Annotated in this window: 111 protein-coding genes and 1 tRNA gene (1 of these 112 only partly in view); 70 read left to right on the top strand and 42 right to left on the bottom strand. The window is 68.4% G+C overall.

Going from position 1 to position 109,771, the window contains the following annotated elements:
• Positions 1 to 262 carry the 3' portion of a L,D-transpeptidase family protein gene (locus ACN0RJ_RS14245; protein ID WP_417724685.1) on the top strand. It extends 254 nt beyond the left edge of the window, so only the last 262 of its 516 coding nucleotides appear in the window; the start codon falls outside the window, past its left edge; it ends in the stop codon at positions 260 to 262.
• On the opposite strand, the gene ACN0RJ_RS14240 is transcribed toward ACN0RJ_RS14245, so the two are convergent.
• The 3 genes from ACN0RJ_RS14240 to ACN0RJ_RS14230 form a co-directional block, all read right to left on the bottom strand.
• Entirely contained in the window at positions 250 to 639 is a 390-nt protein-coding gene (locus tag ACN0RJ_RS14240) for a hypothetical protein (protein WP_417724684.1), read from the bottom strand. The genes ACN0RJ_RS14245 and ACN0RJ_RS14240 overlap by 13 nt on opposite strands.
• 97 nt (positions 640 to 736) lie before the next feature.
• Positions 737 to 1,897, bottom strand: coding sequence for an acetylornithine deacetylase (argE, locus tag ACN0RJ_RS14235; protein ID WP_417720354.1), 1,161 nt, complete (start codon positions 1,895 to 1,897; stop codon positions 737 to 739).
• Positions 1,894 to 3,090 (bottom strand): M24 family metallopeptidase, encoded by a 1,197-nt coding sequence (locus ACN0RJ_RS14230; RefSeq protein WP_417720355.1) that lies wholly within the window; start codon positions 3,088 to 3,090, stop codon positions 1,894 to 1,896. Before ACN0RJ_RS14230 ends, argE begins: the two co-directional genes overlap by 4 nt.
• A gap of 423 nt (positions 3,091 to 3,513) precedes the next feature.
• On the opposite strand from ACN0RJ_RS14230, the gene ACN0RJ_RS14225 reads away from it, so the two are divergent.
• The 15 genes from ACN0RJ_RS14225 (at position 3,514) to ACN0RJ_RS14155 (ending at position 18,965) form a co-directional block, all read left to right on the top strand.
• Positions 3,514 to 4,623, top strand: a complete 1,110-nt coding sequence (locus ACN0RJ_RS14225; RefSeq protein WP_417720356.1) for an ABC transporter ATP-binding protein — start codon at positions 3,514 to 3,516, stop codon at positions 4,621 to 4,623.
• A gap of 118 nt (positions 4,624 to 4,741) precedes the next feature.
• On the top strand, positions 4,742 to 5,863 hold the full coding sequence (locus tag ACN0RJ_RS14220) for an extracellular solute-binding protein (RefSeq protein ID WP_417720357.1): 1,122 nt from the start codon (positions 4,742 to 4,744) through the stop codon (positions 5,861 to 5,863).
• Positions 5,864 to 5,965: 102 nt separating this feature from the next.
• Positions 5,966 to 7,648, top strand: a complete 1,683-nt coding sequence (locus ACN0RJ_RS14215) for an ABC transporter permease (RefSeq protein ID WP_417724683.1) — start codon at positions 5,966 to 5,968, stop codon at positions 7,646 to 7,648.
• Between the two features lie 4 nt (positions 7,649 to 7,652).
• Positions 7,653 to 8,843: an ABC transporter permease gene (locus tag ACN0RJ_RS14210; protein ID WP_417720359.1), complete on the top strand. Its 1,191-nt coding sequence runs from the start codon at positions 7,653 to 7,655 to the stop codon at positions 8,841 to 8,843.
• Positions 8,844 to 8,954: 111 nt separating this feature from the next.
• Positions 8,955 to 10,205, top strand: a complete 1,251-nt coding sequence (locus ACN0RJ_RS14205; RefSeq protein WP_417720360.1) for a PAS domain-containing protein — start codon at positions 8,955 to 8,957, stop codon at positions 10,203 to 10,205.
• Between the two features lie 67 nt (positions 10,206 to 10,272).
• Positions 10,273 to 10,986 (top strand): tRNA (guanine(46)-N(7))-methyltransferase TrmB, encoded by a 714-nt coding sequence (gene trmB / locus ACN0RJ_RS14200; RefSeq protein WP_417720361.1) that lies wholly within the window; start codon positions 10,273 to 10,275, stop codon positions 10,984 to 10,986.
• 96 nt (positions 10,987 to 11,082) lie between these two features.
• Positions 11,083 to 12,429, top strand: a complete 1,347-nt coding sequence (aroA, locus tag ACN0RJ_RS14195) for a 3-phosphoshikimate 1-carboxyvinyltransferase (protein WP_417720362.1) — start codon at positions 11,083 to 11,085, stop codon at positions 12,427 to 12,429.
• Positions 12,426 to 12,932: a hypothetical protein gene (locus tag ACN0RJ_RS14190; RefSeq protein ID WP_417720363.1), complete on the top strand. Its 507-nt coding sequence runs from the start codon at positions 12,426 to 12,428 to the stop codon at positions 12,930 to 12,932. Before aroA ends, ACN0RJ_RS14190 begins: the two co-directional genes overlap by 4 nt.
• A 54-nt stretch (positions 12,933 to 12,986) precedes the next feature.
• Complete coding sequence (locus ACN0RJ_RS14185) at positions 12,987 to 13,610, top strand: (d)CMP kinase (protein ID WP_417720364.1); 624 nt, start codon at positions 12,987 to 12,989, stop codon at positions 13,608 to 13,610.
• 13 nt (positions 13,611 to 13,623) lie between these two features.
• Positions 13,624 to 14,622: an aldo/keto reductase gene (locus tag ACN0RJ_RS14180; protein WP_417724682.1), complete on the top strand. Its 999-nt coding sequence runs from the start codon at positions 13,624 to 13,626 to the stop codon at positions 14,620 to 14,622.
• A gap of 255 nt (positions 14,623 to 14,877) precedes the next feature.
• On the top strand, positions 14,878 to 16,554 hold the full coding sequence (gene rpsA, locus ACN0RJ_RS14175) for a 30S ribosomal protein S1 (RefSeq protein WP_417720366.1): 1,677 nt from the start codon (positions 14,878 to 14,880) through the stop codon (positions 16,552 to 16,554).
• A 151-nt stretch (positions 16,555 to 16,705) separates the two neighbouring features.
• Complete coding sequence (locus tag ACN0RJ_RS14170; protein ID WP_417724681.1) at positions 16,706 to 17,296, top strand: VPLPA-CTERM sorting domain-containing protein; 591 nt, start codon at positions 16,706 to 16,708, stop codon at positions 17,294 to 17,296.
• Between the two features lie 257 nt (positions 17,297 to 17,553).
• Positions 17,554 to 17,835 (top strand): integration host factor subunit beta, encoded by a 282-nt coding sequence (ihfB, locus tag ACN0RJ_RS14165; protein ID WP_417720502.1) that lies wholly within the window; start codon positions 17,554 to 17,556, stop codon positions 17,833 to 17,835.
• Positions 17,836 to 17,846: 11 nt separating this feature from the next.
• The gene (locus ACN0RJ_RS14160; RefSeq protein WP_417720368.1) at positions 17,847 to 18,197 is read left to right on the top strand and encodes a LapA family protein; all 351 of its coding nucleotides are present in this window, start codon (positions 17,847 to 17,849) and stop codon (positions 18,195 to 18,197) included.
• 105 nt (positions 18,198 to 18,302) lie between these two features.
• On the top strand, positions 18,303 to 18,965 hold the full coding sequence (locus ACN0RJ_RS14155; protein ID WP_417724680.1) for a phosphoribosylanthranilate isomerase: 663 nt from the start codon (positions 18,303 to 18,305) through the stop codon (positions 18,963 to 18,965).
• A 114-nt stretch (positions 18,966 to 19,079) separates the two neighbouring features.
• Here ACN0RJ_RS14155 and ykgO read toward each other — a convergent pair whose 3' ends face one another.
• The gene (gene ykgO, locus ACN0RJ_RS14150; protein WP_008884645.1) at positions 19,080 to 19,205 is read right to left on the bottom strand and encodes a type B 50S ribosomal protein L36; all 126 of its coding nucleotides are present in this window, start codon (positions 19,203 to 19,205) and stop codon (positions 19,080 to 19,082) included.
• Between the two features lie 89 nt (positions 19,206 to 19,294).
• Positions 19,295 to 19,369, bottom strand: a tRNA-Val gene (locus tag ACN0RJ_RS14145).
• 145 nt (positions 19,370 to 19,514) lie between these two features.
• Between ACN0RJ_RS14145 and ACN0RJ_RS14140 the strand changes: the two genes are divergently transcribed.
• Complete coding sequence (locus tag ACN0RJ_RS14140) at positions 19,515 to 20,375, top strand: N-formylglutamate amidohydrolase (protein ID WP_417720370.1); 861 nt, start codon at positions 19,515 to 19,517, stop codon at positions 20,373 to 20,375.
• Between the two features lie 11 nt (positions 20,376 to 20,386).
• Here the strand turns inward: ACN0RJ_RS14140 and lpxK are convergent, their stop codons facing one another.
• From lpxK to rbfA, 7 genes are all read right to left on the bottom strand, one after another.
• Entirely contained in the window at positions 20,387 to 21,376 is a 990-nt protein-coding gene (gene lpxK, locus ACN0RJ_RS14135) for a tetraacyldisaccharide 4'-kinase (protein ID WP_417724679.1), read from the bottom strand.
• A complete protein-coding gene (locus tag ACN0RJ_RS14130) occupies positions 21,376 to 22,590 on the bottom strand; it encodes a 3-deoxy-D-manno-octulosonic acid transferase (RefSeq protein ID WP_417720372.1) in 1,215 nt (404 codons plus the stop codon). The genes lpxK and ACN0RJ_RS14130 overlap by 1 nt, the downstream gene beginning before the upstream one ends.
• A 5-nt stretch (positions 22,591 to 22,595) precedes the next feature.
• Positions 22,596 to 22,838, bottom strand: coding sequence for a DUF4170 domain-containing protein (locus ACN0RJ_RS14125; protein ID WP_417720373.1), 243 nt, complete (start codon positions 22,836 to 22,838; stop codon positions 22,596 to 22,598).
• Positions 22,839 to 22,930: 92 nt separating this feature from the next.
• The gene (locus ACN0RJ_RS14120) at positions 22,931 to 23,713 is read right to left on the bottom strand and encodes an inositol monophosphatase family protein (RefSeq protein ID WP_417724678.1); all 783 of its coding nucleotides are present in this window, start codon (positions 23,711 to 23,713) and stop codon (positions 22,931 to 22,933) included.
• Positions 23,700 to 25,046 carry a TldD/PmbA family protein gene (locus ACN0RJ_RS14115; protein WP_417724677.1) on the bottom strand — a complete coding sequence of 449 codons (1,347 nt, stop codon included), beginning with the start codon at positions 25,044 to 25,046 and terminating at the stop codon, positions 23,700 to 23,702. The genes ACN0RJ_RS14120 and ACN0RJ_RS14115 overlap by 14 nt, the downstream gene beginning before the upstream one ends.
• Positions 25,047 to 25,161: 115 nt before the next feature.
• A complete protein-coding gene (locus ACN0RJ_RS14110; RefSeq protein ID WP_417724676.1) occupies positions 25,162 to 25,911 on the bottom strand; it encodes a phosphodiester glycosidase family protein in 750 nt (249 codons plus the stop codon).
• Positions 25,912 to 25,915: 4 nt separating this feature from the next.
• Complete coding sequence (gene rbfA, locus ACN0RJ_RS14105) at positions 25,916 to 26,311, bottom strand: 30S ribosome-binding factor RbfA (protein WP_417720377.1); 396 nt, start codon at positions 26,309 to 26,311, stop codon at positions 25,916 to 25,918.
• 83 nt (positions 26,312 to 26,394) lie between these two features.
• Here rbfA and dapB point away from each other — a divergent pair, with 83 nt between their 5' ends.
• Positions 26,395 to 27,210 carry a 4-hydroxy-tetrahydrodipicolinate reductase gene (dapB, locus tag ACN0RJ_RS14100; protein WP_417720378.1) on the top strand — a complete coding sequence of 272 codons (816 nt, stop codon included), beginning with the start codon at positions 26,395 to 26,397 and terminating at the stop codon, positions 27,208 to 27,210.
• 379 nt (positions 27,211 to 27,589) lie between these two features.
• Here dapB and ACN0RJ_RS14095 read toward each other — a convergent pair whose 3' ends face one another.
• Positions 27,590 to 27,778, bottom strand: a complete 189-nt coding sequence (locus tag ACN0RJ_RS14095; RefSeq protein WP_417724675.1) for a DUF1674 domain-containing protein — start codon at positions 27,776 to 27,778, stop codon at positions 27,590 to 27,592.
• Between the two features lie 108 nt (positions 27,779 to 27,886).
• Here ACN0RJ_RS14095 and ACN0RJ_RS14090 point away from each other — a divergent pair, with 108 nt between their 5' ends.
• From ACN0RJ_RS14090 to ACN0RJ_RS14040, 11 genes are all read left to right on the top strand, one after another.
• Positions 27,887 to 29,152, top strand: a complete 1,266-nt coding sequence (locus ACN0RJ_RS14090) for an RsmB/NOP family class I SAM-dependent RNA methyltransferase (protein ID WP_417724674.1) — start codon at positions 27,887 to 27,889, stop codon at positions 29,150 to 29,152.
• Positions 29,153 to 29,260: 108 nt separating this feature from the next.
• Complete coding sequence (locus ACN0RJ_RS14085; RefSeq protein WP_417724673.1) at positions 29,261 to 29,869, top strand: hypothetical protein; 609 nt, start codon at positions 29,261 to 29,263, stop codon at positions 29,867 to 29,869.
• A gap of 116 nt (positions 29,870 to 29,985) precedes the next feature.
• Positions 29,986 to 31,734, top strand: a complete 1,749-nt coding sequence (locus ACN0RJ_RS14080; RefSeq protein WP_417724672.1) for a heparinase II/III family protein — start codon at positions 29,986 to 29,988, stop codon at positions 31,732 to 31,734.
• A gap of 21 nt (positions 31,735 to 31,755) precedes the next feature.
• A complete protein-coding gene (gene purH, locus ACN0RJ_RS14075) occupies positions 31,756 to 33,345 on the top strand; it encodes a bifunctional phosphoribosylaminoimidazolecarboxamide formyltransferase/IMP cyclohydrolase (protein ID WP_417724671.1) in 1,590 nt (529 codons plus the stop codon).
• A gap of 97 nt (positions 33,346 to 33,442) precedes the next feature.
• A complete protein-coding gene (locus ACN0RJ_RS14070) occupies positions 33,443 to 34,609 on the top strand; it encodes a serine hydrolase (RefSeq protein WP_417724670.1) in 1,167 nt (388 codons plus the stop codon).
• Positions 34,610 to 34,681: 72 nt separating this feature from the next.
• The gene (lspA, locus tag ACN0RJ_RS14065) at positions 34,682 to 35,185 is read left to right on the top strand and encodes a signal peptidase II (RefSeq protein ID WP_417724669.1); all 504 of its coding nucleotides are present in this window, start codon (positions 34,682 to 34,684) and stop codon (positions 35,183 to 35,185) included.
• Between the two features lie 53 nt (positions 35,186 to 35,238).
• Positions 35,239 to 35,769, top strand: a complete 531-nt coding sequence (locus ACN0RJ_RS14060; protein ID WP_417720386.1) for a DUF3035 domain-containing protein — start codon at positions 35,239 to 35,241, stop codon at positions 35,767 to 35,769.
• Positions 35,770 to 35,859: 90 nt separating this feature from the next.
• Positions 35,860 to 37,224, top strand: coding sequence for a M16 family metallopeptidase (locus ACN0RJ_RS14055; protein ID WP_417720387.1), 1,365 nt, complete (start codon positions 35,860 to 35,862; stop codon positions 37,222 to 37,224).
• A complete protein-coding gene (locus ACN0RJ_RS14050; protein ID WP_417724668.1) occupies positions 37,221 to 38,540 on the top strand; it encodes a M16 family metallopeptidase in 1,320 nt (439 codons plus the stop codon). Before ACN0RJ_RS14055 ends, ACN0RJ_RS14050 begins: the two co-directional genes overlap by 4 nt.
• A 64-nt stretch (positions 38,541 to 38,604) precedes the next feature.
• Positions 38,605 to 39,084 carry a VOC family protein gene (locus ACN0RJ_RS14045; protein ID WP_417724667.1) on the top strand — a complete coding sequence of 160 codons (480 nt, stop codon included), beginning with the start codon at positions 38,605 to 38,607 and terminating at the stop codon, positions 39,082 to 39,084.
• Between the two features lie 28 nt (positions 39,085 to 39,112).
• Positions 39,113 to 39,508, top strand: a complete 396-nt coding sequence (locus ACN0RJ_RS14040; RefSeq protein WP_417724666.1) for a GFA family protein — start codon at positions 39,113 to 39,115, stop codon at positions 39,506 to 39,508.
• Positions 39,509 to 39,592: 84 nt separating this feature from the next.
• Here ACN0RJ_RS14040 and dapA read toward each other — a convergent pair whose 3' ends face one another.
• Complete coding sequence (dapA, locus tag ACN0RJ_RS14035) at positions 39,593 to 40,468, bottom strand: 4-hydroxy-tetrahydrodipicolinate synthase (RefSeq protein WP_417720391.1); 876 nt, start codon at positions 40,466 to 40,468, stop codon at positions 39,593 to 39,595.
• A 133-nt stretch (positions 40,469 to 40,601) separates the two neighbouring features.
• Between dapA and ACN0RJ_RS14030 the strand changes: the two genes are divergently transcribed.
• On the top strand, positions 40,602 to 42,569 hold the full coding sequence (locus tag ACN0RJ_RS14030; protein ID WP_417720392.1) for a lytic transglycosylase domain-containing protein: 1,968 nt from the start codon (positions 40,602 to 40,604) through the stop codon (positions 42,567 to 42,569).
• A 56-nt stretch (positions 42,570 to 42,625) separates the two neighbouring features.
• Here ACN0RJ_RS14030 and ACN0RJ_RS14025 read toward each other — a convergent pair whose 3' ends face one another.
• The gene (locus ACN0RJ_RS14025) at positions 42,626 to 43,492 is read right to left on the bottom strand and encodes a DMT family transporter (protein ID WP_417720393.1); all 867 of its coding nucleotides are present in this window, start codon (positions 43,490 to 43,492) and stop codon (positions 42,626 to 42,628) included.
• A gap of 1 nt (position 43,493) precedes the next feature.
• Positions 43,494 to 44,162, bottom strand: coding sequence for a tRNA (5-methylaminomethyl-2-thiouridine)(34)-methyltransferase MnmD (gene mnmD, locus ACN0RJ_RS14020; protein WP_417720394.1), 669 nt, complete (start codon positions 44,160 to 44,162; stop codon positions 43,494 to 43,496).
• A gap of 51 nt (positions 44,163 to 44,213) precedes the next feature.
• Here mnmD and ACN0RJ_RS14015 point away from each other — a divergent pair, with 51 nt between their 5' ends.
• Positions 44,214 to 45,257: an NAD(P)/FAD-dependent oxidoreductase gene (locus ACN0RJ_RS14015; protein ID WP_417724665.1), complete on the top strand. Its 1,044-nt coding sequence runs from the start codon at positions 44,214 to 44,216 to the stop codon at positions 45,255 to 45,257.
• Between the two features lie 146 nt (positions 45,258 to 45,403).
• Here the strand turns inward: ACN0RJ_RS14015 and ACN0RJ_RS14010 are convergent, their stop codons facing one another.
• From ACN0RJ_RS14010 to ACN0RJ_RS14000, 3 genes are all read right to left on the bottom strand, one after another.
• Positions 45,404 to 45,847 (bottom strand): MaoC family dehydratase, encoded by a 444-nt coding sequence (locus ACN0RJ_RS14010; protein ID WP_417720503.1) that lies wholly within the window; start codon positions 45,845 to 45,847, stop codon positions 45,404 to 45,406.
• Between the two features lie 173 nt (positions 45,848 to 46,020).
• On the bottom strand, positions 46,021 to 46,893 hold the full coding sequence (locus tag ACN0RJ_RS14005; RefSeq protein WP_417724664.1) for a TIGR01459 family HAD-type hydrolase: 873 nt from the start codon (positions 46,891 to 46,893) through the stop codon (positions 46,021 to 46,023).
• A 127-nt stretch (positions 46,894 to 47,020) separates the two neighbouring features.
• Entirely contained in the window at positions 47,021 to 47,941 is a 921-nt protein-coding gene (locus tag ACN0RJ_RS14000) for a manganese-dependent inorganic pyrophosphatase (protein WP_417720397.1), read from the bottom strand.
• 149 nt (positions 47,942 to 48,090) lie between these two features.
• On the opposite strand from ACN0RJ_RS14000, the gene ACN0RJ_RS13995 reads away from it, so the two are divergent.
• The 3 genes from ACN0RJ_RS13995 (at position 48,091) to ACN0RJ_RS13985 (ending at position 53,067) form a co-directional block, all read left to right on the top strand.
• Entirely contained in the window at positions 48,091 to 48,285 is a 195-nt protein-coding gene (locus ACN0RJ_RS13995; RefSeq protein WP_417720398.1) for a DUF3072 domain-containing protein, read from the top strand.
• Positions 48,286 to 48,426: 141 nt separating this feature from the next.
• Positions 48,427 to 50,706 (top strand): NADP-dependent malic enzyme, encoded by a 2,280-nt coding sequence (locus ACN0RJ_RS13990; protein ID WP_417720399.1) that lies wholly within the window; start codon positions 48,427 to 48,429, stop codon positions 50,704 to 50,706.
• A 462-nt stretch (positions 50,707 to 51,168) separates the two neighbouring features.
• Complete coding sequence (locus tag ACN0RJ_RS13985) at positions 51,169 to 53,067, top strand: propionyl-CoA synthetase (RefSeq protein WP_417724663.1); 1,899 nt, start codon at positions 51,169 to 51,171, stop codon at positions 53,065 to 53,067.
• Positions 53,068 to 53,113: 46 nt separating this feature from the next.
• On the opposite strand, the gene ACN0RJ_RS13980 is transcribed toward ACN0RJ_RS13985, so the two are convergent.
• A complete protein-coding gene (locus ACN0RJ_RS13980) occupies positions 53,114 to 53,647 on the bottom strand; it encodes a hypothetical protein (RefSeq protein WP_417724662.1) in 534 nt (177 codons plus the stop codon).
• A gap of 159 nt (positions 53,648 to 53,806) precedes the next feature.
• The gene (locus ACN0RJ_RS13975; protein ID WP_417724661.1) at positions 53,807 to 54,190 is read right to left on the bottom strand and encodes a VOC family protein; all 384 of its coding nucleotides are present in this window, start codon (positions 54,188 to 54,190) and stop codon (positions 53,807 to 53,809) included.
• 120 nt (positions 54,191 to 54,310) lie between these two features.
• On the opposite strand from ACN0RJ_RS13975, the gene ACN0RJ_RS13970 reads away from it, so the two are divergent.
• Positions 54,311 to 55,561, top strand: a complete 1,251-nt coding sequence (locus ACN0RJ_RS13970) for a hypothetical protein (protein WP_417724660.1) — start codon at positions 54,311 to 54,313, stop codon at positions 55,559 to 55,561.
• A 67-nt stretch (positions 55,562 to 55,628) separates the two neighbouring features.
• Here ACN0RJ_RS13970 and ACN0RJ_RS13965 read toward each other — a convergent pair whose 3' ends face one another.
• The gene (locus ACN0RJ_RS13965) at positions 55,629 to 56,390 is read right to left on the bottom strand and encodes an NAD kinase (RefSeq protein WP_417720404.1); all 762 of its coding nucleotides are present in this window, start codon (positions 56,388 to 56,390) and stop codon (positions 55,629 to 55,631) included.
• Positions 56,391 to 56,554: 164 nt separating this feature from the next.
• Between ACN0RJ_RS13965 and glyA the strand changes: the two genes are divergently transcribed.
• From glyA to ACN0RJ_RS13945, 4 genes are all read left to right on the top strand, one after another.
• Positions 56,555 to 57,850: a serine hydroxymethyltransferase gene (gene glyA / locus ACN0RJ_RS13960; RefSeq protein ID WP_417724659.1), complete on the top strand. Its 1,296-nt coding sequence runs from the start codon at positions 56,555 to 56,557 to the stop codon at positions 57,848 to 57,850.
• A gap of 347 nt (positions 57,851 to 58,197) precedes the next feature.
• Positions 58,198 to 58,728 carry a PEP-CTERM sorting domain-containing protein gene (locus ACN0RJ_RS13955; RefSeq protein WP_417724658.1) on the top strand — a complete coding sequence of 177 codons (531 nt, stop codon included), beginning with the start codon at positions 58,198 to 58,200 and terminating at the stop codon, positions 58,726 to 58,728.
• A 213-nt stretch (positions 58,729 to 58,941) separates the two neighbouring features.
• Entirely contained in the window at positions 58,942 to 60,588 is a 1,647-nt protein-coding gene (locus ACN0RJ_RS13950; RefSeq protein ID WP_417720407.1) for an MFS transporter, read from the top strand.
• On the top strand, positions 60,578 to 61,168 hold the full coding sequence (locus ACN0RJ_RS13945) for a hypothetical protein (protein ID WP_417724657.1): 591 nt from the start codon (positions 60,578 to 60,580) through the stop codon (positions 61,166 to 61,168). Before ACN0RJ_RS13950 ends, ACN0RJ_RS13945 begins: the two co-directional genes overlap by 11 nt.
• A 47-nt stretch (positions 61,169 to 61,215) precedes the next feature.
• Here ACN0RJ_RS13945 and ACN0RJ_RS13940 read toward each other — a convergent pair whose 3' ends face one another.
• The 4 genes from ACN0RJ_RS13940 to ACN0RJ_RS13925 form a co-directional block, all read right to left on the bottom strand.
• Positions 61,216 to 61,869: a peroxiredoxin gene (locus ACN0RJ_RS13940; RefSeq protein ID WP_417724656.1), complete on the bottom strand. Its 654-nt coding sequence runs from the start codon at positions 61,867 to 61,869 to the stop codon at positions 61,216 to 61,218.
• Between the two features lie 129 nt (positions 61,870 to 61,998).
• Positions 61,999 to 62,643, bottom strand: a complete 645-nt coding sequence (locus ACN0RJ_RS13935) for a pseudouridine synthase (protein WP_417720410.1) — start codon at positions 62,641 to 62,643, stop codon at positions 61,999 to 62,001.
• A gap of 41 nt (positions 62,644 to 62,684) precedes the next feature.
• Positions 62,685 to 63,137 (bottom strand): GAF domain-containing protein, encoded by a 453-nt coding sequence (locus ACN0RJ_RS13930; protein WP_417720411.1) that lies wholly within the window; start codon positions 63,135 to 63,137, stop codon positions 62,685 to 62,687.
• Between the two features lie 83 nt (positions 63,138 to 63,220).
• Entirely contained in the window at positions 63,221 to 64,393 is a 1,173-nt protein-coding gene (locus tag ACN0RJ_RS13925) for an acetyl-CoA C-acyltransferase (protein WP_417724655.1), read from the bottom strand.
• A gap of 94 nt (positions 64,394 to 64,487) precedes the next feature.
• Between ACN0RJ_RS13925 and ACN0RJ_RS13920 the strand changes: the two genes are divergently transcribed.
• From ACN0RJ_RS13920 to ACN0RJ_RS13905, 4 genes are all read left to right on the top strand, one after another.
• Positions 64,488 to 64,826 carry an STAS domain-containing protein gene (locus tag ACN0RJ_RS13920; RefSeq protein ID WP_417720413.1) on the top strand — a complete coding sequence of 113 codons (339 nt, stop codon included), beginning with the start codon at positions 64,488 to 64,490 and terminating at the stop codon, positions 64,824 to 64,826.
• Between the two features lie 31 nt (positions 64,827 to 64,857).
• Positions 64,858 to 65,331: an ATP-binding protein gene (locus ACN0RJ_RS13915; RefSeq protein WP_417720414.1), complete on the top strand. Its 474-nt coding sequence runs from the start codon at positions 64,858 to 64,860 to the stop codon at positions 65,329 to 65,331.
• 431 nt (positions 65,332 to 65,762) lie between these two features.
• Positions 65,763 to 67,340, top strand: coding sequence for a gamma-glutamyltransferase family protein (locus ACN0RJ_RS13910; protein ID WP_417724654.1), 1,578 nt, complete (start codon positions 65,763 to 65,765; stop codon positions 67,338 to 67,340).
• 120 nt (positions 67,341 to 67,460) lie between these two features.
• The gene (locus ACN0RJ_RS13905; protein ID WP_417720416.1) at positions 67,461 to 68,042 is read left to right on the top strand and encodes a DUF805 domain-containing protein; all 582 of its coding nucleotides are present in this window, start codon (positions 67,461 to 67,463) and stop codon (positions 68,040 to 68,042) included.
• 117 nt (positions 68,043 to 68,159) lie between these two features.
• On the opposite strand, the gene ACN0RJ_RS13900 is transcribed toward ACN0RJ_RS13905, so the two are convergent.
• The 3 genes from ACN0RJ_RS13900 to ACN0RJ_RS13890 all read right to left on the bottom strand — a co-directional run bounded on the left by ACN0RJ_RS13900 (position 68,160) and on the right by ACN0RJ_RS13890 (position 70,851).
• A complete protein-coding gene (locus ACN0RJ_RS13900) occupies positions 68,160 to 69,530 on the bottom strand; it encodes a glutamate--cysteine ligase (protein WP_417724653.1) in 1,371 nt (456 codons plus the stop codon).
• A 71-nt stretch (positions 69,531 to 69,601) separates the two neighbouring features.
• A complete protein-coding gene (locus tag ACN0RJ_RS13895) occupies positions 69,602 to 70,132 on the bottom strand; it encodes a hypothetical protein (RefSeq protein ID WP_417720418.1) in 531 nt (176 codons plus the stop codon).
• Positions 70,129 to 70,851 carry a 16S rRNA (uracil(1498)-N(3))-methyltransferase gene (locus tag ACN0RJ_RS13890; RefSeq protein ID WP_417724652.1) on the bottom strand — a complete coding sequence of 241 codons (723 nt, stop codon included), beginning with the start codon at positions 70,849 to 70,851 and terminating at the stop codon, positions 70,129 to 70,131. Before ACN0RJ_RS13890 ends, ACN0RJ_RS13895 begins: the two co-directional genes overlap by 4 nt.
• A 12-nt stretch (positions 70,852 to 70,863) precedes the next feature.
• Here ACN0RJ_RS13890 and ubiA point away from each other — a divergent pair, with 12 nt between their 5' ends.
• The 6 genes from ubiA (at position 70,864) to ACN0RJ_RS13860 (ending at position 77,318) form a co-directional block, all read left to right on the top strand.
• Complete coding sequence (gene ubiA, locus ACN0RJ_RS13885) at positions 70,864 to 71,832, top strand: 4-hydroxybenzoate octaprenyltransferase (RefSeq protein ID WP_417724651.1); 969 nt, start codon at positions 70,864 to 70,866, stop codon at positions 71,830 to 71,832.
• Between the two features lie 60 nt (positions 71,833 to 71,892).
• Positions 71,893 to 73,818, top strand: coding sequence for an OmpA family protein (locus ACN0RJ_RS13880; protein WP_417720421.1), 1,926 nt, complete (start codon positions 71,893 to 71,895; stop codon positions 73,816 to 73,818).
• On the top strand, positions 73,815 to 74,144 hold the full coding sequence (locus ACN0RJ_RS13875; RefSeq protein WP_417720422.1) for a hypothetical protein: 330 nt from the start codon (positions 73,815 to 73,817) through the stop codon (positions 74,142 to 74,144). The genes ACN0RJ_RS13880 and ACN0RJ_RS13875 overlap by 4 nt, the downstream gene beginning before the upstream one ends.
• A gap of 274 nt (positions 74,145 to 74,418) precedes the next feature.
• On the top strand, positions 74,419 to 75,072 hold the full coding sequence (locus tag ACN0RJ_RS13870) for a histidine phosphatase family protein (RefSeq protein WP_417724650.1): 654 nt from the start codon (positions 74,419 to 74,421) through the stop codon (positions 75,070 to 75,072).
• Between the two features lie 63 nt (positions 75,073 to 75,135).
• The gene (locus ACN0RJ_RS13865) at positions 75,136 to 76,197 is read left to right on the top strand and encodes a saccharopine dehydrogenase (protein WP_417724649.1); all 1,062 of its coding nucleotides are present in this window, start codon (positions 75,136 to 75,138) and stop codon (positions 76,195 to 76,197) included.
• A complete protein-coding gene (locus tag ACN0RJ_RS13860) occupies positions 76,194 to 77,318 on the top strand; it encodes a saccharopine dehydrogenase family protein (RefSeq protein ID WP_417724648.1) in 1,125 nt (374 codons plus the stop codon). Before ACN0RJ_RS13865 ends, ACN0RJ_RS13860 begins: the two co-directional genes overlap by 4 nt.
• Positions 77,319 to 77,508: 190 nt before the next feature.
• Here ACN0RJ_RS13860 and ACN0RJ_RS13855 read toward each other — a convergent pair whose 3' ends face one another.
• Genes ACN0RJ_RS13855 through ACN0RJ_RS13845 form a run of 3 tightly spaced genes read right to left on the bottom strand, consistent with a single transcriptional unit; the run spans position 77,509 to position 79,858 of the window.
• Entirely contained in the window at positions 77,509 to 78,630 is a 1,122-nt protein-coding gene (locus tag ACN0RJ_RS13855; RefSeq protein WP_417724647.1) for a CaiB/BaiF CoA transferase family protein, read from the bottom strand.
• Positions 78,627 to 79,316, bottom strand: a complete 690-nt coding sequence (locus ACN0RJ_RS13850) for a DsbA family protein (RefSeq protein ID WP_417720427.1) — start codon at positions 79,314 to 79,316, stop codon at positions 78,627 to 78,629. Before ACN0RJ_RS13850 ends, ACN0RJ_RS13855 begins: the two co-directional genes overlap by 4 nt.
• A gap of 32 nt (positions 79,317 to 79,348) precedes the next feature.
• Positions 79,349 to 79,858 carry a DUF721 domain-containing protein gene (locus tag ACN0RJ_RS13845; RefSeq protein ID WP_417720428.1) on the bottom strand — a complete coding sequence of 170 codons (510 nt, stop codon included), beginning with the start codon at positions 79,856 to 79,858 and terminating at the stop codon, positions 79,349 to 79,351.
• Between the two features lie 85 nt (positions 79,859 to 79,943).
• On the opposite strand from ACN0RJ_RS13845, the gene mutY reads away from it, so the two are divergent.
• The 8 genes from mutY to ACN0RJ_RS13805 all read left to right on the top strand — a co-directional run bounded on the left by mutY (position 79,944) and on the right by ACN0RJ_RS13805 (position 88,105).
• Positions 79,944 to 80,990, top strand: a complete 1,047-nt coding sequence (gene mutY / locus ACN0RJ_RS13840) for an A/G-specific adenine glycosylase (RefSeq protein ID WP_417724646.1) — start codon at positions 79,944 to 79,946, stop codon at positions 80,988 to 80,990.
• Between the two features lie 108 nt (positions 80,991 to 81,098).
• Entirely contained in the window at positions 81,099 to 82,241 is a 1,143-nt protein-coding gene (locus ACN0RJ_RS13835) for an alkane 1-monooxygenase (protein WP_417724645.1), read from the top strand.
• A gap of 114 nt (positions 82,242 to 82,355) precedes the next feature.
• Positions 82,356 to 82,748 (top strand): cytidine deaminase, encoded by a 393-nt coding sequence (locus tag ACN0RJ_RS13830; protein WP_417720431.1) that lies wholly within the window; start codon positions 82,356 to 82,358, stop codon positions 82,746 to 82,748.
• Entirely contained in the window at positions 82,748 to 84,037 is a 1,290-nt protein-coding gene (locus tag ACN0RJ_RS13825; RefSeq protein ID WP_417724644.1) for a thymidine phosphorylase, read from the top strand. Before ACN0RJ_RS13830 ends, ACN0RJ_RS13825 begins: the two co-directional genes overlap by 1 nt.
• Complete coding sequence (locus ACN0RJ_RS13820; protein WP_417724643.1) at positions 84,034 to 85,239, top strand: phosphopentomutase; 1,206 nt, start codon at positions 84,034 to 84,036, stop codon at positions 85,237 to 85,239. Before ACN0RJ_RS13825 ends, ACN0RJ_RS13820 begins: the two co-directional genes overlap by 4 nt.
• Positions 85,239 to 86,243 carry an adenosine deaminase gene (locus ACN0RJ_RS13815; RefSeq protein WP_417724642.1) on the top strand — a complete coding sequence of 335 codons (1,005 nt, stop codon included), beginning with the start codon at positions 85,239 to 85,241 and terminating at the stop codon, positions 86,241 to 86,243. The genes ACN0RJ_RS13820 and ACN0RJ_RS13815 overlap by 1 nt, the downstream gene beginning before the upstream one ends.
• Positions 86,240 to 86,869, top strand: coding sequence for a uracil phosphoribosyltransferase (gene upp / locus ACN0RJ_RS13810; RefSeq protein ID WP_417720435.1), 630 nt, complete (start codon positions 86,240 to 86,242; stop codon positions 86,867 to 86,869). Before ACN0RJ_RS13815 ends, upp begins: the two co-directional genes overlap by 4 nt.
• 66 nt (positions 86,870 to 86,935) lie before the next feature.
• Positions 86,936 to 88,105, top strand: coding sequence for an SPOR domain-containing protein (locus ACN0RJ_RS13805; RefSeq protein WP_417724641.1), 1,170 nt, complete (start codon positions 86,936 to 86,938; stop codon positions 88,103 to 88,105).
• Positions 88,106 to 88,178: 73 nt separating this feature from the next.
• Here ACN0RJ_RS13805 and ACN0RJ_RS13800 read toward each other — a convergent pair whose 3' ends face one another.
• Entirely contained in the window at positions 88,179 to 89,204 is a 1,026-nt protein-coding gene (locus ACN0RJ_RS13800; RefSeq protein ID WP_417720437.1) for a hypothetical protein, read from the bottom strand.
• 139 nt (positions 89,205 to 89,343) lie between these two features.
• Between ACN0RJ_RS13800 and ACN0RJ_RS13795 the strand changes: the two genes are divergently transcribed.
• On the top strand, positions 89,344 to 89,946 hold the full coding sequence (locus ACN0RJ_RS13795) for a pyridoxamine 5'-phosphate oxidase family protein (RefSeq protein ID WP_417724640.1): 603 nt from the start codon (positions 89,344 to 89,346) through the stop codon (positions 89,944 to 89,946).
• 3 nt (positions 89,947 to 89,949) lie between these two features.
• On the opposite strand, the gene ACN0RJ_RS13790 is transcribed toward ACN0RJ_RS13795, so the two are convergent.
• Entirely contained in the window at positions 89,950 to 91,575 is a 1,626-nt protein-coding gene (locus ACN0RJ_RS13790; RefSeq protein ID WP_417724639.1) for an AMP-binding protein, read from the bottom strand.
• Positions 91,576 to 91,682: 107 nt separating this feature from the next.
• On the opposite strand from ACN0RJ_RS13790, the gene ACN0RJ_RS13785 reads away from it, so the two are divergent.
• Positions 91,683 to 92,330 (top strand): sulfotransferase family 2 domain-containing protein, encoded by a 648-nt coding sequence (locus ACN0RJ_RS13785; RefSeq protein WP_417724638.1) that lies wholly within the window; start codon positions 91,683 to 91,685, stop codon positions 92,328 to 92,330.
• Positions 92,331 to 92,635: 305 nt separating this feature from the next.
• Here the strand turns inward: ACN0RJ_RS13785 and ACN0RJ_RS13780 are convergent, their stop codons facing one another.
• Positions 92,636 to 93,259 (bottom strand): ribonuclease T2 family protein, encoded by a 624-nt coding sequence (locus ACN0RJ_RS13780; protein ID WP_417720441.1) that lies wholly within the window; start codon positions 93,257 to 93,259, stop codon positions 92,636 to 92,638.
• A gap of 139 nt (positions 93,260 to 93,398) precedes the next feature.
• Between ACN0RJ_RS13780 and ACN0RJ_RS13775 the strand changes: the two genes are divergently transcribed.
• From ACN0RJ_RS13775 to ACN0RJ_RS13765, 3 genes are all read left to right on the top strand, one after another.
• Positions 93,399 to 94,178, top strand: coding sequence for a DUF1013 domain-containing protein (locus ACN0RJ_RS13775; RefSeq protein WP_417720442.1), 780 nt, complete (start codon positions 93,399 to 93,401; stop codon positions 94,176 to 94,178).
• Between the two features lie 114 nt (positions 94,179 to 94,292).
• Entirely contained in the window at positions 94,293 to 94,643 is a 351-nt protein-coding gene (locus ACN0RJ_RS13770; RefSeq protein ID WP_417724637.1) for a hypothetical protein, read from the top strand.
• Positions 94,644 to 94,748: 105 nt separating this feature from the next.
• Entirely contained in the window at positions 94,749 to 96,098 is a 1,350-nt protein-coding gene (locus ACN0RJ_RS13765; protein WP_417724636.1) for a PepSY-associated TM helix domain-containing protein, read from the top strand.
• Between the two features lie 73 nt (positions 96,099 to 96,171).
• On the opposite strand, the gene recR is transcribed toward ACN0RJ_RS13765, so the two are convergent.
• A complete protein-coding gene (gene recR, locus ACN0RJ_RS13760) occupies positions 96,172 to 96,765 on the bottom strand; it encodes a recombination mediator RecR (protein ID WP_417724635.1) in 594 nt (197 codons plus the stop codon).
• Positions 96,766 to 96,832: 67 nt separating this feature from the next.
• Positions 96,833 to 97,177, bottom strand: a complete 345-nt coding sequence (locus ACN0RJ_RS13755; protein ID WP_417720446.1) for a YbaB/EbfC family nucleoid-associated protein — start codon at positions 97,175 to 97,177, stop codon at positions 96,833 to 96,835.
• Between the two features lie 200 nt (positions 97,178 to 97,377).
• Between ACN0RJ_RS13755 and ACN0RJ_RS13750 the strand changes: the two genes are divergently transcribed.
• On the top strand, positions 97,378 to 97,857 hold the full coding sequence (locus ACN0RJ_RS13750) for a hypothetical protein (RefSeq protein WP_417724634.1): 480 nt from the start codon (positions 97,378 to 97,380) through the stop codon (positions 97,855 to 97,857).
• A gap of 24 nt (positions 97,858 to 97,881) precedes the next feature.
• On the opposite strand, the gene ACN0RJ_RS13745 is transcribed toward ACN0RJ_RS13750, so the two are convergent.
• Positions 97,882 to 98,241 carry a hypothetical protein gene (locus ACN0RJ_RS13745; protein WP_417720448.1) on the bottom strand — a complete coding sequence of 120 codons (360 nt, stop codon included), beginning with the start codon at positions 98,239 to 98,241 and terminating at the stop codon, positions 97,882 to 97,884.
• Positions 98,242 to 98,303: 62 nt separating this feature from the next.
• Positions 98,304 to 100,070 carry a DNA polymerase III subunit gamma/tau gene (locus ACN0RJ_RS13740; RefSeq protein ID WP_417720449.1) on the bottom strand — a complete coding sequence of 589 codons (1,767 nt, stop codon included), beginning with the start codon at positions 100,068 to 100,070 and terminating at the stop codon, positions 98,304 to 98,306.
• Positions 100,071 to 100,335: 265 nt separating this feature from the next.
• On the opposite strand from ACN0RJ_RS13740, the gene ACN0RJ_RS13735 reads away from it, so the two are divergent.
• From ACN0RJ_RS13735 to ACN0RJ_RS13715, 5 genes are all read left to right on the top strand, one after another.
• Positions 100,336 to 101,868: an ankyrin repeat domain-containing protein gene (locus ACN0RJ_RS13735; protein ID WP_417724633.1), complete on the top strand. Its 1,533-nt coding sequence runs from the start codon at positions 100,336 to 100,338 to the stop codon at positions 101,866 to 101,868.
• Positions 101,869 to 101,982: 114 nt separating this feature from the next.
• Positions 101,983 to 102,816, top strand: a complete 834-nt coding sequence (locus tag ACN0RJ_RS13730; protein ID WP_417720451.1) for a neutral zinc metallopeptidase — start codon at positions 101,983 to 101,985, stop codon at positions 102,814 to 102,816.
• A 6-nt stretch (positions 102,817 to 102,822) separates the two neighbouring features.
• Entirely contained in the window at positions 102,823 to 103,332 is a 510-nt protein-coding gene (locus tag ACN0RJ_RS13725) for a protein-tyrosine phosphatase family protein (protein ID WP_417724632.1), read from the top strand.
• Positions 103,333 to 103,567: 235 nt separating this feature from the next.
• The gene (gene dusA / locus ACN0RJ_RS13720) at positions 103,568 to 104,578 is read left to right on the top strand and encodes a tRNA dihydrouridine(20/20a) synthase DusA (protein WP_417724631.1); all 1,011 of its coding nucleotides are present in this window, start codon (positions 103,568 to 103,570) and stop codon (positions 104,576 to 104,578) included.
• A 60-nt stretch (positions 104,579 to 104,638) separates the two neighbouring features.
• Positions 104,639 to 105,460: a sulfite exporter TauE/SafE family protein gene (locus ACN0RJ_RS13715; RefSeq protein ID WP_417720454.1), complete on the top strand. Its 822-nt coding sequence runs from the start codon at positions 104,639 to 104,641 to the stop codon at positions 105,458 to 105,460.
• Between the two features lie 18 nt (positions 105,461 to 105,478).
• Here ACN0RJ_RS13715 and ACN0RJ_RS13710 read toward each other — a convergent pair whose 3' ends face one another.
• From ACN0RJ_RS13710 to ccmI, 3 genes are all read right to left on the bottom strand, one after another.
• Positions 105,479 to 105,715, bottom strand: coding sequence for a DUF1289 domain-containing protein (locus ACN0RJ_RS13710; protein WP_417720455.1), 237 nt, complete (start codon positions 105,713 to 105,715; stop codon positions 105,479 to 105,481).
• Complete coding sequence (gene ruvX, locus ACN0RJ_RS13705) at positions 105,712 to 106,188, bottom strand: Holliday junction resolvase RuvX (protein ID WP_417720456.1); 477 nt, start codon at positions 106,186 to 106,188, stop codon at positions 105,712 to 105,714. Before ruvX ends, ACN0RJ_RS13710 begins: the two co-directional genes overlap by 4 nt.
• Positions 106,189 to 106,276: 88 nt before the next feature.
• The gene (gene ccmI, locus ACN0RJ_RS13700) at positions 106,277 to 107,497 is read right to left on the bottom strand and encodes a c-type cytochrome biogenesis protein CcmI (RefSeq protein ID WP_417724630.1); all 1,221 of its coding nucleotides are present in this window, start codon (positions 107,495 to 107,497) and stop codon (positions 106,277 to 106,279) included.
• Positions 107,498 to 107,676: 179 nt separating this feature from the next.
• Between ccmI and ACN0RJ_RS13695 the strand changes: the two genes are divergently transcribed.
• The gene (locus ACN0RJ_RS13695) at positions 107,677 to 108,921 is read left to right on the top strand and encodes a sarcosine oxidase subunit beta family protein (protein ID WP_417724629.1); all 1,245 of its coding nucleotides are present in this window, start codon (positions 107,677 to 107,679) and stop codon (positions 108,919 to 108,921) included.
• A complete protein-coding gene (locus ACN0RJ_RS13690; RefSeq protein WP_417724628.1) occupies positions 108,921 to 109,661 on the top strand; it encodes a hypothetical protein in 741 nt (246 codons plus the stop codon). Before ACN0RJ_RS13695 ends, ACN0RJ_RS13690 begins: the two co-directional genes overlap by 1 nt.
• Positions 109,662 to 109,771 lie beyond the last annotated feature (110 nt).

The raw sequence follows: 109,771 nt of genomic DNA, 5'->3' as shown, positions 1-109,771 counted from the left end.
CGTCCGGGCGCCCTATCCGCACAGCCACGAGGACATGCGCCGCGCCGACCCGATGTATGACGTGGTTCTGCTCACCGACTGGAACTGGCCCGACGCGCAGGCCGGGCGCGGCTCGGCCATCTTTTTGCACCAGTGGCGCGGGCGGGGACGGCCGACCGCCGGCTGCATTGCCTTTGCGCGCCGGGATCTGCTGCGCATCGCCGCGCTTGCCGCGCCTGGGACGCGGCTGGTGGTGCCCGAGGGCCTGGCCTATTCCGGGTAGTTGCGGCGGGCGCTTGCCTTGCCGACGACCTTGTTTCCGGCCCGTGCGGTGGCGGTCCATTCGTAGACATGCGCCCCGTTCGGCGGGCAGGGGCTCTTGTACTTGAAGGCCCCGGCGGGCAGTTGTCCGGCGCGGGAAACCTTCAGCTTGCCGCCGCCGTGATTGAAGGTCGGAACGTTGATATCCCTGAGGCGGAACTCGACCGAGGTTGTCCCGGCGGGCAGGTCCCTGATCGCGAAGGCCGGGGAGGGCACCGTTCCGGGACGTCCCGAGGTGCAGCGGGGAATATCGCCCCAGGCGAAGCTGATGGAAAACTCGGCTTGCGCGGCGCCGGTCTGCAGGGCCAGCGCGGCGAGGACGGGAAGAACGTATTTCATTTCGAAATCCTTTCCGGTCAATGTACACCGAAAGTATTCGGACCCCGGCGGGGTCTGTCAACGAAATGCGGTCAAGCCGGGGGCTTCAGCCCGGCGGTCATGCGGCAAGCGACCGCGTCACCCCCTGCAGCATGTCGAGGCATTGCGAAAGCTGGTCGCGGGCGATGTATTCGTCGGGCTTGTGCGCCTGCGTGATGGAACCGGGGCCGCAGACCACGACGGACATGCCCATTTCCTGGAACAGCCCGGCCTCGGTCCCGAAGGGGACGACCTCGGCGGCGTTGGCGCCGGTGAGTTGCGCCACCAGGTCGCGCGCCGCGTTGTCGTCCATCGGTTCGAGGCCGACGACCTCTCCGATCACCTCGGTGGTGATGTCGGCCTGGGGGGTGACCGCGCGCATGGCGGGCAGCAGTTCATGTTCGACGTAATGGGCGATGGCTTCCTTGACGAAATCCGCATCGCCCGCCTGCACGGGCCGCATTTCCCAGTCGATCTCGGCCTTGCCGGGGATGACGTTGTGGGCGACCCCACCCGAAAGGCGGCCGACGTTGACGCTGGTCCAGGGCGGATCGAAGCGGGAATCGCGCGGGGCGCGGGCCTTGAGCGCCTCGGCCAGTTCCATCAGGCGGTTGACGTAACGCACCGCGTAGAGCACCGCGTTGACGCCCCGGTCGGGGGCGGAGCCGTGCCCTTCGAGTCCGGTGAACCGCGCGGTGTATTCGCAGCAGCCCTTGTGGCCTTCGACGATGTGCATGAGCGTCGGCTCCCCGACGATGGCGATGCGCGGCGCGTAGCCCCGGGCCTTGAGCTCCGGCACGAGGTTGCGCGCGCCGAGGCAGCCGACCTCTTCGTCGTGGGTGAAGCACAGGTGCACCGGGCGGCGCAGGCGGGTGCGCGACAGCGGTTTCGCCATGGCCAGCGCCGCGGCGATGAAGCCCTTCATGTCGCAGGTGCCGCGCCCGTAGAGCAGGTCCCCCCGCCGGGTGAGGGCGAAGGGATCGCTGGTCCAGTCCTGATCGGTCACCGGCACCACGTCGGAATGCCCCGACAGCACCACCCCGCCCGGCACATCGGGTCCGATGGAGGCAAAGAGGTTGGCCTTCGTGCCGCTGTCATCGTGGAACAGGTCGACCCGCGCGCCCAGCCCTTCGAGCCGGGTGGCCATCGCCGCCATCATGTCGAGATTGCTGTCCGTCGACACGGTGGGAAAGGCGATGAGGTCTTCGAGGATGGTTTCGGTATCGGTCAGTAGCGTCATGTCTTCACGATCATGCTGCGCGGCCGGTCACAGAAGCACTCGGCGGCGCCGTTTTCGGTGATGAGGATCGATTCGGTGATCTCCAGCCCCCAGTCCGCCATCCAGAGCCCGGGCATGAAGTGGAAGGTCATGCCGGGTTGCAGGATCGTCTCGTCCTCTGAGCGCAGCGAGATCGTGCGCTCGCCCCAGTCCGGCGGATAGCTGAGTCCGATGGGATAGCCGCAGCGCGCCCCGCGTTCGATGCCGGCGCGCTCGAGCGGGGCGGCGAGGGCATTGGCGATGTCGCAGGCGCGGTTGCCGGCGCGGGCGGCTTCCAGACCGGCCTCGAGCCCCTCGACAAGCGCGGTTTCGGCGGCCCGCAGAAAATCCGGCGGCTCGCCGAGGAAGATCGTGCGGCAGAACGGCGTGTGATAGCGCCGGTAACAGCCGGAAATCTCGAAGAAGGTGGCCTCGCCCTTGCGGAAGGGGTCGCCGTTCCAGGTGAGATGCGGTGCCGCCGCGTCGGACCCGGAGGGCAGCAGCGGCACGATGGCGGCATAGTCGCCCCAATCGCCGTCGACGCCCCGGATCGCGTCGCGCTGGATCTCGGCCACCACCTCGTTCTTGGGCACGCCGGGTTCGACCCGTTCGATCAGCCCGTCGACGATCTTTTCCGAGATCCGCGCCGCCTTGCGCATGAAGGCGATCTCCTCCGCCGACTTGATGCCGCGCTGCCAGTTCACCAGCGCCGTCGCATCGACGAAGACGGCCTCGGGCAGGCTCTCCACCAGCGCCACATGCGCCTTGGCAGAGAAATAGTAGTTGTCCATCTCGACCCCGATCCGGGCCCGTTCGTGGCCGAGACCGATCAGCCGCTGGCTGAGGTCCTGCATCGGGTGGCGGATGGTGGACTGGACGTAGTGGTCCGCATAGCCGATGACCCGGTCATCGCCCATCCAGACCGTACGCACCGCGCCGTTGGTGTCCTGGTTGCGTCCCCACCAGATCGGGTCGGCATCGTGGAACACCAGAACCCCCTGGTGCACGTAGAAGGACCAGCCGTCATAGCCGGTGATCCAGGCCATGTTGGAGGGGTCGGTCAGCAGCATGACCTCGAGGCCCGCGCGCTCCATCGCCTTCCGGGTGAGCGCGAGGCGGCGTTGGTACTCTGCCTCGGTAAAGGGCAGGGCTTTCTGGAATCTGTGTTGGGGCATCGAGGGTCACCTGGTACTTTCCTGCCTGCAGAACAACGCGGAACCGGGGGCGGGTGCCCGTCAAAAACGACACGCGAGCGGCAGGGAACGGAAAAAACGACGATTTTCCCGGCAAGTGCTTATCCCATGGGCGTCAATTTCGGGTCAACCGCGCAGAATCCCCGTCGATTCTGGCGGCAGGGCAGGGGTGACGCCGGGTCAAACGCGGCGATCTGCCGTTTTTGCGTGCAGTCGATTGTCCTGCATCACCGCGTTCGGGTGGCGTTTTTTCGGGGAGATATGCCGCTTTCGTGACCGGACCTCCCGCGTTTGCCGTCGGCCCGGGCGATTCGCGTCAATCTGGTTGCAAGACAGGGTTCGACGCGGTTTAGTCAGAGGACCAAGACAGCGGAAACAATCCGCGACACACACGGGGAGCCGGATTTGCCAGATACCGGAAACAGCGACGCTTTCGTCGCCTTTGAACGCGTGCAAAAGAGCTATGACGGCGAGACGCTTGTCGTCAAGGATCTGAACCTGAGCCTGCCCAAGGGCGAGTTCCTGACCATGCTCGGGCCGTCCGGTTCGGGAAAGACCACCTGCCTCATGATGCTTGCGGGGTTCGAAACCGCCACCCACGGCGAGATCAAGCTCGACGGGGTAAGCATCAACAACATCCCGCCGCACAAGCGCGGCATCGGCATGGTGTTCCAGAACTACGCCCTTTTCCCGCACATGACCGTGGCCGAGAACCTGTCCTTCCCGCTGGAAGTGCGCAAGATCGGCAAGTCGGAACGCGAGAAGAAGGTGGCGCATGCGCTCGACATGGTCGAGATGGGCGCCTTCGGCGGCCGCCGCCCGGCGCAGCTTTCGGGCGGTCAGCAGCAGCGCATCGCCCTGGCGCGGGCGCTGGTCTTCGAACCCGAGCTGGTGCTGATGGACGAACCCCTCGGCGCGCTCGACAAGCAGCTTCGCGAGAAGATGCAGTTCGAGATCACGGACCTTGCGCACCGTCTGGGCATCACCGTGGTCTACGTGACCCACGACCAGACCGAGGCGCTGACCATGTCGGACCGGGTCGCGGTGTTCAACGACGGCCGCATCCAGCAGCTTGCCCCGCCGGACAAGCTGTACGAGGAGCCGGAGAACAGCTTCGTCGCGCAGTTCATCGGCGAGAACAACACGCTCGAAGGCGTGGTGACCGAGATGCGCGGCAACGAATGCACGGTGCGTCTGAACGACGGCGAGATCATCGTCGCCAAGCCGGTCAACGTGACCGAGGTCGGGCAGCGCACCCGCGTGTCGATCCGCCCCGAGCGGGTCGAGTTCAACAAGGAGCGCCTGCAGGAGGGCGCCCATACGCTCAAGGCCAAGGTGCTGGAATTCGTCTACATGGGCGACATCTTCCGCACCCGGCTCGAGGTCGCGGGCAACCGCGATTTCGTCATCAAGACCCGGAACGCCCCCGATCAGGTCCGGCTTCGCCCCGGCGAGGAGATCGAGATCGGCTGGCTTCCCGAAGACTGCCGCGCGCTGGACGCGCCGCAGGATTGAGGAACCGCCCGCGCTGCCCCGTGGCCCTGTCACAGGTGGCGCGGCGCATGGAAAGGGACCGCAGCCTTGGCCCGTGGGCCGGTTCCGCCGTCAACACGGGTTCACTAGGGAGCAATACATGAAACTGACGAAAACACTTCTGGCCACGACCGCGCTGACTGTCGCCGCAGGCGGTGCACTGGCCGAGAGCCATGGCAACATGGCTGACAGCATGACGCTCGTGTCCTGGGGTGGGGCCTATCAGGCCAGCCAGGACAAGGCCTATGCGCAGCCCTACGTCGAAATGCACCCCGAGGTTTCGGTGTCCTGGGACGAAAGCTCGAACGAGGCCGTGGCCAAGCTGCGCGCCATGAACGAGGCCGGCAACATCACCTGGGATCTGGTCGACGTGGTCGCCTCCGACGCCATCCGCCTCTGCGACGAAGGCCTCGCGATGGAATACGATCCCGAAGAGCTGCTCGCCGAAGGCGATGACGGCTCCTCTGCCGAGGACGATTTCGGCGATCTGATCGTGTCCGACTGCTTCATCCCGCAGATCGTCTACTCGACCACCTTCGGCTATCGCACCGACATGGTTCCCGAGGGTGTCGAGCCCCCGTCCGAGATCTGCTCGGTCTTCGACCTGGAGACCTATCCGGGCAAGCGCGCGCTGGAAAAGCGCCCCATCAACAACATGGAATGGGCGCTGCTCTGCGACGGCGTGGCCAAGGACGAAATCTATGACGTTCTCGCCACTCCCGAAGGTCAGGACAAGGCGCTTGCCAAGCTCGCCACCATCAAGGACGACGTGATCTGGTGGTCCGCCGGTGCCGATACGCCGCAGCTTCTGGCCGATGGCGAAATCTTCATGGGGTCGACCTACAACGGTCGCCTGTTCTCGGTCATCGAAGAGCAGAAGCAGCCCGTGGCGATGATGTGGGACGCGCAGGTGTTCGACCTTGACGGCTGGATCATTCCGACCGGTCTGGACGATGCCGCCCTGGCCCGCGTGAAGGACTTCGTGAAGTTCGCCACCGACACCCAGCGCCTGGCGGATCAGGCCAAGTACATCTCGTACGGCCCGGCACGCCTGTCGTCCGCTCCGCTGGTCGGCCAGCACGCCGAGCTCGGCATCGAGATGGCGCCGCACATGCCGACCGATCCCGAGAACGCCAAGAACACGTTCCTCTACAATTACGAGTTCTGGGCCGACTATCGCGATGACATCGACGCGAAGTTCCAGGCATGGCTCGCCCAGTAAGGCGCGCCTGACACCTCTGGGAGGGGGCCTGCCGGCCCCTTCCCGCAACCACCACGAGACATTGCCCGCCACGAGGCAAGCACAAACCGGGATGGGGACAGCATGACCGACGCAACGGGGCCAGACAAATTTGACGGACCGACGCCGGACAACGCGCTGCGACAATCCGGGCAGACATCGGGCCCGATGCTGGCCGCCGACGGTCGACCGCTGAAGAAAAGCCTCGCGCGGGCGCTTCGGGCGCAGAAGATCCGGGCGCTGCTGCTGATCGCGCCGCTGCTGATCTTTGTCCTCGTGAGCTTCATCGCCCCCATCGGCGACATGCTGTTCCGCTCGGTCGAGAACCAGATCGTTTCCGACACCCTGCCGCGCACGACCGAGGCGCTGGCCGATTGGGACGGGCAGGGGCTGCCGCCGGAAAGCGCCTTCGAGGCCGCCTATTACGATATTTTCCTGGCCGCGGAGCGCAAGCTGCACACGCGCCTCGGCTCCCGCCTGAACTACGAACTCACCGGCGCCTCGTCGCTGTTCCGCAAGTCCGGCCGCGGGCTGGACGACATCGGCGAGGTCTATCAGGACCAGTTCAAGGATCTCGACAAGGCCTGGGACGATGCCGAACCCTGGGCCGAGATCATGGGCGATCCCGAGTGGCTGGCCGAGCAGTCCGCCTGGACCAAGGGCGAGGACCAGCCGGAATTCGTGATGCGCGAGGGCATCGGAGAGATCCTGCCCACCGCCGCGCGCGAGTACCAGATCTTTGCGCTCTACCAGCAGGAAGAGGAAAACCGCAGCCCGCTGAAGGAAGAGCCCTGGACGGCGGTGCATACCGCGCTCTACGAGGATCTGAAGACCGCGGATCTGTCCGGCTACACAGGCCCCCGCGCCGAGATGCTGAAGGCTGCCGATGCGCTGGTCGACAGCGCCGATTTCGAAACCGTCAGCTTTCAGGACGGCTTTGTCGACATGGACAAGGATTGGGGAGAACCCCCGATCTGGCGCACGATCAAGCTCTACAGCCCGAATTACACCTCCGGGTACTTCCTGAATTCGATCGACATGCAGCTGACCCCGGACGGCATCCAGCCGCGCCCGGCGAACCAGCGGATCTACATGTTCCTGTTCCAGCGGACGCTCTACATGAGCCTCGTCATCACGCTGAGCTGCATCCTGCTCGCCTATCCGGTGGCCTACCTTCTGTCGAACCTGCCCGCGCGCAAGGCGAACCTGCTGATGATCCTCGTCCTGCTGCCGTTCTGGACCTCGCTTCTGGTGCGGACCTCGGCCTGGAAGGTGATGCTGCAACAGCAGGGCGTCATCAACGACGTGCTGGTCTGGCTCGGCCTCGTGGGAGACGCGGACCGGCTGGTCATGATCAACAACCAGTTCGGCACCATCGTCGCGATGACCCACATCCTGCTGCCGTTCATGATCCTGCCGATGTATTCCGTGATGGCGACCATCCCGCAAAGCTACGTCCGGGCAGCGAAATCGCTGGGGGCGACGGACTGGACGACCTTCTGGAGGGTGTATTTCCCGCAGTCGATCCCGGGGATCGGGGCGGGCTCGATCCTCGTCTTCATCCTGTCCATCGGCTACTACATCACGCCGGAGATCGTCGGCGGCACCACCGGCACGTTCATCTCGAACCGGATCGCCTACCACATCTCGTCCTCGCTGAACTGGGGCCTCGCGGCCGCGCTGGGGGCGATCCTGCTGGCGGTGGTCCTCATCCTCTACTGGGCCTACGACAAGATCGTCGGCATCGACAACGTGAAGCTGGGATAAGACCATGAGCGAAGTGATCCTGACCCCCGCCAAGAAGATGCCGCTGAACTTCACCCTGCCGGTTCTTGCCGCCGCCGGAGCCTTTGCCGGCATCTTCGTGGGGGCGGCCAACGGGTCGGTCCTGCTGGGGCTGCTGCTGGGCGCGGCGGTGATGGCGGCGCTCGGCTTCGTCGTCATGTCGGTCCTGCCCAAGGAACAGGAAAAGCCGGTCCGCATCGCGCTGATCGTGGCGTTCGCCCTCATCGGCTTCCTGCTCGGCGGTCTGCCGGGCGGGGTGATCGGGGCGCTGTTCGGCTGGTTCTTCGGCTGGTTCGCCTACTGGGTCGGCTTCGGGCGCTACCGGGTCAAGCTGGTGCCCTACCTGACCGCGGGGCAGGTGCTTTGGCACTATGCCTTCGTGGTGATCGCCGGGTCGATCTTCGTCTTCCTCATCACGCCGATCCTCGTGGTGATGCCGCTCAGCTTCAACGCCGAGGATTTCTTCACCTTCACCCCGGCCATGCTGCGCTTCGACCCCGAGGGCTATTCGCTGAAGCATTACCGCGACTTCCTGACCAACCCGGAATGGACCAACGCGGTGAAGAATTCGCTGATGATCGCGCCGGTCGCGACGATCATCTCGGTGTCGCTGGGCACGCTGGCGGCCATCGGCCTGTCGCAGAGCCACGTGCCCGGCAAGCGTGCGATCATGGCGATCCTGATCTCGCCGATGATCGTGCCGCTGATCATCTCGGCCACCGGCATGTATTTCTTCTACTCCAAGATCGGTATCGTCGGCACCTACTGGGGCGTCGTCCTCGCCCATGCGGTGCTGGGCATTCCCTTCGTCATCATCACCGTCACCGCGACGCTGGTGGGCTTCGACCGCTCGCTGACCCGCGCGGCGGCGAACATGGGCGCGGACCCGGTGACGACCTTCTTCCGGGTGCAGATGCCGCTGATCCTGCCCGGCGTGATCTCGGGCGGGCTGTTCGCCTTCATCACCTCCTTCGACGAGGTGGTGGTGGTGCTGTTCATCGGCTCTGCGGAACTGCAGACGCTGCCCTGGCAGATGTTCACCGGCCTGCGCGAGCAGATCTCGCCGACCATCCTGGCCGCGGCAACGATCCTGGTGGGGATCTCGATCCTGCTGCTGACCACGGTCGAGATCCTGCGCCGCCGCTCGGAACGACTGCGCGGCCTCAGCCCGGGCTGAAGCCTGCGACATTCTTCCGAAAAGAGGCGCGGAAAACCCGCGCCTCTTCACGTTTTGGAAACCGGGACCGCGCATCCTGCCGCAACGGGGTTTCCAGAGGACGAGGCCAGGATGACTCAACACGATGCGCAGATGATTGCCCAGACACGCAGCGGCGGCGTCGGGGAAGTGTCATTCGATGCCAAGGATCTCTTCTATTCCCGAACCGATCCGCGCGGCGTGATCATCGAGGGCAACTCGATCTTCCGCCGGATCTCCGGCTTCGGCTGGCAGGAGCTGAAGGGCGCGCCGCACAAGGTGGTCCGCCACCCGGACATGCCGAAGGGCGTCTTCCAGCTCTACTGGGACCGGCTGAAGGCCGGAAAACAGGTCGGCGCCTACGTCAAGAACAAGACGAAGGACGGGCGGTTCTACTGGGTCTTCGCAGTCGCCTGGCCGATCGAGGGCGGCTACCTCTCGGTCCGGATCAAGCCGCACAGCGAGCTGTTCCAGTCCGTCATCCAGATCTACGAGGACCTGCGCGAGGCGGAGCGCGACGGCGGTCTGACACCGCAAAAGAGCTCCGAACGCCTTGTCGAGCGACTGAAGGAGGCGGGCTATTCCTCTTACGAGGCGTTCATGTCCGCCGCCCTTGCCGGCGAGATGGAGGAACGCTCGCGCGCCGTGTCCCGCCCGCTGGATCAACGCCAGCAACGCTTTCTCACCATGGCCCGCACGATCCTCCAGATCCGCGAGGAGACGGATCGCATGACCGAGATCATCAAGGCGATCCGCACGGTGCCGATGAACATGCGCATCCTCGCCTCCCGGCTGGAAAATGCCGGTGGTCCGATCAGCGCGATCTCGGTCAACTACGGCTCCATGCTGGACGAGATGGCAAGCTGGGTGCGCGGCTTCATCGAAGGCGGCGACAGCACCTACAACCGGATGCTGAACACCATCCAGCGCGGGCAGTTTCTTGTCTGTGCCGCCTCCCTGCAGCGGGAAATGTCGACCCTGTTCGAGCAGGACATGCGCGCGGCCAAGGACATCAGTGCCCTGACCGAGGATCGCGAGACGCTGGAGCGCGAGGCGGTCTCCTACAACAAGGCGGCGATCGAGGCGCTGAAGGTGGTCGAGATCGAGGCGACGCGGCTCGGCCGGTCGGTGCTCGACATGAAGCGCTACGTGACCGGGCTCAGCTCGACCCGGATGATGTGCAAGATCGAAAGCGCGGCGCTGAGCGGTTCGGGGGATTCCCTGTCGGGCATCGTCGATCAGCTCGACGCCGGCCAGGACGAGATCGAAGCGCGCCTCGCCAAGATCGTCGAACTGAACACCGTGATCCAGTCCAACACCGCGATGCTGCGCGCCATGAGCTGACCACCGGGGCGCGCGACTTGCGCGACGGCATTGCCGCGCGCCGCCGGTTTGGATACATGGCCGAGCCATGACCACGTCCAACAAGCACCCCGACGCGCCCTGGCGCAATTTCTACGGCCGCATCCGCGGCAAGACGTTGCGCCCGTCGCAGGAAACCTACCTCGACGAGGATCTCGACGCCCTGTCTCCCGGTCCCGTCGATTGGGAGGTCAACCCGGAACGTCATCCGCTGGATGTCGGGGCGCTCTTCGCGGGACGGCCGGTCTGGCTCGAGATCGGGTTCGGCGGCGGCGAGCACATGGTGCACCAGGCCGCGACCTATCCCGAGGTGGGCATCATCGGCTGCGAACCCTTCCTCAACGGGGTGGCCATGCTGCTGGGCAAGATCCGCGATGCCGGTGTCGAAAACCTCAGGGTGCATCCGGGGGACGTGCGCAATCTCTTCGACGTGCTGCCCGACGCCTCGCTGGACAAGGCCTTTCTGCTCTACCCGGATCCCTGGCCCAAGAAACGCCATCACAGGCGGCGGTTCGTGACGCAGGACCACCTCGAACCCCTGGCGCGGGTGCTGAAGCCCGGCGCGGAATTCCGCGTCGCCACGGATATTCCCGACTACGTGCGCCAGACCCTCGTCGAGGTGCCCCGCGCGGGCTTCGAATGGCTGGCGGAGCAGCCGCAGGACTGGCGCGCGCCCTGGGATGACTGGCATTCCACCCGCTACGAACAGAAGGCCCTGCGCGAGGGGCGGGTGCCGCACTACCTGACGTTCCGGCGGCGGTGAGGCCGGATTTGCGTATTTGGAACAAGAAGAAGACGCGGGCGATGGACGAGAGTTGCGGCCACTGCTATCAGGCCGCGACCAAGGACGGGGGGAAACATGTCGAGCCACGGTGAACCTATTCCGATGATTGCCCGCCGGTCCGGTCCCCTGACCGGGGTCGCCGAGGTGCCGGGCGACAAGTCGATCTCGCACCGCTCGCTGATCCTCGGCGCGCTGGCGGTCGGCGAAACCCGGGTGACGGGTCTGCTCGAAGGGCAGGACGTGCTCGATACCGCGAAGGCGATGCAGGCCTTCGGCGCAGAGGTCGAGAAACGCGGCGACACCTGGCACGTGCACGGCGTCGGCGTCGGCGGCTTTGCCGAGCCCGAGGGTGTCATCGACTGCGGCAATTCCGGCACCGGGGTGCGGCTGATCATGGGGGCTATGGCGACGACGCCCGTCGCCGCGACCTTCACCGGGGATGCCAGCCTCAACAAGCGTCCGATGGCGCGGGTGACCGACCCGCTGGCGCTGTTCGGCGCGCGGGCCTACGGGCGCAGCGGCGGCCGTCTCCCGATGACCATTCTCGGCGCGCGGAACCCGCTTCCGGTGCGCTATGCCACGCCGGTGCCCTCGGCCCAGGTGAAATCCGCCGTCCTGCTCGCCGGTCTCAACGCGCCGGGCGAAACCGTGGTGATCGAGCGCGAGGCGACGCGCGACCATTCCGAGCGGATGCTGGCCGGATTCGGGGCCGAGGTCTCGACCGAGATCACCCCGGAGGGGCGCGTCATCACCCTGCGCGGCCGCCCGGAGCTGCGTCCCCAGACCATCGCCGTGCCGCGCGATCCGTCCTCGGCCGCCTTCCCGGTCTGTGCCGCGCTCATCACCGAGGGCTCGGACGTCCTGGTGCCCAACATCGGGCTCAACCCCACGCGCGCCGGGTTGTTCGAGACGCTGCGCGACATGGGCGCGGATCTGACCTACGAGAACATGCGCGAAGAAGGGGGCGAGCCCGCCGCCGATCTGCGCGCGCGGTTCTCTCCGGACCTCAAGGGGATCGAGGTGCCGGCGGAGCGGGCGGCGAGCATGATCGACGAATACCCGGTGCTGTCGGTGGTTGCGGCCTTTGCCTCGGGCAAGACCCACATGCCCGGCGTGCGCGAATTGCGCGTCAAGGAAAGCGATCGCATCGACGCCATGGCGGTGGGGTTGCGGGCCTGCGGGATCACCGTGGACGAGGGCGAGGACTGGTGGACGGTGCACGGGCTCGGTCATGGCAGCGTGCCGGGCGGGGCGATCACGCAAAGCCGGCTCGATCACCGCATCGCCATGTCCTTTCTCGTGCTCGGCTTTGCCACGCAGCAGCCGGTGCGGGTGGATGACGGCGGGCCGATCGCCACGTCCTTCCCGATCTTCGAGCCCTTGATGACTTCCCTCGGGGCGGATCTGGCGCGCGAGGCATGAGGCGGATCATCCCGATAGCCGCGGCGCTGGCCTTTGCCCTGCTGCTCTGCATGATCTGGTATTCCTGGCAGGTGCTGGTGCCCTCGGCGGGCGGGTTGCTGCCTTTCGACGCGCGCCCCTTCGGCTATGACCCGGAGGAGGCGCTCGCCTATCTCCGGCAACTCGACAGCAGCGGACGGGCGGTCTACCTGCTCGAGATGCACTGGCTCGACACCGCCTTTCCGCCGGTGGCGGCGCTGGCGGCCGGGCTGGGAATCGTGGTGGCGACGCGGGGGCGGCGCAGGGGGCTGCGGCTTCTGTTGCTGGTGCCGGTGCTTGCCTATCTCGGGGCGGACCTGGCCGAGAACGCCACCGTGCAGGAGATGCTGCGTCGCAACGCCGAGAATTTCTCGCCCCGGCTCGCGGAATGGGCGAGCCTGTTCACCCGGCTGAAATTCGCCTTCCTCCTGGTGACCGCGCTGGTGCTGGCCGGTCTCGGGCGGCGCCGGTCCGACGACGGTTGAAGCCCTGCGCCGGGGACGGCATAAAGACGCCGGAACGATCTGGGAACGAAAGACATGGCCTTTACCATCGCGATTGACGGCCCCGCGGCCGCTGGAAAGGGCACGCTCAGCCGCGCGGTGGCCGATCATTTCGGCTATGCGCATCTGGATACCGGCCTGCTGTATCGCGCGGTCGGCAAGCGCATGCTCGACGGTGTCGAACCGATCGAAGCGGCGCGGGCGCTGATGGCGGGCGATCTGAGCGACGACGGCTTGCGCAGCCCCGAGGTGGCGCAGGCCGCCTCCAAGGTCGCGGTGATCCCCGAGGTGCGGGCGGCGCTGCTCGACTTCCAGCGCGCCTTTGCCCGGCGCGACGGCGGCGCGGTTCTCGACGGGCGCGACATCGGGACGGTGATCTGCCCCGAGGCCGAGGCCAAGATCTTCGTGACTGCCAGCGCCGAGGTCCGCGCCCGGCGGCGGTTCGAGGAATTGCTGGGCAACGGCACCGAGACCGATTTCGATACCGTCCTGGCCGAAACCCGCGAACGCGACGAGCGCGACGCGACGCGGGCGGATGCGCCCTTGCGCCCGGCGGCCGATGCGGTGATCCTCGACACGTCGGCGCTGGATGTCGGCGCGGCAGTGGCGGCGGCCATCGCAGCGGTGGACGCCCTGCGGCAGGGCATGTCCGCCGGTTGAACGGGGGGACGGCATGAAGCAACGACAGATGGGGGCCGGCGGGCCGCAGGTCTCCTGCCTCGGCATCGGCGCGATGTCCTTTGCCGATTTCTACGGCGAAACGACGGAAGCGAATTCCTTTGCCGTTCTCGACATGGCGCGGGAACTCGGGGTGACGCATATCGACACCTCCAACGTCTACGGCATGGGTCGGTCCGAGACCACGATCGGGAAGTGGCTGACGGCCAATCCGGGCGCGCGCGACGGGGTCCATATCGCCACGAAGGGCGGCATCACCAAGGATGCCGAGGGGCGGCGCTGTTTCGACAATTCGCCGGCGCATCTGGAGGGGGCGCTCGATGCCTCGCTCGGGCGGCTGGGGGTGGACTGCGTCGATCTCTACTATGCCCATCGCTATCAGCCCGACATTCCGGTCGAGGAGGTGGCGGGCACGCTGGGCAGGCTCGTCGCCAAGGGCAAGGCCCGCGCCATCGGTTTCTCCGAGATCGCCCCCGCCACCCTGCGCCGCGCCCATGCCGAGCATCCGGTCGCCGCGATCCAGTCGGAGTATTCGCTCTCGACCCGTGCGCCGGAACTGGGGCTGGTGCAGACCTGTGACGCCCTCGGCATCTCGCTCGTGGCGTTTTCACCGGTCGGCCGCTCCTTGCTGACGGATTCGCCCGTGCCGCACGAGATCATCGAAAGCAGTCCGTTCCTGTCGGTGAACCCGCGCTTCGTGGAACCGAACCTGTCCGCCAACCTGCACCTCGCCGAGGGATTCCGGTCGCTTTCGGCTGACATGGGGGTGCCGACGGCGGCGCTTGCCATCGCATGGCTGCTGCACCGGAGCGACCGGGTGATCCCGATCCCCGGCACCCGCTCGACCGAGCATTTCTCGGAACTTGCGCAGGGGGCGGGGCTTTCGCTGACCGAGGCCGACATGGTGCGGATCGAGGAGGTCCTGCCGGTCGGCTGGGCCCACGGCGACCGCTATTCGACCGCACAGTGGATCGGACCGCAGAACTACTGCTGAGAGCAGCGGCGGGCCGAGCCGGCGCGCGAAGCGCCCCTGAAAGGCCCCCGGAGGGCTTTTGACTTGCTTCGCGCGCCGTGCGGGGCTATATCGCGCGCGTCAAGCAAGGCAAATAATGCCGCGAAACGAAGAGTCGAGCAGGGCCGGACCACCGGCCCTCTTTTGTTACGCAGACGCCCGAAAGACCAACCGCAAGACCGGCGGAGACAACCGCCCGGCCAGAAAAACCGAAGATGAAAAGGACATACACGCCACATGGCTGATACCACCATGGAGGAATTCGAGGCCCTCCTTAACGAAAGCCTCGAAATGGACACGCCCGACGAAGGGTCTGTTGTCAAAGGCAAGGTCATCGCGATCGAAGCGGGACAAGCCATCATCGACGTCGGCTACAAGATGGAAGGCCGCGTCGATCTGAAAGAATTCGCGAACCCCGGCGAAAATCCCGACATCAGCGTCGGCGACGAAGTCGAAGTGTTCCTGCGTTCCGCCGAGAACGCGCGCGGTGAAGCGGTCATCTCGCGCGAGATGGCCCGCCGCGAAGAAGCCTGGGATCGTCTCGAAAAGGCCTATGCCGACGACGCCCGCGTCGAAGGTGCGATCTTCGGCCGCGTCAAGGGCGGCTTCACCGTCGATCTCGGCGGCGCCGTGGCCTTCCTGCCCGGTTCGCAGGTCGATGTGCGCCCCGTGCGCGATGCCGGCCCGCTCATGGGTCTCAAGCAGCCGTTCCAGATCCTCAAGATGGACCGTCGTCGCGGCAACATCGTTGTCTCGCGCCGTGCGATCCTCGAAGAGAGCCGCGCCGAACAGCGCGCCGAGGTCATCTCGAACCTCACCGAAGGCCAGACGGTCGACGGCGTGGTCAAGAACATCACCGAATACGGTGCGTTCGTTGACCTGGGCGGTGTCGACGGCCTGCTGCACGTCACCGACATGGCATGGCGCCGCGTCAACCACCCCTCGGAGATCCTGTCGATCGGCGAGACCGTGAAGGTCCAGGTCATCAAGATCAACAAGGACACCCACCGTATTTCCCTGGGCATGAAGCAGCTCCAGGAAGATCCGTGGGATCTGGTTGCCGCCAAGTTCCCGCTGGGCTCGGTGCATCAGGGTCGCGTCACCAACATCACCGACTACGGCGCGTTCGTCGAGCTGGAGCCCGGTGTCGAAGGTCTGGTCCACGTCTCCGAGATGTCCTGGACCAAGAAGAACGTGCACCCCGGCAAGATCGTGTCGACCTCGCAGGAAGTCGACGTCATGGTGCTGGAAATCGACGCCGCCAAGCGTCGCGTTTCGCTCGGTCTCAAGCAGACCATGCGCAACCCGTGGGAAGTGTTCGCGGAAACGCACCCCGAGGGCACCCCGGTCGAAGGCGAAGTCAAGAACATCACCGAATTCGGTCTGTTCATCGGCCTCGAAGGCGAGATCGACGGCATGGTTCACCTTTCGGACCTGTCCTGGGACCAGCGTGGCGAAGAAGCCATCCAGGAATACCGCAAGGGCGACATCGTTCAGGCGGTCGTCACCGAAGTCGACACCGACAAGGAGCGTATCTCGCTCTCGATCAAGGCTCTGGGCGGCGACAAGTTCGCTGATGCCGTGGGCGGCGTGAAGCGCGGTTCGATCATCACCGTCGAAGTGACGGCGATCGAGGACGGCGGCATCGAAGTGGAATACGAAGGCATGAAGTCCTTCATCCGCCGTTCCGACCTCGCCCGTGACCGTGCCGACCAGCGCCCCGAGCGCTTCTCGGTGGGCAACCACCTCGACGTGCGCGTCACCAACATCGACTCCAAGACCCGTCGTCTGGGTCTGTCGATCAAGGCACGCGAGATCGCCGAAGAGAAGGAAGCCGTCGAACAGTACGGTTCCTCCGACTCGGGTGCGTCGCTGGGCGACATCCTCGGCGCCGCGCTCAAGGGCGACCGCTGATCCCGCCGAACGGCGGACGAAACGCGAAAAGGGGCCTCCGGGCCCCTTTTTCATGTCCGGCCGAGCGGGCCCGATATTTGCGGGATTGCGAAGGTCGGAAATTCTGCCAATCTGCCCTTCTCGATTGTGCCTCGTTCAGGATTACCCGGTCATGATTTTTTCTCTAAGACTTGTTGCAACCGTTCTTGCCCTGACGGCGGGGGGCGCGTCCGCCTCGACGCTGATCGATCGCGGGCTCGAAACCTGGGACCCGCTTTCGGGTCTCGCCTGGCTCGACCTCACCGAAACCGAAGGCGATTCCGCGATCGAGGCGGTGACGGATCACGCCGCCTACCGGGTCGCGACGCAGGACGAGGTGATGTCGCTGTTCGCCAATGCCGACCTGCCCGTGTTCTCGGTCCGCTCCGCGACGCTGAATGCCGCCGCGGAGGCGCTCATCTCGCTGCTGGGCCGCACCGTGGACGGCGTGTCGTCCTATGCGGTGCAGGGGCAGGTGCTGGGGCACGGCGGGACCTATTACAACGATCCCTTCGTCGCCATGCGGGACGCGGATACCGCGACGCCCGAGGCGCAGATCTACACCGGACTGAACGCCTCCGGCTGGCTGGCGCCGACCTCGGGCATCTCGGGCGTGGGGGTCTTTCTCGTGCGCGAGATCCCGGACGTGCCGCTGCCCGCCTCCGGGCTGGTGCTGCTTCTCGGCCTCGGCGGGCTGGCGGGGCTGCGCCGCCGCCGCGGCTGAGTCCCCGGCGGGCGGGAGGACGCGCGCCCGCGCGGCGCGGCTCGAATCGGGCGCGGGCGGGTGCCGGACGCGGCCCCGGAAAGCCCGGGACGGTCCGCCGGGCTGCGCGGGAACCTGCCGGATCGGGGCGGAGAGGCCCCCAATGTGCTGCCAGCGATCAGTTTTTTTCCCGACAGGCCGGTTTCCGTTTGGCGAGTCTCGCCGTATAGTCGTACAACACCGAAGCGCGCCAAGACGCCTCAGGGGGATGAGTGAGGATGATCAGGTCGGAATTGATCCAGAAAATAGCGGATGAGAATCCGCATCTCTACCAACGCGACGTCGAGCGGATCGTGAACACGATCTTCGAGGAAATCACCAACGCCATGTCACGGGGCGACCGTGTCGAGCTGCGCGGGTTCGGCGCGTTTTCCGTGAAGAAGCGGGACGCGCGGCTGGGGAGAAACCCCCGGACCGGCGACGCGGTCGAGGTGGAAGAGAAGCACGTGCCGTTCTTCAAGACCGGCAAGCTGCTGCGCGATCGCCTCAACGGAAAGTAAGAAGACACGACATGCGTTACATCCGTTATGCCTTTTGGGGTGCCCTTGCCGTTGTCCTGATCGCCATCGCGCTGGCCAACCGCGATCTGGTCGCCCTGCATCTTCTGCCGGCGGATCTTGCCGCGTTGCTGGAATTCCAGTGGTCGGTGTCGGTGCCGGTCTTCCTGGTGTTCTTCGCGGGCATCGTGGCCGGTCTGCTGATCGGCTTCGTCTGGGAATGGCTGCGCGAGCACAAGCACCGCGCCGCGGCGTCGGAGAATCGTGCGGAGGTGCGCAAGCTCTCCCGCGAGCTGCGCAAGACCCAGGCCGAGCGCGACAAGGACAAGGACGAGGTTCTGGCGATTCTCGACCAGAGCGCCTGAGCGATCCGGCAGGGCGTGAGGGGCCAGCCCCTCTGCCGCCTCCGGCGTCATTCACCCCGGGATATTTGACGCCAGAAGAAATCCGGGGCGTGGTGGGATCGGCTGATGCATGACATTCGAGTGAAGATCTGCGGGCTGACGCGGCCCGAGGACGTCGCCGCCGTTGCGGCGGCGGGCGCGCGCTATGCGGGCTTCGTGTTCTTTCCGGCGAGCCCGCGGTCGGTGACACCGGCGGTGGCGCGGGAACTGGCGCTCGGGGCGCCTCCGGGGCTGGCAAAGGTGGCGCTGGTGGTGGATGCAGAGGACGCGCTGCTGGACGAGATCGTCGGGGCGGTGCCGCTGGACATGCTGCAACTGCACGGCAGGGAGAGCGTGGCGCGGGTGGCCGAGGTGCGCGCGCGTTACGGGTTGCCGGTGATGAAGGCGGTCGGGGTGGCCTCGGAGGCGGATCTGCCGGCGCTGCTGGAATACGGCCGGGTGGCGGATCAACTGCTGGTCGATGCCAAGGCCCCGAAGGGGGCAGTGCTGCCGGGGGGCAACGGGCTTGCCTTCGACTGGCGGCTGATCGCGGGACGGCGCTGGCCGGTGCCCTGGATGCTGGCGGGCGGGCTGACGCCGGAGAACGTGGCGCGCGCGGTGGCGATGACCGGGGCGCGGCAGGTCGACGTGTCCTCCGGGGTGGAGACGGCGCCGGGGCGGAAGGATGGCGGGCTCATCCGGGATTTCGTGGCGGCGGCGTCGGAGGCCGGGGCGGTGCCGCGGCTCTGAACCGGGCGGGGCATTTTAGACCGTGCTACGGCTGTACGGAGCAGGATCGGGCAATGCAAAAGGCCACCCGCGAGGGGTGGCCTTTGCAACATGGTCCGTCGGGACCCTGCGGTTTCAGCCCTGGCGGGCCTTGAAACGGCGCTGGGTCTTGTTGATCACGTAAACGCGGCCCTTGCGACGCACAACGCGGCAGTCGCGGTGGCGCTGTTTGAGCGAGCGGAGCGAGTTTGCGACCTTCATGGTGGTCTCCCCTCTTGTTCGCGGCGCGCGAGCGCCAGACGGTTGCGGTCTGCCACGGGGCCGGAGCCATCGCGACGGTTCGAATTCGATGGTGGGCGGTACTGGGTTCGAACCAGTGGCCCCTACGATGTCAACGTAGTGCTCTACCGCTGAGCTAACCGCCCACAGTCCCGTGCGACCCGTCCCCCCGACAAGCAAGGGGCGCGGAGATCCGCGCCGGTGACGGGTGCTATAAAAGGAGTCGGAAGCGGGATCAAGGGCTTTTGGACAGCAATATTTTCGCGCTATGTTATCGGGGAAGGAGCCCCCATGCCGAAAGTTGCCTATCATCTCGATCTGCCGGATGTCGCAACCTCGTGCGTGGTCTTCGCATCGCCGCATTCCGGGCGGGATTACCCCTGGAGCTTCCTGCGCAACACGGTTCTGGACGAGCATTCCATCCGGTCTTCGGAGGATGCCTTTGTCGACCGGCTGTTCGATTGCGCACCGCAGTTCGGGGCGCCGCTGCTGCGGGCCGGGGCACCGCGGGCGTTCATCGACCTCAACCGGGCGGCGGACGAGCTCGACCCGGCGCTGATCGAGGGTGTGCGTCGCAGCGGGCACAATCCCCGCGTGGCGAGCGGTCTGGGGGTCGTGCCGCGGGTCGTGGCGAACGGGCGGGAGATCTATCGCGGAAAGCTGCCGATGGCCGAGGCCGAGCGCCGCATCGCCCTCTACTGGCGGCCCTATCATGCGCGGCTTCAGGGGTTGCTCGACAAGGCCGTCGCGCAGTTCGGCGAGGCGATCCTGATCGACTGCCACTCCATGCCGCACGAGGCGGTGGAGAGCGTCGGACGGTCGTCCGGGCGGCGGCCGGAAATCGTCATCGGGGATCGCTTCGGCGCTTCTGCGACCTCGGCGATCGTCGAGCGGGTGGAGTCGACCTTTGCCCGCGCCGGGTTCGCGGTGATGCGCAACACGCCCTTTGCCGGGGCCTTTACCACCCAGCATTACGGGCGCCCGTCGCGCCGCCAGCACGCGGTGCAGATCGAGATCGACCGGGCGCTCTACATGGACGAGAAGTCGATTCGCCCGAGCGAGGAGTTCCATGCCGTTCGCCGCAGGTTGCGCGCGGTGATCGCCGAGATTTCGGCGATCGGGCACCGGGAACAGCCGCTCGCGGCGGAATAGGGCGGGGGCCTTCAGTCGAACAGCGCGGCGAGCGCGGCGTCGAGCGGCGCCGGTTCGGGCAGGGCCAGCCGCACGGGCAGGGTCAGGACCTTGGGGCGGAAGTCGTCGGGCAGGCGCACCGCGTCCTTTTCCGTGGTGACAAGCTGAGCGCCGAGCCGGGCGGCATCGGTTTCCAGCCGGTTGAGCAGGGCGGCGGACAGCGGCTGGTGATCGTCGAGCGCCACGGTCCCGGCGAGGATCGCGCCGAGCCCGTGCAGCGTGGCGAAGAATTTCTCCGGATGGCCGATCCCGGCAAAGGCCAGCGCGGGCAACCCGTTCCAGTCCATGCCGGTCTGCAGCGGCGCGAGGTGGCCGCGCAGGTGGGGGACGGGGATGGCATGGCTCCAGAGCGCGGAGAAGCGTGCCTGTGCCTCGTCCTGCCCGATGGAGATCACGATGTCGGCGCGGGCGAGGCCGGCGCTCACCGGCTCGCGCAGCGGTCCTGCGGGCATGCAGCGGCCGTTGCCGAAGCCTTTCACAGCATCCACCACGACCAGCGACAGATCCTTGACCAGTGCGGGGTTCTGAAAGCCGTCGTCCAGCACGATCACCCCGGCGCCATCCGCGACGGCGGCGCGGGCCCCGGCGGCGCGGTCGCGGGCGATCCAGACCGGGGCGAAGGCAGCCAGCAGCAGCGGCTCGTCCCCGACCTCGGCGGCGGTGTGGCGCATCGGATCGACGCGCAGCGGCCCGGCGAGGCTGCCGCCGTACCCGCGCGAGACGACATGCACCGCCCGGCCCATGGCCGTCAGGCGTTCGGTCAGGTGGATGGCGACCGGCGTCTTGCCGGTGCCCCCGGCGTTGAGGTTGCCGACGCAGATCACCGGCACCCCCGCCGCTTCGCCGGGGCGGGCGACGCGGTGCGCCGTGGCGCGGGCGGTCAGCGCGCCGAGCGGGGCGAGCACGCGGGCCTGCCAGGCGGGGCGGGCGGGGGGCGTATCCCAGAAGGACGGCGGACGCATCAGGCGGCCTGCCCTTCGTCCAGCCAGTCGCAGGCGAGGCTGATGACCTCGTCCGTCAGCGCGGCGCCCTGGCTCACCACGTCCCACCCGGCATGGGCCATCGCGGCGGCACGGTCCGGCGCCATGAGCTGGATCACCGCCGAGCCGAGCGAATCGAAATCCCGCACGATCCGCGCCGCGCCCGCATCGACCAGCCTTGAATAGGCCGACAGGTGCCGCCCGACATTGGGCCCGTAAAGCATCGCGGTGCCATGCGCCGCCGCCTCGAGCGGATCGGTGCCGCCGTGCCCCGGCAGCAGCGAGCCGCCGAGGAAGGCGACAGGCGAGAGGCGATACCAGAGGCCGAGTTCGGCGGTGTTCTCGGTCACCAGCACCTGGGTGTTCTCGTCCGGCGTCTCGCCCGCCTCCCAGTGGCTGAGGCGCATCCCGGAGGCGCGCGCCTCGGCGGTGGTTTCGACCGCGTCGCCGGGGGATTCCGGCACGAGGATCAGCAGCAGCCGGTGGGCCAGCCGCACGGCACGCTGGTGGGCCCGCAGGATGTCCCCCGCCTCGGAGCCGCGCACCCGCGCCGCCAGCCAGACGGGGCGGCCGGAGAGGGCGGCGGTCAGTTCCTGGTGCAGGCGGTCCGAGCAGTCCAGCGGCGGGGCGGTCTCGCTCAGGACACCGCCGGGGCGCAGCACCTCGTCGGAGAGGCCGAGCCGCCGCAGGCGACGGAGCGCGGCGTCGTTCTCGGCGAAGATGCGGTCGTAGAGCGCCAGCGTGGCGGGGCCGGGGTCGGGCACCCAGACCGGGGCAGGGGTGGTGAAGGCATCGTCGCGCGCGCCGACATGGGCCAGTTTCGCGCGGGTTTCCTTGAGCCGGTGCAGCAGCACGGGGCGCAGCGCCTGCCCGGTGGTGATCGCGACGCTCGGGCGCCAGTGATCGACGAAGGCGCGCACGTCGGCGGGGATGTCTTCGGGGAGCGTGGCGGTCAGCACGGTGCCGCAGGTGACGCCCGCCGGAAGGCCGGTCAGCAGGGCCGCCACCTCGCCGCGGTTGGCGGTCAGCCGCGATGCCAGCGCGCCGAGGGCGCGGGCGGCATCCGGGCTGTCGGCATGCATCCAGATCAGCGGACCGCCCGGACGCGGCGCCGGGCTGCCGCCCTGGGATGACAGGCTCTGGCGGCTGCGGGCATAGGCCAGGTAGGCCGAGAGAGGGAACGGCCTGCGGGCCAAGGCGCTCAGCCGAATTCCTCGGTCGAGGAGGCCTCGGCCTCTTCGTCGCGAAGGCGGTGGATATGGGCGATGAAGTACCGCATGTGGGCATTGTCCACGGTGCGCTGTGCCTCGGCCTTCCAGGCGTCGTGGGCCGAGGCGTAATCGGGGAACATGCCCACGATGTGAATGTCGTTCACGTCCTTGAAGGTGGTCTTTTCCGGCGTGACGAGTTCGCCGCCGAAGACCAGGTGGAGCCGCTGGACCATGGGTTCTCCTTTCGGGTTCACGTGCAACCTACGGGCTGCGGGCGCGGGGTCAAGGCCGCGCGGACCGGGCGCGGCCATTGCGGTGCGCAGGTTCAGACACGGGGCGCGATGGCGGCCAGAAGACGGGCATGCAGGGCGGGATTCGCGGCGACGATGCCGTCGTGCTGCGGCACCGGAGCGTTGAAGCGGATCGGCGCGCCGCTGCGGTCGGTCATCCGGGCCCCGGCCTCGGAGAGGATCAGCGCGCCGGCGGCGATGTCCCATTCCCAGGTCGCGCGAAAGGTCACCATGGCGTCGAACCGCCCTTCCGCCACCAGCCCCAGCCGGTAGGCGATCGAGGGGCGGTGGACGCGGTGAAAGCCCGGCGTGCCGTCCTGCCAGTGCTTCGGATCGGCGGCGGGTTTCGTGGCGAGCACCTGCGCCTGCTCCGGGTCCGCCACCCCGGAGGCGGCAAGCGCCGTGCCGTTGAGCGTCGCGCCTTCGCCGAGCGCCGCGCTGTAGAGCCGGTCGCGCATCGGCATCAGGATCACCGCCGCCGTCACCGCGCCGTCCCGCGCCACGGCCAGCGAATGCGCCCAGCTGTCCGACCCTTCGATGAAGCTGCGGGTGCCGTCGATGGGGTCGACGATGAACACGTGCCCGGCGGACAGCCTTGCCGGATCGTCGGCGCTTTCCTCGCTGAGCCAGCCATAGTCGGGCCGCGCCGCGCGCAGGATGCCGGACAGCACGCGGTTCACCGCCATGTCCGCATCGGTCACGGGGCTGCCGTCGGCGGCCTTGTAGCGCACGTTCAGCGCCTCGCCGGTGTAGGTGAGCGCAGTCTCCGCCGCCGCGCGGGCGGCCCGTGTCAGCAGCGCGAGATCACTCTCCGGCAAGGGTGAGCCCCTCGACCAGAAGCGACGGCACCACGCGCGACAGCCAGGGCCGCGCATCGTCGGCGGGGGTGATCCGGCGCAGCATGTCGCGCAGGTTGCCCGCAATGGTCACGCCCGACACCGGATAGGCCAGCGCACCGTTCTCGACCCAGAACCCGGCGGCACCACGGGAATAATCGCCGGTGTTGGGGTTGATCGTCGCGCCGATCATCGAGGTGACGACCAGCCCGGTGCCCATTTCGGCGATCAGCGCGTCGCGTCCCCGCGTCCCCTGCGTCAGTTCCAGGTTCCACGCGCTCGGGGAGGGCCCGGCAGAGGTGCCCCGCGCCGCGTTCCCGGTCGAGCGCAGCCCGAGCTTGCGCGCCGTCGCGAGGTCGAGCGTGTAGCCGGTGAGGATGCCGTTCTCGATCACGGCGCGGCTTTGCGTGGCCAGACCTTCTGCATCGAAGGGCCGCGAGCCCGAGGCGCGCGGGCGGTGCGGATCCTCGATCAGGGACAGGCCGTCGGGCAGCACCTGCTCGCCCACGGCGCCCCGCAGCCATGACGCTCCGCGCGCGACCGCCGAGCCGTTGATCGCCGCCATCATGTGACCGATCAGCGAGGAGGCGATGCGTTCGTCGAACAGCACCGGGTAGGCGCCGGTCTTCGGCCGCCTGGGCGAGAGCCGCTCGAGCGCGCGCTCCGCCGCGCTGCGGCCGATCTCTTCGGGGCTGCGCAGGTCGGCCTGGAAGGTACGCCCGTCGCCGTCGTAGTCCCGCTCCATCCCCAGCCCTTCGCCCGCGATGGCGACGCAGGAGGTGGAGCGCGAGGTCCGCGCATAGCCGCCCGAAAAGCCGTTGCTCGCGGCAAGGTGCACGTTCTGGCGCCCGTAGGCCGCCGAGGCGGACTGCACCTGCGCGATGCCCGTCACCGCCAGCGCCGCGGCTTCGGCCCGGCGGGCGTCCTCCTCCAGCGCGGCGGGGGCCGGCTCGGGGCTGCCGTCCGCCAGTTCCAGCGCGCCGATGTCCCACTGCCAGATCAGCTGATCGGGGTCCGCGATCCCGGCATTGGGGTCCTCCGGCGCTTCGCGGGCCATGGCGACGGCGCGTTCGGCCATGGTCGCGATGGTTTCCTCGCGCGTGTCCGAGGCAGAGACCACCGCGCTGCGCCGCCCGACGAAGACCCGCAGCCCGATGTCCGTGCCCTCGGAGCGCTCGGCCTGTTCCAGCTTGCCCGCGCGCACGTCGATATTGAGCGAGGTGCCGTCGACCGCCATGGCATCGGCGGCATCCGCTCCTGCCCGCGCGGCGGCGGAGAGCATGGTTTCGGTCAGGCGGGAAAGCGTGTCGGACATGGGAACTCCGGTGAACTGTTGCCCTCCGAGGTAGGCCGCGCGGCTTCGGGACGCAAGGCTTGGCTGCGGATCGGCGCGCCCGTCGCCCCGCCCGCGGGCGGGCCGGAGCGGCAGGCTATTTGGCGTCCTCGACCACCCCGACGATCGGCCCAAGCGTCCGCCCGATGTCAGAGCGTCCGATGGACGGGGCATGTAGCCGCGACACGTTGCCGTCGAAGAACAGCGCCTGCGGCAGCCCGAGCCGGTCGCGGAACAGCCGCGCGAACTCGTAAAAGGTCACCGCCCCCTGGGAGATCGCGAAGACCGCCGTCCTGCCGTCCGCCGAGGTGCCGACCCCGTTGCGCACATAGCGCGAGGTGCTGTCCTTGAGGAAGCGCGGGTGCGCCTCTCCGTCGATCACCAGCATCGGGCCCGACTGGGTGGCGAAATCGCAGCGCGGCTTGCGGCGCAGAAAGGCGCGGGTCTCGATCACGTCGGCGCGGCGGGCACGGATGCAGAGGATGCCGTTCGGCAGCAGGCCGAAATTGCCCGGACCGGCCGAGGAAATGACCCGCATCGCCTCGCGGCCGTTCTCGACATAGTAGCCGACCGGGGCCCGGTCCTCGTGATACATGCCGCCGTTCATGGCGAAGGCGAGGCGCTTTCCCCTGGCCTGCAGCGCCGCGTCCAGCGTGGTGAACTGCCCCCAGGGCGTGCCGTTCGGCGCCTTCAGGAAGGTGCGCAGATCCTCGCGGGCGGGAGAGACGGTGCAGAGCGTGTAGCGGTTGCGCTCGAAGGTGGTCTGTTCGCAGGTCAGCGCCTCGGCGCGGATGGCGCCGATCACCGCCAGCGCGACCGCCGCGGCAAGGACCAGTCCGGCCCGCATGGCGTCAGTCCTCCAGATCGCGGCGCACCGCGTCCTGGGAGAACAGGCGCCGCGTCTCGTCCAGCCGGTCGAAGGTCTCGTCCAGGCGGAACCGCAGCTCGGGCGCGTATTTCAGCGTCAGACCCTTGGAAACCGCGCGCCGCAACTCGGACTGGTTGCGCTTCAGCGCCTCGAACATCTGATCGTGATCGCGCCCGCCGAGCGGCACCACATAGGCCGTCGCGACCTTGAGGTCGGGCGACACGGTGACTTCGCCGACCGTGATCGACAGCCGGTTGAGTTCGGGGTCGTGGATGTCGCCGCGGTTCAGCACGTCGGACAGGGTCCGGCGAATGAGTTCGCCGACCCGGAGCTGGCGCTGGCTGGGTCCCGCGCCGTCGTGGAATCGATTGCGTGCCATATGCCTCACTTAGTCCCTGCGCCGGCCTTTGCCAAGCGACGCCGGGCAAGGTAATGAGACCCGGCAGATTGATGGAGGATCGCATGACCGACAAGCCGGGCGTCGTGGTGACGGGAGTTTCGGGCCGCATGGGGCAGATGCTCGTGCGGGAAGTGCTGAAAAGCGACCGCCTGACCCTGTCGGGCGCCATCGAACGCGAGGGACACGCCTGGGTCGGCCGCGATCTGGGCGAGATGATGGGAGGCACCGCGCTCGGCGTCCTGGTGAGCGACGATCCGCTCGAAGCCTTCGCGCGTGCTCAGGCGGTGATCGATTTCACCGCGCCCGCCGCGACGGTCGCCTTCGCGGATCTCGCGGCGCAGGCCCGCGCGGTGCACGTGATCGGCACCACCGGGCTTTCCGACGCGGATCTCGCGCGCCTGCGCATCGCCGCGCGCCACGCGGTGATCGTGCGCGCCGGGAACATGTCGCTCGGGGTCAACCTCCTCACGCAGGTGACGCGGCAGATCGCCGCCGCCCTCGACGAGGACTGGGATATCGAGATCGTCGAATCGCATCACAATCAAAAGGTCGATGCCCCCTCCGGAACCGCGCTCATGCTCGGCGAGGCCGCCGCCGAAGGCCGCGGCGTCGCGCTTCCGGAGGTCTCCGATCGCGGCCGCGACGGCATCACGGGCAAGCGCGAACGCGGCCACATCGGCTTTCACGCCCTGCGCGGCGGGGATGTCGTGGGCGAACACGAAGTCATCTTCGCCACCGCCGGCGAACGCATCGCCATCCGCCACATCGCGTCGGACCGGGCCCTCTTCGCCCGCGGCGCGCTGAAGGCGGCGCTCTGGGGGCAGGACAAGGGTCCGGGCGAATACGACATGCTCGACGTGCTCGGCCTCAAGGGCTGAACCCGCCGGGCGCCCTCAGCGCAGGCCGAGGAAGCCGAGGATGAAAAGCACGATGACGATCAGGCCGACGAGATAGATGATGCGGTTCATGGCAGGTCCTTTCGGGGTCCGTTTGCGGGTCCCGTTCCGGGCCCTTTGGCGGCCGACCCGCCCCGGAACCGGCACGTGATCGACATCACGAAAACGGCACCATCCGCCAAAAGGTTCCCCGAAGCCTCCCGCAGCGGCCACCGCGACCAGGCCCGCGGCTTTCTTCCGGCCGGAAATATCCCGGGGTGAATGCGGCTACGGCCGCAGAGGGGCAGCGCCCCTCGCGCCCGGAACGGGCGCGCCCCCGGCGACGCGGCCGCGCCGCGGCGCAACCCCGGCAGGCCGCACCTCAGAAGTCGATGGCGAGGCCCTTCTTCTCCCAATCGCCGTAGCGCGCGGGGTCCAGCCCGTCGCGGCCGCCGTATTCCGCGGGGCGCGGGTTGGCGGCGGCTTCCGCCTCGGCGGCGCGACGGCGCTCCTCGGCTTCGGCAAGCGCGCGCTGCGCGGCGGGGGGAAGGTCTGGACGGGGCTCGGACATGGCGGCTTTCCTGCATCGGTCCCACCTGTTATACGCCGCCGCACCCCGCGGGCAAGCCCCGCGCCCCTAGGTTGCGGGCCGCGCCCGCCGATCCCGGAGACCAGATTCATGGCCGAAACGGCAAGCCCGGCGCGCGCGCAGGCAGTGGCCCTGCTGGGGCAGGTTCTCGGGCAGGGCAAGCTGCTGTCCGACGCCATGTCCGGCGCCGCCTGGGAGCGTCTCGCCCCGGCCGAGCGGGCCGCCGCGCAGCGGCTGGCCTCGGACGTGCTGCGCAATCTCGATCGCGCCGACCGGGTGCTGAAACCGCTTCTGCAGAAGGCGCCGCCGCTGGTGGCGCGCAATGTCCTGCGCCTCGGAGCCTACGAACTCTGCACCGGCGGGGCCGCGCACGGCGTGGTCAACGACTGCGTCGCGCTGATCGCCGCCCATCGCAAGGCCCACACCATGAAGGGCATGGTCAATGCCGTGCTGCGCCGCGTTTCCGAACAGGGTCCGGCGCTCTGGCCGACGCTGCGCGTGCCGCGCCTCGCACGTTGGCTGCGCGATCCGCTGGTCGCGGCCTGGGGGCCGCAGGCGATGGCCGCCATGGAGGCGGCGCATCTCGCCGGGGCCCCCCTCGATCTCACCGCCAAGGGCGACCCGGCGGCGCTGGCGGCAACGCTCGGCGGTACGCTGCTGCCCACCGGCTCGGTCCGCCTGCATGACGGGGCGCAGGTCACCGCCCTGCCGGGATACGACACCGGCGACTGGTGGGTGCAGGATGCCGCCGCCGCGTTGCCCGCCCGCCTGCTCGGCGAGGTGGCCGGGCTCGACATCCTAGACATGTGCGCGGCGCCCGGCGGCAAGACCCTCCAACTGGCGGCGGCGGGGGCCCGCGTCACCGCGCTCGACCTCTCCGAGGCGCGGCTCGGCCGGGTCCGGGAAAACCTCGGGCGCACGCGGCTGGAGGCCACCTGCGTCGCGGGCGACGCGCTGAGCCACGAAGGGCGCTACGACGCGATCCTGCTCGACGCGCCCTGTTCCGCGACCGGCACCATCCGCCGGCACCCCGACCTGCCGCACGCAAAGACCGGCGAGGGGATCTCGGATCTCATCGCCCTGCAGGCGCGCATGATCGACCACGCGCTCGGCCTGTTGAAACCCGGCGGGCGGCTGGTCTTCTGCACCTGTTCGCTGATCCCGGACGAGGGCGAATGCCAGGTCGACGAGGCGCTGGCCCGCCACCCCGGCCTGACCGTGCTGCCCGCCGGGGCGCCGGGCATCGAGGATGGCTGGCGCAGCAGCGAAGGCGGTCTGCGCCTGCGCCCGGACTTCTGGGCCGCACAGGGCGGGATGGACGGGTTCTACATGGCGGTGCTGGGCAAACCGGCCTGACGCCGGGGCCGCGCACAACATCGTGAGGGGCGATTGCCGCTCCGCCCCGCGCTGATAGGGTGCGGGTCCCGTCCGACGCCGACGTCACCGACCGAAGGAGACACCGCCTTGCGATCCGCCCTCCCGACCCTGAGCCTGCTTCTGACCCTTGCCGCCGCACCGCTTGCCGCGCAGGCGGAAGAGGACTGCGCCAGCCTGTTCACCGCGCTCTATGCCCATGACGCGGGGCGGGATTATCCCGTCGCCACGGCCACCACCCGCACCGCCCCCGACGGCACCGCCACGGTGATCCGAACCATCTCCCTGGCGCGGGACCGCCATTACGCGACGCTGGAAGACGGGCTGATGATGCGGACCATGGGCCTCGAACAGGCGGTGTCCGAGGATGGCGGCGAGACCTGGAAGGTCGAGCGGACCCTGCCGGAGGGCCATTGGGAAACCTTCGAGACCCTGCTCGCCAAGGCCGCCGACACCGCCACCCACGTGACCTGCACCGACGACGTGCGCTATTACGGCAAGACCTACCGCAAGGTTTCCGCCGATCTCGTGGTTCAGGTGCCGGTGCCGAACCTGCAGGTGCACCAGGATTTCTACCTCGATGCCGACGGCAATATCTCGGCCACGGAAACCGAGCTTACCGCGGGCAGCCAGACCGCCCATTCGGTCGAGATCGTGACCGCGCGCGGCGACGAGGTCGAACTGCCCGCCGCGGAATGAGGCGGCGGCGGCCGCGCACGGCCGCATGGGCTTTTCAAAGGTGACTTGAGTCCCCTTGCGCGTTATCATCCCGGCAAAAGACTGCCGCGATGACAGCGGGCGAGAGGCAAGAGCGCATGTCAGATCTGGGAAGCTGGCCAGCCGCAGCATCGCGGTTCCTGAACCGTGTGCATGCGCGCCTCGCGGCGCGCGGTCACGCGGCCACCGGCTTTGTCTCCCAGCCCGAACCGCGCTCGACCGGGGCCTTTGCACGGGGGCGTCAGCTGCTTGCGGGGAACCTGATGTTCGCCGGGCATCTGGTCGAGGCGCGGGACGCGATGCTCTGGGATCTCGACGCGCCCGGTCCGGGGTGGGATGCGGACATACACGGCTTTCGCTGGCTCGACGATCTTGCGGCGGTGGGCGATCCGCGCACCCGTGTACTGGCGCAGAAGTGGCTCTGGGGCTGGATCGACCGCTACGGACGCGGGCGCGGTGCGGGCTGGAGCCCGGATCTTGCCGGGCAGCGCCTGATCCGCTGGATTCACCATGCGATCTTCGTGCTGCGCGGCATCGACAGCGAACGCTCGGGCCGGTTCTACGAGGCCCTGTCCCGCCAGACCGTGTTCCTGTCCCGCCGCTGGGGCGCCACCCCGCCGGGCCTGCCCCGGTTCGAGGCGCTGACCGGGCTGGTCTATGCGGGCCTGTCGCTCGAGGGGATGGAGGCGCATGTGGACCCGGCGCGGCGCGCGCTCGGCGCGGAATGCGCCCGGCAGGTCGATGCACAGGGCGGCATTCCGACCCGCAATCCCGAGGAACTGCTCGAAGTCTTCACCCTGCTGACCTGGGCCGCCGCCGCGCTGGACGAGGCCGACCGCGACGCCGATCCCCGCCACCTCTCGGCGATCGCCCGCATCGCGCCGACCCTGCGCACCCTGCGTCACGCCGACGGCGGGCTGGCCCGGTTCCAGGGCGGCGGGCGCGGGATCGACGGGCGGCTCGACCAGGCGCTGGCCGCCTCGGGGGTCCGCAAGCGGCAGGCGGACGGGCTGGCGATGGGCTACGCGCGGTTGTCCGCCGGGCGCACCAGCCTGGTGATCGACGCCGCGCCGCCGCCCTCGGGCAAGGCCTCGGCGGATGCCCATGCCTCGACCCTCGCCTTCGAACTGACATCGGGGCGGCGCCCGCTGATCGTCAGTTGCGGCTCCGGCGCGGTGTTCGGCGAGGACTGGCGCCGCGCGGGGCGGGCGACCCCGTCGCATTCCACGCTCTGCCTCGACGGCTATTCCTCGGCCCGGCTCGGGGCGCCGCGCTGGATCGGCGGGGCCGAGCGCGAGCTGCTCGAAGATGCCCCGGGCAAGGTGCCGGTCCAGATCGACCCCGCCGCCGACGGGCTGCGCTTCGAGGGCGGGCACGACGGTTTCGTGCAGACCCACGGGCTGACCCATGCGCGGGTGCTGGAGCTGACCTTCGACGGGCGCGGATTGGTGGGCGAGGACATGCTTCTCACCCTCAACGACGTCGACAAGAAGCTGTTCGACCGGCGTCTGGATTCGGTGCGCCTGTCCGGGCTGCCCTGGCAGATCCGGTTTCACCTGCATCCCGACGTGGATGCCGAGATCGACATGGGCGGCAGCGCCGTGTCCATGGCGCTGAGGTCGGGCGAAATCTGGGTGTTCCGCCACGATCCCGGCCCGGATCTGACGCTGGAACCGTCGGTTTACCTTGAAAAGGGGCGTTTGAGGCCCCGTGCGTCGAAACAGGTCGTTTTATCCGGCCGCGCGATGGAGTATGCGACCCGCGTCCGCTGGTCCCTGGCCAAGGCGCAGGACACCGCGATCGCGGTGCGCGATCTGGTCACGGATGAGGCGGAGCCGTCGACATGAACCATTCCGGAACCCGACCCTATGCCCGATCTGCACCCCGTCCGCCGCGCCCTCATTTCCGTTTCCGACAAGACCGGCCTCACCGAGCTGGGTGAGGCGCTCTCCGCGCGCGGGATCGAGATTCTCTCGACCGGCGGATCCGCCAAGGCGCTGCGCGAGGCCGGGATCGCGGTGCGCGACGTGGCCGAGGTCACCGACTTTCCCGAGATGATGGACGGCCGGGTCAAGACCCTGCATCCCCGCATCCACGGCGGCCTGCTGGCGCTGCGCGACAACCCCGAGCATCGCGGCGCGATGAAGGGCCATGACATCCCCGAAATCGACCTTCTGGTGGTCAATCTCTACCCCTTCGAGGAAACCGTCGCCAAGGGCGCGGATTACGAGACCTGCATCGAGAATATCGACATCGGCGGCCCGGCGATGATCCGCGCGGCGGCCAAGAACCACGGTTTCGTCAACGTGGTGGTGGACGTGGAGGATTACGCGCCGCTGCTGGCCGAACTCGAGGCGAACGACGGCGCGACCTCCTACGCCTTCCGCCAGAAGCTTGCGCTGACCGCCTACGCCCGCACCGGCGCCTATGACGCGGCGGTGTCGGCCTGGATGGCCGGCGCCATCGACGAGCCCGCGCCGCGCCGCCGCGCCTTTGCCGGGACGCTGGCCCAGACCCTGCGCTACGGCGAGAACCCGCACCAGGCGGCGGCCTTCTATACCGACGGTTCGGGCCGTCCCGGCGTTGCCACCGCCGTGCAGCACCAGGGCAAGGAACTCAGCTACAACAACATCAACGACACCGACGCGGCCTTCGAGCTGGTGTCGGAATTCCTGCCCTCCGACGGCCCGGCCTGCGCGATCATCAAGCACGCCAACCCGAGCGGCGTGGCGCGCGGCGCGACCCTCAAGGAGGCCTACCAGAAGGCCTTCGACTGCGACCGTACCTCGGCCTTCGGCGGGATCGTGGCGCTGAACCAGGTGCTCGACGCGGAGACGGCCGAGGCGATCGCCGAGATCTTCACCGAAGTGGTGATCGCTCCGGGCGCCGATGACGCCGCAAAGGCCGTGTTCGCCCGCAAGAAGAACCTGCGCCTGCTGACCACGTCCGGCCTTGCCGACACGTCCGATGCCGGGCTGGCCTGGCGCCAGGTCTCGGGTGGGCTGCTGGTGCAGGACAGGGACAACGGGCGGATCACCGCGGCGGATCTCAAGGTGGTGACCAAGCGGGTGCCGACCGATGCGGAACTGGCCGACCTGCTCTTTGCCTGGAAGGTAGCTAAGCACGTGAAATCCAACGCCATCGTCTACGTCAAGGACGGCGCCACCGTGGGCGTGGGCGCGGGCCAGATGAGCCGCCTCGATTCGGCGCTGATCGCCGCCAAGAAGGCCGAGCGCATGGCCGAGGCGATGGGCCTTCCCGAGGCGCTGACAAAGGGGTCGGCGGTCGCCTCCGACGCCTTCTTCCCCTTCGCGGACGGCCTGCTCGAAGCGGCCGCAGCCGGGGCCTCGACCGTGATCCAGCCCGGCGGCTCGATGCGCGATGCCGAGGTGATCGCGGCGGCGGACGAGGCGGGGCTTGCGATGGTCTTCACCGGAATGCGCCACTTCCGGCACTGAGCGGCCGGCACGGAGCGGCAGCGTGCCCGGGCGGAGGTGTTTTCCTTCGCGCGCCGGGGCGCTACCCTCCGCCTTGCCCGAAACGCCGGAGAACCGCATGGCATGGACGCGCATTCTGACGCTGGCCCTGACGCTGGGGGCCGCCTTGCCGGCTCTGGCGGATGAGGCCGAGGACACGCTGCTGACGCTGATGACCGAGGGGCCGGACGCCGTCACCTTCACCGAGCATTTCCGCGAACAGGTGTCCGAGGCGACGCTGAAGCGGGTGCTCGACAGGTTCGGGGGCGACATCGGTCCGGTCACGGACGTGCGCCTCAGCGGCACGACGGGAGAGATCCTCTCGGCCACGCACCGGCTGCCCGTCACCTTCGCGCTGGACGACGAGGGCCGCATCAAGCTGCTGCGCTTCGAGGCGCCGCAACGGATGGAGGCCGATCTGCCCGGCGCGCTGGCGCGTCTCGACGCCCTGGGCGCGGAGGTTGCCTATCTCGTCCTGCGTGACGGAGAACGGCTGGCCGGGCAGCGCGCGGGCGAACCGCTTGCCGTCGCCTCGGCTTTCAAGCTCGGGGTCCTGCGGGCGCTGGTCGACCTGATCGACAGCGGGTCGCGGGACTGGGCGGATGTCGTGCGGATCGAATCGCGCCATCGTTCGCTGCCCACCGGGCGCATGCAGGATTTCCCCGAAGGCGCGCCGGTGACGCTGCACACCGCTGCCCTCGCCATGATCGCCGAAAGCGACAACACCGCCACCGACCTGCTGATCGAGGTCGCGGGCCGCGACGCCGTGGCCGCCGCGCTGGGCATCCCGGCGGAACGCCTGCTGACGACGCGCGAGATGTTCGCGCTCAAGCTCGATGCGGCGCGTGCCGCGGCATGGCGGGACGCGACCGGGCAGGACAAGCCCGCCCTCGCGGCAGAGGCGGCGGCGACCGTGCAGCTCGACGCGATTGCGCTCGGGCCGCTGCAGGAGGGGCTGGAGTGGTATCTGCCGCTTGACCGGCTCTGCACGCTGATCGACGCGCTGGGGGAACTGCCGCTGATGCAGGTGAACCCCGGCGTGATCGCGCGCGGCGATCCCCGCTGGCAGGGCGCGGCCTTCAAGGGCGGCTCGGAAGGCGGGGTTGTGAACCTGACCTTCTCGGCAACCGACACGCGGGGCCGCCGCCATTGCGCGGCGCTCACCGTCAACGATCCGGACATCGACGAAACCTCGGCGGTTCTGGCGTTTTCGGAGTTGCTCAACACCCTGGTCAGGCTTCCGTGATCGCCCGGGCGCTTTTCATCCGCGGACCCGGAGGGTAGAGCCATGGCGCTGTCAACAATTGGAAAACGCACGATGCGGATTGTCGCGATCACAACAGCGATCACCTTCCTGATCGACCAGTTGAGCAAATGGCTCGTGGTGCATGTCATGGGGCTGGCCTCGTCGCAGGCGATCGACGTGCTGCCGCCGTTCCTCAACTTCCGCATGGCGTGGAACTACGGCATCAACTTCGGCCTGCTCGGGGGCGAGGCGGCGGCGACGAAATGGGTGCTGATCGCGGTGGCGCTGGGAATCGTGCTGTTCGTGCTGGTCTGGCTGCGCCGCGATCCGCCGGGGCGGCTCGGGCTGATCGCGGGCGGCCTGCTGATCGGCGGCGCGCTGGGCAACGTGGTCGACCGCGTGCTCTACGGTGCGGTGGCGGATTTCCTCAACATGTCCTGCTGCGGGATCGACAATCCCTTCGCCTTCAACGTCGCGGATATCGCGATATTTGCCGGTGCGATCGGCCTGGTTCTGGCGCCGGGCGGCAAGGCGGGGGCGAAACCCCGCCGAAAAGCCGGGAAAAAGGCCCCGTGACGGGGCGGCGGAGATGGGGTAAACGTCTGGAAGGCAAGGACCGGAGGGTGGCAATGAAGCTGGCGCAGATCGTGCTGATGGTGGGGCTCGTGGGGCTTTCTGCCTGTTCGTCGCGGGACCGCGCTCCGGGTGAGACGTCGTTGCACCAGTTGCGCAGCAACAGCGGCACGCCCGAGGAATTTGCCATCGTGCCGAACAAGCCGCTCGTCCAGCCGCCGAGCTACAAGGAGCTTCCCGCGCCGACTCCGGGGGCTGCCAACCGCGGCGACCAGACGCCGCTGTCCGACGCCGTCGCGGCATTGGGCGGCAATCCGGCGCGGCTGGTTCCGGGGGCGGTTCCGGCCGGGGATTCGGCGCTGGTGAACCGCGCGTCGCGCTATGGCCGCGACGCCGGCATCCGTACCGAACTGGCGCAGACCGACCTTGCCTTCCGCGAGCGCAAGCAGCTGTTTTCCTGGAAACTTTTCCCGGACGACGAGTATATCCGCGCCTACCGTCGCGAAGCGCTCGATCCCTATTACACGCTCGGATATTTCCGGTCGCGCGGCGTGCGCACCCCCTCCGCGCCGCCCGAAGGCTACTGACCGGGCATCACGAAAGCGAAAGCGCAGCTTGAAGTCCTGCGCCGGCCCCGTAGGTTGGACGGAACATTCGTTCATTGCGGGATTTGGCACATGATGAGACTGGCCGCGGCGCTTGCCGCCCTTGTCCTGACGGGGCTTCCAGCCGCCGCCGAGGGGATCGACGACCAGGTGACGACCTTCGAACTCGACAACGGGCTCGAGGTCGTGGTGATCGAAGACCACCGCGCTCCGGTCGTGGTCCACATGGTCTGGTATCGCGCCGGATCGGCGGACGAGACGCCGGGCCATTCCGGCGTGGCGCACTTTCTGGAACACCTGCTGTTCAAGGGCACCGACACGCTGGCGCCGGGCGAGTTCTCGAAGGTCGTGGCCGAGAACGGCGGCACCGACAATGCCTTCACCTCCTACGACCAGACCGCCTATTTCCAGCGCGTCGCGGCGGACCGGCTCGGGCTGATGATGAAGATGGAGGCCGACCGCATGGTCAACCTCGAGCTGTCCGAGCAGGATATCCTGACCGAGCGCCAGGTGATCATCGAGGAACGCAACATGCGGACCGAGAACGACCCCGCCGCGCTGCTGCGCGAGCAGATGGGCGCGGCGCTCTATCTCAACCATCGCTACGGCGTGCCGGTGATCGGCTGGCGCGAGGAGATGGAGACGCTCGGTCTCGACGATGCCTATGCCTACTACCACCGCAACTACGCCCCCAACAACGCCATCGTCGTCGTGGCCGGAGATGTGACTCCGGACGAGGTCAGGCGCCTGGCCGAAGAGAATTACGGCCCGCTGCCCGCCAATCCCGAGGTCGGCGCCCCGCGCGAGCGTCCGCAGGAGCCCCGCCAGATGGCCGAGCGTCGGCTGGTCTTCAAGGATCCGCGGGTGGCGCAGGCCTATGTCATGCGCCGCTACCTCGCGCCCGAACGCGATCCGGGCGATCAGCGCGAAGCCGCCGCGCTGACGCTGCTGGACGAGATCCTCGGCGGCGGTCAGACCTCGGTTCTGAACCGCGAGCTTCAGTTCGAGCAGAAGAAGGCGATCTATGCCGGTGCCTTCTACGACGGCACCTCCTATGACGACAGCAGCTTCGGCTTTGCCGTGGTGCCCGCGCCGGGCGTCACGCTGGAAGAGGCGGAAGCGGCGCTGGACGCCTCGCTAGCCCGGTTCATCGAGACCGGCGTGGACGCGGCGCAGCTGGACCGGATCAAGTTCCAGCTTCGTGCCTCGCAGATCTACGCCCGGGACGACGTGAATTCCATCGCGCGGCGCTACGGCAGCGCGCTCACCTCCGGGCTGACGGTGCAAGACGTGCGCGAATGGCCCGCCATCGTCCAGTCGATCACCGGGGAAGAGATCGTCGCCGCCGCGCGCCGGGTCTTCGACCTCGACCATGCCGTGACCGGCTACCTCATGCCGCCCGACGACGAATCCGCCCAGCCGGAGGTGATCCAGTGAAGCCCTTTGCCATCCTTCTCAGCACGCTGTTCCTTGCCACGCCCGCGCTGGCCGAAATCGACATCCGCCAGGTCGACACGCCCGGCGGCTTCCACGCCTGGCTGGTCGAGGAACCCTCGATCCCCTTCACCGCGCTGGAAATCCGCTTTCAGGGCGGCACCTCGCTGGATGCGCCGGACAAGATCGGCGCGACGAACCTGATGGTCGGGCTACTCGAAGAGGGTGCGGGCGAGTATGACGCCAACGGCTTTGCCGAGGCGGCGGAAAGCCTCGCCACCGATTTCGACTATGATTCGGGCCGGGATTCGGTGTCGGTGTCGGCCCGCTTCCTGACCGAGAACCGCGATGCGGCCGTGGCGCTGCTGCGCGAAAGCCTGATCGACCCGACCTTCGACGAGGAGTCGATCGAGCGCGTGCGCCAGCAGGTGCTTTCGGGAATCCGCAGCGATCTGAAAGACCCTGATTCGATCGCCAGCGACGCCTTCAACACCATGGTGTTCGGCGATCATCCCTATGCCTTCCCCTCGGAAGGGACGGAGGAAACCGTGACCGCCCTGACCCGCGACGACATCGTCGCCGCCTGGAAGGGCGCGATGGCCAAGGACCGCGTCTATATCGCGGCCACCGGGGACATTTCGCCCGAGGAACTGTCGGCCCTGATCGACAGCCTGCTCGGCGATCTGCCCGCGACCGGCGCGCCGATGCCCGCCGACAAGGACGTGTCGACCACCGCCGGCACCACCGTCATTCCCTTCGAGACGCCGCAATCGGTTGCGCTGTTCGGTCAGAAGGGCCTCAAGCGGGACGATCCCGATTTCTTCGCGGCCTACGTGATGAACACGATCTTCGGCGAAGGCGGCTTCGAGGCGCGTCTGATGCACGAGGTCCGCGAAAAGCGCGGCCTGACCTACGGGGTCTATTCCTACCTGCTGCCGATGGATCACGCCGAGCTCTACCTCGGCCGCGTCGCGTCGGCCAATGACCGCGTGGCGGAGGCCATCGACGTGATCCGCGCCGAATGGGCGAAGCTGGCGGAAAACGGCGTGACGCAGCAGGAGCTGGACGATGCCAAGACATACCTGACCGGCGCCTATCCGCTGCGCTTCGACGGCAACGGCCCCATCGCGCGCATCCTCGTCGGGATGCAGATGGACGGGCTGACGCCGGATTACGTGACCTCGCGCAATGCGAAGATCGAGGCGGTGACGCTGGAGGACGTGAAGCGCGTCGCCGCGCGGCTGCTGAAACCGGACGAGTTGCGCTTTGTCGTCGTCGGCCAGCCCGAAGGGATCGAGGATACGCCCCCCGTCCAGTGACGGGAGCGCAGCAGGATGCGCCCCGGCGCTGGGTCGGGGCGATGCAGCGGCGAGAGGAGACGCCATGAGCATTCCCCGGAACACCATCTGCCTCTGGTTCGATTCGGAGGCCGAGCAGGCGGCACGGTTCTACACCGGCCTGTTTCCCGACAGCGCCATGGGCGACGTCTTTCGCGCCCCGGCGGATTTCCCCTCCGGCAAGGCGGGCGACGTGCTGACCGTCACCTTCACCGTCGCCGGTGTCCCCTGCCTGGGCCTGAACGGCGGGCCGGTGTTCCGCCACAGCGAGGCGTTCTCGTTCCAGATCGCGACGGACACGCAGCAAGAGACCGATCGCTACTGGGATGCCATCGTCGGCAACGGCGGGCAGGAAAGCGCCTGCGGCTGGTGCAAGGATCGCTGGGGCCTGTCGTGGCAGATCACGCCGCGGGTGCTGAGCGAAGCGCTCGCCGCCGGCGGCGACGAGGGCCGGCGCGCCTTCGAGGCGATGATGCAGATGACGAAGATCGACGTCGCCGCCATCGAAGCGGCGCGGCGCGGATGAGCCGGCGGGCGCGGCAAAGGCGGGCGTCATGACGGACACGGTGCGGGGCGGCTGCCTCTGCGGCGCGGTGCGCATCGTCGCGACCGGCGCACCGCACCGGGTCGGGCTGTGCCATTGTCTCGACTGCCGCAAGCACCACGGGGCGCTGTTCTATGCCGCCGCGATCTTTCCCGCCGGGGCGGTCACGGTCACCGGCGAAACCGGCGCGTACGCGGGCCGGCATTTCTGCCCGCGCTGCGGCTCGTCGGTCTTTGCCCGCAGCGGCGCGGAGATCGAGGTCCACCTCGGCACGCTCGACGCGCCGGACCGCTTCGCGCCCGGCTACGAAAACTGGACCCTGCGGCGGGAAAGCTGGCTGCCCGCCTTCCCGCTGCGCCACAGCTACGCGCGGGATCGCACCACCACCGGCCCGCAGGACGACTGACCCGGGTAGGGCGCTGCCGTCTTGCCCATGCAAAAGGGGCGGGCCCCTGCGGACCCGCCCCCCGTCATTCGTCCCCGCAGGGGATCAGTTCAGCAGGCCGGCATGGCGCAGCGCACCGTCGAGCAGCGCGCGCGTCGGGGCGGTGACCGGCTCCAGCGGCAGGCGGATCTCTTCGGAGCAGAGGCCGAGACGGCTCATCGCGTATTTCGCGCCGCAGAGGCCCGGCTCGGTGAAGATCGCCTGGTGCAGCGGCATCAGCCGGTCCTGGATTTCCAGCGCGCGGGCATAGTCGCCGTCCAGCGTTGCCACCTGAAGCTCCGAGCAGAGGCGCGGCGCGACATTCGCGGTGACCGAGATGCAGCCGACGCCGCCCTGGGCGTTGAAGCCGTGGGCGGTGCCGTCCTCGCCGGAGATCTGCAGGAAGTCCTTGCCGCAGGTGATCCGCTGCGCATTGACCCGCGCCAGATCGCCGGTCGCGTCCTTGACCCCGATGATGCGCGGCAGCTTCGCCAGGATCCCCATGGTCGCGGGCAGCATGTCGACGACCGAACGGCCGGGGATGTTGTAGATCACGATGGGCAGGTCGGCGCATTCGTGCAGCGCGGTGAAATGCGCGATCAGCCCCGACTGGGTGGGCTTGTTGTAATAGGGCGTCACGACCAGCGCCGCATCGGCCCCGACCTTTTCGGCGAACTGCACGAAGCGGATCGCCTCGGCGGTGTTGTTCGACCCGGCCCCGGCCACCACCGGGATGCGCTTGTTCACGGCGGTCACGACGCAGTCGATGACGGCCTCGTGCTCCTCATGGGTGAGGGTGGGGCTTTCGCCGGTGGTGCCGACCGGCACGAGACCGTGGCTGCCTTCGGCGATGTGCCATTCGACAAGTTTCTTGAGCGTGTCGAAGTCCACTGCGCCGTCCTTGAACGGCGTGACCAGGGCAGGCATGGAACCTTTCAACATCACACACTCCTTCATTGCTGTCGTTCCTCCGCGAAACCCCGCCGCCTGATCGGAATGTGAGTTGGAAGCCCACACGCGGCGCGGTATCGTCTGGGGCGTGTCTATTCCTTCTCAGCGGAGAAATTGCAAGCTCATGTCGCGCCTTCTGGCCGTTCTCGTCCTTCTGACCCTCTCGATGACCGCCTCCGCCGCCCCTGCCCAGCAGGACCGGGCGCTGGCGCGTGCCATGCAGGAGATGCGCGAGGGCAACTGGGCGGCCGCGCTGATCGATTCGCGGGGCGACGGTCAGGTCGCGCTGGACGTGATCCTGTGGCACTACCTGCGGGCCAGCCGCGGGGACGCGACGCAGATCATGGATTTCATCTCGCGCAATCCCGACTGGCCGGGGATGGATTACCTGCGCGAAAAGAGCGAGATCGCGATTTCCGAGGCGGGCGGCGACGTCGTGCCCCGGTTCTTCGACGGCTATCGCCCTCAGACCGGCGCCGGCGCGCTGGCGGTTGCGCGCGCCGAGGTCGCCAAGGGCGAACGCGGCGCCGCCGAGGCCGAGGTGGTCCTGGCCTGGCGCACCCTCGCGCTGTCGCCCGAGGAACGTTCGGCCTTTCTTTCCGAGTGGGGCGAGGTGCTGAAACCGCAGCACGCGGCGCGGCTCGACATGGCGCTGTGGAAGGGCTGGGAAAGCAACACCCGCGCGATGCTGCCGCTGGTCGGCGAGGGCCGGCAGAAGCTGGCGCTGGCGCGGATGGGGCTGCGCGACATGGCGGCGGGGGTCGACACGCTGATCGCCGCCGTCCCGGCAGAGCTGCAGGACGATCCGGGGCTGGCCTACGAGCGGTTCCTGTGGCGGGTCCGCAAGGGGCGCGACGCCGATGCCATCGCGCTGCTGCTGGAACGCTCCAAGAGCGCCGAAAGCCTGGGAGAGCCCTGGGCCTGGGCGCAGCGACGTCACGACCTGGCGCATGAACGCATGCGCGAGGGCGCCTACGAGGAAGCCTACCGCATCGCCGCGGAAAACTGGCTGACCGAGGGCAGCGACTACGCGGAACTGGAATGGCTCGCCGGCTACATCTCGCTGCGCTTCCTGCAGAACCCGCGGACCGCCCTGCGCCACTTCACCAATCACCGCGATGCCGTCGCCTCGCCGATCTCGCTGGGCCGGGCGGGCTACTGGCGGGGCCGTGCGCTCGAGGCGATGGGCGACAAGGCGGCCGCGCAGCAGGCCTATGCCGAGGGCGCGCGCTACCAGACCTCGTTCTACGGGCTGCTCGCCGCCGAACGGGCAGGGGTCGACCCGGACCCGCGGCTTACCGGCCGCGAGGGCTTTCCGGACTGGCGCTCGGCGCCGTTCACCCAATCCTCGGTCTACAAGGCCGCCGTGCTGCTGCTGGCCTCGGGCGAGACCGATCTCGGAGAAAGGTTTTTGACCCACCTCTCCGAGGGTCTGGACCGCCAGGGCGTCGGGCAGTTGGGCGAGATGCTCGCCGAACTCAAGCGACCGCATGTCCAGGTGATGCTGGGCAAGCGCGCGGCGCAGGCCGGGATGGAATTGCCGGGGCCCTACTATGCGCTGCATCCCGACATCCTCAGATCCGAGTTTCCCGTGCCCAAGGAACTGGTCCTGTCGATCGCCCGGCGGGAATCGGAATTCGACCCCGGCGTGGTGTCGGGGGCGGGTGCGCGCGGGCTGATGCAGCTCATGCCCGGCACCGCCAAGGAGGTCGCGGGCTGGCTGGGGCTGGAGTACAGCTTTGACGGGCTGCTGAGCGATCCCGGCTACAACGCGCGGCTCGGCTCGACCTACCTGGCGCGGCTCGCGGACCGGTTCGGCGGCAATGCGGTGATGATGGCCGCCGGTTACAATGCCGGCCCGGGGCGTCCGATCCAGTGGATGGAGGCCTATGGCGATCCGCGCGCGGGCGACATCGACATCGTCGACTGGATCGAGATGATCCCCTTCGACGAAACCCGCAACTACGTGATGCGCGTGACCGAAAGCCTGCCGGTCTACCGCGCCCGCCTCGGGGCCGATCCGCACCCGGTGCCGTTCAGCAAGGAACTCGTCGGCTCGACCCTCAAGCGGATCGCCATGGCGGGCGAGTGAGGCGGGGGCCGGGGGGCGATCCTTCGACGACGGATCCGCGCGCCGCTCGGCCCTGGTCAGCCCTTGACCCGCGCCCGCCACAGGGTGAACAGCCCGGCCGCCACGATGATCGCCGCGCCGATCGCCACGTTGGGGCGGATGGTCTCGCCGAACACCGCGACCCCCATTGCCGAGGCAAAGACCAGCTGCAGGTAGGCAAAGGGTTGCACCGCGCTCGCCTCGGCCACCTCGTAGCACTTGATGAGCGTATAGTGCCCCAGCGCGCCCGAGATGCAGAGCAGGATCATCCAGCCCCAGTCCGGCGCGGTCATCGGCTCCCAGAACCAGATGCCGATCACCGTGGCGGCGACGGCGCCCGAGGTGCCGGTCCAGAAGAACGAGGTCGCCGCGATGTCCTTGCGGGCGACGTAGCGCGTCAGCAGCCCGTAGAGCGCGAACATGAAGGCGGCGATCAGCGGAATGATCGCGAACGGCGAAAACACCCCGCCGGAGGGCTGCAGGATGATGATCACCCCGATGAAGCCCAGGCCGATGGCCGTCCAGCGCCGCCAGCCGACCCTTTCCCCGAGGATCGGCCCGGACAGCGCCGCGACCAGCAGCGGGTAGCAGGCAAAGACCGCGTGGCTTTCCACCAGACCCAGCAGCACGAACCCCGAGACCATGACGCAGATCTCGACCACCAGCAGCACGCCCCGGAAGCCCTGCAACAGCGGTTGCGCCGAGCTGGCGGCGGCCTTCAGCCCGCCCGCCTGGCGCCCGGCCACCGCCATGACGAAGGCCGCGAAGAACCAGTAGCGGACCATCACCACCATGTAGACGTTGTATTCCCCGGAGAGATGGCGCGAGAGGCCGTCCTGCATGGCAAACACGAAGGTCGTGGCGACCATGAGCCAGATGCCCAGTTTCAGGTTCTGTTGTGCCATGTCAGATCTTTCTCGCGACGGTCATGTGCCGTTTGCGCCCATAGCCCGGGTGCCGCTCGACCGCAAATCCGGCATCGGCCAGGGCCCGCCGGACATGGCCGGCCGCGGTGTAGCTCGCGGCCGTGCCGCCCGGCGCCGTATGGCGCGCGACCTCGGCCATCAGCGCCGCCCCCCAGAGTTCGGGATTCTTGGCGGGCGAGAAACCGTCGAGGAACCAGGCATCGGCCCGATCCTCCCAAGGCGGCAGGGTGTCGCGCGCATCGCCTTCCACCAGGACGAAATGGAGGTCCCGCAAACGGACCTCCCGCGCGCCGTCATGCCAGAACGGCGCCAGTTCCCCGGCCGCGTCGGCCACCTCGGGAAAGGCGCCCTGGGCGCGGATCATGTCGCCGGGGGCGAGGGGGAAGGCCTCGAAGGAGGTGAACCGCAGCACACCCGGCGCCCCGCTCTGCCGCCAGAGCGTCAGGCAGGCGAGCAGGTTCAGACCGGTGCCGAAGCCCGTCTCGGCGACGTGAAAGCCGTCCCGGAACCGCCCCGGAAGACCGTTTCCGGCCAGAAAGGTGTGCCGGGTCTCGGCCAGCCCGTTGTCGAGCGAATAATAGGGGTCGTCGAATCGGGGGGAGACGGGGACCCCGCCTTCGCGCCAGAGCGGGGCGTCGGGCTGGTTCATCGGTTGCGCCTGTCCTAGATACGAAGGCGACCATGAAGCGGAGGGCGGGGAATGGCAAGCATCGACGTGACGGTCTGCGGGGCGGGCATCTTCGGCCTGTCCATCGCCTGGACATGCGCGACGCGCGGGGCCCGTGTCCGGGTCGTGGACCCCTTCGGCGCGGGCTCCGGGTCCTCGGGGGGCACGGTCGGGGCGCTGGCCCCCCACGTGCCGGAGAACTGGAATCCGAAGAAGGCGTTCCAGCTTGAGAGCCTGCTCATGGCCGAAGGGTTCTGGCACAGGGTCGAAGCCGAAAGCGGCGTCTCCGCCGGCTATGCCCGTGCCGGCCGCCTCCAGCCGGTGCCGGACGAGGCCGGGCTGGCCCTCGCCCGCGATCGGGGCGCCTCGGCAAGGGCGCTCTGGGGCGATGCCGCGACCTGGGAGGTGATCCCCGCCGCCGACGCCGGCGCCTGGGCGCCCGTCTCGCCGACCGGCTGGCTGATCCGCGACACGCTCAGCGCGCGGCTCTCTCCGCGCCGGGCCTGCGCCGCGCTCGTCGCAGCCCTGGCCGTCCGCGGCATCGGTATCGACACCGACATGCCGGAACATCCCGGCGTTCTGGTGTGGGCGACGGGCTGGCAGGGATTGGAGGCACTTTCGAAGGAGACGGGGCGCGCCGCCGGCACCGGGGTCAAGGGCCAGTCCGTCCTGTTGCGGCACGACGTCCGCACCGGGCCGCAGATCTATGCGGGCGGGCTGCACATCATCCCGCACGAGGACGGAACCGTGGCCATCGGCTCGACCTCGGAGCGGGCGTTCGACGATCCCGCCGGAACGGATGAGCAATGTGATGCGCTGCTGGAGCGCGCCGTCGCGGTATTGCCTGTCCTGCACGGTGCCGAGGAGATCGAGCGCTGGGCAGGTGTCCGCCCGCGCGCACGGACCCGCGCGCCGATGCTGGGCCGCTGGCCGGACCGCCGCGACCAGTTCATCGCCAATGGCGGCTTCAAGATCGGCTTCGGCATGGCCCCGAAAGTGGCGGAGGTCATGGCCGATCTCGTGCTGGAGGGGCGCGACGGAATCCCCGACGGGTTTCGGGTGGAGGACTCGCTCTGAGGGGCGCTGCCCCTCGCGCGCCGGGCGCGCTCACCCCGGGATATTTCCTGCCAGAAGAAAGCCCGGGCGGTTCATCCGGTTTCTTCTGGCCCGAAATATCCCCGCCGGAGGCATCCGACGCTGCGGCCGGGCGCCGGGGGCGGGGGTCAGTCGAACTTGCGGGAAGGGGCGAGCACCTTGGCTTCGCCGACCAGAACCGGTTTTCCGTCCACCGTGCAGGCGCAATCGAGCGTGACGCGGCGCTTGGCAAAGTCGATACCGGTCACCGTGACCTCGGCATGCACCACGTCGCCGGGGCGGACGGGGCCGATGAATTTCAGGGACTGGCCCAGGTACACCGTCCCGTGGCCGGGAAGTTGTTCGCCGATGACGGCCGAGATCAGCCCGGCGGTCAGCATGCCGTGGGCGATGCGACCTTCGAAGATGGTATCGCGGGCATAGTCGTCATCGAGGTGCACGGGGTTCCGGTCGGTGGAGACTTCGGCAAAGAGCTCGATGTCGCGGTCGGTCACGCGCTTCTGGAGATAGCGCGTCATACCCATCTCGATGTCTTCGATGCAGATCGTGCCGCGAGGCAGGTTGTCCAGCATCTCGCCCTCCATGATTCCCTGTTCCGGTAACAAATGTGCGATATGGTGATCGCTCTGGTAATTTAATTACTTTGCTGGTGCAGAAAATCAAGCGGGAAATGTGGGGGTGCGACGAAAGAACAGGGCCCGCGCGGGGACGCGGGCCCTTTCCGGAAGGCGATAAGCTGCGTGTTTCAGCGCAGGTAGCCGATCGAATAGGTCGGCGACGAGGCTTCCTCGGCCAGGTACATCTCCAGCGCCTCGGGATCGGGCTGGCGATCCGTCCTGGTCGGCGCGGCGGCGAGCCCGCCGGAAATGAACAGCGAATCGATGTCCTCGCCCATGGCGCCGGCGATGTCGGTCTTCACCCCGTCACCCACGGCGAGGATGGCGGAATCGGGGATGCCGGGCTTGATCTCGGACAGGCGGCGGCGGGCCAGGTCGTAGATCGGCGAGTGCGGCTTGCCGAAGTAGAGGCTCTCTCCGCCCATTTCCGTATAGAGCTGGGCCAGCGCGCCGGCGCACCATTCGCGGGTTTCGCCGCGGTCGACCACGATGTCGGGGTTGGCGCAGAGCAGCTTCAGCCCCTTCTGCTTGGCATAGAGGAACTGCGGGCGCAGGGTGTCGGGGTCGTCATGGGCATTGAAGGGGCCGCAGCAGACGATGCCTTCGGCGTCTTCCAGCGCGACACGCTCGATCTCGACCGGGTTTTCGATCAGTTTCAGCGGCTCGAAGAAGGGCAGGTCGAATTCCGTCCCGATGAAGTAGACCTTGTTGCCGACGGCGCCGGTGAACATCGCGGTGCGGGCGGAATCGCCCGAGGTCGCGATGTTGTCCCAGGTGTCTTCCGGGCAGCCGAAGCGGTCGAGCTGCTTGGCGACCTCGTGGCGCGAGCGGGGGGCGTTGGTCAGCAGGACCACGATGCCGCCGCGCTTGCGGTAGGCCTGGAGCGCCGCGACCGCTTCGGGATAGGCGGTGATGCCGTTGTGGACACAGCCCCAGAGGTCGACGAACAGCGCCTCGTAGCGGTCGGAAATCTCTGACAGGTGTTCGATGATCTGGGACATGTGGCCTCCGGAAATCTGCGTTGCGGCCTTGATAGGCAATGCGCGGGCAACTGGCCAGAGGGCCGGGGCACCGGAACGGAAAAGGGCGCCCCGAAAGGCGCCCCCCGTCCGGTGGTCGGCAGGTCGATCAGACCTTGAGGTTGGGGATGATCTGCTTCTTGCGCGACATGATGCCGGGCAGCACGACGGTGTCGCCGGTGACGGTGGCGCCGAAGCTCTTTTCGGCCACGGTCCTGACCAGGTCGTTCGGGACCAGCAGCGTCGCTTCCTCGTTCAGGATGTCGACCACGAACAGCAGCACCTGGTCGGCGCCGTCTTCCTTGGCGACATCGACCATGGAGGCCATCAGGCTGTCCTTGCGGTCGAGCACGGTCTTCGGTGCGGTGGTTTCGAGGACCGAAACCCGGAAGTCCTTGCCGTCGACGGTGTATTCCTTGGAATCCATCCGCAGCAGTTCCGCATCCGAGAAGGAGGAGACGTCGGATTTGGCGGCGAACATCTCGGCCGCGTAGTCGGGGATGGAAATGCCGAGATCCCTGGCCAGCGACTCCGCGACGGCGCGGTCGTGATCCGTGGTGGTGGGCGAGCGGAATTCCAGCGTGTCGGAGAGGATGCAGGTCAGCGCCGCGCCCTTCACGGCCTCGGGCATCTTCGCCATGTCGTCGCCGATCAGGTCGACCATGATGGTCGCGGTGCAGGCCAGCGGGCGCACGGTGATGTCGATCGGGCCCTTGGTTTCCAGCCCGCCGACCAGCTTGTGGTGGTCGATGATGGCGCGGATGTCGGCGCCGTTGATCCCGGCGGGCAGTTCGGCGGGGTTGTTGGTGTCGACGATCACGACGGGTGCGCCCGCGTCGACGTCCGCGATGATCTGCGGCTTGTCGAGGCCCCAGTGCGTCAGCATGAAGGCGGCTTCGGTGTTCGGCTCTCCCAGCAGGGCGGGGGCCGCGGCTTCGCCTTTGACCTCGTTCAGATACCAGGCCCAGATGATCGGGCTGCCGGTTGAGTCGGTATCGGGGGACTTGTGGCCGAAAACGAGGGTGGTCATGGCGGAAAAGCTCCTTGGGTGCGTATCGGATTTCGCGCGCCTTATAGGAGCGGGCCGCGCGCTTGTCACCCGTCCAAATGCCGCGGCTGCCGCGGCGGGGAACCCGGGCGAGCGGCTTCGCGTTGCATGATCAAACGGAGGTTAAACCGATGAATGCCCTTGCCCGCCCGATGTATATCGACGCCGCCCTCGATGTTCCGCCCGATCCGCGCGGCCCCATGACCGATGTGCAGGCCGTCCGCCTGCGCGAGCTGGCCGAGCGCGCCGGCGTCCCGGTCGAGACCGACCTGACCATGCGGCAGGCCGAGCACCGGATCGAAGAGCTCGAAGCGGTCGCCTGGTAGGCGGGCCGTTGCGCGCGGTGCCGCGGGCACCGGGCCTTTTTCGTTTACAGCTTGTCTCGACTCCTGATAATGCGACCCCGACGCGCTTTGCCGGCGCGATAGTTTAGTGCTAAACAATGCACGAAAAGGGGGAGGCGCCACATGTCCGAATCCGCTCAGGAGTCGCTGCGTCAGGCGGCGCTGTTCTACCACGAGAATCCGAAGCCCGGTAAGCTCGAGGTCCGCGCGACCAAGCCGCTGGCCAACGGCCGCGACCTGTCGCGCGCCTATTCGCCGGGGGTCGCCGAGGCCTGCCTCGAAATCAAGGCCGACCCGACCACCGCCGCCCGCTACACCACGCGAGGCAACCTCGTCGCGGTGGTGACCAACGGCACCGCCGTGCTGGGCCTGGGCAATATCGGGCCGCTGGCCTCCAAGCCGGTGATGGAGGGCAAGGCCGTCCTCTTCAAGAAATTCGCCAACATCGACTGCTTCGACATCGAGGTGAACGAGCCCGATCCCGTGAAGCTGGCCGAGATCGTCTGCGCGCTGGAGCCGACTTTCGGCGCCATCAACCTCGAGGACATCAAGGCGCCCGACTGCTTCATCGTCGAGAAGATCTGCCGCGAGCGCATGAACATCCCGGTGTTCCACGACGACCAGCACGGCACGGCCATCGTGGTCGGCGCGGCGGCGACCAATGCGCTGCACGTCTCGGGCAAGGCGTTCGAGGATATCAAGATCGTCTCGACCGGCGGCGGGGCGGCGGGCATTGCCTGCCTCAACATGCTGGTGAAGCTGGGCGTGAAGCGCGAGAACATCTGGCTCTGCGACATTCACGGGCTGGTCTACGAAGGCCGGGTCGAAGACATGAACCCGCAGAAGGCCGCCTTTGCGCAGAAATCCGATCTGCGCACGCTGTCGGACGTGATCGACGGCGCGGACCTGTTCCTCGGCCTTTCCGGGCCCGGCGTGCTGAAATCCGAGCACGTGGCGCGGATGGCGGACAAGCCGATCATCTTCGCCCTTGCCAACCCCACGCCCGAAATCATGCCGGACGAGGTGCGCAAGGTCGCACCGGATGCGATCATCGCCACCGGGCGCAGCGATTTTCCCAACCAGGTCAACAACGTGCTGTGTTTCCCGTTCATCTTCCGGGGCGCGCTGGATGTCGGCGCGACCGAGATCAACGACGAGATGCAGATCGGCTGTGTCGAGGGCATCGCGGCCCTGGCCCGCGCCACCACCAGCGCCGAAGCGGCCGCCGCCTATCATGGCGAACAGCTGACCTTCGGGCGGGATTACCTGATCCCCAAGCCCTTCGATCCGCGCCTGTCGGGGGTCGTGTCCTCGGCCGTGGCCAAGGCGGCGATGGAGTCCGGCGTCGCGACGCGGCCGCTTTCCGACCTCAAGGCCTACAAGGACAAGCTCAACGCGTCGGTCTTCAAGTCGGCGCTGCTGATGCGCCCGGTGTTCGAGGCGGCGCGCACCGCGTCGCGCCGGATCGTCTTTGCCGAGGGCGAGGACGAGCGGGTGCTGCGCGCGGCGCAGGCGATCCTGGAAGAGACGACCGAACAGCCGATCCTCATCGGTCGCCCGGACGTGATGGAGGCCCGTTGCGAACGCATGGGCCTGACCATCAAGCCGGGGCGCGAATTCCACGTCGTGAACCCGGAAAACGATCCACGCTACCGCGATTACTGGGAAACCTATCACAAGCTGATGGCGCGTCAGGGCGTGTCGCCGGATCTGGCCCGCGCGATCCTGCGCACCAATACCACAGCCATCGCGGCGTTGATGGTCTACCGCGACGAGGCCGACAGCATGATCTGCGGCACCTTCGGGGAATACCGCTGGCATCTCAACTACATCACGCAGGTTCTGGGCGGCGGCGGATTGCAGCCGCAGGGTGCGCTGTCCCTGATGATCCTCGAAGACGGCCCGCTGTTCCTTGCCGATACCCAGGTCTGGACCGAGCCTTCGCCCGAGCAGATCGCGATGACCGCCATCGGGGCCGCCCGCCACGTGCGCCGCTTCGGCCTGCTGCCCAAGATCGCGCTGTGCTCGCGGTCGCAGTTCGGCAATCAGAGCGACGGTTCCGGCCCGCGCATCCGCTCGGCGATCGAGATCCTCGACAGCCAGCCGCGCGATTTCATGTACGAGGGCGAGATGCATGTGGACAGTGCGCTCGACCCCGAACTGCGCTCGCGGTTGATGCCCGAGAACCGGCTCGAAGGTGCGGCGAACGTACTGATCTTTGCTCAGGCCGACGCGGCGTCGGGCGTGCGCAACATCCTGCGGATGAAGGCGGGCGGGCTCGAAGTCGGGCCGATCCTCATGGGGCTCGGCAACCGCGCCCACATCGTCACGCCGTCGATCACCCCGCGCGGATTGCTGAACATGGCCGCCGTCGCGGGAACGCCGGTCGCCGCCTACGGCTGAGGCGCCCCGGTCCGCCGGGTGCATCCGGCGGGCCGCTTTTTCGCGCGCTGGCGAACGCGCGACCATACCTCTGTCGCCTGCCGGATACGGATGTGCAAATGCACGTCCGGCAAGATTGCTTCGGGGCATTGCACCGATCGGCAGGGTCGGCGGAACGCTCTGCGACCTTCTCCCTCGACGCCTCGGTGACCTTGCCTGCGGGCGGGCCGCTGCTTCTTGCCGCCGCCGGAACGCCTCATGGTCTGCTGGCCGGATTTGCAGGGTCTGATTCGCAGAATTTGCAAAGTCATCGGAACTTCGCAAATCACCGCAGAAACTGGGCAGGTTTGCAAAAATTTGCAGGCCACTTCCCGCGAAAACCGCAAATTTTCCGCGTCGTTCTGTCCCGTCATCCGCTAACACGCTTGCCCGAAAGCCCCCCCGGCCCGTATCCGTTGCAAACAGGACGAGAGGAGGAGTTCCATGGGCTACAAGGAAGTGTACGGCGCCTGGCAATCCGATCCGGAGGCTTTCTGGATGAAGGCCGCCGAGGCGATCGACTGGGCGAAACCTCCGTCAAAGGCGCTGTTCGACAAGGGTGACGGCATGTTCGAGTGGTTCTCGGACGGCATGGTCAACACCTGCTGGAACGCCGTGGATCGCCATGTCGAGGCCGGGCGCGGCGACGAGATCGCGATCATGCACGAAAGCCCGATCACCCATGCGACCAAGGGCTTTACCTACCGCGAGCTGCAGGCGCGGGTCGCCTCGCTTGCCGGGGCGCTGCGGGCGCGTGGGATCGAGAAGGGCGACCGCGTCATCATCTACATGCCGATGGTCCCCGAGGCGCTGGAGGCGATGCTGGCCTGCGCCCGGCTCGGCGCGGTGCATTCGGTGGTCTTCGGCGGGTTCGCGGCGAACGAACTGGCCGTCCGCATCGACGACTGCACCCCCAAGGCGATCATCGCCGCCTCCTGCGGGCTGGAGCCGGGCCGGGTCGTCCATTACAAGCCGCTGCTCGACGGCGCCATCGAGCAGGCGCGCCACAAGCCCGACTTCTGCGTGATCTTCCAGCGCGAACAGGAAGTGGCCAAGCTGGTCGAGGGGCGCGACGTGTCCTGGCACGGCTTCCAATACGGGGTCGAACCGGCCGACTGCGTGCCGGTCGAGGGCAACCACCCCTGTTACATCCTCTATACCTCGGGCACGACGGGCCAGCCCAAGGGCGTCGTGCGTTCGACCGCCGGGCATCTCGTCGCGCTGCAATGGTCGATGAAGAACATCTACAACATCGAGGCGGGCGACCGCTTCTGGGCCGCGTCCGACGTGGGCTGGGTCGTCGGGCATTCCTACATCTGCTACGGGCCCCTGATCGCCGGCGCGCAGACCGTGGTGTTCGAGGGCAAGCCCATCGGCACGCCCCACGCGGGCGTGTTCTGGCGCATCATCCAGAACCACCGGATCAAGAGCTTCTTCACCGCCCCGACCGCCCTGCGTGCCATCCGCCGCGAGGACCCGGAGGGCGAATGGATCAAGCGCTACAAGCTGCACGACCTGCAGGCGCTGTTCCTCGCCGGCGAACGGGCCGATCCCGACACGATCAAATGGGCGCAGAAGCACCTCGGGGTTCCGGTGATCGACCACTGGTGGCAGACCGAAACCGGCTGGGGCATCGCCGCCAATCCGATGGGGATCGAGGAACTGCCGGTCAAGCTCGGTTCGCCCTCGGTGCCGATGCCGGGCTATGACGTGCGCATCCTCGACGAGGGCGGGCACGAACTGCCGCCCGACACGCTCGGCGCCATCGCGATCAAGCTGCCGTTGCCGCCGGGCACGCTCCAGACCCTCTGGAATGCCGAGGCGCGCTACAAGAAAAGCTACCTCACCCAGTTCCCCGGATACTACGAAACCGGCGACGCGGGCATGAAGGACAAGGACGGCTATCTCTACATCATGTCGCGCACCGATGACGTCATCAACGTCGCGGGGCACCGCCTGTCCACCGGCGCGATGGAAGAGGTCCTGGCCTCGCATCCCGACGTGGCCGAATGCGCGGTGATCGGGGTCGCGGATGCGCTCAAGGGTCAGATGCCGCTCGGGTTCCTGTGCCTCAGCTCGGGCGTGAACCGCCCGCATGACGAGATCTGCAAGGAGACCGTCAAGCTGGTGCGTGACAAGATCGGCCCGGTCGCGGCGTTCAAGCTGTGCACCGTGGTGGATCGCCTGCCCAAGACACGCTCGGGCAAGATCCTGCGCGCGACCATGGTCAAGATCGCCGATGGCGAAAGCTACAAGATGCCCGCGACCATCGACGATCCCGCCATCCTGGACGAGATCAAGGTGGCGCTCCGCGCCCTCGGCTATGCCGGGGAGCCGGGCTGAGACAGGGGCGGCCCCGTCTCGGGACGGGGCCGTCGGAACGCCGGACTCAGAACGCCGGACGCAGCGTCTTGGGCCGGTCGAAGAAATAGACGATCTCCTCGCCGATGGGCACGCTGCGCCCGTCGGCATCGGTCATCAGGCTGTAGATCTGCCCGTCGTCGCGTTCGTAGAAGGTGGAGCAGAGCAGGCGGAAGGCTTCGAAACTGCCCTTGATCACCGCTTCGGCCGCCTTGCGCTGGTCCGCCGTGCCGCCGGTGGCCCGCGCGCGGGGCTTGTCGCCATACCCGCAGAGCCGACCGTCCGCCGTCATGATGAACCGCATGCCGCCGGTGACCTCGATCGGCGGATCGGCGGGGAACAGCACCTTGCCCTGACTGTAGAAGGTGGCGCCGTCCGGGGTCATGGTCGACAGGCTTGAACAGGTGTCGCTGACCGGATCGTAGCCACTGCATCCATAGGGGTTCTGACGGGCGATGCGGATCAGTTCGTAGCCGTCGATCCGGGTGCCCTTTCCATCGGCCGTGCCGTCGCATCCGGCAAGCAGCAGGCAGGCGAGTGTGATCCCGATACGCATGAACATGACCACCCGCCTTCCACCTTCGGATATTCCCTTGAATCCTAGCCGTTTGCCCCGGCCGAGGAAAGGCATTCCCCCGAACCGCCGCAACCGGCGGCAAGGTGTGGGCGGATTGCATCTTTGCTTTCGTCCCCTGCGTGTGCGCGCGGGCGGGGTATCGCCTCAGAGCTCGTAGAGTTCGAGCGGCAGGCCGTCCGGATCCGCGAAGAAGGTGAACAGCCGGTCTGTGAGCGCGTCGCGCCGGATCGGCTCGACCGCGATCCCGAGGCCGGTCAGCCGGTCCGCGGCGGCCCGCACATCCTCCACCGCGAAGGCGAGATGGCGCAGGCCGCGCGCCTCCGGATGCGACGGCCGGGGCGGCGCGTCGGGAAAGGAGAACAACTCAAGCCGCCCGCCGCCCGGCACCTCGAGATCCAGCTTCCAGCTCTGCCGCTCCGCGCGCCAGGTCTCGGCCAGGATCCGCAGCCCGAGAAGTTCGGTGTAGAACGCCTTGCTGCGGGGATAGTCGTTGCAGATCAACGCGATGTGGTGGATTCCCCGGAACATTCGGAGGCTGTCCTTTCTCTGGTGCGGGCAGGATTTCCGGCATTTTAGCCATTTCCCGCTGGACAGTTAAACGCATTTCAAGCTGCCCGCCGCACCCTTTCCCGAAAAGGAGTGCCGCCGATGTCCCTCATCGCCTACACCAGTCACACCGCCGTCAGCCTGCTGCAGGCGAGCACCGGGCCGAACGGGGCGCAGGCCTCGGTCGGGTCCGCGGTCATCGACGTGAGCCTTGTCGCCGGTTCGGCGGACGGCGGCAAAGCGGATGCGGATCCGGGATCCGCCGGTGCGGAGTCCACGGCGGCGCGCGACGCGGGCGCGCTGCTCCGCGCCGCCAGGGACCGGGAAGAGGCGGGTTCGGCCGCCGCGCGCGACGTGCAGACCCTGTCCGGCGCACGGGATCGCGGCCTGCACCGGATGCGCAAACGGATGGTCCAGCTCGGCAAGGCGCTGCAACGGCTGATGGGCGGGCACCCCGGAAAGGGGCGCGGCGTGACGATCTACACCGGTCGCGGAAATGACACGCTGACCGCAAGGTCGGATGGCGCCGTCGGCGCGATCCATACCGGGCGCGGCAACGATGCGGTCTCGATCACCGCCGGGGCCGTCTACGGCCTGCGCACCGGTGCCGGATCGGATGCGGTGACGCTCTCCGCCGAGGTGGTGCGCGGCGTCCACACCGATCCGAGGCATCGCGGCGCCGGGGGAGGCGACGACGCGGTCGCGATCCGGGCCGCGCTCGCGCAGGGCATCTACACGGGCAGGGGGGCCGATGCCATCGCCATCGACGCCGACGCGGTGGTCGGGGTCCATTCCGGCGCGGGCAGCGATGCGGTGACCCTCGACGCGGGACTTGTGGGCGACATCCGCACCGGCAGCGGCAACGATGCCGTCACCGTCCGGGCCGTGGTCGGCGCCTCTCAGGTCGGTACGCTGGTCGGGGATGATCCCTACACGCCCGGCGACACGGCCGAGGCGCGGATGCTGTCGGCGGTCGCGGGAGGTGCCGATGTCGACACGGGTTCGGGCGACGATGCGATCACCCTAGACGTACGGACGGTGCTCTCCCTGGAGGCGGGACGCGGCGACGATGCCATCCTGCTCGAAGGCGGAACCGTGGCGCTGCGCTACGATGCGGGCGACGGCAACGATACCGTCATGCTCTCGGACGGGGCGGAGGTGGTGATCCGGCTGGGCGAGGATGTCGGCGACTGGTCGCTCACCGAGGAGGGCAATGCGCTGATCCTGCATCTCGGCGAGGGCTCGATCCGGTTCGAAGGTGCGACCGATGCCGCCGCCATCGGCCTCGTCCGCGCGGGAGAGGAGGGGGTGACCATGCTCCGCGCCACCCCGGTGCTGGACGCCTACGCCTGAGCCGGAACGGCGGGACGGCGGGCGGGGCGATGGTCCGGTCACCGACCGGGCCGAGCGCCGGACGACGTCAGACGAATTGTTCGCGGATCAGGCGCTCTTCCAGCCCGTGGCCGGGGTCGAACAGCACCCGGTGTTCGACACGGGGTTCCGACCGGATGTCGACCCGAACCACGTCGCGCACGGAATCGCTGTCCGCCTCTGCCATGACCGGGCGCTTTTCGTGTTCCAGCACCTCGAAGGTCACCTCCGCCGCCTTGGGCAGCAGCGCCCCGCGCCAGCGACGCGGCCGGAACGGCGCGACCGCGGTCAGCGCCAGCACCTCCGACCCGATGGGCAGGATCGGACCGTGGGCGGAATAGTTGTAGGCGGTCGATCCCGCCGGCGTGGACAGCAGCGCGCCGTCGCAGACCAGTTCCGGCATCCGCAGCTTGCCATCCACGTAGATCGCCAGCCGCGCCGCCTGCGGTCCGGTGCGCAGCAGCGACACCTCGTTGATCGCCAGCGCCCGGTGCACCGTGCCGTCGACCAGGTGCGCCCGCATCGTCAACGGGTTGATGACCGCCTCTTCCGCCGCGCCGAGCCGCTCTTCGAGCGCATGTTCGGAATATTCGTTCATGAGGAAGCCGACCGTGCCCCTGTTCATGCCGTAGACCGGCACGGCCAGTTCCTCGGTCCGGTGCAGCGTGTGCAGCATGAATCCGTCGCCGCCGAGCGCCACGATCACCTCCGCCCCGTCCTCGGCATGGTTGCCGTAGCGGCGCGTCAGCCCGGCCAGCGCCGCCTGGGCGATGGGCGCGCGCGAGGCGCAGAAGGCAATTCTAAGCGTCATGCAGTTTCCTGACCTCTCCCGACCTTTCCGAAACAAGCACAAGTTTTCCCGTACTGCCAGCCATGGCGCAGCTGAAACCCATCCGGTCGCTTTGATGGCTTTGCCCCGCGTCATGTTTCCTTTACCTAGGCGCCACATCCCGAATCCAACCGGAGGTCCGGCCCATGAACGCCCCCACCCGCGACAACGGCTTCTTCACCGAAGAGCTGTCCTCCCGCGATCCCGAAGTCTTTGCCTCGATCACCGGCGAGCTCGGTCGCCAGCGCGACGAGATCGAGCTGATCGCGTCGGAAAACATCGTCTCCCGCGCGGTCATGCAGGCGCAGGGGTCGGTGATGACCAACAAGTACGCCGAAGGTTACCCGGGCCGCCGCTACTACGGCGGTTGCGACTGGGTCGACGTGGCCGAGGAACTGGCCATCGCCCGCGCCAAGGAGCTGTTCGGCTGCGCCTTCGCCAACGTCCAGCCCAACTCCGGCTCCCAGGCCAACCAGGGCGTCTACCAGGCCCTGATCAAGCCCGGCGACACCATCCTCGGCATGAGCCTCGACGCGGGCGGGCACCTCACCCACGGCGCCAAGCCCAACCAGTCGGGCAAGTGGTTCAACGCCATCCAGTACGGCGTGCGAAAGCAGGACAACCTTCTCGACTACGACCAGGTGCAGGAACTCGCCACCGAGCACCAGCCCAAGCTGATCGTCGCCGGCGGCTCGGCCATTCCGCGCAGGATCGACTTTGCCAGGATGCGCGAGATCGCCGACAGCGTGGGGGCCTACCTCATGGTCGACATGGCGCATTTCGCCGGCCTCGTCGCCGGCGGGGAACATCCCGGCCCCTTCCCGCATGCGCACGTGGCCACCACCACCACCCACAAGACCCTGCGCGGTCCGCGCGGCGGCATGATCCTCACCAATGACGAGGATATCGCCAAAAAGGTAAACTCGGCGATCTTCCCCGGCATCCAGGGCGGCCCCCTGATGCATGTCATCGCGGCCAAGGCCGTCGCCTTCGGCGAGGCGCTGCAGCCCGGCTTCAAGGATTACGCCAAGCAGGTCATCGCCAACGCGCGGGCGCTCAGCGATCAGCTCATCAAGGGCGGGCTCGACACCGTGACCCACGGCACCGACACCCATGTGGTGCTGGTCGACCTGCGCCCCAAGGGGGTCAAGGGCACCGCCACCGAAAAGGCGCTCGGTCGCGCCCACATCACCTGCAACAAGAACGGCGTGCCCTTCGATCCGGAAAAGCCGACCATCACCAGCGGCATCCGTCTGGGGTCGCCCGCCGGAACGACCCGCGGTTTCGGTGAGGCGGAGTTCCGTCAGATCGCCGACTGGATCATCGAGGTTGTCGACGGTCTGGCCGCCAACGGCGAGGAAAACAACGCCGAGGTCGAGGCCAAGGTGAAGGGCGAGGTCGAAGCCTTCCTCAAGCGCTTCCCGATCTATCCCACGCTCTGAGTGGCAGATCATCGCGATCGAAGGGGCCGGAGAGCGATCTCCGGCCCCTTTTCCGTGTCGAGTCGGTTCTCCGGAAGGGAGGTGGTTGCGCGCCGCGGGGGCACCGAGCTCCGGAACCCGCGATCCGTCAGTCTTGTGAAAACCGGAAAGCGCCGGATCGAACCCGCCCCGGGAGCAGGGCGGGCCAAGGCCATGCCTTGCAAGGACAAGATCCGCTTCGGTCGGCAGACGGGCCAGAGATACGGAATTCAAAATTCTTCAACTGCCGAACGATATTTCTTGCCGCAGGAAATCCTGACGGCTAACGCTGGGTCACTTGGTCATCGAGCATGATTTGGAGCCAGATAATGAAAGAGCTTTCGCTACTTGCAGTAGCAGGTGCGCTGTTTGTCGGTGGGCTGACGTCAGAAGCGCAGGCCGCTACGTTTACCACGAGCGGACTTTTGACTTCCCCGCCGGTGGGTGCATACGAACTTTTCGTCTTCGACGTGGATGTTGCAGGCACCACCACGCTGCAGCTCTCGAGCGACAGCGACGCCTTCCTCGGTCTTTTTTCGGGGAACGGCGTCCTCGACAACAGTACCTTCATTTCACAGGACGATGACAGCGGCGGCGGTTTGAACAGTTTCCTGTCGTCGACCTTGGCCATCGGAACCTATACCGCCTGGATCACGTCGCACGGCTCGTACTGGGATACGGGGTCGAACGCGATTGCAACTGATCACGATCATCTCCCGATGAATTACACGCTCACGATCAACACCGATATTTCCGGAGCTTCCACGGTTCCTCTGCCGGCGGCGGCTCCGCTGCTGGGCGGTGGCCTGGGGCTTCTCGGCTTCTTCGGGTGGCGCAAGAAGCGCAAGGCTGCGGCCTGACAAACCCGATCACGGCGACTGCAAAGGCGGGCCCGAGGGCCCGCTTTCCATTTTGCAAGACCAGGCGGGCCGTGCGGCTTCGCGGGAAGGAGCGGTGGCAAACCGCTTGAAGGTGGCCCCGCGCCTCCGGAGTCGCGAAATTCGACGCAGGAGCACGATATCCCGGTCGAGGGCCTCTGGCGGCCCGGTGGCCTCCGGTCTACCATCGCACACATGGTCCTGTCCCCCCCACCTCCGAGGCCCGCTCCGGCGCCCACGTCCCTGTCCGTGCTGCGCATCGCGGCCTTCCGGAACCGCTGGCTTGCGTCGCTTGTCTCCAACCTCGGGACGCTGGTGCAGTCGGTGGGCGCGGGGTGGATGATGACCCGGATCAGCGACAGCGACACGATGGTGGCGCTGGTGCAGGCGGGGGTCACGGTGCCGACCATGCTGTTCGCGGTGCTGGCCGGAACCTTTGCGGATCAATACGACCGGCGCAACGTGATGATCGGCGCGCAGCTTTTCATGATGGCCGCGGCCGCGCTGCTGACCGCGCTGGCCTACCTGGGGCTGATGACGCCCTGGATGCTGCTCCTGCTCACCTTCCTTATCGGCACCGGCAGCACCTTCTTCAACCCGTCCTGGCAGGCCTCTCTCGGGGATATCGTGCCGCGTCACGACATGCCGGCGGCGGTGTCGCTGAACTCCATGGGGTTCAATGCCATGCGCTCGGTCGGGCCGGCGATCGGCGGGCTGATCGTCGCGGCGGCGGGGGCGGCCGCGGCCTTTGCGATGAACGCGGTCAGCTACGTGGCGATGATCGTCGTGCTGTGGTTCTGGAAATCCCCGACCAGCGACGAAAAGCTGCCGCGGGAACCGCTGACCTTCGCGGTGCGCTCGGGGCTGCGCTACGTCGCGATGTCGCCCAACCTGCTGAACGTGATGGGGCGGGCCTTCATCTTCGGCCTTGCCTGCGTGTCGGTGCTGTCGCTGCTGCCCATCGTGGCGCAGGAACGGTTGGGCGGAGATGCCACGATCTACGGCATCATGCTGGGGTTCTTCGGCTTCGGCGCCGTGCTCGGGGCGCTGAACAACGCGCGGCTGCGTGCGAGGTTCGACAATGAACGCATGGTCGAGATCGCCTTTTTCGGCGCGATGATCGGCACGGCGGTCCTCGCGCTGGCACCTGACCTGCTGATCGCCGCCCCGGCGTTGATGCTGAACGGCATGGCCTGGACGGTGGGCATGTCGCTGTTCAACGTGACGGTGCAGCTGTCGACGCCGCGCTGGGTCGTGGGGCGGGCGATCGCGCTCTACCAGTCGGCCTCGTTCGGCGGGATGGCGGCGGGAAGCTGGCTCTGGGGGACGGTGTCGGACCACGGCGGCACCGGGGTCGCGCTGGCCGCGGCGGCGGCGGTGCTGGCCTTCGGCGGGTTGCTGGGCCGGCGCCTGCCGCTGCCGGAATACGGCGATCTGGACATGACGCCGCTCGACCGGTTCCGCGAACCGATCCTGCAGCTCGATCTCAAGCCGCGCAGCGGGCCGATCATGGCGGTGACCCAGTTCGAGATCGACCCCGAGGACGTGCCCCGCTTTCTGGAAATCATGGCCGAGCGGCGGCGGGTGCGCATTCGCGACGGGGCGCGCAACTGGGTGCTGATGCGCGACCTCGAGAATCCCCGGATCTGGGAGGAGACCTATCATGTCCCCACCTGGGTCGACTATGTGCGCCACAACACCCGGCGGACGAAATCCGACCATGGCAGCTGGGAGCAGTTGCTGACCCTGCACCGGGGCGAGGCCAAGCCGCACACGCGGCGGATGCTCGAGCGCCCGTCGATCCCGCGCCGGCGCAACGGAGTCTATGACTATGAGATGTAATGCCCCGGATGCCCCGGTTCGCGGGTCGCAGGCGACGAACGTGGTCATGCACCTCGGGGCGTGGCTGGTGATCGTGACCGCCGCGCTGGAATTCTTCCTGAGGCCCGGATTCCTGCCGTCTCCCGGCTGGATGCAGGCCGCGCTGGCGGTCGGCCTGCCGCCCGTCGCCCTGGTCTGGCTGCGGATGCTGCGCACGCTGAACCGCCGCGACCTGCGCGCGCCCCGGGCCGTCGACGGCGCCGACGCACCCTATCGGCTGGCCGTCGTCGCGTTCTGTGCGGCCTTTGCCCTGGGCACGGTTGTCTGCCTGCAAAGCACATTGCCCGGCATCGTCACCCGCTTCGCGGGGACGCCCGCAACCGCAGAACTGACGGTAGCGGCGCTGCACCGCAACACCTCCCGCCGCTATTGCAACGAGGGGCTGACAGTGGCGGGCCTGCCCTTCTACGCAAACGACATCTGCGGCCTTCCTCGGGCACAGTGGGAGAAGATCCGGCCCGGCGACCGGCTGCTGGTGGAGGGCGTGGCAAACCGGTTCGGATTCGTCCCTCGCCGCGTCGTCCTGATCCTGCCGAAGTGAAAAGGCCCGCCGTTGCGGGCGGGCCTTTCCGGATAGGTGCCTGACGATCAGGCCGGCGACTTGGCGAACCGCAGGTAGGGCAGCCGGATGTCCAGCTCGCCGTATTTCTCCTTTGCCTGCTCGTTGTCGAGCGAGGTGGCGACGACCACGTCCTGGCCGACTTTCCAGTTTGCCGGGGTGGCCAGCGGCACACCGTAGGTCAACTGCAGCGCATCGAGCGCGCGCAGAACCTCGCCGAAGTTGCGGCCGATGGTCATCGGGTAGGTCATCATCAGCTTCAGCTTGTTGTCCGGGCCGACGATGAAGACCGAACGCACCGTGGCGCTGTCGGCCGGGGTGCGGCCGTCGGGCAGGTAGGCTTCGGCGGGAAGCATGTCGAAGGCCTTGGCGACGGCGAGATCCTCATCGGCGATGATCGGGAAGCCCGCCTTGCTGCCGGCAAAGCTCTCGATGTCGCCCTTCCACTTCTTGTGGTCCTCGACGCCGTCCACGGAAATGCCGATCACCTTTGTGTCGCGCTTGGCCCATTCGTCGGCCAGCTGTGCCACGGCCCCGAATTCGGTGGTGCAAACGGGCGTGAAATCCTTGGGGTGCGAGAAGAGGACCGTCCACTTCCCGCCGATGAAATCGTGCAGGTCGTAATCGCCCTGGTCCGTGGAAACATGGATGTTCGGAATTTCGTCGTTGATGCGAAGTGCCATGATGCCTTCCTTTCCTGCGGTCTGCCGGATGCTTGTGTCCGGGTTCGTTGCGCAAGATAGGGGCGGACCGGCGGAATGTCATGGGGCCGGATCAAAGACAGGACGGACATTCTGCCCCGGCCGGGGTTTTCAGAACGGGGCTTTCGAGCGGAACGACATTCCGACACCGCCGTCCGGGTGAGCGAGCCGCAGTTCCTCGGCATGGAGCATCAGCCGGGGGTGGGTCGCCGTGGTTTCGGGCGCGTAGAGCGGATCGCCGAGGATCGGATGCCCGAGCGCCAGCGTGTGGACGCGGAGCTGGTGGCTGCGCCCGGTCTTGGGAAAGAGCCGGACGCGGGTTTCCTCGTCGCTTGCCTTCATCACCCGCCAGTCGGTGAGGGCGGGGCGACCGGTCTCGTGGTCGACCTTTTGCAGGGGGCGGTTTTCCCAGTCGACGATCAGCGGCAGGTCGACGGTGCCGGTCCGCGGCTCCAGCCGCCCGGCGAGGCGGGCGACATAGGTCTTGCGGGTGCGGCGCTGCTCGAACTGAAGGCCGAGGTGACGCTGGGCATGCGGCGTCAGTCCGAAGACGATCACCCCGGAGGTGTCGCGGTCGAGCCGGTGCACGAGACGCACGGTCGGAAAGGCCCGTTCCAGCCGGGAGATCAGGCAATCGGCCAGCTCCGGACCCTTGCCGGGCACCGAGAGCAGGCCGGCGGGCTTGTCGACCACGAGGATTTCGTGGTCGGCGTGCAGGATCGGGATCTCTCCCCCGGGCGGATCGTAGGCGGTCATGGCGCCCCCTGTTGCAAATGCGGGCGCGCGGGGCAAGGGGGCTAGCGGGCGAAGGTGGCGTCGAGGATCGCCTGGAGGCGGATCGCGTCATCCTCGGCAAAGGCATCGGGCTGATTGCTGTCGATGTCGAAGACCGCGATCAGCGCGCCGGTGGCGTCACGCACCGGCAGCACCAGCTCGGAGCGGGTGGTGGAGGCGCAGGCGATATGGCCGGGGAAGGCATCGACATCGGGCACGATCTGCGCCGTGCCGGTGCGGGCGCAGGCGCCGCAGACGCCGCGCTCGAACGGGATCACGAGGCAGCCGTGCCCGCCCTGGTAGGGGCCGATCCTGAGCAGGCCCGGCTCTGTCACCCGGTAGAACCCGGTCCAGTCGAAGCGGTCGTCGGAATGGTGCACCTCGCAGGCGAGGGTGGCCATGAGCGCGACGGAATCGCGCTCGCCCCCGGTCAGCGCGGCGACGGTTCTGGCGAGGGCGGGGTAGTCGACCTGCATGGCAGCTCCTTGTGGTGGCGGAGTGGGGGCGCTGCCCCCGCGCGCTGGCGCGCTCCCCCGGGATATTTTCGGCCAGAAGAGGCCTAGAGGCGTTCGATGGCGATGGCGGTGCCTTCGCCGCCGCCGATGCAGATGGCGGCGATGCCGCGGCGCAGGCCGCGTTTTTCGAGCGCGTTCAGCAGGGTGACGATGATGCGGGCGCCGCTGGCGCCGATGGGGTGGCCGAGGGCGCAGGCGCCGCCGTTGACGTTTACCACGTCGCGGGGGAGGCTCATTTCCTTCATGAAGGCCATGGGCACGACGGCAAAGGCCTCGTTCACCTCCCAGAGGTCGACATCGCCCTTTTTCCAGCCGATGCGCTCGAGGAGCTTGCGGGCGGCGGGGATCGGAGCGGTGGGGAATTGCGACGGGGCCTGCGCATGCGTGGCGTGGCCGAGGATCCGGGCGCGGGGCACGGTGCCGGAGCTTACCGCATGGTCCAGCGTGGTCAGCACCAAGGCCGCGGCGCCGTCGGAGATCGACGAGGAATTGGCCGCCGTCACCGTCCCGTCCTTGCGGAAGGCGGGTTTCAGGTGCGGGATCTTCTCGGGGCGGGCGCGCCCAGGCTGTTCGTCGCGGGTCATGATCTCTTCGCCGGTGCGGGCATGGATGGTGACCGGGGTGATCTCGTCCACGAAGGCGCCGCTGCGCTCGGCGTCGAGCGCGTTGTCGAGCGAGGCGATGGCGTACTGGTCCTGCGCCTCGCGGGTGAAGCGGAAGCCCTCGGCGCAATCCTCGGCGAAGGTGCCCATGAGGCGACCCTTGTCATAGGCATCCTCGAGGCCGTCGAGGAACATGTGATCGACGACCCTGTCGTGGCCGAGCCGCGCCCCGCCGCGCATCTTCGGCAGCAGGTAGGGGGCGTTGGACATGCTTTCCATGCCCCCCGCGACCATCGTCACGGCATGGCCGAGCGCGATCTGGTCGTAGGCGACCATGGCGGCCTTCATCCCCGAGCCGCACATCTTGTTGAGGGTCGTGGCGGGGACCTCGTTGCCGAGGCCCGCGCGGAAACCGGCCTGGCGGGCGGGGGCCTGGCCCTGGCCCGCCGGCAGCACGCAGCCCATCACCAGCTCGTCGATCGGCGGGCGGCCCGCCTCGGCGAGGGCGGCCCGAATCGCCGCGCCTCCGAGATCCGGGGCGGCGAGGTCGGAAAACGCGCCCTGAAACCCCCCTGTCGCGGTGCGTGCGGCGCCGGTGATGACGATGTCTGCCATGGCCCTGTCTCCTCTCCTGTCCGTCTCCTGCTTACCGAATGGTAAGGATCGCCGTCTAGCCTGTGCATCGGAACAGGAACACGAGGCCGGGCAAATGAACGTGACCACTCTTGCAGGCGGCGAGCCGCAGATCATCCAGGTGGGGGAATCGCGCATCGACGCGGCCGTCGCCATCCAGTTCAAGGATCGCGTCCGCGAACTTGTCTCGCCCGAGGCCGAGCGCGTGGTGCTGGACCTTGCGGCGGTGGAATTCATCGATTCCAGCGGGCTGGGCGCCATCGTCGCCGCGATGAAGGCGATGGGCGAGGGGCAGCGGCTGGATCTTGCCGGGTTGACGCCGATCGTCGACAAGGTGTTCCGCATGACCCGGATGGACACGATCTTCGTCATTCACGAGTCGCTCGATGCCGCCCGCGCCGCAAAGGTCGGCTGAGCCCACCCGCGACCGGAGGGCCCCAGGCCAGATGGCGGATTCGCCCGACACAGGACCGGCGCCGACCCTGACGCTGGACATCGGCGCCACTCCGGAAGATGTCCGCGTGGCGCTCGACCGGACGACCGCCGCGCTGTTGCGCTGCGGATTCGCGCCGGGGCATTGCGGGTTCACCGAAATCGTCCTTGCCGAAGTGCTCAACAATGTCGTGGAACATGCCTATCGCGACTGCCCGCGTGGCCGGATCCGCATCGACGTCCGGGCCGGGCCGGAGCGCGTGGACCTCGTGATCCGGGATCGCGGGGCGCGGATGCCGGGGGACCGGCTGCCCGTCGGCTCGCCCGTGGATGTCGATGTTCCGGTCGACGATCTGCCGGAGGGAGGATTCGGCTGGTTCCTCATCCGCACCATGGCGGACCAGCTTGTCTATCGTCGCGAGGACGGCGGTAATCGGCTGGAAATCGGCCTGTCCCTCGAGAATGCCGATCTGGCGGGTCACGCCTGAGCCCGGCGCGCCGGTCGCGATACCTTGAATCGGCCTCAATCCCATCTCAATGCAGCCGCAATACCCCGGCAAAAGGGAGGGGTAGCTGCTTATGGCTTCCCTCGGCGTCACGCCGTTTCAGCCCCCACCCAGTGCGTGGCGCCGAGGAACTTTCCCCCCACGGCGCATGTACGGCAATGCCCTCCGCCCGGTTCCGGCGGGGGCCGTCCGCATGCCCGGCGCGCGGCGTTCCGACTGCCCTGACAAGACCTCCTCCTCACCATATTTTTGCCCGAAACCAAGGGGATATTGACGGGGTAGCTGCAACAAGCTTCACCCCGGCGCTCCGCCGTTTCAGCCCCCACCCAGTGCGGGGCGTCGGGGACTACTCCCCTCCATTGACGCGGCCTGCGACGCCCCTATGCTCGGCCACCGAGCAGGAGGCAGAGTATATGCGCGATTTCCAGAAACCCGGCCGGTCGGCCGTCTACGCCGCGAACGGGCTTTGCGCCACGTCGCACCCGCTGGCCGCCGCCGCCGCGGTCGATATCCTCAAGCAGGGGGGCAATGCGGTCGATGCGGCGATCGCCGGAGCGGTGCTGCTGGGACTGGCCGAACCGCAGATGACCGGCATCGGCGGCGACTGCTTTGCGCTGATCTCGCCCGCGGGCACCGAGGATGTCATCGCCGTCAACGGGTCGGGCCGCGCGCCAGCCGCGGCGTCGGCGGCGCGGATGCGCGCCGAGGGGCACGAGGTCGTGCCGGTGCACGGGGTCGAGGCGGTGAGCCTGCCCGGCGCGGTCGACGCCTTCTGCGACATGTCGGCCCGTTGGGGACGGCTCGGGCTGGCGGACAGCCTCGCCCCGGCGATCCGCTACATGGAGGACGGCATTCCCGTCGCACCCCGCGTCGCCTTTGACTGGCAGGCCGATTCCGCCGTGTTGCAGGGCCACGGCCGCCGACATTTCCTGAACGGCGGCGCAGTGCCGGGGACGGGCGATCTGTTCCGGCTGCCGGGACAGGCAGAGGTGCTGCGGCGGATCGCCCGCGAGGGCCGCGCCGGGTTCTACGAGGGCGAAGTGGCCGAGGACATGCTGGCGACGCTGACCGCCATGGGCGGCGTGCATACGGCAGAGGATTTCGCCGCGACCCGCTGCACCGTCGGCACGCCGGTCTCCGGCGGCTACGGCGGGCACGAATTGCTGGAACACGCGCCCAACGGGCAGGGTGTCACCGCGATCCTGTTGCTCAACATCCTGAAACGCTTCGATATCGCCGCGATGGACCCGCTCGGGGCCGAGCGCGCCCATATCGAGGCCGAGGCCGCCAAGCTGGCCTATGATGCGCGCAACCGTTTCCTGTCGGACCCGGCCACGATGACCCGGCTCGACCGGCTGATGAGCGATGCGCTGGCCGATGAACTGGCGGCGCTGATCGACCCGAAGCGGGCCATGGCCTCGCCCGCCGAGCTGTCCGAGGCGGTGCACAAGGACACGATCTACATCACCGTCGTCGACCGCGACCGCATGGCGGTGTCGTTGATCTACTCGATCTTCCACGGCTTCGGGTCGGGGATCGCGTCGGAAAAGTTCGGCATCCTGTTCCAGAACCGCGGGGCGGGCTTCACGCTGGCCGAGGGGCATCCGAACGAGCTGAAGGGCGGTCAGCGCCCGATGCACACGATCATTCCGGCGATCCTGCGCCATGAGGGGCGCGTCACCATGCCCTTCGGGGTCATGGGCGGGCAGTACCAGCCCAACGGCCATGCGCGGGTGGTGTCCAACCTGCTCGACTTCGGCATGGAGCCGCAGGAGGCGCTGGATGCGCCGCGTGCCTTCCCTCAGGACGGCAAACTGCGGCTCGAACGCGGATATGCCGACGACGTGCGGGCGGCGCTGGTCGCAATGGGCCACGATGTCGTGGAACCGGAGGCACCCATCGGCGGGGCGCAGGCCATCGCGATCCACGCATCCGGCGTGCTCGAAGGCGCGTCGGACCCGCGCAAGGACGGCTGCGCCATCGGTTACTGAACAGGGTCGGGCGGCAATCACGGCAATCCCCACAATTGCCGCCCCGCTGCCCGACTTTCGCCCGACCTCCTGCCCAAGCTCCGGTCAAACGTCCCCGCAACCAGACCGGAGCCCACCGTCATGTTCGGCCCTCTTGCAGCCCTCGAATCCTACGTCTTCAACGCCTTCAACTTCAGCGGACGCGCCTCGCGTTCGGAATACTGGTGGGCGGTGTTGCTCGTCATCGCGATCACGCTGCTGTCGCTCGTGGTGGACGGCGTGACCCTGTACCGCGCCTATACGGAAACCGGCATGATTCCGATGAGCTTCACCAGCTACCTGAGCCCGGTGGTCTACCTGCTGACCCTGGTGCCGAACCTCTCCTCCTCGGTTCGCCGGATGCACGACACCGGCCGCTCGGCGCTCTGGTTGCTGGTGGCCTTCGTTCCGGTGGTCGGCTGGATGGTGCAGATCGTCCTGCTGCTGCTGCCGGGCGACGAGCAGGACAATTCCTGGGGCAATCCGCGCGCGCCCCTCGGCACCGTGGCGTCCCGCGGCGAGAGCGGCCGCCCGTCCTCCGGGCCGGGACGGTCCAATCCGCTCGATGCCTATGCGGTGCTGCTGCACACCGACCGCCAGCCCTCTCCCGAGGAGGTGGCGCGGCGCAAGCAGGAGATCCACGAGTATTTCCAGCGCAACGTGTCGCGCCGCGCGGTCGCCTGATCCGGTCCGGACGGATGTGAAAAGCCGGGGGCCACGTTCGGACCCCCGGCTTCTTCTTGTTCCGGATAGGCAGCATCCGGCAGCGCCGCCCGCGCCGTGGCGGGGGCGGCGCGCCGCTCAGTAGCTGTAGGCGCCGTAGATCCGGCCGAGGTCGCCGTTCCAGTCGCCCTCGTAGTGCTCCAGCAGTTCGTCCGCCGGAACCTGTCCGGTTTCGATGCTTTCCTTGAGCGCGTTCAGGAAATGCGTCTCGTCGGGCAGCAGGCCGCCCGCGCCGGGGCAGGCGCGCGCCTTCAGACCGGCCTCGGCGATGGCGACGACCTCTCCGGCGAGATCGTGCATCGAGATGCCGTTGACCGTCGCCTGCAGCGCCTGTTCCGAGGCGGCGACGCGCAGCGCCTCGCGGGTTTCCGTATCCCAGCCCTTCACCAGGTCCCAGGCCGCATCCAGCGCGCCCTGATCGTAGGTCAGCCCGACCCAGAAGGCGGGCAGGGCGCAAAGCCTGCGCCACGGGCCGCCATCGGCGCCGCGCATCTCGATGAACTTCTTCAGGCGGGCTTCGGGAAAGGCGGTGGTCAGGTGGTCCGCCCAGTCCGACAGCGTCGGCGTCTCGCCCGGCAGCGCGGGCAGTCGGCCCTCCATGAAGTCGCGGAACGACTGGCCGAGCGCGTCGATGTACTTGCCGTCGCGGTAGACGAAATACATCGGCACGTCGAGCATGTAGTCGACGTAGCGCTCGAAGCCGAAGCCCTCCTCGAAGACGAAGGGCAGCATCCCGGTGCGGGCGTCATCGAGGTGGCGCCAGACATAGGAGCGGTAGCTCTTGAGGCCGTTGGGCCTGCCCTCGAAGAACGGCGAATTGGCAAACAGCGCGGTTGCGACCGGCTGCAGGGCCAGGGCAACGCGCATCTTCTTGACCATGTCGGCCTCGGAGCCGAAATCGAGGTTCACCTGCACCGTGCAGGTGCGCCGCATCATCGTGGTGCCGGTGGTGCCGACCCGGCCCATGTAGGCATCCATCAGCTTGTAGCGGCCCTTGGGCATCAGCGGCATTTCGGAATGCATCCATTCCGGCGCCGCGCCGAGCCCGATGAAGCCGACGCCGAGCTCGTCCGAGATCCCCTTGACCTCGCGCAGGTGGACGTTCACCTCGTCGCAGGTCTGGTGGATGGTCTCGAGCGGAGCGCCCGACAGCTCCAGCGCGCCGCCCGGTTCGAGCGAGACGTTGGCCCCGTACTTGGTCAGCCCGATCAGGTGGCCGCCCTCTTCGACCGGGGCCCAGCCATGCCGGTCGCGCAGCCCCTCGAGCACCGCGCGGATCGAGCGCGGACCGTCGTAGGGCAGCGGTTCGTGGGTGTCCGAAAGATAGCCGAACTTCTCGTGTTCGGTGCCGATGCGCCAGTCTTCCTTGGGCTTGCAGCCCGATTCCAGATACTCGGCCAACTGGTCCCGGCGTTCGATCGGCCCGCCGCCGGATTGAGGGATGGACATGAAACAAGGCTCCGATCTGTGGCCGCTCCGGGCGCGTCAATGGTCAGGGATGGGCGGAATGATCCGGCTTGTCAATGCAGACGGAGGTGTGCGCTTTTGCGCGGAGCGGCTTCCCAGATGGTGACCGGCGCGGTGCCGTCGCGACGCATTTCGGCCAGCATCCGTTCGGTGCGCAGGCCGGGCAGGGTGGCGAAGGCATCGAACAGCGCATCCGCCCCTTCGGCGGTCAGCGGGATCGCCAGCGGCGGCTCTCCGGGGCGGTGCAGCATCCAGTGCGGCGGCCGCGCGCCGGGATCGAGCACCAGCCGGCTGAGCGAGTCGAGATCGGCGGTGCCGCCGGTGAGCGGGCCGAAATAGGCGATGCGCCCTTCGACGATCTGCACCACGCCGGGGCCGCCGTCTCCCAGCCGGAAGCGCCCGCGCTGAAGGCCCGCGATGACGAGCAGGACGCCCAGCACGGCCACCGCGTAGCCGATCCAGTGCAACAGCCCGCCGCCGGTGAACAGGCCCCAGTAGAGACCCAGCGCCAGCACCCCGAGCCCGGTCAGCGCCTCGCGCCACTGCCAGAGCGCGGCGCGCGCCTTGGGGCGGATCAGGCTCATGCCCAGTCCCCGCAGGACATCTGCCACAGGGTCAGCGCCGCCACCGCCGCCGTGTCGGCGCGCAGGATGCGCGGGCCGAGGGCGATGCGGCAGGAGGTGTCCATTGCGCGCAGGCGGGTGCGTTCGGCCTCTGCGAACCCGCCTTCGGGGCCGATGAGGATCGCCCACTTGCCGCCGCGCGGACCGAGCGCGGCGGCGCTTTCGCCCGCTGCGGCCTCGTCGCAGAAGACCAGCCGCCGGTCGGCGGGCCAGTCCCCGAGCAGCCGGTCGAGCTTTTGCAGCTCGGCCACCTCGGGAACGTAGGTCGCGCCGCATTGTTCGGCGGCCTCGACGGCGTGGGCCTGCAGGCGATCCTGGCGGATCCGTTCCGAATTGGTGAAGGCGGTCTGCACCGGCAGGATGCGCGCCGCGCCCATTTCCACCGCCTTCTCGACGATGAAATCGGTGCGCGCCTTCTTGATCGGCGCGAACATCAGCCAGACATCCGGCGGCATCCGCAGCGGGCGCGAATGCGTCACGCAGGTGAGGGTGCCGCCGCGCTTGCCGGCCTCGGAGACCTCGGCCAGCCACTCTCCGTCGCGGCCGTTGAACAGCGCCACGGCGCCGCCCTCGGTCATCCGCATCACGGAAAAGAGATAGTGCGCCTGCTCCCGCGTCAGAGGGACAGGTTGTCCCGCGCCCAGCGGGTGATCTATGAACAGGCGAACCTTGGCATCCATGAGGCGGAACATATGAGCCAACCCGGAGCAACGCCAGAGCCGCAGGGCCAGGTTTCCGACGCGGTGCGCGGAAACTGGGTCGATCATCACGCCCCGGCCTTTGCGCGGCCCTACCTGCGGCTGTCGCGCGCGGACCGGCCCATCGGGACGTGGCTGCTGCTGCTGCCCTGCTGGTGGGGGCTGCTGCTGGCGATGGTCGGCGACGGGCAGGCACGCTGGTTCGACCTATGGATCCTTGCCGGTTGCGGGATCGGGGCGTTCCTCATGCGCGGGGCGGGCTGCACCTGGAACGACATCACCGATCGCGACATCGACGGCTCGGTCGCGCGCACCGCGTCGCGCCCCATCCCCTCGGGACAGGTGAGCGCGAAACAGGCGCTGGCCTGGGCAGTGGCGCAATCGCTGGTGGCCTTCTGCATCCTGCTGACCTTTCCCCCCGCCGCCATCGCGCTCGGGGTGCTGTCGCTGCTGCCGGTAGCGATCTACCCCTTTGCCAAGCGGTTCACCTGGTGGCCGCAGGTCTTTCTGGGCATCGCCTTCAACTGGGGCGCGCTGCTGGCCTGGACCGCGCACACCGGCTCGCTCGGGCTGCCGGCGGTGGTGCTCTATGTCTCGGGCATGGCGTGGACGCTGTTCTACGACACCATCTATGCCCACCAGGACAAGGAGGACGATGCCCTAATCGGGGTGAAATCCACCGCCCGCCTGTTCGGAGACGCGGCCACGCCGAAATGGCTCGCGCGCTTTCTCGTGGCCACCGTCGCGCTGATGGGCCTGGCCGTCGTCCTTGCCGCGCCGCGGGGCGAGATCCTGACCCTCGTGATCCTGATCGGCGGACCCTGGGCGATGGGCTGGCACATGATGTGGCAGATGCGCAAACTCGACGTCGACGACAACGGACGGCTTCTCATGCTGTTCCGCTCCAACCGCGATGCGGGCCTGTTGCCCGTGCTGTTTTTCGCCGTAGCCCTGCTCGCGTGATTGCGCCCCGGGGATGCGGGGCGTATCAGAACTGAAAACAATCAAGGATATTGCGTGCCGATGCGACTGTCGAAGATCGTGCTCCCGGCCCTGACGCTTGTTGCCGCCGCGTTCCTGTGCCTCGTCGCAGCCTTCTTTGCCGTCCGCCTGGTCGAGGACAGTTCCCGCATCGGGGTGATGCATTCGCTGGACCTTCAGGAACTGGGCTGGGCCGAAGTCGACGTGAACGGCTTGCAGGTCTTTCTGATCGGCACCGCCCCGGACGAGGCGGAGCGGTTCCGCGCCGTCACCGTCGCCGGCGGGGTGGTCGATTCCGCCCGGGTCATCGACCAGATGCTTGTGGCCGAGCCCGAGGACATCCGGCCGCCGCATTTCTCGGTCGAGATCCTGCGCAACGACGGCGGGCTGTCGATCATCGGCCTGATCCCCTCGGCCACCGACCGCGAGGCGCTTCTGGCCCGGCTGGTGGCGCTGGAAGGGGACGAGAGCAAGGTCTCCGACCTGCTGGAGGTGGCGGATTTCCCGGCCCCCGAAGCCTGGGAGGAGACGCTGGATTTCGCCGCCCGCGCGCTGCGCGACCTGCCGCGCTCCAAGGTTTCGGTCGAGGCCGGGCGCGTGCGCATCAAGGCGATGGCCGACAGCGAGGACGCCAAGCGCCGCCTCTCCGCCGACCTGTCCCGCCGCGCCCCGGCAGAGGTGACGCTGGCGCTGGACGTCTCGGCGCCGCGCCCGGTCATCACGCCCTTCGCGCTGCGGTTCCTGATCGACGAGGACGGCGCGCGCTTCGATGCCTGTTCCGCCGACACCGAGGTCGCGCGCGACCGCATTCTGGCCGCCGCCCACCGCGCCGGGCTGCAGGGCAAGGCAAGCTGCACCATCGGGCTCGGGGTGCCGTCGCGCCGCTGGGCGGATGCGGCGGACCTCGCGATCTCGGCGGTGGCGACGATCGGCGGCGGGTCGGTGACCTTCTCGAATGCCGACATCGCGCTGCTTGTCCCCGAGGGGACGGACCAGGCGCTGTTCGACCGCGTGGTCGGAGAGCTGGAGAACGCGCTTCCGGAGGTCTTCGCGCTGCACGCGGTGCTGCCGGAAACGCCGAACCCGCAGGACCAGGGGCCGCCGGAGTTCACCGCGACCCTCAGCCCGGAAGGCGCCGTGCAGTTGCGCGGCCGGATCAATTCGGAAATCGCCCGCCAGACCGCCGACAGCTTTGCCCGGGCGCGCTTCGGCTCGGAAAAGGTCTACACCGCGGCGCGGGTGGACACCGGCCTGCCCTCGGGCTGGCCGGCGCGGGTGCTGGCCGGGCTCGAGGCGCTGGGCGAATTGTCCAACGGGTTTGTCCGTGTGACGCCGGACCTGGTCGAGGTGTCCGGCAATACCGGCAATGCCGAGGCCAATGCCGAGATCGCCGGGCTGCTGGCGGAAAAGCTGGGAGAGACGGCGGAACTCGACATCGACGTGACCTATCAGGAAAAGCTCGACGCCTCGCTCGGGTTGCCGTCGCCGGAGGAATGCGAAGCGCAGATCGTCGAGATCATCGGCGACCGCAAGATCACCTTCGAACCGGGGTCGGCCAATCTCGACGCGTCGGCGAAGGACATCATGGACGAGCTGTCCGAGCTGCTGAAACTCTGCGGGGACATCCCGCTCGAGATTCAGGGGCATACCGACAGCCAGGGCCGCGAGACCATGAACAAGCAGCTGAGCCAGGAGCGCGCGCAGGCGGTTCTGGACGCGCTGCGCAACCGGCGGGTGCTGACCGCCTCCTATCGTGTGACCGGCTACGGGGAAGAGCAGCCCATCGCCGACAACGGCACGGAGGAGGGCCGCGAGGCGAACCGGCGGATCGAGTTCCGCCTGATCCGCCCCGAACCCGTGGAAGACGAGGTCACCACGCTGGAGACCCTTGAAGGCGACGGCGCGGATGGTACGGATGCGCCGCAGGACGAGCAGCAACAAGAAGAAACCGGGGGGACAGATCAATGAACCGGACGGAATTCGTGATCGCGACGGCGATCATCCTTTTCGTGGCATTCTGCATGGGCTGGTTCGCCAACTGGCTCATTCACCGCTTCAAGCGGGTCAGCCAGGCCGATGTGGACCAGCTTGAGCGGATGAGCCAGGAATTGCACGAGGCGGAAGAGACGCGCGACCAGGCGATCACCTATCTCCAGCAGCGCGAGGCGGAGCTGACCAACCAGCTTGCCCAGACCGAAGCGGAGCTTTCGGCCGCCATGGAAGGCCTGCGCGAGGCGCGTCACGAGGCCGAGGAACTGCGCAGCTGGATCGAGCGCCAGCAGGGCACCGCCTGATCCCTCAAACCTGAAGAAGCGGAGCCGCGTTGCGGCGCAGGATCAGCCCCCGGCCGCCTTCGGCGTCCGGCGGCGGCCGGTGCCCGTGGCGGTGTCCCGAACCTGCCCCGGGCAAATGTCGGTGGGACGGGCGGCGTGTGGGGGCTTGCGTTCCAAGGACGCCCGTCGCGCCCGTGTCGGCCGTTGTGTCAGGCGTATTTGGAACAAGAAGAAGGGCCGGGTTCTTTCCATTGGCCCGGCCGCTGCGTATGAGGCGCGCAAAAGGGGGTGCCTGATGTCACATGTCACTCTGGTCCGCCACGGCCAGGCGAATACCACGGCGCGGGACGAGCTGAGTTATGACCGGCTGAGCGATCTCGGCCGGGAACAGGCGCGCTGGCTCGGGGCGCATCTGCGCGACACGGGCGAGGTCTTTGCCCGCGCCTATTCCGGTACGCTCCAGCGCCATGTCGAGACGGCGCGGGAGATGGCCCTCGGGCTGGAGGTGATGCGGGATGCCCGGTTGGACGAGCTCGAGTATTTCACCATGGCGCAGCTGCTCTTTGCGCAGCACGGGGTTGCCCTGCCGGAGACCCGCGAGGCATTCGTGCTGCATCTGCCGCGGCTGTTCGGCTACTGGCGCGAAGGGCGGATCGCCGATGTGCCCGAGAGTTTCGAGTCCTTCGAATCGCGGGTGAGCGCGGTGATCTCCGAAATCGCCGCGGGGGAGGGGCGCGCGGTGGTCGTCACCTCGGGCGGGCTGATCGGCATGGCGATGCGGGTGACGATGGGGCTCGGCATGACGGCCTTTGCCCATGCATGTCTCGCCATCGAGAACACTTCGCTGCACCGCTTCCAGCCGCTTCCGACCGGCCTTGCGCTGACGCTGTTCAACGCAGTGCCGCATCTCGACGGGGCGGAGAGATCATTCGCACGCACACATCTTTGAGCCGCCTTTCCCTTGCCGGCGGCCCGGGCTAGCGTGGCAGCGACCGACAGGGGAGACGATGACATGACTCATCTCTGGGTGCGTGCGGAACAGCGCCCGAACGAGGACCGCGTGGGCATCCTGCCCGAGGGCGTTGCCGCCCTGGTCGCGGCGGGCATCCGCGTGACGGTCGAGGAGAGCCGGAGCCGGGTCGTCGGCATCGACGGCTATGCCGCAGCGGGGGCGGAGATCGCGCCCGAGGGCAGCTGGCCGGAGTCCCCGCGCGAGGCGCTGATCTTCGGGCTGAAGGAATTGCCCGAGGATGGCACGCCCCTGGTGCATCGTCACATCATGTTCGGACATGCCTACAAGGGGCAGCCCGCCGGGCGGGTGCTGCTCGAACGGTTCGCCGCGGGCGGCGGGACGCTTTTCGACCTGGAATATCTCGTCGACGAGGAGGGGCGCAGGGTCGCCGCCTTCGGCTACTGGGCGGGCTACGCGGGGGCGGCGGTGTCGCTTTTCGCGCTGGCGGCGCAGCAGCGGGGCGGGGTCTGCGGTCCGGTTTCGGCCTGGACGAACGCGACCGAGATGGAGGCTGACCTGCTGGCCGCGCTCGATGCCGCCAAGGCGCCGCGCCCGAGCGCGCTGGTGATCGGCGCGCTGGGCCGGGTCGGCACCGGGGCGAGCGATCTCTGCAAGCGCATGGGCGTGGCGGTCACGCAGTGGGACATGGCGGAAACCGCCTCGGGCGGGCCGTTCCCCGAGGTGCTGGCGCACGAGCTGTTCTTCAACTGCATCCTCGCCCGCCCCGGCACGCCGGTCTTTGTGGCGCCCGATGCTCCGGGGGCGACGCGCAAGCTGTCGGTGATCGGGGATATCGCCTGCGATCCGACCTCGGATTTCTCGCCCGTCAAGGTCTATGACCGTGCGACCGACTGGGCCGCGCCGGTGGTGCGGGTGCACGATGCGCCGCCGCTCGACGTGATGGCGATCGACAACCTGCCCTCGCTCCTGCCGCTGGAAAGCAGCAAGGATTTCGCGGGCCAGCTGCTGCCCCACCTCGCAACGCTCGATGCGCTCGGCGCCGGTGTCTGGGGACGGGCGGAGAAGATGTTCAGAACACACATGACCGAGGTGACGACATGATCCATTGGTGCGGCACGGGGCTGTCTTCGGTTCCCGGACTCCGGCGGCTGGTCGAGGCCGGTCACGAGGTCACTGTCTGGAACCGGACCGTGGCCAAGGCGCGCGAGGCGGTGGGCGATCTTACCGACCGCATCCGGGTCTTCGACCCGCAGGCGCTGGAAGAGGCCCTGCAGGCGGGCGACGTGGTGGTCTCCATGCTGCCGGGTGACTGGCACGTGCCGCTGGCCGGCATCGCGATCTCGCGCGGGGCGCATTTCGTGTCGTCGAGCTACATCTCGCCGGAGATGCGCGCGCTTGACGCCAGTGCAAAGGTGGCCGGGGTGGCGCTGGTCAACGAGGTGGGGCTGGACCCCGGCATAGATCACCTGATGGCGCATGACCTGGTGCGGGCCTACAAGGGCTCCGACTCCTTCGACGCGGCCAATGCGATCACCTTCCTGAGCTATTGCGGCGGGGTTCCGAAGGTCGCCAACGCCTTCCGCTACAAGTTCTCCTGGGCGCCGGTCGGGGTGCTGAAGGCGCTGCGGTCGCCGTCGAAATCCATCCGCCATTTCTCGGAGCTGACGGTGCAGCGGCCGTGGGATGCGCTGGGGCGCTACGATGCGCCGCTCGATCCGCCGGAGACCTTCGAAGTCTATCCGAACCGCGACTCGCTGCCGTTCATGGCGGAATACGGCTTCGGCAGCGACTGGCAGGTGAAGGATTTCGTGCGGGGGACGCTGCGGCTGAACGGCTGGGCCGATGCCTGGAAGGACATCTTCGCCGAGGTCGAGAGCGCGGACGATGCCCGGCTGAACGCGCTTGCCGCGGATCTGCTGGAGAAGAACGCCTACGACCGGGGAGAGCCGGACCGCGTGGTCCTGTGTGTCTCGCTCAAGGCCGAGAAGGACGGGGCGGTGGTCTGGCACAAGACCTGGGTGATGGATGCCTGGGGCGATGCGCGAGGCACGGCGATGGCGCGTCTCGTGTCGGTGCCGGTGTCGCTGGCGATCGAGGCGGTGCTGAACCGCGAGATCGGGCCGGGTGTGCATGCCGCGCCCTCGGACCCGAAGCTGGTGACGCGCTGGCTGGACGAGGTGCAGGTGCTGGCGCAGCGCCTGATGCGGGTGGACGAGGTCTGAGCGGTTCCCTGCGCGGAATCAAGGCCGAACGCCGCCGCGCATCGCCGGCCCGCCCCCCGGGCTGGCGATTTGGTGACGTCAGTACCTCGCCGTGAGGTCGTCCGGACATGGCAACCATAAAGCGCGCCGTTCAGCCGTTGCATCGCCATCCCGCGGGCCGGCGATGCGCGGCTCGCGCTCCTGAACGGGGTCAGCCCTCGCCCAGTTTCGGCGATGCCCGCCCCAGCGACAGCTCCGCATCCGAGAACCGGAAGGGCGAGCGCACCCCCGGCACGCCGTCCGGTGCGATCTGCATTCCCCGCGCGACGATCTGCGGATCGGCCATGACATCGGCCAGGTCGTTGATCGGTCCCGCCGGGATGCCCTCGCGTTCGCAACCTTCGAGCAGGTCGGCCTTGGTCCAGCCCTTCGTCGCCGCCATCAGCCGCGCGATCATTGGGTCGCGGTTCGCGATGCGGTCGGCGTTGGTCCGGTACTCCGGCGCCTCGGACATCTCGGCGAGGCGGAGCAGGCGGCACAGGCGCTGGTACTGGGGATCGTTGCCGGTGGCGATGATGATGAAGCCGTCCGAGCAGTCGAAGACCTGGTAGGGGGTCAGGTTGGGGTGATAGTTGCCTGTCCGGCCCGGCGGCGTGCCGGTGGCGAGGTAGTTCATCGACTGGTTCGCCGTCGCCGCGACGGCGCAATCGAACAGGGCCATGTCCACGTGCTGACCGCGCCCGGTGCGGGCCCGCTGGTGCAGCGCGGCCAGGATTCCCGTGACCGAGTAGAGCCCGGTGAACAGGTCGGTGATCGCCACGCCCGCGCGCTGCGGCTGGCCGTCGGGATCGCCGGTGATCGACATCAGACCCGACATGCCCTGGATGATGTAGTCATAGCCCGCCCGGTGCGCATAGGGGCCGTCCTGCCCGAAGCCGGTGATCGAGCAATAGATCAGCCCCGGGTTCACCTCGGCCAGCGAGGCGAAATCCAGGCCGTATTTCGCCAGCCCGCCGACCTTGAAGTTCTCGATCAGGATGTCGGCGTCGCGCACCAGCGCGCGCACCTCGTCCTGGCCCTCGGGGGTCGAGATATCCACCACCACCGACCGCTTGCCGCGGTTGCAGGAATGGAAGTAGGCTGCGGATCTTTCGCCGTCGCGCTCGATGAAGGGCGGGCCCCACTGGCGCGTGTCGTCACCCCGCGCGGCCTCGACCTTGATGACTTCGGCGCCCAGGTCCGACAGCACCTGACCGGCCCAGGGGCCGGCCAGGATGCGTGCCAGTTCGACGACCTTCAGCCCTTCCAGCGGGCCATTCGGAGCGGAGGTCATTGCGCGGCGTCGAAATGCTCGTCCAGGACCTTGGCGAAATCGTCATAGGCCATGTTGGAGTAGGGCTTGCCGTCGATGATGAAGGAGGGGGTCGCCGTGATCTCGTCGCGGGTGGCGTTCTCCTGATACCATTCGACCAGCGCGCGCAGTTGCGCACCGTCGTTCAGGCAGGCTTCAAGCTTGTCCTTGCCGACGCCGGCCATGAGGCCGATCTTGCGCAGCCCGTCGGCGATCCCGGCCTCCGAGGACTGGCGGGCCCAGTCGCCCTGGGTTTCGAACATCATGTCGGCGATGCCGAAGAACCGCTGCTCGCCGCCGCACCGTGCGATCATCGACGCCCACATGCCGTACTTGTCGAAATAGACCTCGCGGAAGACCAGCTTGGCCTTGCCGGTGTCGATGTAGTCGGCCTTGATCTTCGGCAGAACCTCTTCGGAGAACCGGGCGCAGTGCGGGCAGGTGAACGAGGCATATTCGATGATCTCGACCGGGGCATCGGCATTGCCCATCACCATGTCGGGAATGGCGATCGCTTCCGCCGCCGCATCGCCCGCTTCGGCGGTCTGCGCCGAGGCCGCGCCGGGCAGGGCCATCTCGGGGCCGCTGCCGCGCTGCTGGGTCAGAAGCCAGCCGCCGCCGGCGGTCAGCGCTGCCGCGAGGGCGACGGTGGTCAGAATGCGTTTCATGCAGGAGTCCTTCTTTCCAGATGCGCGGGGGGTCAGCCCCGTGCCTTCGTTATGACGTTGGCGCCGAGACGTTCAAGGGCGGCGCGCAGCCCCTCGTCCCCGACGGATTCCGTGGCGGTGCGGGCTTCGGCGACGATGTCGGGGCGCGGTCCGGTGTCGGCGGCGCCGGCCGGCCGGTGTTCGAAGGCGACCCGGCCGTCGGCAAAGCCGGTCGCGGCGGTCTGGGTGATGCGGATGCGGGCGATGGCATTGTAGCCGTAGATCGCATTGACCCGCTCCCGCAGGGTTTCCTTGCGCATTTCCAGCAGGGGTGCGTTGGCGCCGGTGGTCAGCAGGGTCAGCGTCGCGCCGAAACCGCCGCGTCCGTAGCTCACCTCGACCGGGCGCGAGATCGCCGCGATGTCGGCGCCGGCAATCTCCTCCCAGTGGGTCAGGACGCGCGACTGCGCAAAGCCCCGGGTTTCCGAGGCGCGGCGGATCTGCCCCGAGAGCAATCCCGAGGTCTGTTTGAACCCGTAGGTGGTGCCTTTGCGAACTGCCATCTTGAATCCCCTGCGCTGGCACTATTCTAGTGACCCCACCCGGGGGCGCCAGCCCGGAATCGCAACGATCAAGGGAATGTCAGCCGTGCGTGACGCAGCTCGGGCCGAGGATCTGCTGGACTGGTACGACCGCCACGCCCGCACCCTGCCATGGCGGGTCGCTCCGGCGGCGCGGCGCGCGGGCGTGCGGCCCGATCCCTATCGCGTCTGGCTGTCCGAGATCATGCTCCAGCAGACCACCGTTCCCGCGGTGAAGCCCTATTTCGAGGCCTTCACGACGCGCTGGCCGGATGTCGCCGCGCTGGCCGCGGCCGAGGACGGCGACGTCATGGCGGCCTGGGCCGGGCTCGGATACTACGCCCGCGCCCGCAACCTGCTGAAATGCGCCCGCGTGGTGGCCACCGAGCACGGCGGCCGCTTTCCCGAGACCTTCGAGGGGCTGCGCACGCTGCCGGGGGTCGGTCCCTACACCGCCGGGGCGATCGCCGCGATCGCCCACGATCTGCCCGCCGTGGTGGTCGACGGCAACGTCGAGCGCGTCATGGCGCGGCTTTTCGACGAGCACACGCCCCTGCCGCAGGCCAAGCCGAGGCTGACCGAACTAGCCGCCGCGCTGACGCCCGCGCACCGGCCGGGGGATTACGCGCAGGGGGTCATGGATCTCGGGGCGACGATCTGCACGCCGCGCAACCCGGCCTGCGGGCTGTGCCCCTGGCGCCGCGCCTGCGCCGCCTGGGAGGCGGGGACGGCCGCGGAACTGCCGAAGAAATCCCCCAAGAAGCGCAAGCCGACGCGCCTCGGCATCGCCTATCTCGCCCGGCGGGTAGACGGGGCCTGGCTGCTGGAGCGGCGCCCGGACAAGGGTCTGCTGGGCGGAATGCTCGGCTGGCCGGGCAGCGACTGGGGCGATGCCCCCGAGGACGCGCCGCCGATCCGTGCCGAGTGGAAGACCCTGCCGGGCGAGGCGCGCCACACCTTCACCCATTTCCACCTGCGCCTGACGGTGCGGACGGCGCTGGTGCCGATGGACCGCGCGCCGCTGCGGGGCGATTTCGTCGAGGCCGAGGTCTTCAGCCCCGGCGATCTGCCCACGGTGATGCGCAAGGCCTTCGATCTCGCGCGCGGCGCATGACCACCGACGGCGGCGCAGCCGGGGCCTCGGGCAGCGGCCGAGGGGTCTCGATCCGCGCGCGGACTCGTGGCAAGCTTGCCCCGGTGCCGCCGCAGGAGACGTGACCAGATGACCGCCCCGACACGGGCCGCGCGCGCCGGCGCGGCGCTGCCGTTCTGGCTGAGCTACCTGTTGCCGCCCCTGGTCTGGCTCGGGGCGGCAAAGGGCGGGGCCTGGCTGCTGTTGCCGCCGCTGGCGACCTGGGTCCTGTTCTCGCTGCTCGACCTGGCGCTGGGGCTGAACCGGGCGAACGCCGACCCCGGGACCTCCGACGCGGATCTCTTCTGGCATCGCCTGGCCACGATACTCTGGGCCCCGGTGCAGTGCGTCACGCTCTTCGGATTGATCCTCTACACCGGGCAGGCCGGGCATCTCGGACGGACGGAGCTGTTCGGGCTCTATTTCGGCATGGGGGTGATGAGCGGGACGGTCGGCATCGTTTATGCGCACGAGCTTCTGCACCAGCGCAACCGGGTGGAGCGGGCGCTGGGCGACTGGCTGCTGGCCATGGTGCTCTATTCGCATTTCCGCTCCGAGCATCTGTTGGTCCATCACAGTTGGGTCGGCACGCCGCGCGATGCGGTGACGGCGCGCTACAACGAGGGCTTTCACCGCTACTACCCGCGCGTCCTGCGCGACTGCCCGGCTTCGGCCTTTCGCGCCGAGGCGGCGCTGCTGGCCCGACGCGGCCTGCCGTGGTGGCACCGCCGCAACCCGTTCTGGACCTACGCCGCCCTGCAGGCGCTGATGCTGGCGCTGGCGGCGATGCTGGGCGGGTGGTCCGGGCTGGCCTGCTTCCTGATCCAGGCCGGGGTCGCGATCTGGCAACTGGAACTGACCAACTACGTCGAACACTACGCGCTGACCCGGCGGCACCTGGGGCAGGGGCGGTACGAGCGCGTCCGCCCGCACCACTCCTGGAACGCCGCGCACCGGGCGTCGAACTGGCTGCTGATCAACCTGCAGCGCCATTCCGACCACCACGTGAAGCCCGACCGCCGCTATCCGCTGCTGCAGACCTACGAGGAGTCCGAAGCCCCGCAACTGCCCCACGGCTACCCGGTGATGACCATGGTCGCGATGATCCCGCCGCTGTGGCGCCGGGTGATGAACCCACGGGTCCGGGCGTGGCGCCGGAGGCACTATCCGGACATCGCCGACTGGGGCCCCTACAACCGCGCGACCCACCCCGCGCCGCCCCCGGCCCCCTGAGCGCCGGCGTTTTCGACCGAAATCCGTGACCTCGCGGCAGGGCAATGCGCGCTTGCATTCCGGGGCGCGGATTCGCAAACATGCGGGACCGTCACGCAACCGGAGGTGCCCCCCATGGAGCTCGAGACAGCCGCCCGCGCGGTGCGCGAGAACGCCTATGTCCCCTATTCGCGCTTCAAGGTCGGCGCGGCGCTGCGCGCGCCCTCGGGCCGGATCTACGCCGGGTGCAACGTCGAGAATGTCGCCTATCCCGAAGGCACCTGCGCCGAGGCCGGGGCCATTGCCGCCATGGTCGCGGCGGGCGAGACCGAGATCCTCGAAGCCTATGTCATCGCCGATGCCGCCCATCCCGTGCCCCCCTGCGGCGGCTGCCGCCAGAAGCTTGCCGAATTCGCCAGGGGCCATGTCCGCGTGACCATGGCCACCACCGACGGCGCCACGCTGCAGACCACCGTGGCAGAGCTGCTGCCCGGCGCCTTCTCAACGGACCACATGGACCGAAGCTGATGGATGCGCGCACCGTCATCGCCGCCCTGCGCCGGGGCGAGGAGCCCACGGCGGAGGGCATCCGCTGGTTCGCCGCTGGCCTCGCCGACGGTACGGTCAGCGCGGCCCAGGCCGGGGCCTTTGCCATGGGCATCTGCCTGCGCGGGCTCACCGAGGACAACCGCGTCGCCCTGACCCTCGCGATGCGGGATTCCGGGCAGGTCATGCGCTGGGATCTCGACGCGCCGGTGCTGGACAAGCATTCGACCGGCGGCGTCGGCGACTGCGTGAGCCTGGTCCTCGCCCCGGCGCTCGCCGCCTGCGGGGTCTATGTGCCGATGATTTCCGGGCGCGGGCTCGGCCACACCGGGGGCACGCTCGACAAGCTCGACGCGATCCCCGGCTATGCCGTGTCGCCCGACGAAACCCTGCTGCGCGCGGTGCTGAAGGAGGCCGGCTGCGCCATCGTCTCGGCATCGGCCGGGATCGCCCCGGCCGACCGGCGGCTCTATGCGGTGCGCGACGTAACGGCCACGGTCGAAAGCCTCGACCTCATCACCGCCTCCATCCTGTCCAAGAAGCTGGCCGCCGGTCTCGAAGGGCTGGTGCTGGACGTCAAGGTCGGCTCGGGTGCCTTCATGAAGACCGACGCCGACGCACGCGCCCTGGCCGAGGCGCTGGTCTCCACCGCCAACGCGGCGGGCTGCCCGACGACGGCGCTGGTCACCGACATGGATCAGCCGATCGCCTCGGCCATCGGCAATGCGCTCGAGGTCGATGCGGCCATGCGGGTGCTTACCGGGCGGAGCGAGGGCGCGCTCTTCGATCTCACCCTGGCCCTCGGGGGCGCGCTGCTCGACGGGGCGGGGATCGCCGGGGGCGAGGACAAGCTGCGCGAGGCGCTGGCCTCGGGCGCCGCCGCCGAGCGCATGGGCCGCATGGTCTTCGGCCTCGGCGGGCCGCGCGATTTCGTCGAGGACTGGCCGCGATACCTGCCCGAGGCGAATGTCATCCGCGAGGTGCCCGCGCCGGACTCCGGCCATGTCGCGGCCATCGACGGCGAGGCGCTGGGCCTTGCCGTGGTGCGTCTCGGCGGCGGGCGGGCGGTCGAAACAGACATGATCGACCCCGGCGTGGGTCTCTCCGACGTGCTGCGCCTCGGGGCGGCGGTCGAACGCGGGCAGCCGCTGGCGCGGGTCCATGCCGGGCGCGAGGATCAGGCCGATGAGGCGGTGCGCGTCGTCCGGGACGCCTTTCGCATCGGCGAGGCGGCAACCGCCGGTCCGCTGGTCAGGGCGCGCATCGGATGAGGGCGTTCCTGGTCGTCATGGATTCGGTCGGCATCGGCGGCGCCCCGGACGCGGCGGCGTTCTTCAACGACGGGCTGCCGGATACCGGCGCCAACACCCTGCTGCACATCGCCGAAGCCTGCGCGCGGGGCGCGGCGGAAGAGGGGCGAAGCGGGCCGCTGCACCTGCCGGTGCTCGACGGGCTCGGGCTTGGGCGCGCGGCAGAACTGGCCTGCGGAACCTGCCCGCCGGGGCTGGGGCGGGGCGCAGGCGGGCTCTGGGGCGCGGCAACCGAGGTGTCGAACGGCAAGGACACCCCGTCGGGCCATTGGGAACTGGCCGGCCTGCCGGTGCCCCGGGAGTGGCACTATTTCCCCGATCGCCAGCCCGCGTTTCCCGCCGACCTGATGCGCCGCGTGGCCGACCTTGCCGGGACCGGCGGCACGCTTGCCAATTGTCACGGTTCCGGGACCGTGATGCTCGACCGCTTCGGGCAGGAGCATATCGAGACGGGCTGGCCGATCTGCTACACCTCCGCCGACAGCGTCTTCCAGATCGCCGCGCACGAAGAGGCCTTCGGCCTCGACCGGCTGCTCGATCTTTGCAAAGCGATCGCGCCGGTCCTGCACGAGATGCGGGTCGGGCGGGTGATCGCGCGGCCCTTCCTCGGCGCGCCGGGCAATTTCCGGCGCACCGGCAACCGTCACGACTATGCCGTCCGTCCGCCGGGTCCGATCCTGACCACCTGGGTGCAGACTGCCGGGGGCAAGGTCCACGCCGTGGGCAAGATCGGCGACATCTTCTCGATGATGAACATCGACAGCTTGCACAAAGGCGATGATGCGACGCTCATGCAGCATCTCGGAACCTTGGTGGACGAGGCCGGGGACGGCTCCCTCACATTTGCGAATTTTGTCGAGTTCGACAGCCTTTACGGGCACAGACGTGATGTATCCGGCTATGCGCGGGCCCTGGAATGGTTCGATGCCGAGCTTGGAAAGCTTCTCCCGCGCTTGCACGAAGGCGATCTTTTCCTGATAACGGCGGATCACGGCAACGATCCGTCCTGGCACGGCACCGATCACACCCGCGAACGCGTGCCGGTGCTGATCGCGGGCCGGGGCGCGGGGTCCGTCGGACAGGTCGGCTTTGCCGATGTGGCCGCAAGCATCGCGGCACATCTCGGTGTCGCCTCAACAGGTCCGGGGAGGTCCTTCCTGTGATGGATGAAGAACAACTCGAAACGATCCGGGCGCTGCCCAAGGTCGAGCTTCACCTGCATCTCGAGGGGGCCGCGCCGCCGGCCTTCATCCGGGGCATCGCGCAGGAGAAATCGGTGCGGCTGGACAATGTCTTCCGCGAGGACGGCGCCTATGCCTACCGCGATTTCGTGCATTTCCTGTCGGTCTACGAGGCGGCGACCTCGGTCCTGAAAAGCCCGCAGGACTACGCCCGCCTGACCCGCGCGGTGCTCGAGGAAAGCGTGGCAAGCGGTGTGATCTATTCGGAAACCTTCCTGTCCCCGGACTTCTGCGGGGGCGGCGATACCGGTGCCTGGAAGGAATATCTCCACGCCATGATGGAGGTGGCGGAGGAGGCCGAGCGCGACATGGGCATCACCCTGCGCGGCATCGTCACCTGCATCCGCCACTTCGGCCCGGAAAAGGCGAAGCGCGCCGCGCTCTGCGCCGCCGAGACGGCCGGGAACTGGCTCGTCGGCTTCGGCATGGCGGGGGACGAGAACAAGGGCAAGCAACGGGATTTCGCCTACAGCTTCGACATGGCGCGCGAGGCCGGGCTGCGGCTGACCTCCCACGCCGGCGAATGGCGCGGCCCGCGCGAGGTGCGGGAGGCGATCGAGGATCTGCGCGTCGAGCGCATCGGCCACGGCGTGCGCGCGATCGAGGATCTCGCGCTTGTGGACATGCTTGTGGAAAAGGGGATTGTCCTCGAAGTTTGCCCCGGTTCCAACGTGACGCTCGGAGTTTACCCGAAGATGTCCGCGCATCCTGTCGAAAAGCTTCGGGAAAGGGGTGTCCGGATCACGGTATCGACCGATGATCCGCCGTTTTTCCACACCACCATGGCAGACGAATACGAAGCCCTCGCCCGGACCTTCGGATGGGACGCGGAGATGTTCCGGTCGCTGGCACGGACCTCGGCCGAAGCGGCCTTTTGTGACGAAACCACGCGCTCGGCGCTGTTGAAAAGACTGGAAACCGCATGACACACCTGACCGTCGTCGATCACCCGCTGGTGCAGCACAAGCTCACGCTGATGCGCCGCAAGGACACCTCGACCGCCTCCTTCCGACAGCTCCTGCGCGAGATCAGCCTGCTGCTCGCCTACGAGGTGACGCGCGATCTGCCGGTCACGGCCAGCCGGATCGAGACGCCGCTCTGCGAGATGGACGCCCCGGTGATCGAGGGCAAGAAACTGGTGCTGGTGTCGATCCTGCGCGCGGGCAACGGGCTGCTCGACGGCATCCTGGAGCTGATCCCGGCTGCGCGGGTCGGGTTCGTCGGGCTCTATCGCGACGAAGAGACGCTGGAGCCGGTGCAGTACTACTTCAAGGTGCCCAAGCAACTGTCCGACCGCACGGTGATCGCGGTCGATCCGATGCTGGCGACGGGCAATTCCTCGGTCGCGGCGGTGGATCTGCTGAAGCAGGCGGGCGCGACGGATCTGCGGTTCCTCTGCCTTCTGGCCTCGCCCGAGGGCATCGCGCGGATGCAGGAGGCGCATCCCGACGTGCCGATCATCACGGCCTCGGTGGACAGCCACCTGAACGAAAAGGGCTATATCGTTCCGGGGCTCGGGGATGCCGGGGACCGGATGTTCGGAACCAAATAGACACCGGGCGCGCTTTACAGGCAGGGGTGGATGTTGCATGCTTCGCCCACATATCTGGGGGCAGACATGGTATTGAAACGACTGGCGATCTTCGCCACGACGGCCGCCCTGGCCACGCTAGGCGCAGGTGCGCCGCAGGCCCAGACCATCGGCGTGATCGACTCTCCGGCAGAGCTGCCGCCGGCAAGCTACGGCGCCCGGCAATACGTCGACAGCAAGGGGTGCGTCTTTGTCCGGGCCGGGTTCGACGACGCGGTGATCTGGGTGCCGCGGGTGACCCGCGACCGCGATCAGGTCTGTGGCTACAAACCGTCCCTGAGCGGAGCGGGGGAGGCGGCATCGGCGCCGCAAACCGTCGCCGCCGCGCCGGCCGCGGTGTCCAAACCCGCCCGAACGGCCCGGGTCGGCGCGCCGATCGAGACGGTTGCGCCGAAGCCCGTGGCGCGGCCCGCCGCACCCGAGGTCGTCAAGGCCCCGGCATCGAAGCCCCCGTCGGCTCCGCCGCCGAAGATGGTGGCCCGGATTCCCGCCCCGCGCGCGACGCCGCAACCCATGCGCCCGGCGATGACCGCTGCGGTACGGCCGGCGCCGAGCATGACGGTCAGGACCGCGGCGCCCGCGCCCGCCACGAAGACCAGGATCGACCGGGCGACGCAGCTTCACGGAAAGCGCATCGTTCCGCGCCATGTCTGGGAGGCGCGCGACCCGCAGCGCCCGGTGGTGCCGGAGGGATACCGCGCCGCCTGGCAGGACGACCGGCTCAACCCCTACCGCGCCTGGCAGACGGTCGAGGGCTACTATGCCACGCAGCAGCGGTGGACGAACAAGGTGCCGCGCCGTGCCGTGAGCCGCTCGCGGTCGCACAGCGTGCGTGACCCGATCCTGCTGCTGCCCGCGCAGCGAGTCACCGTGAGCCGCCCCGAGCTTGCCCCGGGTCATCGCGCCCGCACCGCGAAGAAGGTCTACGTGTCGACCAAGTCCGAACCGGCCACCCGCCCGCGCGTCTCCGGAGCCGCGCGCTACGTCGAGATCGGTGCCTTTTCCAGCAGCGCAGGCGCGCGCGAGGCGGTGGCGCGTCTGACCGGCGCGGGATTGCCCGTTCGGACCGGCACGCTCGAACGCGACGGCACCGCGCTGAAGCGCGTCGTCGTCGGGCCCTACCATTCCGAGGCGGATCTCGGGGCGGCGCTGGCTGCGGTGCGCGCCACGGGCTACGTCAGGGCCTACCTGCGCTGATCCCGAAATTCCGGTGAACCACCGCGCGCCCTGCCCCTCCGGCGGGGCGTTGCGCTTTGTGCGACCGACGGTCTCAGCCGCCGCAGATCGCCTGCAGGCGCAGCCAGTCGGAATCCGGCAGCACCTGCTGGCTGCCCTCGGCGGCGCGGGGGTCGGCCTCGATCAGGGCGACGGTGGATTCGCCGGTGATGTCGCGGGCATAGGCATAGGGTGTCGAGCGCAGGTTGCTGGCGGCAAAGGCGCGCAGCAGCACGTCGTCGGGCACCGGGGCCGGCGGTTTGGCAAGCAGGTCCTCGACATAGGATTGCAGCGCGCTGTCCGGCAGGCTGCCCGTGGTCAGCAACCTCAGCGAGGCCCAGAGCCCGGCGTGGTCGAGCAGTTCGCCCAGCGGATCGCTGCTCCGGGCGCGGACGGCTTCCGCGAGGATGTAGCCGGCGGCGATGTCGGGGTCTTCGTAATCCTCGATCAGCGCGCGGTTCATCAGGATCAGCGGGCCGGGCAGGTGGGCGGTGTCGCGCACGCCGTCCGGCAGGATGATCAGGGCGTTCATCCGGTTCTCGCCGAGCACCCGCAACGCGAGGTGGCGCAGGGGGTCGCGGGCCTCTTCGGTCATGCAGGGCCGCCCGGCGACGCGGGAGATGTGTTCGAGCAGGGCCTGTCCGATCTCCGCCCGTTTGACCCGTGGCACGACGCCTTCGGTATGGCGGATCAGCGCGCCAGGCAGCCAGATCAGCGAGGCGGCCAGGACCGCCGCGGCGCTTGTGCCGATCAGCAGCAGCCGCAGTTTTCCCGGCTTGGGGCGGCGGCGGTCGATCACGCGCAGCAGCCGTTCGATTGCCTCGATCATGGTGGGTTCGTCGGCGGGCAGTTCCAGCGTCTCGCCGGGGTCGCCGTCGGGGTGGAAGATTGCCGGCAGTTCGCCCTTGTTGGCGCGCACCACCGCGGCCAGCGACCAATGCGCGAGGGCCCGGCCCGAGATTTCGGAGATCGTCAGCGTCGCGTCGCCCAGCGAAACGATCACCTCGCGTCGCTGCACCTGCGGCTCTGGCCGCCAGAGTCCGGCTGCTTCGAGCCGTTGATACTCCTTGAGTGCCGTCATTTCCTGGGCCTGCCCCGCCTCTTTTCCCGAGACGGTAACATGTAGACCGACGGCGGAGCAATGCGAAGCGGCAGGCCGCTCTGGTGTTTCTCGCCGGGGAATGAGAGGCTTTCGCGACCACGGCGACCGGAGGACGGACATGGATCATCTCACCGACATCGCGGCGCTCGAGGCGCTCTACGGCGCGCCGGTGCCCGCCTCGCTGACCAAGGTCGCCACGCGGCTGACGCCGGCCTATCACCGCTGGGTCGCCGCTTCGCGCTTTGCCGTCCTGTCGACGGTCGGGCCGGAGGGGTCTGACACGAGCCCGCGCGGCGATGCCGGGCCCGTGGTGCGCATCGTCGACGACCGCACCCTTCACCTGCCGGACTGGCGTGGCAACAACCGTCTGGATTCGCTTCGCAATATCGTGCGCGACAGCCGGGTGAGCCTGATGTTCATGGTCCCCGGCAGCACCAATGTCGTGCGGATCAACGGCGATGCGGTGGTGACGGCCGATGCCGCGCTCACCGCCAGTTTCTCGCGCGAGGGGAAAACGCCGCGCACCGTGATCGTCATCACCCTGCGCGAGGTCTATTTCCAGTGCGCCAAGGCGATCATGCGCTCCGGTCTCTGGAGCAGCGGCGACGAAAGCGGCCGCGTGCCCACCGCCGGGGACATGGTCAAGGCGCAGCAGCCCGCCTTCGACGGGGCGGGCTACGACGCGGCCTATCCGGAATACGCGAAAACCCGGATGTGGTAGGGCTCAGAGCTCCTTGGCCCGGGCGCGCAACTGGAATTTCTGGATCTTCCCGGTCGAGGTCTTGGGCAGTTCCTCGAACACCACCCGCTTCGGCGTCTTGAAGCCCGCGAGCCGTTCGCGCGCAAAGGCGATGAGGTCCTTCTCGCTCGCCTCGTGGCCGGGTTTCAGCTCCACGAAGGCGCAGGGCACCTCGCCCCACGTCTCGTCGGGCTTGGCGACCACGGCACAGAGCAGCACCGCCTCATGCGCCATCAGCGTGTTCTCGACCTCGACGGAGGAGATGTTCTCGCCTCCCGAGATGATGATGTCCTTGGCCCTGTCGGCGATCTGGAGATAACTGTCCGGATGCAGGACGGCGATGTCACCGGAGTGGAAATAGCCGCCCGCAAAGGCTTCGCGGGTGGCGTCGGGCGCCTTGAAGTATCCCTTCATCACACCGTTGCCGCGGTGCATGATCTCGCCCTTGGTGGCGCTGTCGCGCGGGATCTCGGCCATGCCCTCGTCCATCACGGTGACATGCTCCATGAAGGGCATGGCGACGCCCTGCCGGGCCTTGATCGCGGCACGGTCGTTGCCCGTCACCCCGTCCCAGCCGCTCTGCCAGGCGCATTCGGTGTCAGGTCCGTAGGTTTCGGTCAGGCCGTAGACCTGGGTGACGTTGAAACCCATGGTCTCGATCTTGGCGAGCGTCGCGGGCGCTGGCGGCGCCCCGGCGGTGAAGACCTCGACCGTCTGGGGAAAGACTCGCCGGTCTTCGGCCTTGGCGTTCACCAGCATGTTCAGCACGATGGGCGCGCCGCCGAAATGGGTCACGCCCTCGTCGGCGAAGGCATCGTTGAGCGCCTTCGCGGTGATGTCGCGGCAACAGACGACCGTGCCGCCGACGGCGGGCATCATCCAGGTGTGGCACCATCCGTTGCAGTGGAACAGCGGCACGATGGTGAGATAGACCGGGTGCAGCACCATCCGCCAGGACAGCACCTGCCCCATGGCGTTCAGATAGGCACCGCGGTGGTGGTAGACCACGCCCTTGGGCCGCCCGGTGGTGCCGGAGGTGTAGTTGAGCGCGAGGCTCTCCCATTCGTCCTCGGGCATGATCCAGGCAAAGTCCGGATCTCCGGTTCCGAGGAAATCCTCGTATTCCATGTAATTGCCATAGGCCGGCGCGCCGCCGTGGGGGTCGGCGACCTCGATCACCAGGGGGGCATCGCCATCCATGATCTCGATCGCCTCGGCGAGGTGGCCGAGGAACTGCGGATCGCACAGCACCACCTTCGCCTCGCCGTGGTCGAGGATATAGGCAATGGTGTCGACATCGAGCCGGGTGTTGATGGTGTTGAGCACCGCGCCGCAGGCTGGCACGCCGAAGTGCGCCTCGGCCTGGGCGGGGATGTTCGGCAGGATCGTCGCCACCACGTCACCGGGCCGGATGCCGATCCTCACCAGCGCCGAGGCGAGGCGACTCACCCGCTCGAAATACTCGGCATAGGTCTTGCGGTGAGGCCCGTAGATCACCGCCGGATGGTCGGGATAGACCTGCCGGGCCCGGCGCAGGAAGGACAGCGGCGTCAGCGGCGTGTAATTCGCCGCGCATTTCTCCAGCCCCGTTTCGTCCGCAAGCCAACCCATGTCATGTCTCCCCCATCCGGTCCGGGGGATATTGCGCGGGGGATCGCCGCAGGAAAAGCCCCCTCGGGGGATTTTCGTGCCGCGGATGCGGCGCTATGCAGGTCGGCATGATCATTTCGCCGGGTCGAGGCTACATCTTCGTTCACATTCCCAAGACCGGCGGCACCTCGATGGCGCTGGCGCTGGAACAGCGGGCGCACCGGGACGACATCCTGATCGGCGACACCCCGAAGGCGCGGGCCCGCAAGGGCCGGCTGAAGCGCCTCGCCGCGGGCGGGAGGCTGTGGAAACATGCAACCCTGGCGGATATCGACGGTCTGCTGTCGGCCGAGGAGTTGGCGGCGATGTTCTGTTTCACCCTGGTGCGCAACCCGTGGGACCGGATGGTGAGCTATTATCACTGGCTGCGGGTCCGGAATTTCGATCACCCGGCGGTCGCCCTCGCGCGGGCGCTGCCCTTCGACGCCTTCCTGGCGCATCCGCAGACCCGCGCGAGCCTGCAGGCCGCGCCCTACGGCAGCTACATGCGCGATGCCGCCGGCACCGAGCGCGCCTCCGCCTTCGTCCGGCTCGAACATCTCGACAGCGACATGGCACCGGTCGCCCGCCACCTCGGTTTCCTGCCCGCGATCGGGCGGGTCAACCGCTCGGAGCGGCATGAGGACTTCCGGCCCTACTACACCGACCGGACGGCGGCGCTGGTGGCCGGCCTCTGCGCCGAGGACATATCGCGGTTCGGATATGCCTTCGGCTGACCACCCCCGCCCCCGGCGTTTCCGCGGGATGGTTGGGTCGGATGCCTCCGGCGGGGATATTTGCAGCCAGAAGAAACGAAGGGCACAAGGGAAAGCCCGCCCGTATCAGGGGCGGGCCGAAGCGCGAGGCTTCTCCTGGCACGGTCATCGGCGTCCCCGCCTGTACCGTGATCCCGGAATCGCCCATTAACCTTAATATTCGGTTTCTTCTGGCCGGAAATATCCCGGGGGGAGCGCGCCCCGGCGCGCGAGGGGGCAGCGCCCCCCCGTTTTGCGGAGCGGAGTGAGACCATGCCGCACAGGGATCAGCGGACCGGGGCGAAGAGGGCGTCGGTCATCGTGCAGTCCCTCACGACGTCCTGTCCGCAGGGCACCGGGGACAGAGCCTTGGACAGGCAGAGGCGCGCCTCCTGGATGTGCCCGTCCCTGCAGGTGATCGTGAGCATGTCCCTTTCCCAGCCGGGGTTCGCCTTCAGAAACGCCTCTTCCACGAGGCGGGCGGGCAGGGTGACGGGTTTGTCGAGCTTGCGGAAGACCTCAGGACGGTTGACCTGCCCGTAGGCCTTGCGGGCGAGCGCGAAGTAATCCTGCGCCGGAAGGCCGGAGCAGCTTCCGTGCTTCTTCCACTGATGCCAGGCCAGGCCGGGCGTTCCCATGATATCCGCCATTGCCGCGGAGTCCGCCCGTGACGGCGGGCGCACGGCGGTCCGGCAGTAGGAAGGATAGCCGCGGTGGAATTGCGGCCAGAGCCCGTGCAGCACCCAGCCGAACGGCCTATCGCATTGCGGCGAGCGGCGCGCGTCGCCTTCGAGCGCGCACCAGTTCGGCGACCAGCTCAGCGACAGCACGTAATAATCGAACGTTCCGGCGGGCTCCCCGTCTGCGCGGGCGAGGGAGGCGGTCAGGATCAGGGCAAGCAACCAGCGCATTTTCTCTTCACTCTTCGGCTTTGCGCCACTATATAGGCGCCAAGTTCCCCGACAACGGTAACCCGTCCCGGAAAGTTTCCGGGACCTCCCGGACCGAGAAGGTTCGGGGGCGGGGAGAAGATTTGCAAGGAGAAAACCCATGGCCAAACTGCTGCACCCCAAGGCGACCGCCGTCTGGCTGGTCGACAACACCACACTCAGCTTCAAGCAGATCGCGGATTTCACCGGCATGCACGAGCTCGAGATCCAGGGGATCGCCGATGGTGATGTCGCGGGCGGTGTGAAGGGGTTCGACCCGGTGGCCAACAACCAGATCGAGCAGACCGAGATCGACCGGGCCGAGAAGAACCCGCTGCACAAGATGAAGCTCAAGTACAACGCCGCCGCCGTCGACGAGGACAAGCGCCGCGGGCCGCGCTACACGCCGCTGTCCAAGCGCCAGGACCGTCCGAACTCGATCCTCTGGCTGGTCAAATTCCACCCCGAACTGAGCGACGGGCAGATTTCCAAGCTGGTCGGCACGACAAAGCCCACGATCCAGTCGATTCGCGAGCGCACGCACTGGAACATCCAGAACATGCAGCCCATCGACCCGGTTGCGCTGGGCCTGTGCCGCCAGTCCGAACTGGATGCCGCCGTGGCCAAGGCGGCCAAGAGCCGCGAAGCCGTGATGACCGACGACGAGCGCCGCAAGCTGGTGTCGACCGAGCAGAGCCTCGGCATGGATACCGAACCGCGCCTGCCCACCGCCATCGAGGGGCTCGAGACCTTCACGCTCTCCGATCCGCGCGGCGAGGATGACGAGGAAGAGGACAAGCGCGGGCCGTCCGATTTCTCGGACGCGGATTCCTTCTTCAACCTGCCGTCCGGGTCCGATGAGGACGAGGACGAGGATGAAAGCGACGACCCGCGCGGCTGAGCCGTTATCAGGTCCATCCGACAGGCGCGCCGGCAACCCGGCGCGCCTTTTTTGTCGCTGCGGACGGCGACATTCCGGCTTCCTCACGGCATCGCCGCATGGCAAGACGCCGCCATGTCGATCCGCTTCGTCCATCCTCTCATCGGTCTCGTCCTGACGCTGCTGGTCGCGCTGTCGGGTGCGACTTCGGCCGGGTTGATGGCGCCCGACAGGGCCGAAATCGCGCTCGCCGCGCTTGAACGCGCCCACGGGCCGATTGCCGGGGATTTCTGCGGCGGCGACAGGGGCCACGATCACAGCTGCCCCTTCTGCCACGGTCTTCCCGACGCGCCGGAGTTCCGGCATTCCGGACGGCTTGCGGCTCTCGTGCCGCATGACGGATGGCGGTGCCATGACGCGTTGCTGCGCGCCGCCCGCGCGCGCGATCACGACCATTCCCCGAGAGCTCCTCCCGCCGCGATCTGACGGCCCCGTGCCGCAGCCCCTTCGCACCCGCCCGCCGGTCTGACCGCCGCCGGGCCCGACTGCCTTTGCATCGCCCGCCGGGAGCGGGCCAATCGGAATGACTTCATGAGCACCAAAACACCCCGCGCGGCCCGTGCCGCGCTCTATCGCGCCGTCTGGCGCTGGCATTTCATCGCCGGCCTGATGGTTCTGCCCTTCGTGCTGATCCTGTCCGTGACCGGCGGCATCTACCTCTTCAAGGACGAGATCAACGACGCGGCCCATGCTCGTCTCAGGTTCGTGGAGCCGGGCGGGGCGGCCCTCGCGCCCTCCCTGATCGCCGCGGCGGCGCAACAGGCGCATCCCGGTCGGATCAGGACCTATGCGCCGCCGGCCTCGACCGACCGCAGTGCCCGCGTGGATATCGCGGAGGGGGACGGGGACCGGCTGTCGGTCTATGTCGATCCGTTCACCGGCGCGGTCCTCGGCAGCCTTCCGGACGGGGGCGCGTCGGGCAGCCCGGCGATGCTGCTCGTCCGCAAGCTGCATTCGCTGGACCAGGTGGGCTGGGTCGGCAACCGGCTGATCGAAGCCGCCGCGGGCTGGATCGTGCTGCTCGTCGGCTCCGGGATCTATCTTTGGTGGCCGCGGGGGCGGGGACTCGGCACGGTGACGGTCAAGGCCGCGCGCGGGCGGCCGTGGTGGCGCGATCTTCATGCCGTCACGGGGATCTACGCCGGCGCTTTCATGGTCTTCCTCGCCCTGACCGGGCTGCCCTGGTCCGCGGTCTGGGGCGGAAAGTTCTACGACTATTCCCATGCGCTCGGCCTCGGGATGCCGGACGGCTACTGGTCGGAGACGCCGGTTTCGACCGTGCCGACCGGCGCGGCGGTGAACCGAGCGCCCTGGATCATGGAACGCCAACCGATGCCGCTCTCCGGGGCGGTCAGGGGCGCGCAGGCGGGGCTCGACGCGATCGTCGCGACGGTCGAGGCGCGGGGCATCGTGCCGGGCTACGAGGTGAGCCTGCCGCAGGCGGCGGACGGGGTCTATACCGCCTCCGTCTATCCCGACGACATCCGGGGAGAGCGGATCATCCACCTCGACCGGTACAGCGGCGAGGTGCTGTTCGATGCCGGGTTGCGCGACCTCGGCGGGCTGGGGCAGGCGGCGGAGTGGGGGATCAGCATCCACCAGGGGCAGGCCTGGGGCCTTGCCAACCAGCTTGTCCTGCTGGCCGCCTGCATCGCGATGGGGGTGCTGTCCCTCTCGGCAGCGGCGATGTGGTGGAAACGTCGCCCGGACGGCGCCCCGGGGGTGCCGCAGGTTCCGGCCGACTGTCGCATCCCGCGCACGCTCCTCATCATGGCGGTCGTGGCGGGGGTGTTCTTTCCGCTCGTCGGCCTCTCGATGCTGATCCTGGCGGCGGCGGAACTCGCGGTCTTTCTCTCCAACCGGCGCCTGCGGGCGGCCTGAGCGGCCCGGCGCCCGATCCGGTCGGGCGCCACCCGCCGCGCGCGGGGCAACCTGCGCGGCGTCGCGCCCGGCGTCAGATCCGCTTGCGCGCGGTCAGGGCGGCGGTGATCGTGCCGTCGTCGAGGTAGTCCAGCTCTCCGCCGATCGGGACGCCCTGCGCGAGCGAGGTCAACTCGACCCGGCCCTCGAACTGGTCGGCGATGTAATGGGCGGTGGTCTGGCCGTCGACGGTGGCGTTGAGCGCGAGGATGACTTCCGAGATCGCCTCCTCCTCGATCCGCCGGGCAAGCTGCGGGATGCGCAGTTCTTCCGGGCCGACGGCGTCCAGCGCCGACAGCGTGCCGCCGAGGACATGGTAGCGCCCCTTGAAGACGCCCGAGCGTTCCATCGCCCAGAGATCGGCCACATCCTCGACCACGCAGAGCAGTCCGTTGGCCCGCCTTGCGTCGGTGCAGATGGGGCAGAGATCGGCCGTCCCGACATTGCCGCAGTTCACGCATTCGCGGGCGGTTTCGGCGACCCGCATCATGGCTTCGGCCAGCGGGCGCAGCAGGGCGCCGCGCTTGCGGATGAGATGCAGCACCGCCCGCCGCGCGGACCGCGGCCCGAGGCCCGGCAGGCGGGCCATCAGGTCGATGAGGCTGTCGATCTCGCTGCGTTCGTGCATCGTCCGGCCGGATGGTGGCCCCGGTCCGAAGGACGGGGCGGGTGTGCGGATGGGTCCGGAGCTCGGCTCAGAACGGCAGTTTCATGTCCGAGGGCAGGCCCATGGCGTCGGTCAGCTTGCGCGTTTCCTGCTCGGCGCGATCCTGCGCCTTGGCCTGGGCGTCCTTGATCGCGGCGAGGATCAGGTCCTCGACCACTTCCTTGTCGTCCGTGTTGAAGATCGACGGGTCGATGTCGAGGCCCTTGAGCTCGCCCTTGGCGGTGGCGGTGGCCTTGACGAGGCCCGCGCCGCTTTCGCCGGTGACGGTCATGGTCCTGAGATCGTCCTGAAGCTGGGACATCTTGCCCTGCATCTCCTGCGCGGCCTTCATCATCTTGGCCATGTCGCCGAGACCGCCCAAACCCTTAAGCATATCCTCTACCTTCCGTCATGCATCGTTGCCTCAGAAATATGGGGCGCGCGGGGGCAAGGCAAGGCTTGCCCTGCGTCGAACCCGGTCAATCGTGCCGCGAGGCCGCCCGTCTGCGCGCCGCTGCTCCCGCAAGCCTCTATCGCGGCAGACCGAATCCTTGCTAGAGTGAACCGAGGTTTTTCAAGGTGACGAGGTTCAAGATGGTCCGAGCGCTATTCTGCGTTGCGGCAATGGTGTCGGCAGGAGTCCCGGGGATCGCATCCGCAGGCAGTTACGATCCGGGCACGCAATACTTTACCGAGGATCCGATCCCCCTCGTTTCCGGCGCGACGGATGGCATGGGCTATCTCGACGGCACGGTCGCGGGGCTGGGCGGCGGCGGATCTTCTGCCTTCTACACCGTGGTGATCGTGGCGGGCATCGTGCTGGTGGTGGCAGCGCTGAACCAGTCCCCGGACGGTTCGGGCACCGGCTACCAGGGCCATGTCCCCGGGACCGACACGGCCGGGCCGGTCGTTCCGGGCGGCCCCTTCGTGCCGGTCACGCCGGGCAACCCGTCGCTGCCGGAAAGCCCCGACAGCCTCGAAGCGGAGCCGACGTCGCCCGTGCCGCTGCCGGCGACCCTGCCGCTGCTGCTGGGCGCGCTGGGGCTGGCGCGGGTCCTGCGCCGCAGACGCTGAGCGCGGATTTCCGGCGCGGCGCCCTCAGCCCTTGCGCTGTCGCGCCGCGGCCACCTCGTCGAGCACGCGGGTAAGCAGCAGCGCGGCACCGCCGAGCATGAGCGACCGGCCGATCTGGTCGGTCACGTTGGTGGGGGCAAAGGCCTCGACCTGATCTCGGGTGGCCGAGGCGGCGCGGCGGAACCGGCCCTGACCGGCCATGTCGCCGAAGCGGCTGGCGCGCGGCACCTCTCCGAAATGCGGCTTGATCTTGAGCAGAACCGCCCCGGCGGCCAGCAGACCCCCGGCAAAAAGCACCGGCATCAGCCGATCGCGGCGGGTGATGGTCTCGGGGACGCTGTCGGGGCGGGAAAGGCTGGGCAGGTTCGCGGTACGTTCGGGCATTCGTGTCCTCCGGGTTTGCAGAACAACCGCGCGGGTGGCGGTTTCGTTCCGGAGGCCGCGCGTCATTCCTCCTCGAAGGGATCCCATTCGTCCTCGACCTCGGGGAGGGCCTCTTCGACGGCCTCCCGCGCGGCCGCTTCCGGGGTGTGGACCGCAAGGATGCGGGCCCCGGGAAAGGCATCGAACGCGGCTTTGACCAGAGGGTGTTCGGCGGCGCGGGCCTTGAGCGCGAGTTCCGCCGCGTGGTTGCGTTCGTAGATCGTCGGGGTGTCGCAATCGTTCACGACCGAGACGCCCCAGCGGTTGCCGGTCCAGCGCTGGAGCGCGCCGCCGAGCCGCTGCGCGAGGTCGCGGTCGGCGCCCTCGGCCGGGGTGAATTCGATCCGACCCGGCTGGTAGGCGGCCAGCCTGAGGCCCCTTTCGACCGCCATGTAGAGCGTCATGTCCCGGTTGGCGCGGATCAGCTCAAGCACGTGTTCGAAGGTCGGGTAATGGGCCAGCGCATGGTCCGCCGCCACCGCCAGCGCCGCCGACCCGCCCGAGGCCGACGGACCCGAGGGGCCGGGGTGCGTGGCCCTGGCCATCGGCTGGCCCGCGGCCTGCACATGGCCGCCGGGGGCGCCGGCGTGGTGGCCTCCGCCACCGCCGGCGGGGCCGGGCGGGGGCGGGGGGCTGTCCTGAAGCTTGCGCATCAGTTCTTCCGGAGAGGGCAGTTCGGCAACGTGGGTCAGCCGGATCACCGCCATCTCGGCGGCCATCATGGCGTTCGGCGCATGGCTGACCTCGTCCAGCGCCTTGAGCAGCATCTGCCACATGCGGGTCAGGGCCCGCATTCCGAGGTTGGCCGACAGGGTTTCGCCCCGCGCGCGCTCGTCCGGCGAGATCGTCGGATCCTCGGCGGCCTCCGGGGTGATCTTGACCACCGACACCCAATGCGTGACCTCCGCCAGGTCGCGCAGCACCGCCAGCGGGTCGGCGCCGTCGGCATATTGGCCGGACAGTTCCGTCAGCGCGCCGGGGGCATCGCCGTGCATGATCCTTTCGAAGAGGTCCATCACCCGACCCCGGTCGGCCAGCCCGAGCATGGCGCGCACCTGGTCGGCGGTGGTCTCTCCCGCGCCGTGCGAAATCGCCTGGTCGAGCAGCGAGGTGGCATCCCGCGCGGAGCCTTCCGCCGCGCGGGTGACGAGGGCCAGCGCGTCGTCGGTGATCTCGGCCCCCTCGGCGGTGGCGATGCGGCGCAGAAGGGCGATCATCACCTCCGGCTCGATCCGGCGCAGGTCGAAGCGCTGGCACCGGCTGAGGACGGTGACCGGCACCTTGCGGATCTCGGTCGTCGCGAAGATGAACTTCACGTGGGCGGGGGGCTCCTCCAGCGTCTTCAGCAGCGCGTTGAAGGCCGAGGTGGACAGCATGTGCACCTCGTCGATGATGTAGATCTTGTAGCGGGCCGAGGCCGCCCGGTAGTGCACGGAGTCGATGATCTCGCGGATGTCGCCGACGCCGGTGTTGGAGGCCGCGTCCATCTCCATCACGTCGACGTGGCGGCCTTCCATGATGGCGCGGCAGTGCTCGCAGACCCCGCAGGGTTCGGTGGTCGGGCCGCCGGTGCCGTCCGGGCCGATGCAGTTCATCCCCTTGGCGATGATCCGCGCGGTGGTGGTCTTTCCGGTGCCGCGAATGCCCGTCATGATGAAGGCCTGCGCGATGCGCCCGGCCTTGAAGGCGTTCTTCAGCGTGCGCACCATCGGTTCCTGCCCGACGAGATCGGCAAAGGTCTCGGGGCGGTACTTGCGGGCGAGCACCTGATACTTCGGGCTGTCGGACATGATGCGGGGCGACTCCTCTGGACCCGCCCAAGGTAAGGGCGCGGCCGGTCGAGGTAAACCGGCAGCGACCCGGAATGCGCATCCCCGCGCGAGGCATCTTTTCCCGCGCGCCGTTCCGGGGTATGAACCGGAAGGCCCTCCGGCAGGGGGCCGCCCGGTCCGCGGAAAGCGCCCGCACCTGCCATACTGCGAATTTTCGACGAAAATTCGGATTTCTCTCGCCCGGCACAGCGGACCATCGGGCGGCATTCGAGGAACCCGACTCATGTCCGATGCGACACTCGACGACCTGCGCCGCGAGGCCCGGCGCCTGCACCGCGCCTATATGGCCCGCGACCCCGGAGCGATCGAACGGATCGCCCGCCACGCCCCGCGCAAAAGCACCGCCGCGCTGAAACGCGCCGATGTCCTGCATGTCATCGCCCAGGAGCAGGGGTTCGAGAGCTGGCCCCGGCTCAAGGCCGCGGCCGAGGCGCAGGGCCTTGATCGCGCGGGCCGGATACAGCGGCTGAAGATCGCGCTGTTCCACGGCCGGAACGAGGCCGCGGCCGCGCTGCTGGCCGAAACGCCCGACCTCGCGGACGGGCTATTCGGGCTGGAATGCGCGCTCTACCGGCGCGAGGCGGTCCTTGCCGCGCTCGCGGACAATCCCGCGCTGGCGACCGAGCGCTTCGGTCTGCGCACGCCGATCCTGCATCTTGCCTTTTCGCGCTGGATCCACCAGCGACCCGACCTCGCGCAGGACATGCTGGCCATCGCCGACGCGCTTCTGGCCCATGGCGCGGACGTGAACGACGGCTATCCGGTCAGCCCCGGCGCGGATCACGCGCTCAGCGCCCTCTACGGCGCCATCGGCCATGCGGACAACATGGTTATGGCGGAGTGGCTGCTGCGTCACGGGGCCGATCCCGACGACGGGGAATCGCTCTACCATGCGACCGAGCTCGGGCACCACGAGGGGCTGCGCCTGCTGCTCGACCATGGCGCCGATCCCCGCGGCACCAATGCGCTGCTCCGGGCGCTCGACTTCAACGACCATGCCGCGGTGGAAATGCTGATCGCCGCAGGCGCGCGCGTGGACGATTTCAACCCGGCCGAGGTCGGCGGAGAAGCGCCCCGCGTGATCCCGGCCCTGCACCAGGCCGCGCGGCGGGGCTGCGACCGGCGCATGGTCGAACTCTTGCTCGACGCCGGTGCCGACCCGCGCACGGAATGGCAGTGGACGCGCCCTCACGCCTTCGCCCGGGCCGTCGGCAGCACCGCCGTCGTCGAGGCGCTGGAGGCGCGCGGGCACGGCGGTCCGCTGTCGCGCGAAGAGGCGCTGCTGGCGCGCGCGGCACGGGGGCTCGACAGTCCCGGCGAATACATCGACCCCGAACAGCTTGCCCCGGCCTATCGCGACATCCTGCGCGAACTGGCGCATCTGCCCGAGCGTCTGCCCCAGATCCGCGCGCTGGTCGGCCTCGGCATTCCCTACGACCGCCCGGACGGGCACGAGCGGGTGACGCCGGTCCAGATCGCCGGCTGGAACGGCGTGCCCGAGACCCTGGCCTACCTGCTGAGCCTCAAGCCCGACCTCACCCATGTGAACGCCTATGGCGGCACCCTGCTGTCGACGATCCTGCACGGGTCCGAAAACGCGCCCGACCGGGCGCGGCGCGATCATCTCGCCTGCCTCGATCTGGTGTTGACCCATGGCGTCGCGCTGCCCCGCGATCTGTTGTCCGGGGCGGGGCGCAAGGACGTCGCGGACTTCCTGGGGGCCTGGGCCGCACGGCATCCGGGGCAGGTGGTCTGACCCGCCGATGGAACCGGACGGGCCCTCGCGGGATTTCCCTTAACGGACGCCGTGACCTGTGCAACATTGTCGCGGTCGCGTCCGCAACCGGATTGCCAACGAAGGGGATGGCCCATGCGGCTGAAAGGAATACGGGGAAGCCGCAACATCGAGGACCGCCGCCGCATGTCCGGGGGCGGTCGTGCCTCCATCGGCGGGGTCGGCCTGCTGGTGGTTCTGGCCATCGGATATTTCACCGGCATCGACGTGACTCCGATCCTGAACGGAGTCACCCAGCAGGGCGGCGCCCCGCGCGAGGTCAGCGCCGAGGACGAGCGCGCGGCGGAATTCACCTCGCGGGTGCTGGCCACCACCGAAACCGTCTGGACCGACATCTTCCGCGACCAGATGGACCGCACCTACCGCCCCCCCGTCCTCGTGCTGTTCGCGGGGCAGACCGACTCGCCCTGCGGGGGCGCCAGCGGGGCGACCGGACCGTTCTACTGCCCGGTGGATCAGAAGGCCTATCTCGATACCGATTTCTTTGCGACGCTGTCGCAGCGCTTCGGGGCGAAGGGCGATTTCGCCTCGGCCTATGTCGTCGCGCACGAGGTGGCGCATCACGTCCAGAACGAGCTCGGCGTGCTGGGCCAGGTCGAGGAGATCCGCGCCTCCTCCAGCCAGACGCAGGCCAATGCCATCACCGTGCGGCTCGAACTGCAGGCCGATTGCCTCGCCGGGGTCTGGGCCCAGGGGGTGGACGGCCTGCTGGACCCCGGCGACATCGACGAGGCGATCAACGCCGCGCGCCAGATCGGCGACGATGCGCTGCAGCGCTCGGCCGGACGGGTGCCGCAGCCGCACACCTTCACCCACGGCACCAGCGAGCAGCGGTCGCGCTGGTTCAAGCGCGGCTACGATCGCGGCATGGTCGCCGATTGCGACACCTTCGGCGCGGAAAGGCTCTGATCGGGAATGGCGATACACGCGCTGCCGGTTTCCGGGGGCATCCTGGCCCTGTCACCGCTTCCCGGGGTCGACGGGGATTACCCCGGCGATCTGCAGCATATCGCCGAATGGCGTCCGGCCATGGTGGTGTCGCTCGTCACCATGGCCGAACTGGTCGGGGCGGGCGCCGGAGGCCTCGGACAGGATGTGCAGGATCACGGCACGCGCTGGGTCCACCTTCCGATCCCCGATTTCGGCGTTCCCGACGACCGGTTCCTGCGCAACTGGCCCGAGGTCAGCGCGCGGGCGCGCAAGGCGCTCCTGGGCGGCGGCCGGGTGCTGATCCACTGTCGCGGCGGCTGCGGACGCTCCGGCATGGTCGCGCTGCGCCTGATGATCGAGGCCGGCGAGGCCGGCGACGATGCGCTCGCCCGGCTGCGCGCCATCCGCCCCTGCGCGGTCGAGACCGAAGACCAGATGACCTGGGCCAGGGCCGCGCGCCGCGAAGCCGCCACCTTCGTCCGCCACGGAGATTGATCCTCCGTCCCGGCTTTCGCCTTCACGCGCGCCGTTCCGGTGCTTCCGGCCTTCCGGATCGCAGCGCTCTCCCCGTCCTGCCCTTGATCTCCACAGCCTTGCGTTTGTCAAAGGCGCCGGTTTCGGTGTATCGCTCGCCCGAACGATGCGGGCCCAATGGCCCCGGTTTCCCGAGCAGGGCCCGCGAGATGCGCCCGGAACGAACGGGCGGACAGCGCCGAAACGGAATGACAGGATGATCCCGGACCCTTTGCAACAACCCGACCTTGCGACGGCAGCCCGACTTTCCGTCGCTCCGATGATGGATTGGACGGATCGGCATTGCCGGTATCTGCACCGGATGCTGTCGCGCAACACGCTGCTTTATACCGAGATGGTGACGGCGCCGGCGCTGGTGCGGGGCGGGGCGGTGCATCTGCTCGAGCATGACGCGGCCGAGCATCCGGTGGCGCTCCAGCTTGGTGGGTCGGACCCGGTGGAGCTGGCCGAGGCGGCGAAGCTGGGGCAGGCGGCGGGCTATGACGAGATCAACCTCAATTGCGGTTGCCCGTCGGATCGCGTGCAGTCGGGCACCTTCGGAGCGGTGCTGATGAAATCGCCCGGCCTTGTCGCGGAATGCGTGGCGGCGATGCGCGAGGCGGTGTCGGTCGAGGTCACGGTGAAATGCCGCATCGGCGTCGACGACCAGACCCCCGACGACGTGCTGCCGGAGTTCCTCGGGCAGGTGGAGCGGGCGGGGTGCCGGCGGGTGTCGATCCATGCGCGCAAGGCCTGGCTGCAGGGGCTGAGCCCCAAGGAGAACCGCGACATTCCCCCGCTGGATCACGACCTCGTGGTGCGGATGAAGCAGGCCTTTCCGCAGCTTCATGTCTCGATCAATGGCGGGATCACCGCGCTGGACGAGGCCGAGGCGTTCCTTGCGCGCGGGCTCGACGGGGTGATGATCGGCCGCGCGGCCTACCAGCGGCCGGCGGATCTGCTCGCCGGGGCGGACACACGCATTTTCGGCGAAGCGTCGCGCCCGCCGGAGCCGGAGGACATCGCGCGCCGGATGCTGCCCTATGTGGAGCGTCACCTGGCCGCGGGCGGGCGGCTCAACCAGGTGACGCGGCACATGCTGGGCCTGTTCGCGGGTCGGCCCGGCGCGCGGGCCTGGCGGCGTCATCTGTCGGAGGAGGCGCATCGCGGCGGCGCTGGCCCCGAAGTGATCGAGGCGGCGCTTTCGGGGCTCGCGTGCGCGGCCTGATGCTTGCACCTGCCCGGGGGCGGGTCTAAGCCCACGTGAGACCGTTTCGAGGACGCGCGCATGTTTGACCTTTCGACCCTTCTTCCCCTGCTCGGCCTGCTGCTGGTCACCAGCGCCTTTGCCGGCCTGATCGCGGGCCTTCTTGGCGTGGGGGGCGGCATCGTGCTTGTGCCGGCCTTTCTCTTCACCTTCGAGACCCTGGGCTTCGACAGCCCGCAGCTCATGCAGATCTGCTTGGCAACCTCGCTGGCGACGATCATCGTGACCTCGGTCCGGTCGGTGCTGTCGCACAACAAGAAGGGCGCGGTGGATTGGGATATCCTCAAGACCTGGGCGCCCGGCATCGCCATCGGTGCGCTGATCGGAGTCGCGACGGCCGCGCGGCTGAGGACGGATTTCCTGCAGGCCCTGTTCGGCTGTCTCGCGATCGTCATCGGGCTCTACTTTGCCTTCGGCGGCAAGAACTGGCGGCTCGCCCCGGCGATGCCGACCGGCTGGCGCCGTGCGGCGCTTTCGCCGCTGGTCGGCTTCCTGTCGGTGCTGATGGGGATCGGCGGGGGCAGCTTCGGGGTGCCGACGATGTCGCTCTGCTCGGTGCCGATGCACCGGGCTGTGGCGACGGCGGCGGGCTTCGGCGTGCTGATCGCGGTGCCGTCGGTCGCGGCCTTCCTGCTGGTGCCGATCCCGGCCGAGGTGCGGCCGCCGCTGACCATCGGCTCGGTCAACCTCGGGGCCTTTGCCGTCGCCATCTCGATGACGCTGATCACGGCGCCGATGGGGGCGAAGCTGGCGCATTCGGTCAAGGACACGACGCTGCGTCGGTCCTTTGCGGTCTTCATCCTGATCGTGGCGGCCAACATGCTGCGCAAGGCCTTCTTCTGAAGGCAGGCGGGCGCGGCGTCAGTCGTCGCGGGCGAGCCGCGCGCGGCGGCCGCCGCGGCGCACGGCCAGGCGGGCCTTGCGATCGGGCAGATCCGCCATCACCGCCCGGCGCGCATCCGGGGACATCCGCGACCAGGCGGTGATCTCGTCGATGCTGCGCAGGCAGCCGGTGCAGAGCCGGGCCTCGGGGTGGATGACGCAGATCTTGATGCAGGGGCTTTCGATCTCGTCGCGTTTCCAGATCTCGTCGGTCATGGCGTGCTCCGGATGTGGCGCAGCCGGTCCAGCGCGCCCTGCAGGATGTAGCCCGCCGCCACGTGGTCGATCAGTTCGGCCCGTTTGGCGCGCGAGGTGTCGGCCTCGATCAGCGCGCGTTCGGCGGCGACGGTGGAGAGGCGCTCGTCCCAGAAGGTGATGGGGCCGTCCCAGAGGCGGGAGAAATTGCGCGCGAAGGCGCGGGTCGACTGGCAGCGCGGGCCTTCGGAACCGTCCATGTTGCGCGGCAGTCCGAGCACGATGCCTCCGATGGCGCGATCGGTGAGGATGGCGATGAGGCGCTGCGCATCCTCGGTGAATTTCTTGCGTTTCACGGTTTCCTGCGGTGTCGCGACGCCGAGCAGGAGGTCGGAGACGGCGACGCCGATGGTGCGCGTGCCGAGGTCCAGCCCGGCGAGGGGGCGGCGCGCGGGCAGGGCGGCGGCGAAATCGGTCATCTCTTCGTGGATCATCGCGGTCGTCCTGCGTTGCGGGGGGCGCTGCCCCCGTCGCCTGCGGCGACTCCCCCGGGATATTTCGGGCCAGAAGAAACCGGGGCCGTCATTCGGCTATCCCGGCGCGGTCCGCGGCGGCGCGGATGGTGGCGAGCGCCTCGGGGTCGGTGGCAAAGACGGTCCGGGCCTCGTTCCGGATGGCGGAGGCGCGGTCGGTCTCGCCGAGGGTGGCGAGGGCGCCGATGAGGCGGGCCCATTCCTCGGGGGTGCCGCCATCGGTCGCGAGGCGGTCCGAGAGACGGTCGACCATGCCCCGGATCATCGCGGCGCGATCCTCTTCGGACATCGCGGCGGCGTCGGCCATGTCGGCGGCGGAGGGGCCGGGGAGGGCGAAGTCGGGCGGGGTGTAGTCGTTGATGCCGGCGCGGATCGCCATGTCGCCGATCTCCTGCCGGATCGGCGCGACCCAGGGCTCGTCCGCGCCGCTTTCGCGCAGCAGTTGATCCCAGATCCGGAAGGCGGCGTCGGGGCGGTCGGACTGGGCCATCATCAGCCCGCCGTAGTAGCGGGCGACGCCGTTGGCGGGGTCGCGGCTCATCACCTCGTCGAGCGCCTCTTCGGCCTCGGGCGAGACGTAGCCGCCCGCCGCGATCACCAGCATGTCGGCCAGGTCGGCGTAATCGGCGGCGGTCGCGGCCTCGCCCTTGAGGGCGATCAGGCGCCGCTGGGCGGCATAGGCCCGCCGGTAGTTGCCGAGGGCCGCTTCGGAGCGGGCGAGCAGGACATGGCCCTGCAGGTCGTCCGGACGCTCGGTCACGGCGGCACGAAGGCGCTCGACCAGTGCGAGGTAGTCGGCGGGAGCCTCGGCGGACGGGGTTTCGGGCAGGCGGGCTTCGATCTCGGCCTGGGAGGGGCGGGTCTCGCGCAGGGTGCGGGCGGCGGCGATGCGGTCGGACAGGGCGACATCCCGGTAGCCGGGGGCGCCGAGCCGCGCGTAGAGCGCGAATGTCCCGGCGAGCAGCGCCACGGTCACCAGCGCCGCGCCGAAGATCCGGGGGCCGCGCGGCGTCTCGGGGGGCGGGACGGTGGCGCGGTCGTCGGCGGCGAGGATGCGGCGCGAGACCTCGGTGCGCAGGCGGGCGGCCTCTTCGGGAGCGACGGTGCCGCGGGCGGCATCGCGGTCGATCTCCTTCAACTGGTCGCGGTAGACCTGCAGGTCGTAGGCGCCCGCCGCTTCGGGTTCGCGCCGCCCGCGCAGCAGCGCGCGCGACAGCACCCCGGCCACAGCCAGCGCCACACATGCCGAGATCGTCCAGAAAAGCGCCATGCCTCGTCCCGTGTTTCCTCCGGGGTCATGTATAGCGCCGGGGCCCCGGAAAAAAGGCCCGCGATGCGCGGCGAATTGGCCATGTCGCAAAGATGCGGAATTGTGACGGTTGCGGTCATGGGGCCGGGCGTGATGCAATGCAGACAGAACACCAGGGAACTTCAGCGGATTCGAGGCCCATGCAACGCTATTCCGTCTTTGCCATCGCCCGCGAGGCCGCACGTCATCACACCGGCTGGGGCCGCGCCTGGCGCAAGCCCGAGCCGAAACCGCGCTACGACGTGGTCATCGTCGGGGCGGGGGGGCACGGGCTTGCCACCGCCTATTACCTCGGCCGCAACTTCGGCATCACCAATGTCGCGGTGATCGAGAAGGGCTGGCTCGGCGGCGGCAACACCGGGCGCAACACCACGATCATCCGCTCGAACTACCTCCAGGATGCGTCTGCCGCGATCTATGAACGATCGCGGTCGCTCTACGAGACGCTGAGCCAGGATCTGAACTACAACGTCATGTTCTCGCCCCGCGGGGTGATGATGCTGGCCCAGACCGAGCACGAGCTGCGCGGCTACCGGCGCACCGCCCATGCCAACCTGCTGCAGGGCATCCGCACCGAGATGATCGGCCCGAAGCGGGTCAAGGAACTCTGCCCGATCATGAACATCGACGGGCCGCGCTACCCCGTGCTCGGGGCGCTCTGGCAGGAGCGGGGCGGCACCGCGCGGCACGACGCCGTCGCCTGGGGCTATGCGCGGGCCTGTTCCGACATGGGCATGGACATCATCCAGAATTGCGAGGTGACGGCGGTGCGCTCCGAGGGCGGCAAGGTCACCGGCGTCTCGACCACCAAGGGCGACATCGGCTGCGGCAAGCTGGGCATCGTGGTGGCGGGGCATTCGGCGGTGCTGGCCGAAAAGGCCGGGTTCCGCCTGCCGCTGGAATCGGTCGCGCTGCAGGCGCTGGTGTCCGAGCCGATCAAGCCCTGCATGGACGTGGTCGTCATGGCAAACACCGTACACGGCTACATGAGCCAGTCCGACAAGGGCGAAATGGTGATCGGCGGCGGCACGGACGGCTTCGTCAACTACACGCAGCGCGGCTCCTTCCACCATATCGAGGAGACCGTGCGCGCCCTGATCGAGACCTTCCCGATGATCTCGCGGCTCAAGATGCTGCGGCAGTGGGGCGGCATCGTGGACGTGACGGGCGACCGCTCGCCCATCCTGTCGACCACGCCGCTGGAAGGGTGTTTCGTCAACTGCGGCTGGGGCACCGGCGGGTTCAAGGCGATCCCGGGCTCGGGCTGGGGCTTTGCCGAGTTGATGGCGAAAGGGCATTCCCCGCTCTGCGAGGAGTTCGGTCTCAACCGTTTCCGCGAGGGCCGGTTCATCGACGAAAGCGTGGCGGCGGGTGTGGCGCATTGATGGATATTTGGTCCAGCCTGAACGTCGATCAAAGGCTGACCGTAATGGTCGCGGTTGGTTCCCTCATTTTAGGGGGGGCAATATCAATTGTGAGTAGTTTCATTGCTAGATCTCAGTCGAATAGATTCGCTTTGAAGCAGAAGGCAATTGATAGATCTGAAATTCGAGCCTCTCTAGCTCAGGGTGCATTTGTAAAAATTTTGCAGTACGCAAATTACATGCATTCTATGAAGGGTACGATCGATGATCAGTTCGATGAGGCGGACGCGGAAGGGCATGGTGCGCTACTTCCTGTACAAAAAATTCAAGAAATCGGAAGTTTGAGAGCTAATTTCGAGAGATTTCGCACCGAAGAAATAACTTTCCTCCTTCGCGGTTCGGATGCCGAACTTCTTGGTGATTTACTGATATTCGAGAGGCGCGCGGAATCAATGGAATCCGCAGTAAGTTTATACAACGAGCGAAGAGCGGAATTAACTGCTAGGCTCGAGGCTGGCTCGGTGTCTGCGAACACTGACGGTGCCGCCGTGTTGACTTCGGTTCTGGAGGGACGAGAGGCGATTCTTGCTGACGTTCGGATTGGTGCTCTGCAAAGATTGCTCGGAACGATTATGGAACGCTTGGACAGGGATGTTGTATTTGGGCGAAGGCTTTTGGCGCGGTTCCAGGAAGCTGCCCGTAAGGAATTTGGTGACCTATTTCCAAACCTGCAATTCTTGGAGCCGGAAAATAATGTCTGATATTCTTGGCCTTGACGGTTCAATCGCATCATCAGTTCTCAGCGCGCGGGCTGGCGGAATCGCACCGATCAAAGCATGGAACGGTTTCGCGATGTCGGGTGTTGTCTGGG

Source organism: Salipiger sp., assembly GCF_048261495.1.
Lineage (GTDB): Bacteria > Pseudomonadota > Alphaproteobacteria > Rhodobacterales > Rhodobacteraceae > Salipiger.
This window is presented reverse-complemented; position numbering and strand designations above follow the sequence as displayed.

Bases quoted from the DNA above. Each gene is read 5' to 3' on its own strand.
- ACN0RJ_RS14240 (WP_417724684.1), bottom strand. From the start codon at position 639: ATGAAATACGTTCTTCCCGTCCTCGCCGCGCTGGCCCTGCAGACCGGC.
- argE (WP_417720354.1), bottom strand. From the start codon at position 1,897: ATGACGCTACTGACCGATACCGAAACCATCCTCGAAGACCTCATCGCC.
- ACN0RJ_RS14230 (WP_417720355.1), bottom strand. From the start codon at position 3,090: ATGCCCCAACACAGATTCCAGAAAGCCCTGCCCTTTACCGAGGCAGAG.
- ACN0RJ_RS14220 (WP_417720357.1), top strand. From the start codon at position 4,742: ATGAAACTGACGAAAACACTTCTGGCCACGACCGCGCTGACTGTCGCC.
- ACN0RJ_RS14215 (WP_417724683.1), top strand. From the start codon at position 5,966: ATGACCGACGCAACGGGGCCAGACAAATTTGACGGACCGACGCCGGAC.
- ACN0RJ_RS14210 (WP_417720359.1), top strand. From the start codon at position 7,653: ATGAGCGAAGTGATCCTGACCCCCGCCAAGAAGATGCCGCTGAACTTC.
- ACN0RJ_RS14205 (WP_417720360.1), top strand. From the start codon at position 8,955: ATGACTCAACACGATGCGCAGATGATTGCCCAGACACGCAGCGGCGGC.
- trmB (WP_417720361.1), top strand. From the start codon at position 10,273: ATGACCACGTCCAACAAGCACCCCGACGCGCCCTGGCGCAATTTCTAC.
- aroA (WP_417720362.1), top strand. From the start codon at position 11,083: ATGTCGAGCCACGGTGAACCTATTCCGATGATTGCCCGCCGGTCCGGT.
- ACN0RJ_RS14190 (WP_417720363.1), top strand. From the start codon at position 12,426: ATGAGGCGGATCATCCCGATAGCCGCGGCGCTGGCCTTTGCCCTGCTG.
- ACN0RJ_RS14185 (WP_417720364.1), top strand. From the start codon at position 12,987: ATGGCCTTTACCATCGCGATTGACGGCCCCGCGGCCGCTGGAAAGGGC.
- ACN0RJ_RS14180 (WP_417724682.1), top strand. From the start codon at position 13,624: ATGAAGCAACGACAGATGGGGGCCGGCGGGCCGCAGGTCTCCTGCCTC.
- rpsA (WP_417720366.1), top strand. From the start codon at position 14,878: ATGGCTGATACCACCATGGAGGAATTCGAGGCCCTCCTTAACGAAAGC.
- ACN0RJ_RS14170 (WP_417724681.1), top strand. From the start codon at position 16,706: ATGATTTTTTCTCTAAGACTTGTTGCAACCGTTCTTGCCCTGACGGCG.
- ihfB (WP_417720502.1), top strand. From the start codon at position 17,554: ATGATCAGGTCGGAATTGATCCAGAAAATAGCGGATGAGAATCCGCAT.
- ACN0RJ_RS14160 (WP_417720368.1), top strand. From the start codon at position 17,847: ATGCGTTACATCCGTTATGCCTTTTGGGGTGCCCTTGCCGTTGTCCTG.
- ACN0RJ_RS14155 (WP_417724680.1), top strand. From the start codon at position 18,303: ATGCATGACATTCGAGTGAAGATCTGCGGGCTGACGCGGCCCGAGGAC.
- ykgO (WP_008884645.1), bottom strand. From the start codon at position 19,205: ATGAAGGTCGCAAACTCGCTCCGCTCGCTCAAACAGCGCCACCGCGAC.
- ACN0RJ_RS14140 (WP_417720370.1), top strand. From the start codon at position 19,515: ATGCCGAAAGTTGCCTATCATCTCGATCTGCCGGATGTCGCAACCTCG.
- lpxK (WP_417724679.1), bottom strand. From the start codon at position 21,376: ATGCGTCCGCCGTCCTTCTGGGATACGCCCCCCGCCCGCCCCGCCTGG.
- ACN0RJ_RS14125 (WP_417720373.1), bottom strand. From the start codon at position 22,838: ATGGTCCAGCGGCTCCACCTGGTCTTCGGCGGCGAACTCGTCACGCCG.
- ACN0RJ_RS14115 (WP_417724677.1), bottom strand. From the start codon at position 25,046: ATGTCCGACACGCTTTCCCGCCTGACCGAAACCATGCTCTCCGCCGCC.
- ACN0RJ_RS14110 (WP_417724676.1), bottom strand. From the start codon at position 25,911: ATGCGGGCCGGACTGGTCCTTGCCGCGGCGGTCGCGCTGGCGGTGATC.
- rbfA (WP_417720377.1), bottom strand. From the start codon at position 26,311: ATGGCACGCAATCGATTCCACGACGGCGCGGGACCCAGCCAGCGCCAG.
- dapB (WP_417720378.1), top strand. From the start codon at position 26,395: ATGACCGACAAGCCGGGCGTCGTGGTGACGGGAGTTTCGGGCCGCATG.
- ACN0RJ_RS14095 (WP_417724675.1), bottom strand. From the start codon at position 27,778: ATGTCCGAGCCCCGTCCAGACCTTCCCCCCGCCGCGCAGCGCGCGCTT.
- ACN0RJ_RS14090 (WP_417724674.1), top strand. From the start codon at position 27,887: ATGGCCGAAACGGCAAGCCCGGCGCGCGCGCAGGCAGTGGCCCTGCTG.
- ACN0RJ_RS14080 (WP_417724672.1), top strand. From the start codon at position 29,986: ATGTCAGATCTGGGAAGCTGGCCAGCCGCAGCATCGCGGTTCCTGAAC.
- purH (WP_417724671.1), top strand. From the start codon at position 31,756: ATGCCCGATCTGCACCCCGTCCGCCGCGCCCTCATTTCCGTTTCCGAC.
- ACN0RJ_RS14070 (WP_417724670.1), top strand. From the start codon at position 33,443: ATGGCATGGACGCGCATTCTGACGCTGGCCCTGACGCTGGGGGCCGCC.
- lspA (WP_417724669.1), top strand. From the start codon at position 34,682: ATGCGGATTGTCGCGATCACAACAGCGATCACCTTCCTGATCGACCAG.
- ACN0RJ_RS14060 (WP_417720386.1), top strand. From the start codon at position 35,239: ATGAAGCTGGCGCAGATCGTGCTGATGGTGGGGCTCGTGGGGCTTTCT.
- ACN0RJ_RS14055 (WP_417720387.1), top strand. From the start codon at position 35,860: ATGATGAGACTGGCCGCGGCGCTTGCCGCCCTTGTCCTGACGGGGCTT.
- ACN0RJ_RS14045 (WP_417724667.1), top strand. From the start codon at position 38,605: ATGAGCATTCCCCGGAACACCATCTGCCTCTGGTTCGATTCGGAGGCC.
- ACN0RJ_RS14040 (WP_417724666.1), top strand. From the start codon at position 39,113: ATGACGGACACGGTGCGGGGCGGCTGCCTCTGCGGCGCGGTGCGCATC.
- dapA (WP_417720391.1), bottom strand. From the start codon at position 40,468: ATGTTGAAAGGTTCCATGCCTGCCCTGGTCACGCCGTTCAAGGACGGC.
- ACN0RJ_RS14030 (WP_417720392.1), top strand. From the start codon at position 40,602: ATGTCGCGCCTTCTGGCCGTTCTCGTCCTTCTGACCCTCTCGATGACC.
- ACN0RJ_RS14025 (WP_417720393.1), bottom strand. From the start codon at position 43,492: ATGGCACAACAGAACCTGAAACTGGGCATCTGGCTCATGGTCGCCACG.
- mnmD (WP_417720394.1), bottom strand. From the start codon at position 44,162: ATGAACCAGCCCGACGCCCCGCTCTGGCGCGAAGGCGGGGTCCCCGTC.
- ACN0RJ_RS14015 (WP_417724665.1), top strand. From the start codon at position 44,214: ATGGCAAGCATCGACGTGACGGTCTGCGGGGCGGGCATCTTCGGCCTG.
- ACN0RJ_RS14010 (WP_417720503.1), bottom strand. From the start codon at position 45,847: ATGCTGGACAACCTGCCTCGCGGCACGATCTGCATCGAAGACATCGAG.
- ACN0RJ_RS14005 (WP_417724664.1), bottom strand. From the start codon at position 46,893: ATGTCCCAGATCATCGAACACCTGTCAGAGATTTCCGACCGCTACGAG.
- ACN0RJ_RS14000 (WP_417720397.1), bottom strand. From the start codon at position 47,941: ATGACCACCCTCGTTTTCGGCCACAAGTCCCCCGATACCGACTCAACC.
- ACN0RJ_RS13995 (WP_417720398.1), top strand. From the start codon at position 48,091: ATGAATGCCCTTGCCCGCCCGATGTATATCGACGCCGCCCTCGATGTT.
- ACN0RJ_RS13990 (WP_417720399.1), top strand. From the start codon at position 48,427: ATGTCCGAATCCGCTCAGGAGTCGCTGCGTCAGGCGGCGCTGTTCTAC.
- ACN0RJ_RS13985 (WP_417724663.1), top strand. From the start codon at position 51,169: ATGGGCTACAAGGAAGTGTACGGCGCCTGGCAATCCGATCCGGAGGCT.
- ACN0RJ_RS13980 (WP_417724662.1), bottom strand. From the start codon at position 53,647: ATGTTCATGCGTATCGGGATCACACTCGCCTGCCTGCTGCTTGCCGGA.
- ACN0RJ_RS13975 (WP_417724661.1), bottom strand. From the start codon at position 54,190: ATGTTCCGGGGAATCCACCACATCGCGTTGATCTGCAACGACTATCCC.
- ACN0RJ_RS13970 (WP_417724660.1), top strand. From the start codon at position 54,311: ATGTCCCTCATCGCCTACACCAGTCACACCGCCGTCAGCCTGCTGCAG.
- ACN0RJ_RS13965 (WP_417720404.1), bottom strand. From the start codon at position 56,390: ATGACGCTTAGAATTGCCTTCTGCGCCTCGCGCGCGCCCATCGCCCAG.
- glyA (WP_417724659.1), top strand. From the start codon at position 56,555: ATGAACGCCCCCACCCGCGACAACGGCTTCTTCACCGAAGAGCTGTCC.
- ACN0RJ_RS13955 (WP_417724658.1), top strand. From the start codon at position 58,198: ATGAAAGAGCTTTCGCTACTTGCAGTAGCAGGTGCGCTGTTTGTCGGT.
- ACN0RJ_RS13950 (WP_417720407.1), top strand. From the start codon at position 58,942: ATGGTCCTGTCCCCCCCACCTCCGAGGCCCGCTCCGGCGCCCACGTCC.
- ACN0RJ_RS13945 (WP_417724657.1), top strand. From the start codon at position 60,578: ATGAGATGTAATGCCCCGGATGCCCCGGTTCGCGGGTCGCAGGCGACG.
- ACN0RJ_RS13940 (WP_417724656.1), bottom strand. From the start codon at position 61,869: ATGGCACTTCGCATCAACGACGAAATTCCGAACATCCATGTTTCCACG.
- ACN0RJ_RS13935 (WP_417720410.1), bottom strand. From the start codon at position 62,643: ATGACCGCCTACGATCCGCCCGGGGGAGAGATCCCGATCCTGCACGCC.
- ACN0RJ_RS13930 (WP_417720411.1), bottom strand. From the start codon at position 63,137: ATGCAGGTCGACTACCCCGCCCTCGCCAGAACCGTCGCCGCGCTGACC.
- ACN0RJ_RS13925 (WP_417724655.1), bottom strand. From the start codon at position 64,393: ATGGCAGACATCGTCATCACCGGCGCCGCACGCACCGCGACAGGGGGG.
- ACN0RJ_RS13920 (WP_417720413.1), top strand. From the start codon at position 64,488: ATGAACGTGACCACTCTTGCAGGCGGCGAGCCGCAGATCATCCAGGTG.
- ACN0RJ_RS13915 (WP_417720414.1), top strand. From the start codon at position 64,858: ATGGCGGATTCGCCCGACACAGGACCGGCGCCGACCCTGACGCTGGAC.
- ACN0RJ_RS13910 (WP_417724654.1), top strand. From the start codon at position 65,763: ATGCGCGATTTCCAGAAACCCGGCCGGTCGGCCGTCTACGCCGCGAAC.
- ACN0RJ_RS13905 (WP_417720416.1), top strand. From the start codon at position 67,461: ATGTTCGGCCCTCTTGCAGCCCTCGAATCCTACGTCTTCAACGCCTTC.
- ACN0RJ_RS13900 (WP_417724653.1), bottom strand. From the start codon at position 69,530: ATGTCCATCCCTCAATCCGGCGGCGGGCCGATCGAACGCCGGGACCAG.
- ACN0RJ_RS13895 (WP_417720418.1), bottom strand. From the start codon at position 70,132: ATGAGCCTGATCCGCCCCAAGGCGCGCGCCGCGCTCTGGCAGTGGCGC.
- ACN0RJ_RS13890 (WP_417724652.1), bottom strand. From the start codon at position 70,851: ATGGATGCCAAGGTTCGCCTGTTCATAGATCACCCGCTGGGCGCGGGA.
- ubiA (WP_417724651.1), top strand. From the start codon at position 70,864: ATGAGCCAACCCGGAGCAACGCCAGAGCCGCAGGGCCAGGTTTCCGAC.
- ACN0RJ_RS13880 (WP_417720421.1), top strand. From the start codon at position 71,893: ATGCGACTGTCGAAGATCGTGCTCCCGGCCCTGACGCTTGTTGCCGCC.
- ACN0RJ_RS13875 (WP_417720422.1), top strand. From the start codon at position 73,815: ATGAACCGGACGGAATTCGTGATCGCGACGGCGATCATCCTTTTCGTG.
- ACN0RJ_RS13870 (WP_417724650.1), top strand. From the start codon at position 74,419: ATGTCACATGTCACTCTGGTCCGCCACGGCCAGGCGAATACCACGGCG.
- ACN0RJ_RS13865 (WP_417724649.1), top strand. From the start codon at position 75,136: ATGACTCATCTCTGGGTGCGTGCGGAACAGCGCCCGAACGAGGACCGC.
- ACN0RJ_RS13860 (WP_417724648.1), top strand. From the start codon at position 76,194: ATGATCCATTGGTGCGGCACGGGGCTGTCTTCGGTTCCCGGACTCCGG.
- ACN0RJ_RS13855 (WP_417724647.1), bottom strand. From the start codon at position 78,630: ATGACCTCCGCTCCGAATGGCCCGCTGGAAGGGCTGAAGGTCGTCGAA.
- ACN0RJ_RS13850 (WP_417720427.1), bottom strand. From the start codon at position 79,316: ATGAAACGCATTCTGACCACCGTCGCCCTCGCGGCAGCGCTGACCGCC.
- ACN0RJ_RS13845 (WP_417720428.1), bottom strand. From the start codon at position 79,858: ATGGCAGTTCGCAAAGGCACCACCTACGGGTTCAAACAGACCTCGGGA.
- ACN0RJ_RS13835 (WP_417724645.1), top strand. From the start codon at position 81,099: ATGACCGCCCCGACACGGGCCGCGCGCGCCGGCGCGGCGCTGCCGTTC.
- ACN0RJ_RS13830 (WP_417720431.1), top strand. From the start codon at position 82,356: ATGGAGCTCGAGACAGCCGCCCGCGCGGTGCGCGAGAACGCCTATGTC.
- ACN0RJ_RS13825 (WP_417724644.1), top strand. From the start codon at position 82,748: ATGGATGCGCGCACCGTCATCGCCGCCCTGCGCCGGGGCGAGGAGCCC.
- ACN0RJ_RS13820 (WP_417724643.1), top strand. From the start codon at position 84,034: ATGAGGGCGTTCCTGGTCGTCATGGATTCGGTCGGCATCGGCGGCGCC.
- ACN0RJ_RS13815 (WP_417724642.1), top strand. From the start codon at position 85,239: ATGGATGAAGAACAACTCGAAACGATCCGGGCGCTGCCCAAGGTCGAG.
- upp (WP_417720435.1), top strand. From the start codon at position 86,240: ATGACACACCTGACCGTCGTCGATCACCCGCTGGTGCAGCACAAGCTC.
- ACN0RJ_RS13805 (WP_417724641.1), top strand. From the start codon at position 86,936: ATGGTATTGAAACGACTGGCGATCTTCGCCACGACGGCCGCCCTGGCC.
- ACN0RJ_RS13800 (WP_417720437.1), bottom strand. From the start codon at position 89,204: ATGACGGCACTCAAGGAGTATCAACGGCTCGAAGCAGCCGGACTCTGG.
- ACN0RJ_RS13795 (WP_417724640.1), top strand. From the start codon at position 89,344: ATGGATCATCTCACCGACATCGCGGCGCTCGAGGCGCTCTACGGCGCG.
- ACN0RJ_RS13790 (WP_417724639.1), bottom strand. From the start codon at position 91,575: ATGGGTTGGCTTGCGGACGAAACGGGGCTGGAGAAATGCGCGGCGAAT.
- ACN0RJ_RS13785 (WP_417724638.1), top strand. From the start codon at position 91,683: ATGATCATTTCGCCGGGTCGAGGCTACATCTTCGTTCACATTCCCAAG.
- ACN0RJ_RS13780 (WP_417720441.1), bottom strand. From the start codon at position 93,259: ATGCGCTGGTTGCTTGCCCTGATCCTGACCGCCTCCCTCGCCCGCGCA.
- ACN0RJ_RS13775 (WP_417720442.1), top strand. From the start codon at position 93,399: ATGGCCAAACTGCTGCACCCCAAGGCGACCGCCGTCTGGCTGGTCGAC.
- ACN0RJ_RS13770 (WP_417724637.1), top strand. From the start codon at position 94,293: ATGTCGATCCGCTTCGTCCATCCTCTCATCGGTCTCGTCCTGACGCTG.
- ACN0RJ_RS13765 (WP_417724636.1), top strand. From the start codon at position 94,749: ATGAGCACCAAAACACCCCGCGCGGCCCGTGCCGCGCTCTATCGCGCC.
- recR (WP_417724635.1), bottom strand. From the start codon at position 96,765: ATGCACGAACGCAGCGAGATCGACAGCCTCATCGACCTGATGGCCCGC.
- ACN0RJ_RS13755 (WP_417720446.1), bottom strand. From the start codon at position 97,177: ATGCTTAAGGGTTTGGGCGGTCTCGGCGACATGGCCAAGATGATGAAG.
- ACN0RJ_RS13750 (WP_417724634.1), top strand. From the start codon at position 97,378: ATGGTCCGAGCGCTATTCTGCGTTGCGGCAATGGTGTCGGCAGGAGTC.
- ACN0RJ_RS13745 (WP_417720448.1), bottom strand. From the start codon at position 98,241: ATGCCCGAACGTACCGCGAACCTGCCCAGCCTTTCCCGCCCCGACAGC.
- ACN0RJ_RS13740 (WP_417720449.1), bottom strand. From the start codon at position 100,070: ATGTCCGACAGCCCGAAGTATCAGGTGCTCGCCCGCAAGTACCGCCCC.
- ACN0RJ_RS13735 (WP_417724633.1), top strand. From the start codon at position 100,336: ATGTCCGATGCGACACTCGACGACCTGCGCCGCGAGGCCCGGCGCCTG.
- ACN0RJ_RS13730 (WP_417720451.1), top strand. From the start codon at position 101,983: ATGCGGCTGAAAGGAATACGGGGAAGCCGCAACATCGAGGACCGCCGC.
- ACN0RJ_RS13725 (WP_417724632.1), top strand. From the start codon at position 102,823: ATGGCGATACACGCGCTGCCGGTTTCCGGGGGCATCCTGGCCCTGTCA.
- dusA (WP_417724631.1), top strand. From the start codon at position 103,568: ATGATCCCGGACCCTTTGCAACAACCCGACCTTGCGACGGCAGCCCGA.
- ACN0RJ_RS13715 (WP_417720454.1), top strand. From the start codon at position 104,639: ATGTTTGACCTTTCGACCCTTCTTCCCCTGCTCGGCCTGCTGCTGGTC.
- ACN0RJ_RS13710 (WP_417720455.1), bottom strand. From the start codon at position 105,715: ATGACCGACGAGATCTGGAAACGCGACGAGATCGAAAGCCCCTGCATC.
- ruvX (WP_417720456.1), bottom strand. From the start codon at position 106,188: ATGATCCACGAAGAGATGACCGATTTCGCCGCCGCCCTGCCCGCGCGC.
- ccmI (WP_417724630.1), bottom strand. From the start codon at position 107,497: ATGGCGCTTTTCTGGACGATCTCGGCATGTGTGGCGCTGGCTGTGGCC.
- ACN0RJ_RS13695 (WP_417724629.1), top strand. From the start codon at position 107,677: ATGCAACGCTATTCCGTCTTTGCCATCGCCCGCGAGGCCGCACGTCAT.
- ACN0RJ_RS13690 (WP_417724628.1), top strand. From the start codon at position 108,921: ATGGATATTTGGTCCAGCCTGAACGTCGATCAAAGGCTGACCGTAATG.